Here is a 105,882-nt window from a genome sequence, read left to right as displayed (position 1 = left end):
AACGCCCGGTTACATTCCGAACCCGGAAGCTAAGCCTTACAGCGCCGATGGTACTGCAGGGGGGACCCTGTGGGAGAGTAGGACACCGCCGAACTCCTTTTAGAGCTCTGGCTCTTGGGCATGCACAGCCCAAGAGCCAGAGCTTTTTTGCGTTGAGGTAGGGTCAGGGGGCATCGTTGGCTCGTTTTCACTGGAGGCCCCCGGGTGGAGGTCCAGGAGACCCGCGTTCAGACGAACCGGGTCCTCACCATCCCGAACATCCTCAGCATGGCGCGTCTCGTCGGCGTGCCCGTCTTCCTCTGGTTGATCCTCAGGCCCGAGTTCGGGGGCCCGCAGAGCGACGGGTGGGCGCTCCTGGTGCTCGCTCTGAGCGGCGTCAGCGACTACCTGGACGGGAAGCTCGCGCGGCGTTGGAACCAGATCAGCAGCCTCGGCCGGCTCCTGGACCCGGCCGCGGACCGGCTCTACATTCTCTCGACTTTGGTCGGCCTCACCTGGCGGGAGATTCTCCCTGTCTGGTTGACGGCTGTACTTCTTGCGAGGGAACTGGTTCTGTTGGTGATGGTGGGCATCCTCAGGCGACACGGTTATCCGCCGCCGCAGGTGAACTACCTGGGCAAGGCGGCGACGTTCAACCTGATGTACGCCTTCCCGTTGCTCCTGCTCAGTGACGGAAGTGGATGGCTCGCGTCACTCGCTGCTATTTTCGGATGGGCGTTCGCAGGGTGGGGTACAACGCTCTACTGGTGGGCAGGAGTCCTCTACGTGGTACAGGTCCGCCGCCTCGTTCGTGCGGACGCCATGGCCGGCTGAGCCCGTCGACGGGCGGGGGCAGTAGTGGCTCGATGGCCCGCTTCGGAAAAGTGCGGGACAATCTGGATGGGTGAAGTCGGCTAGACCGTCGTCTCTTCTAGGAGGACGCTTCCGACATGAAGGCCGTCGTGATGGCCGGAGGCGAAGGCACACGCCTTCGCCCGATGACCTCGAGCATGCCCAAACCGCTCCTGCCGGTGGCCAACCGGCCGATCATGGAGCACGTCCTGCGGCTGCTCAAAAGGCATGGGCTCAACGAGACCGTCGTCACCGTGCAGTTCTTGGCCTCATTGGTCAAGAACTACTTCGGTGACGGAGAAGAGCTCGGTATGGAGCTCAGCTATGCCAACGAGGAGAAGCCACTCGGAACCGCCGGAAGCGTCAAGAACGCAGAGGAAGCGTTGAAGGACGACGCCTTCCTCGTCATCTCCGGCGATGCTCTCACTGACTTCGACCTCACCGAGCTGATCAACTTCCACAAGGAAAAGGGCGCACTGGTCACCGTCTGTCTGACACGTGTGCCCAATCCGCTGGAATTCGGTATCACCATCGTCGACGAAGAGGGCAAGGTCGAGCGTTTCCTCGAGAAGCCGACCTGGGGCCAGGTCTTTTCGGACACCGTGAACACGGGCATCTACGTCATGGAGCCCGAGGTCTTCGAATATGTCGAGGCCGATGTACCCGTCGACTGGTCCGGCGATGTGTTCCCGCAGCTCATGAAAGAGGGCAAGCCGATCTACGGCTTCATCGCCGAGGGCTACTGGGAGGACGTCGGCACGCATGAGAGCTATGTGAAGGCCCAGGCCGACGTGCTCGAAGGCAAGGTCGACGTGGAACTCGACGGTTTCGAGATCTCCCCCGGCGTGTGGGTCGCGGAAGGCGCCGAGGTGCATGCCGACGCCGTACTGCGCGGCCCGCTGTACATCGGCGACTACGCGAAGGTCGAGGCCGGCGCCGAGATCCGTGAGCACACCGTCGTTGGCTCCAATGTGGTGGTCAAGAGCGGTGCCTTCCTGCACAAGGCCGTCGTGCACGACAACGTGTACGTGGGGCAGCACAGCAATCTGCGCGGCTGTGTCGTCGGGAAGAACACCGACATCATGCGGGCCGCACGGATCGAGGACGGCGCCGTCATCGGTGACGAATGCCTGATCGGTGAAGAATCGATCGTGCAGGGCAATGTGCGGGTGTACCCGTTCAAGACCATCGAGGCCGGCGCGTTCGTCAACACCTCGGTGATCTGGGAGTCCCGGGGCCAGGCGCATCTCTTCGGCGCCCGAGGGGTGTCCGGGATCCTGAACGTCGAGATCACGCCTGAGTTGGCGGTGCGGCTCGCCGGCGCCTACGCGACGACGCTGAAGAAGGGCTCGACCGTCACCACGGCCCGCGACCACTCCCGTGGCGCCCGGGCACTGAAGCGGGCGGTCATCTCCGCGCTGCAGGCCAGTGCCATCGACGTACGGGATCTGGAGAACGTACCGCTGCCCGTGGCGCGGCAGCAGACGGCGCGCGGGTCGGCCGGCGGGATCATGATCCGGACCTCACCAGGGGTGCCGGACTCCGTGGACATCATGTTCTTCGACGGGCAGGGTGCGGATCTGTCGCAGGGCAGTCAGCGCAAGCTGGACCGGGTGTTCGCCCGGCAGGAGTACCGGCGGGCGTTCCCGGGCGAGATCGGCGACCTGCACTTTCCCGCCAGCGTGTTCGACTCGTACACCGGATCGCTGCTGCGGAACGTGGACACGACCGGGATCTCGGAGTCCGGGCTGAAGGTCGTGGTCGACGCGTCGAACGGCAGTGCGGGGCTGGTGCTGCCGAGTCTGCTCGGGAAGCTGGGCGTGGACTCGCTGACGATCAATCCCGGTCTGAACGAGTCCAGGCCGACGGAGACGGGTGATCAGCGGCGCTCGGGGCTCGTACGGCTCGGGGAGATCGTGGCCTCGTCGCGGGCGGCGTTCGGAGTGCGGTTCGACCCGGTGGGCGAGCGGCTCTCGCTAGTCGACGAGAAAGGCCGGATCATCGAGGACGACCGGGCTCTGCTGGTGCTGCTCGACCTGGTGGCCGCGGAGCGGCGCAGCGGGCGCGTGGCGCTGCCGGTGACCACGACGAGGATCGCCGAGCAGGTGGCGGCCTATCACGGGACGCAGGTCGAGTGGACGACGACCTCGCCCGACGACCTGACCCGGGTCGGGCGGGACGAGACGACCATCTTCGGCGGGGACGGCAAGGGCGGGTTCATCGTCCCGGAGTTCAGCAGTGTCTTCGACGGCACGGCCGCCTTCGTACGGCTGATCGGGCTGGTCGCGCGGACGCAACTCACGCTCAGCCAGATCGACGCGCGGATTCCGCGGGCGCACGTCCTGAAGCGGGATCTGGCGACTCCGTGGGCCGTCAAGGGGCTGGTGATGCGGAGGGTCGTCGAGGCGGCCGGAGACCGCTTCGTGGACACCACGGACGGTGTGCGGGTGGTCGAGACGGACGGACGCTGGGTGATGGTGTTGCCCGACCCGGCCGAGGCCGTCACCCATCTGTGGGCGGAGGGGCCCGACGACGCCTCCGCGCAGGCCCTGCTCGACGAGTGGTCGTCGGTCGTGGACAGCGCCGGGCGCTGATCCGCGCAGCACACGCGCGTGCCGGACAGGCGTCCTCAAGGGCGCCTGTCCGGTTCGCCGGTGGGGCCATTCGGAGGTAGGGGGCGCGACATGCGACGATGTGCGGCATGCCGCAGCAGCCCCCCGTTCGGAGCACACCCGCGCGCGTGTCGCGCCCGGACGCGTCCATGTCGCTGCTCACCAACGTCATGGACCACAGCCTCGACGACGGGTACGCCGAGGCCGCCGCCCGGAAGCAGTCCGAGGGCTCCGGGGGTCTGCCGAAGACGCTGCGGGCGAAGCTCGGCCTCGCGGGCGGGTTGGTGCTCGCGGCCCTGGTGGTGACCGTCGGGGCGGCACAGGCGCGTATCTCGGCCCCGGTCGTCGCCAAGGAGCGCGAGGAGCTGATCGACCGGGTCGACGCCGAGACCAAGGCCGCCGACGAGCTGGAGCGGGCCGTCGACCGGCTGCGCGACGACGTGAGCGCCCGGCAGCGCGAGGCGCTCAAGCAGAGCGGCGGCAGCGGGCAGGCGGACCTGGTGAGCATCCTGTCGGGCGCCGTGGAGGTGCACGGGCCCGGGATCAAGCTCGTCGTGAACGACGCCAAGGAAGCCACCACCGGGGGTGACGGAGACCCGCGGGAGACCTCCGGGTTCTCGGACACCGGGCGGGTCCGTGACCGTGACATGCAGAAGGTGGTCAACGGACTGTGGGCGTCCGGCGCCGAGGCCATCTCGATCAACGGACAGCGGCTGACGGCACTGTCGGCGATCAGGGCCGCGGGTGACGCGATACTGGTCGACAACAAGCCGCTGGTGCCGCCGTACACGGTGCTCGCGGTGGGGGACGGGAAACGGCTCAGCACCAAGTTCCAGAACAGCGCGGACGGCGTCTATCTGAACGTGCTGCAGGAGAACTACGGCATCAGGACGGCTATTTCCGTGCAGGACGACGTCCGGCTGCCCGCCGCACCGAGTGTGATCGTACGTACAGCACAGCCGAGAACTGAGAAGGGCACATCGTGATCGCCGTACTGGGCCTCGTCGTGGGAGTCGTGGCCGGCCTGTTGGTCCGGCCTGAGGTTCCGGCGGTTGTCGAGCCTTATCTGCCGATCGCCGTCGTGGCGGCACTGGACGCCGTGTTCGGCGGTCTGCGGGCCATGCTCGACGGGATCTTCGACGACAAGGTCTTCGTGGTGTCGTTCCTGTCGAACGTGGTCGTGGCCGCGCTGATCGTCTTCCTGGGCGACAAGTTGGGTGTGGGCGCCCAGCTGTCCACCGGCGTCGTGGTCGTGCTCGGTATCCGGATCTTCTCCAACGCCGCGGCGATCCGTCGGCACGTCTTCCGGGCGTGACGCCGATGACCAACAAGGACGAGGTGGCCGAGAACAGACTGCGCAAGGAGCTGCCCGCGGAGGTCCCGGCGCTCCCTGCCGCGGCCGTGGAGCCGCAGGAGGCCGTCGAGCCCGTGCTGACCGGGCGGCAGCGGCTGGCGAAGGGGCTGTGGCCGCCGCGCGTCACCCGTGCCCAACTCATCGTCGCCCTGCTGCTGTTCGGGCTCGGCTTCGGTCTGGCGGTCCAGGTGGCCTCCAACAGCGACAGCGGGAACGCCCTGCGCGGAGCGCGCCAGGAGGATCTTGTGCGCATCCTCGATGAACTGGATGACCGAAGTCAGCGTCTTGAGGACGAGAAGCAGGGACTCGAGAAGCAGCGGGAGGAGCTGGAGAACAGCTCCGACCAGGCGGAGGAGGCCCGCAAGCAGACGGTCGAGAAGGAGAAACAACTCGGCATCCTGGCGGGCACGGTGGCCGCGCAGGGGCCGGGCATCACGATGACCATCGACGACACGAAGGGGACGGTCGAGGCGGACATGCTGCTCGACGCGATCCAGGAGCTGCGCGCCGCGGGCGCAGAGGCGATCCAGGTCAACGACGTGCGGGTGGTCGCCGGCACGTATCTGACGGATTCGGACAACAGCGTGAGCGTCGACGGGAACAAGATCAACGCGCCGTTTCGTTTCAAGGTCATCGGTAACCCGCAGGACCTCGAACCGGCGCTGAACATCCCTGGAGGCGTGGTGCAGACTCTTGAGAAGGAGCAGGCCACCGTGACCGTGGAGCGGTCGGGCAAGATCGTCGTGGACGCCTTGCGAGCGGCGAAGCAGCCTGACTACGCTCGGTCGTCCTCACAGTGAACCGGGGGTGCATGGGGGCCGTCCGGCAGGGGCATGAGGTTGCGGGGGGTCGGCGCACCGATCGGGTGGTGCGTGGTGGAAACTGTCTGGTGGATACGGACGTTGTGAAGGTGTCCGGGTCGGCCGGTGTAATCAGTCAGGGTTCGTCCTGCCCCACGGGCGGGTCTGTTTCGGTCAAGGGGAATCGCCCGTGAAGTTGTTTGCGAAGTTGTTCGGCAAGAGCGCGCGAGAGGGCAGCGACAACGCGACCGCCCGTCATCGTGCACAGCCCGACGCGGAGGGCCAGCGGCCGCTGTTCCGGGACCAGGTGCCTGGCTCGGGTGGTGACATTTCCGGAGGTCAGGGTGCGGCGTCTGTTGACCCCGCACAGTCCGGCGGCATAGGTTTCGGCCAACCGTCAACCTCAAGTACGGGTGGAGGGTTTTCTCCCATGTCGGCCCTGGTGTGTACGAGGTGCGGTAACCGCAACGCGGAGAACAGCCGCTTCTGCTCCAACTGCGGTGCGCCGCTGCGTCCCGGTCTGACGCCGGAGCGTGCGTCGGAGACGACCTCCACCATCTCCATCTCCGGTCTCGAGGCCTACGACTCCGAAGCCACCGGTCAGACTCAGCTGCCGGCGCTCTCCCCGGAGGCACAGGCCGCCGTGGACGCGCTGCCGTTGGGCTCCGCGCTGCTGGTCGTGCGTCGGGGGCCGAACTCGGGCAGCCGCTTCCTGCTGGACGGCGACCTGACCACGGCCGGGCGGCACCCGCAGAGCGACATCTTCCTGGACGACGTGACGGTTTCGCGTCGCCATGTGGAGTTCCGTCGCAACCCGGACGGCACGTTCAAGGTCGCGGACGTCGGGAGTCTGAACGGCACCTATGTGAACCGGGAGCGGATCGACGAGGTACCTCTGTCGAACGGCGACGAGGTGCAGATCGGCAAGTACCGGCTGGTCTTCTACGCGAGCCAGCAGGGCTACTGACCCTCCCCCGGAGTCCATCCGGGGGGAACCCAGGGAAGGTCCATGCTTCAAACACCGAGGGGCGGTGCCGGGCACGGCACCGCCGCCGCGGACGCTGGTCTGATGAGCATCGGCACCGTGCTGAACGCGCTGCGGGACGAGTTTCCCGAAGTCACCATCTCCAAGATCCGTTTCCTGGAGGCGGAGGGGTTGATCGAGCCCCAGCGAACCCCCTCGGGGTATCGCAAGTTCAGCGCGCAGGACGTCGAGCGCCTCGGCCACGTACTGAGGATGCAGCGGGACCACTATCTGCCCCTCAAGGTGATCCGGGAGCATCTGGACGCCATGGAGCGGGGTGAGGCCGTGCCGTTGCCGACCGTGGGCCGGCAGCGGGACGGAGAGCCCCTTCCGGAGCCCTCCGAGGGGCCCACGGCGGTCCGGATCGGGCGGGCCGAGCTGCTCGCGGCCGCCGGGATCGACGAGTCGGCGCTGGCGGAGTGGGAGTCCTACGGGCTGCTGGTGCCGCTGGAGAACGGTGTCTACGACGCCGAGGCCGCCACCGTGGCCTCGCTCGTCGCCGAGCTGGGGCGCTTCGGGATCGAACCCCGGCATTTGCGCGTGATGAAGGCCGCGGCGGACCGTGAGGCGGGCCTGGTGGACCAGGTGGTCGCCCCTCTCAAGCGCCACCGCAACCCCCAGACCAGGGCGCACGCCGAGGCCCGTACGAAGGAGCTGGCGGGGCTCACGGTCCGGCTGCACGCGGCGCTCGTGCAGACCGCGCTCGGCGTCCGGTTGCCCTGAGCCACCGGTTTCGCCCTCGGCGGATCGGTCACCCGTTCCCGGCCCGACTACCCAAACGTCCCGGGCACGGCCTAGGGTTGCTGTGTGAACGAGCTCGATGTCGTAGGTGTCCGGGTCGAAATGCCCTCCAACCAACCGATCGTGCTGCTGCGTGAAGTGGGAGGCGACCGTTACCTCCCCATCTGGATCGGACCGGGGGAGGCGACGGCGATCGCCTTCGCCCAGCAGGGCATGGCCCCGGCGCGACCGCTGACCCACGATCTGTTCAAGGACGTGCTGGAAGCCGTCGGCCAGGAGCTCACCGAGGTACGCATCACGGATCTGCGGGAGGGTGTCTTCTACGCGGAGCTGGTGTTCGCCAGCGGCGTCGAGGTGAGCGCACGACCGTCCGACGCCATAGCGCTGGCGCTGCGCACGGGGACGCCGATCTTCGGCAGCGACACGGTGCTCGACGACGCGGGCATCGCCATTCCGGACGAGCAGGAGGACGAGGTGGAGAAGTTCCGCGAGTTCCTCGATCAGATCTCGCCCGAGGACTTCGGCACCAGCAACCAGTAGCCGCAGCGGGACGGTATGTCACGAGGAGGGCCAGGTCGGCCGCTCTGTTCCGGCATTTGCAAGCGGCGCGTGAGAGCGTCCTACGGCTCCTGCGCAAGGCATTCGGCTAGCCTTTCCCCGCGGTGGGGTGCGGGAAACCACTCTTAGGGTGATTATCACTCGGCGTGGCGAGTGCGGCGATCGTTGACGCACCCCTGGTGACTGCCTACCGTCGAGAAGGCAGGTCAAGGACGGAGGTCGGCGTGAGAAGCAGCGGCGACGGTACGGTTGGGGGTGCCCCCGGACTCGGTTTCGGGGGGAGCGGTCCGTACCCTCCCCCAAGCTCTCGGCTGCGCCCGGGCAGGGGATATCCCCAGCAGGGCAGCGCGGCCGATCACGCCGCCCCGCAGCGACCCGCGGCCGTGCCGAGCAGCGGAGGGGCGGCGCCCATGGCGTCCGAGCAGATCGGCTACCGCGGACCGACGGCCTGTGCGGCCGCCGGCATCACCTACCGGCAACTCGACTACTGGGCCCGCACCGGACTCGTCGAGCCCAGCGTGCGGCCCGCGTACGGGTCGGGTACGCAGCGGCTGTACAGCTTCCGGGACGTCGTAGTCCTGAAGATCGTCAAGCGTTTTCTCGACACCGGAGTGTCCCTGCAGAACATCCGTACCGCCGTCCAGCATCTGCGCGAGCGCGGCTTCCGCGATCTGGAGCGGATGACTCTGATGAGCGACGGCGCGACCGTCTACGAGTGCAGCTCACCCGACGAGGTGCACGCGCTGCTCCAGGGCGGTCAGGGCGTCTTCGGGATCGCCGTGGGCGTGGTCTGGCGGGACGTGGAGAGCGCGCTGTCGCAGCTGCACGGCGAGCGGGTGGACACCGGTGAGACACTCGTCGGGCACAACCCGGCGGACGAGCTGGCGCGCAGGCGGAACAGGGCGGTCTGAGGGCCTGCCCCACGCGGGGCGGCCCCAATGTCAGTGGCGTGATTGTCAGTGGCGTGGTGCAGCATCGGAGATGTGAGAAACGCGCCCACGATCCTGCATCTCGACATGGATGCCTTCTACGCCCAGGCGGAGCAGGCGTCCAAGCCGAGCCTGCGCGGGAAAGCCGTGATCGTGGGCGGTCTCGGGCCGCGCGGGGTGGTGGCAACGGCCTCCTACGAGGCTCGGGCCTTCGGGGTCCACTCGGCGATGCCGATGGCCCAGGCGCGCCGGCTGGCCCCGAACGCCGCCTATCTCGTGCCGCGCTTCACTTTCTACCGGCAGATCAGCGACCAGGTGATGTGGTTGCTGCGGGAGCTCTCGCCGCTGGTGGAGCCCTTGAGCCTGGACGAGGCGTTCGTGGATCTGGAGGCCGGGGAGAGGGCCTGGGACAGCGAGTCGGCGCGGCTCGCTGGGATCAGACTGCGGGCGGACATCCGGGCCGTCACGGGCCTGACCGGGTCGGTGGGGCTGGCCGCCTCGAAGATGCTGGCGAAGATCGCTTCCGAACAGGCCAAGCCCGACGGCCTGGTGCTCATCGAGCCGGGGACCGAGCGGGCCCTGCTCGGGCCGATGTCGGTGCGCACGCTGCCCGGGGTCGGCCCGGCCACCGGGGACCATCTGCGCCGGGCCGGGATCACCACGGTCGATGAGCTCGCCGAAGCCGGCGAGGACGAGCTCGTGCGCCTGGTGGGCAAGGCGCACGGGCATGGGCTGTACGCGATGGCACTGGCCCGCGACGACCGGCCCGTCGTCGCGGAGCGGGAGACAAAGTCGGTGTCGGTCGAAGACACCTACGACGTGGACATCCATGACCGGCTGCGCGTGGAGCTGGAGGTGAAGCGGCTGGCGGAGCGCTGTGTCCGCAGGCTGCGGGGGTCGGGTCTTTCCGGGCGGACGATCGTGCTGAAGGTGCGACGGTACGACTTCTCCACGCTCACCCGGTCGGAGACCCTGCGCGGGCCCACGGACGATCCCGCCGTGGTGCGGGAGGCCGCCGGGCGGCTGCTGGACTCCGTCGACACCACCGGCGGGGTGCGGCTGCTCGGCGTCGGCGTCAGCGGTCTGGCGGACTTCACCCAGGAGGACCTGTTCGCCCAGGCGGCGGGGGAAGAGCGGGGCGAAGGGGCCGAGGAGGAGGATCCGGAGGAGCCCGCGAGGCAGGAGCCGGTGCCGGCCGAGCACCGGTGGCGTCCGGGGTACGACGTGGTCCATGCCGAGCTGGGGCACGGCTGGGTCCAAGGGAGTGGGCTGGGCCGGGTCACCGTGCGGTTCGAGACACCGGAGTCGGAGCCGGGGCGCGTACGGACCTTCCGGGTGGACGATCCGGACCTGGCGACGGCGGATCCGTTGCCGCTGGTGCGGCGAAGACCGGACGGGAACGCAGGACTGGACGGGAGCGACGCGGACGGAGGCGACGGGGACCGGGGCCCCGTGGACCCGGTTCCGGCGTTGGGGTTCGGGAACACCGGATGACCGTCATTCGTTACAGAGGGTGAAGGAGGCGGGTCCGGTCGTCACGGATGGTGGTGGTGTTTGATGAGGGGTGTTCGGTGAGGGGGCGGGGTCGGGAGGTCAGCCCTCGTCGGTGCCCGCCAGTCGGCCGAAGTCATGGTCCGGGAGGGGAGGAGGAGCGGCGACGTCGAGGCCGTAGTGGTGGTAGAGCTGGAGTTCCTGTTCCGGGGAGAGATGCCGGCCCACGCCGAAGTCGGGGGCGTCCTTGATCAGCGCCCGGTCGAAGGGGACGTGCAGGGTGCCTCCGACGAGTTCGCTCGGCTCCAGGGGGACGAAGGCGTCCCGGGAGAACAGGCCGGTGCGTATGGCTGCCCATTCGGGCACGCCGGTCGCGTCGTCGAGATACACCTCGTCGACGGTGCCGATCTTGGTGCCGTTGCGGTCGAACGCCTTGCGGCCGATCAGGTTGCGCGGATCGATGTCGGTCTGCACGGGCCCTCCACTTGGTCGCAACTCATCCGTAAGCACTACAAAAGAACACATTGGGACGAGCGGCCACTCGAGGAGGTCTACTGGACCTCGCTGGTAGTCTGACAACGGCTGCTGACCCCGTGCGGGAGAGTCCTCCGGAGATCGCCGGAGGCGCCGAAGGAGCAACTCCTCCCCGGAATCTCTCAGGCACACGTACCGCGCGGGCGAGGTCACTCTGGAAAGCAGGGCGGATGTCGACGGCGTCGACGGCCTCCGCTCTCACCGACGGTGAAAGCCGGCTGCCCCGGTGGCGGCCGGTGAAGCTCTCAGGTTGAGATGACAGAGGGGGAGGCCGTCCGGGGACCCGCGCCGTGGTGCCCCTCGAAGGTCGTGTCAGACCAGGAGGCCTCAGAAATGACCGCCGATCGCATTCCGCTCTCCGAGCTCGAACGGGGTATTCCCTTCGAGCAGCGTCACATCGGGCCCGGCCAGGAGGCGCGGGCCAAGATGCTCGCGCACGTCGGCTACGGCTCGCTCGACGAGCTGACCGCCGCCGCGGTCCCGGACGTGATCAAGAACACCGACGCGCTGGACCTGCCGGACGCGCGCACCGAGGCCGAGGTCCTGGCGGAGCTGCGCTCGCTGGCCAAGCGCAACCAGGTCCTCGACTCCATGATCGGACTCGGCTATTACGGCACCTTCACGCCGCCGGTGATCCTGCGCAACGTCATGGAGAACCCGGCCTGGTACACGGCCTACACGCCCTACCAGCCGGAGATCTCGCAGGGCCGTCTCGAGGCGCTGCTGAACTTCCAGACCATGGTCGCCGACCTCACGGGGCTGCCCACCTCCGGTGCCTCGCTGCTCGACGAGGGAACGGCCGCCGCCGAGGCGATGGCATTGTCCCGGCGCATGGGGAAGAACAAGAAGGGCCTCTTCCTGATCGACGCGGACGTGCTGCCGCAGACGATCGCCGTCATCGAGACCCGGGCCGAGCCGACGGGTGTGGAGGTCGTGGTCGCCGATCTCAGCGAGGGCATCCCGGCCGGCATCGCCGAGCGTGAGATCAACGGCGTGCTGCTGCAGTACCCGGGCGCCTCCGGTGCCGTACGCGACATCAAGGCCGTGATCGACCAGGCGCACGGGCTCGGCGCGCTCGTCACCGTCGCCGCCGATCTGCTCGCGCTGACGCTGCTGAAGTCGCCCGGTGAGCTGGGTGCGGACATCGCGGTCGGGACGACGCAGCGCTTCGGTGTGCCGATGGGCTTCGGCGGACCGCACGCCGGCTACATGGCGGTGCACGAGAAGTTCGCGCGCAGCCTGCCCGGACGCCTCGTCGGGGTGTCCGTGGACGCGGACGGGCACAAGGCGTACCGGCTCGCGCTGCAGACGCGTGAGCAGCACATCCGCCGGGAGAAGGCCACCAGCAACATCTGCACGGCTCAGGTGCTGCTTGCGGTGATGGCCGGGATGTACGCCGTCTACCACGGCCCCGACGGGCTGCGGGCGATCGCCGGGCGCACCCACCGGTACGCCACGATCCTCGCCGCCGGACTCGCGGCCGGCGGGGTCGAGGTCGTGCACGGCTCCTACTTCGACACCCTGACCGTGCGGGTGCAGGGCAAGGCCGGCGAGGTCGTCGCCGCCGCGCGGCAGCGCGGGGTCAACCTGCGCCTCGTCGACGCCGACCACGTCTCGATCGCGTGCGACGAGACCACGGCGCGGGCCCAGTTGGCCGCCGTGTGGGCCGCGTTCGGGGTGGAGGGAGACGTCGAGGCGCTCGACGCGGCCGCCGGGGACGCGCTGCCCGAGGGGCTGCTGCGCTCCGACGCGATCCTCACCCACCCGGTGTTCCACCAGCACCGTTCCGAGACCGCGATGCTGCGCTATCTGCGCCGGCTCGCCGACCGGGACTACGCGCTCGACCGAGGCATGATCCCGCTGGGCTCCTGCACCATGAAGCTCAACGCGACGACCGAGATGGAGCCGGTCACCTGGCCCGAGTTCGGGCAGCTGCACCCCTTCGCGCCCGCCGAACAGGCGGAGGGCTACCTCACGCTCATCCGTGAGCTGGAGGACCGGCTCGCCGAGGTCACCGGGTACGACAAGGTGTCGCTGCAGCCCAACGCCGGGTCGCAGGGCGAGCTGGCGGGGCTGCTGGCCGTGCGCGGCTATCACCGGGCCCACGGGGACGAGCAGCGGACCGTCTGTCTGATCCCGTCCTCGGCGCACGGCACCAACGCGGCGAGCGCCGTGATGGCCGGTATGAAGGTCGTCGTCGTGAAGACCGCCGAGGACGGCGAGATCGACGTCGAGGACCTGCGGGCGAAGACCGAGCGGTACCGCGACGAGCTGGCGGTGCTGATGATCACGTACCCGTCGACGCACGGTGTGTTCGAGGCGCACGTCGCCGACATCTGCGCCCAGGTCCACGAGGCGGGCGGACAGGTCTACGTCGATGGCGCCAACCTCAACGCGCTCGTCGGGCTGGCCAAGCCGGGCCACTTCGGCGGTGACGTCTCGCACCTGAACCTGCACAAGACGTTCTGCATCCCGCACGGCGGCGGCGGTCCGGGCGTCGGCCCCGTGGCCGTACGCTCGCACCTCGCGCCGTATCTGCCGAACCACCCGATGCAGCCCGCCGCCGGGCCCGAGACGGGTGTGGGGCCGGTCTCGGCCGCGCCCTGGGGTTCCGCGGGGATCCTGCCGATCTCCTGGGCGTACGTACGGCTCATGGGCGGGGAGGGGCTCAAGCGGGCCACCCAGGTGGCGGTGCTCAGCGCCAACTACATCGCCAAGCGCCTCGAGCCGCACTACCCGGTGCTCTACACCGGCCCGGGCGGGCTGGTCGCGCACGAGTGCATCATCGACCTGCGGCCGCTGACCAAGGCGACCGGGGTGAGCGTGGACGACGTGGCGAAGCGGCTGATCGACTACGGGTTCCACGCGCCGACCATGTCGTTCCCGGTGGCGGGGACGCTGATGATCGAGCCGACCGAGTCCGAGGACATCATCGAGCTGGACCGTTTCTGCGAAGCGATGATCGCCATCCGGGCGGAGATCGAGAAGGTGGGCGCGGGGGAGTGGCCGGCGGAGGACAACCCGCTGCGCCACGCACCGCACACCGCGGCCGCGCTCGGCGGGGAGTGGGAGCACGCGTACACCCGTGAGGAGGCCGTCTTCCCGGCCGGGGTCCTTGCCGCCGACAAGTACTGGCCGCCGGTCCGCCGGATCGACCAGGCCTTCGGCGACCGGAACCTGGTCTGCTCGTGCCCGCCGCTGGACGCGTACGAGGACTGAGCGGGAAATCAGGCTCTGGAAGGGCCCGTCCGGGTGCGGACGGGCCCTTGCTCGTGCTCAGGCCGTCGCCAGGGACACCTCGGTCGCCTTGATCAGGGCGACGATGTCGGAGCCGACGAAGAGTCCGAGGTCGGTGGCCGCGTCCTTGGTGATCGCCGCGGTGAGTTCGCCGTCCGGCACGGAGACCGTCACGACGGCCATGACCGTGCCGGTCATGAGGCCGGTGATGGTGCCGGGGAGCTGGTTGCGGATCGAGAGGCCCTCGACGCGGTTGGTGGCCAGAGAGACCTCCGTCGACTTCACCAGGGCCCGGACGGCGGTGCCCGGGGCGAGGGCGAGGTCCCGCGCGGCCTCCAGGGTGATGGCCGCCGTGAGGTCCTGTCCGCCGTCGAGGCGGAGTTCGACGGTGGCCATGACCTCGCCGGTGTGGACGGCGGTGACGGTGCCGGGGAGCTGGTTGCGGATGCTCAGGGTCATGGGCACCAACCGTAGGGCTCCGCACGCCTCATGCCGGGTAGCGGCTCATGCCGGGTATGCATGGGTCTGTGCCGCCTTGACTGTCGCCCAGACCGCTGCGCCCGGGTGCAGATCCAGCTCGGCCGCGGCGACCGTGGTGAGGTCGGCGGCGAGGGGCAGTTCGCCGGTGAGGGCGGCGCGGATCTGGTCGCCGTGGGTCTCCAGTCCCGCGACCTCGCAGCGCCAGAGGTTGCGGGCGCTGGAGCCGGTGGGACGGTCGCGGTGGAGGGTGACCGCGTTCGGCGGGAACGCGACGAACACCGGGCCGGAGAGGACTTCCGTGGTGGTGATGGCCGGGCCGGTGTCGAGGCGTACGGCGTGGCCGTCGGCGCGGCCGCGGTAGAGGTTCAGGCCGACCAGCTGGGCGATGTAGTCCGTGCGGGGGCGGCGGGCGATGTCGGCCGGGGTGCCCTCCTGCACGACCAGGCCCTCCTCGACAACGACCAGGCGGTCCGCGAGGACCATGGCGTCCAGCGGGTCGTGGGTGACGAGGACGGCGACCGCCTCGAAGTCGGCGAGATGGCGGCGGAGCTGGGCCCGCACCTCCAGCCGGGTGCGGGCGTCCAGGGCGGCGAGCGGCTCGTCCAGGAGCAGCAACCGGGGGTGGGTGGCGAGAGCGCGGGCCAGGGCTACGCGCTGGGCCTGACCGCCGGAGAGCCGGCGGGGTTTGGCACCGGCGTGTGCGGTCAGGCCCATGCGGTCCAGCCATTCGGCGGCCTGGGCGCGCGCCTCGGCCTTGGTGGCGCCGTGGCAGCGCGGGCCGAACGCGACGTTGTCCAGGGCGGTGAGGTGCGGGAACAGCAGATAGTCCTGGAAGACCACACCGACCGGGCGGGCCTCCGGCGGTGTGCGCTCCAGGGCCGTACCGTCCAGGCGGAGGTGCCCGCCGGTGAGCGGGACGAGACCGGCGAGGGCGCGCAGGGCGGTGGTCTTGCCGGAGCCGTTGGGTCCGAGCACGGCCACGACGTCGCCGGGGGCGGCGGTCAGGGCGACGTCGAGGCGGAAGGAGCCGCGGTCGACGACGAGGCGGGCGTCGAGGCCCTCGCCGGGCGCGGTCTCCGGCACGAGCGTGTCCTCGCGCGGTGTGTCGGTACGGGGGATGTCCTTGCGTGGGGTCGTCATGACGCGGTCATCCAGCGGTCGCGCAGTCCGGCGAGGACGGCGATCGAGACGGCCAGGAGCACGAGACTGAGGGCGATGGCCGCCTCCGGGTCGCTCTGCAGGGCGAGATAGACGGCGAGCGGCATGGTCTGGGTACGGCCCGGGAAGTTGCCCGCGAAGGTGATCGTCGCCCCGAACTCGCCGAGGGCGCGCGCCCAGGCCAGCACGGCGCCCGCGGCGATGCCCGGCGCGATCAGGGGAAGCGTGACCCGGCGGAAGGCGGTGAAGCGGGAGGCGCCGAGGGTGGTGGCCGCCTCCTCGTAGCGCGGGTCGGCCGCGCGGAGCGTGCCCTCGACGCTGATGACGAGGAACGGCATCGCCACGAACGTCTCGGCGACGACCACCCCGGCCGTGGTGAACGGGAGCGTGATGCCGAACCAGGAGTCCAGCCACTGGCCGACGACGCCGTTGCGGCCGAGGGCCAGCAGCAGCGCCACACCGCCCACCACCGGCGGCAGCACCAGCGGCAGCGTCACCAGGGCCCGCACCAGGCCACGGCCGGGGAAGTCCGTGCGGGCCAGCAGCCAGGCCAGCGGTACCCCGATCACCAGGCTCGCCGCGGTGGCCGCCGTGGCGCACACCAGCGACAGCCGCAGGGCCTGCCAGACCTCGGCGCTGGTCAGCTGTTCGGGCAGGGTGTGCCAGGGCGCCCGGACGAGGAGCGCGACCAGCGGGAGGAGCAGGAAGGCGAGTCCGAGCAGGGCGGGCAGGAGCAGGGCGAGCGGGACGCCCGTACGGACGCGGGCGCGCCGCGGGCCGCCCTCCAGGGCGTCCGCGGCGGCCTGCTGCACGGATGGGGTCACGGCTGCAGGAACCCGGCCTCGGTCAGCACCTTCTGCCCGTCGGCGGATCGGACCAGGGCGATGAATGCCTTGGCGGCCTCGGCGTTGGGGGCGTCCTTCAGCAGGGCGATCGGGTAGTCGTTGATGGCGTCGGCGGACTCGGGGAACTCCACGCCCTCCACCTTGTCACCCGCGGCGTGCACATCGGTCTTGTAGACCACAGCCGCGTCCGCCTCCTTCAGTTCGACCTTGGTCAGCGCGGCCTTGACGTCCTGCTCGTAGGACACGGGCGTGAGCTTGAGGCCGCTCGCCTCCAGCGCCTTCTGTGCGGCGGCGCCGCACGGCACCTCCTTGTCGCACAGCACCACCTTCAGGCCCGACTTGGTCAGGTCCTTTAGGGAGGAGACCTTGTCGGGGTTGCCCGGCAGGGTCGCGATCTCCAGCTGGTTGCGCACGAAGGTGACCGGCTCGGTGGCGTTGTCCTTCGCGTCGGTCACGATCGCCATGGTCTTGGGGCTCGCGGAGGCGAACACATCGGCCGGGGCGCCGCCCGTGATGCTCGCGGCGAGGGTGTCGCTGCCGCCGAAGTTGAAGGTGACCTTCGTGCCCGGGTGCGCCTTCTCGAACTCCTCGCCCAGCGTCGTGAAGCTCTCCTTCAGCGAGGCGGCCGCGAAGACGGTGACCGTGCCGGAGAGCTTCGGGGAGGCCGAGGAAGAGCCGGACTTGGCCGACGTGTCGCCGGAGTCGTCGGAGGAGCAGGCGCTCAGGGCCAGCAGCGCGGCGACTCCCGCGCCGGTCACCTGCACGGCGCGGCGGGTACGGCGCTCGGTACGGGTCATCTCGGTGCACTCCTCGGTATTGGCGATCCCTCGAACGGCCCAACATCATGATGATGCCGCATATGCAAGGCATGTGTCTTCTGGGGGTCGCATAATCCGGGGTGATGTGGGTGATGGGTGTGCATGTGCGTTCGTACGGCGATGGCGGACCCACCCGTTCCGGGGGCGGGCCGCCGCTGCTCAGACGCGGTCGATGTGCACGTTCGTCGACTTCACGCGGGCGGTGGCCTCCATGCCGACCTCCAGGCCCAGCTCCTCGACGGCCTCCCGGGTCAGCAGGGAGACCAGGCGGTGCGGGCCGGCCTGGATCTCCACCTGGGCGGCGACATCGCCGAGCTTGATCGCGGTGACGATGCCGGGGAAGGCGTTGCGGGCCGAGGTGTAGGGGGCGTCCTCTTCGGCGTTGTCGGTGCGGGCGAGGGCGACCGAGAACGCGGCGAGGTCCTTGCCGTCGATGAGACGCCGTCCGGCCTCGTCCCGATGGGTCGCCACCCGGCCCGCGTCCGCCCAGCGGCGCGCGGTGTCGGGGCTCACGCCGAGCAGCCGTGCCGCCTGGCCGATTGTGTAGCTCTGCATGCGGGTCACGATAGGGCCGGAAGCGAGGCCGCCGCCCTCGGGCCCTCAGCCGGTGGACGCCCTCAGCCGGTGGACGCCCTCAGCCGGTGGACGCCCTCAGCCGGTGTGGACCCGCGGCCGGCGTGCCCGGTCCGGTTCGGCCTCGCGCAGCACCTCGCGGGTGACCGGGGCGACCTCGCCCTGGCCGAAGAGGAAGAAGCGCAGGAAGTTGGCGAACGGGTTGCCCTCGGTCCACTCGAAGTAGATGTGCGGCGTGCAGCCGGTGCTGTCGCGGGTGTACAGCAGCAGCGCGGCCAGGGCGTTCGGGATGGAGGAGGACTCCAGGGTCAGGACGCGGTAGCGGTTGTGCAGGACCTCGCCGCGGACCGTCAGACCCGCCTCGAACTCGGAGGGGTCCAGGACGGTCACCTCGACGAAGACGAAGTCCTCGCCGGGGAGGTCGTGGTCCTCGCGGATCTGTTCGATCTTGTCGCGGTACTCGGCCTTGTCGCGCTGGTCGGGCTCGTTGGCGATGAACCGTATCTTGCGGCTGGCCATGTCCCGGATGAAACGTTCCGCCATGTCGTCCAGGGTCACGCTCGTCACGCGGAGCTCGAAGGCGCGGGCCAGCCGGGAGAGGAGGGAGACGAGGATGATGCCGGCGATGAAGCAGGCGCCGATCTTGACGCCGTCGGGGCGTTCGACGACGTTGGCGCCGGTGACGTAGAGCAGGACCGCCGAGACGGTCGCGAAGCCGATGGTCCAGCCCCGCTGCCCGGCGCGGCGGGCGGCGATGGTCACGGCGATGGCGGCCGAGGACATCAGCACCAGGACGCCGGTGGCGTAGGCGCCGCCCTGGGCGTCGACGTCGGCGTCGAAGATCCAGGTGACCAGGAAGGCGACGAGGGTGAAGACGATGACCATCGGGCGCACCGCGCGGGCCCAGTGCGGGGCCATGCCGTAGCGGGGGAGGTAGCGGGGCATCAGGTTGAGCAGCCCGGCCATGGCGGAGGCGCCGGCGAACCAGAGGATCGCGATGGTCGAGATGTCGTAGACCGTGCCGAAGGCGTTGCCCAGGTACTCGTGGGCCAGATAGGCGAGGGCGCGCCCGTTGGCCTGGCCGCCGGACTCGAAATCCTTCTCCGGGATCAGCCAGGTGGTGATGAAGCTGGTGGCGATCAGGAAGACGCTCATGATCAGCGCGGCGGTGGTGAGCAGCTTCTTGGTGTCCCGGATGCGGCCCTTCGGGCTCTCCTCGGTGTCCTGGGGGTCGCCCTGGACGTGCGGCATGACCGCGACGCCGGTCTCGAAGCCGGACAGGCCCAGCGCCAGCTTGGGGAAGACCAGCAGGGACACGCCGATCATCGCGAAGACGTTGCCGTGCTCGGCGGTCAGGGCGCTCGTCCAGTCGGTGACCACATGGCCCTCGGTGAACACGTGCCACAGGCCGACCGCCACCACGACCGCGTTCAGGCCGAGGTAGGCCACCACCAGGGCGACCGCGACGCCGATGGCCTCCAGGAAGCCCTTGAGGAACACCGCGCCGAGCAGGGCCACCAGCGCGAGGGTGATGATCAGCTGCTTGTCGTGCAGTGCGTCGGCCAGGTGGGGGTTCTCCACCAGGTGGGTGGAGGCGTCGGCGGCCGACAGGGTGATGGTGATGAGGAAGTCGGTGGCGGCGAAGCCCAGCAGGGTCAGCACGAACAGCTTGCCCTGCCAGAAGGACAGCAGCCGTTCCAGCATCGCGATCGAGCCCTCGCCGTGCGGGCTCTCCTCGGCCACCCGCCGGTAGACCGGCAGGGCGCCGGCCAGGGTGACGATCACCAGGACGATGGTCGCGATGGGTGACAACAGACCGGCCGCGAGGGCCGCGATGCCCGGCTGGTAACCGAGGGTGGAGAAGTAGTCCACACCGGTCAGGCACATCACCCGGTACCAGCGCTGGCCCTTGTGCTCGGGCTCGGCCTCCGCCTCGGCGGCCGGGGGAGCCTCTCGGCCCTGACCCTTGCCCATGTCGGACAGGCCCTCCAGCATCCAGGCGCGCAGGCGACTGGGGGGAGGGTGCTCGGTCGTGGCCATCGGCGTGCTCCTGGGTGCGGCTCCGGCGTGCGGTTTCGGCCATCACGCGGACGGCGGAATCAGGGTAAGCGGAGAGTGACGTACAGGCCCGCGGATCATGGGGCGGACGGCGTCAAGCTTCCGTTAAGACTGCTCGCCGGGTGGACGTGCGGCGCGGGCGCCCGGGGCGGTTTCCGGTCATCGCGCACCGTCGTCAGGACGCTTCGTAATGTTCGCTCATGGAGTCGAATGTTTCGACGCCTTCGGTTGGGCCGCGCGGGTCACTCTCTTGAACAAGCGCTCGGATTCCCTGTGTTCAAGGGCTTGCCACCCCTCGGAGGGTGTCTCTAGGGTGCGGCAGCAGCGAAGCTTTCTGGATATGGTTCGAAACTTTCGATCTACCAAGGAGCGCATGATGGGCGACCCGGCACTGTCCCGCCGCGGCTTCCTGGCGGCCTCCGCCGCGGCCGGGGCGAGCATGACGGCACTGAGCGGCTGCGGCGGCGACTCGGACGGAGGGTCGTCGGGGACGACCACGATCGAGTGGTGGAACATCTCCACCACCCAGCCCACCAAGGGCGTCTGGGCCGGCCTCGCCAAGCAGTTCGAGGCCCAGAACCCCAAGGTCAAGATCAAGATCGTCCAGCTGGAGAACGACCCCTACAAGTCGAAGATGACCGCGCTGACCGCCTCCGGGAAGCTGCCCGACATCTTCCACACCTGGGGCGGCGGTGTCCTGAAGCAGCAGATCGACGCCGGGCTCGTCGAGGACCTGACCGACAGGAGCAAGGGGTGGGGGGACGGGCTGCTCTCCGTCGCCCGGGAGCCGTACCTGTTCGACGACAAGGTCTACGGCATCCCGTTCGACATCGGCATGATCGGCTTCTGGTACAACAAGGCGCTCTTCGAGAAGGCCGGCCTCAGCGCTCCCCCCACCACCTGGTCCGGCTTCCTGGACGCCGTGAAGAAGCTGAAGTCCGCCGGGATCACCCCGCTCGCCCTGGCCGGCAAGGAGAAGTGGCCGGGCATGTACTACTGGGCCTATCTCGCCATGCGCACCGCAGGGATCGACGCGCTGCGGAAGGCGAACGACGACAAGGACTTCACCGGGGACGGGTTCGTGCAGGCCGGTCAGCACCTCCAGGAGCTCGTCGACCTCCAGCCGTTCCAGAAGGGCTTCCTCGGCGCGGCCTACAGCACGCCCACCGGCCAGGCCGCGACCATGGGCAACGGCAAGGCGGCCATGGAGCTGATGGGCCAGTGGGCGCCGGTGGTCGAGGCCGACGCCGGCAAGGGGCTCGGGGCCGACCTCGGGTTCTTCCCGTTCCCGGCGGTGGAGGGCGGGCAGGGCGCGATCACCGAGGTGTTCGGCGGAGGCGGCGGGCACGCGCTGCGCAAGGGCGCCCCGCAGGCGGCCGTCGACTTCCTGAAGTTCTTCGCCTCGGCCACCACCGACACCGAGCTGGTCAAGAAGACGGGCGTGCTGCCCGTCGTACCCGCCGCCGAGAGCGCCCTCACCGACCCCAACCTGTCCGCCGTACAGGCCCAGTTGAAGGCCGCCACCGGCTTCCAGCTCTATCTCGACCAGGCGTACGCGCCCGCCGTCGGCCAGGAGGTCAACGACAGCGTCGCCGGACTCATCGCCGGATCCAAGTCACCCCAGCAGGTCACCGAGTCGATCACCAAGGTCGCGAAGGAAGAGCAGTAGCCGGATGGCCTCGACCTATCTCCCGGACAAGCGCAGCGCCCCGGACACCGGCCGGCCGCCGCCCCTCCCCGCGGCCGCCGGCCGGACCCGACGCCGAATGCTGCACTGGCTCACCGCCGTCGGCTTCCAGGTGCCCGCCCTGGTGCTGTTCGGCACGCTCGTGCTGCTGCCGATGCTGTTCGCTCTGTACGCCGCGTTCTTCCGCTGGGGCGGCTTCGGGATGCCCGAGGACTTCGTCGGCGGCGACAACTTCACCCGGCTCTTCCAGGACCCGGTGTTCCTCGGCGACCTGTGGCGCTGTCTCGTCCTGGTCGGGCTCTCCCTGCTGCTCCAGCTGCCCTTCGCGCTCGCCCTCGCGGTCGCGCTCAACCAGAGGATCCGCGGCCGGGCGGTCTACCGGATGCTGTTCTTCGCGCCGTACATCCTCTCCGAGGCGATCACCGGCGTGCTGTTCAGCATGATCTTCGCCCCCGACGACGGGCTCGCCGACCATCTGCTGGGCGCCGTGGGCCTCGACGGGCTCGGCGGGCAGTGGTTCGCCGACCCGTCCACCGTCATGGCCACCCTCTTCCTCGTCATGACCTGGAAGTACTTCGGCTTCCACATGATGCTCTACCTGGCCGGACTGCAGTCCATCCCCGCCGAGCTGACCGAGGCCGCGCTCATCGACGGGGCCGGGCCCTGGCAGCGGTTCCGCAACGTCACGCTGCCGCTGCTCGCACCGACCCTGCGGATCAGCGTGTTCCTGTCGGTGATCGGGGCCATCCAGCTCTTCGACCTCGTGTGGATCGTCACCGCGGGCGGTCCCGACCACCACTCCGAGACGATGGCCGTGACCATGTTCCAGTACGGCTTCAAGCGCTACCAGGTCGGCTACGCCAGCGCGATCAGCGTGGTCATGTTCGGCATCAGTCTCGTCTTCGCCCTCGCCTACCAGCGGTTCGTGCTCCGCCGCGATCTGGAGGGCGCCACCACGACCATGCGAGGAGGCGGCTCGTGAGCGCCCGCAGGACAGGCCGGACCCTTCCCGTGCACGCCGTGCTGGTGGTCGTCGGCGCGGTGATGGCCGTACCGCTGCTGTACGCCGTGCTGTCCGGCTTCAAGTCGACCGACCAGCTCTCCCGCAACCCCTTCGGGCTGCCCGACCCGTGGGTCACGTCCAACTACACCGACATCCTCGGCGCACGCTCCTTCTGGCAGCTGCTCGGCTCCAGCACGGTGATCGCGGTCGGTACGACGGTGGTGGTGGTCGCGGTGTCCGCGCTCGCCGCGTTCTCCTTCGCCCGGTTCGCCTTCCGGGGCCGTGAGCTGCTGTTCACCCTGTTCACGATGGGGCTGATGTTCCCCTTCGCGGTGGCGGTCCTGCCGCTGTTCCTGCTGCTGCGCTCGATGGATCTGCTGGACAACCCGCTCGGGGTGATCCTGCCGCAGGCGGCCTTCGGGCTGCCGATGACGATCGTCATCCTGCGCGGTTTCTTCCGTGAGATCCCGGCCGAGCTGGAGGAGGCCGCGACCCTCGACGGATGCGGGCCGCTCGGCTTCTTCTGGCGGATCCTGCTGCCCATGGCCCGGCCCGCGCTCGGCACGGTCTCCGTGCTCGCCGTCGTCGCCAGCTGGAACAACTTCTTCCTGCCGCTCCTGGTCTTCAACGAGCCCACCTGGTGGACGCTGCCGATCGGCGTGCAGCAGTTCCAGGGCCAGTACTCCTCCGAGTACGCCCGGATCTTCGCCTATCTCGTCCTCGCCATGGTTCCCGCCCTGGCCTTCTACTCCGTCGCCGAGCGTCAGCTCGTCGGCGGTCTCGCCGCCGGCGCCACGAAGGGATGACCCGCGCCCGGCCCTGACCGCGCCTGCCCACGCCCCACCGACCGTGAGGAGTCGCACCATGTCCAGCACCTCCCGCACCCGGCTGAGACTCGCCGGAGCACTCTCCGCCGTCCTGGTCGCCGCCGGGATCGCCGCGGGGCCCGCCGCCCAGGCCCACGAGAAACCCCGGACCACCCTCGCGGACCTGGCCGAGCGCCACGGCCGCTACTTCGGCAGCGCCACCGACAACCCCGAACTCACCGACACCGCCTACACGGAGATCCTCGGCAGCGAGTTCGACATGATCACCCCCGGCAACGGCATGAAGTGGTACGCCACCGAGCCGCAGCAGGGCATCTTCGACTGGACCAAGGGCGACGAGATCGTGAACCTCGCACGGGCCAACCACCAGAAGGTGCGCGCCCACACCCTCGTCTGGCACAGCCAGTTGCCCGGCTGGCTCACGGGCACGCAGTGGACGGCCGACGAACTGCGCGCGGTCCTGAAGAACCACATCCAGACCGAGGTGCGCCACTACCGGGGCAAGGTCTATGCCTGGGACGTCGTCAACGAGGCGTTCAACGAGGACGGCACCTACCGCGAGACGGTCTTCTACAAGACCCTCGGCCCCGGTTACATCGCCGACGCCCTGCGCTGGGCCCACCAGGCCGACCCGAAGGCCAAGCTGTACCTCAACGACTACAACATCGAGGCCGTCGGCCCGAAGAGCGACGCCTACTACCGCTTGGCCAGGGAGCTGAAGGCACAGGGCGTCCCGCTGCACGGCATCGGCCTGCAGGCCCATCTCGCCCTGCAGTACGGCTATCCGACCACCCTGGAGGACAACCTCCGCCGCTTCGCCCGCCTCCGTCTCGACACCGCGCTCACCGAGGTCGACGTACGGATGCTGTTGCCCGCGACCGGGGAGAAGCTGGCCCAGCAGGCCGAGTGGTACGGCGATCTGACCGAGGCCTGCCTCGCGGTGCGGCGGTGCGTGGGGATCACCGTGTGGGACTACACCGACAAGTACTCGTGGATTCCCGCGTTCTTCCCCGGTCAGGGAGCGGCCCTGCCCTGGGACGAGCAGCTCGCGCCGAAGCCCGCGTACACCGCGATCCGCGAGGCGCTCAGCTAGCGCCTCGGGGTGGTGCGGTGCTCGATCGGACCACCAGCTCGGTGCCCAGTTCCACCCGCGGTGAGTCGGGGTGCTCGCCGCGGGCCAGGCGCAGGACCGTGCGGGCGGCCAGTTTGCCCATGTCGGCGAGGGGTTGGCGGACGGTGGTCAGCGGCGGTGCCGACCAGCGGACTTCCGGAAGGTCGTCGAAACCGACCACGCTCATGTCCTCCGGGACGCGCAGCCCGCGCCGGCGTAGGGCCTCGATCGCGCCGAGCGCCATCTGGTCGCTGGCCGCGAAGAGCGCGGTCGGTGGTTCGGGGAGGTCGAGGAGGGCCGCGCAGCCGGTGAAGCCCGACTCGGGGTGGAAGTCGCCGGGGACGACGAGGGTCTCGTCGACGGCGAGGCCGGCCGCTTCCAGGGCGGCGCGGTAGCCGTCGTGGCGGGCGCGGGAGCACAGCAGCCGGGGCGGGCCCGCGATCAGGCCGATACGGCGGTGGCCGAGGGCGAGCAGGTGCTGGGTGGCGGCGAGGCCGCCGGACCAGTTGGCGGCGCCGATCGCAGGGGTGTCCAGGGCGGGGGAGCCCATCGGGTCGACGACCACCAGCGGGACGCCCAGGACGCGCAACTGCTCGTGCAGCGTGGGTTCCAGGGCCGAGGTGACCAGAATGACGCCGTCGGAGGCGCGGGCGCGCAGATTGCGCATCCACTCGCGGGCGTCGCCGGAACGGCCGTGGATCGCGGACACCACCGTGCCCACCCCGGCCGCGTGGGCGACCTCCTCCACACCTCGGATGATCTCCACCGCCCAGGGGCTGTCGAGGTCGTTGAAGACCAGGTCGAGCAGGGCCGCGCGGGTCGCGGAGGGGGCGGCGGGGCGCTTGCGGTAGCCGTGCTCCCGCAGCAGTTCCTCGACGCGGGCGCGGGTGCGTGGCGAGACGTCGGAGCGGCCGTTGACCACCCGGGAGACGGTCGGCACCGAGACGCCGGCCCGGCGGGCGATCTCCGTGATGGTGACCTTGCCCCGCGCCGCGGGTGCTGTGTCGTCAGCCGTCACAACCGGCTCGTCCGCTGTCATTCCCCCACCTCCGTCGCCTCGTTCCGAGCGCGGTGCCGAAACTTCCAGGAGTCTTCCGGAAAACGCGTGCGTACGGAAGGGAAGGCAGGGGCTACGAGGAGTGAGCGGGCGCGGACACGCGTCGGGGCCGGTTCGCAGCTGCCGACTGCGGTCCGGCCCCTCGAAGTCCCCGGACGGCGGTCCCGCGCCGTCCGAGTGGTGCTCAGGCTGCGGTCGTGACCCGGTGCGGGGCGATGACCTGGCCGTCCGGCAGGAGCTCACCGGTGTCCTCGAAGAGGAGGACGCCGTTGCACAGCAGGCTCCAGCCCTGCTCCGGGTGGTGCGCCACGAGTCGGGCGGACTCCCGGTCGGCGGAGGTTGCTGTCGGGCACGGTGGCTGGTGCTGGCACATGGATGGGTTCTTCCGCTCTGGCGTGATGTCTGAGGTGGATGTTGTCGTGTCTGTCCCGCGGCGTGAAGCGTCGTGTACGTCCTTCATGGCCGCCCCCCGTTGTGATAAGTCGGTCGGAACCCAGTGTTGCCCCACGGACGTCGTTCCGCAGGGATTTCGCGGCACCGCCTCTCACAGGTTCATGACGCGTCACCCGCGCGGGCGGTTCATCTCAACCGCACTGTCACTTCGGGTGGTTTCCGGTGGCCGGATAGGGCTAGTCCGGACAGGGAAGCGGGGACGAACGCCGTGGACGGCACCGTACCCCGGCACCGGGGCCGGGGTACGGGGGTCTTGCGGTTCGCGTGTTCGCCGTCCGGCGTCAGGCGGGTGAGCCGAGCAGGGGCGGTGGCGCGGACGGGGGCACCCGGAGGGTCAGCACCGGGAGCAACTCGGCGACGCGGTGGGCGCGATGGGCGGCGATCCCGGGCGGCGCCGGGGCCAGTGGCACCAGCAGGTCGGTCGCGGCGGGGTGACCGGTGGTGCCGTCGCTGTCGGTGTCGCCGTGCAGCCAGAGCGTGAGCATGTAGAGCCCGGGAACCGACAGCAGCCGCGCCTGGTACGGCAGGGTCGCCGACTCGGCCTGCCGCAGGGCCCGTTCGGTGGAGGCGATGTAGGGACCCTCGAAGAAGTGGGAGAACGCCCAGCCGTCCGGGGTCAGTCGGGTCTCGGCCGCCGCCACGGCCCGGTCGCCGCAGCGGATCAGGAACCGCCAGCCGGCCAGCCGGGTCGTGGACACGCCCTCGGGGGTGATCCGGTCCAGGACGTGCAGCGGCAGCGGGAGTTCGGGGGTGGCCTCGTCCTGGGCGGTGCGCAGGGACGGAGTTCGTGCCTCGCGGACCGCGGTGGGGGAACCGAGGGCCGTGAGGACGGAGCGCAGGGCGGGCGCGGGAGCCGGGGGGACATGCAGCGGCATGATGGGTCGCCTCTCATTCACAGGCGGTGGCGCGAGGGCGGGGGCGGACGGCGCTGTCAGCTAGCTCTCGTCAGGGTCGGAGAGGCGGGGGGCCGGGGTCTTCGGACAGCCGGGGTGCGCCAGCGGCCTGCCGCCACCCGGACGACAGGCTCCTTCGACCACGGGGCCACCTTCTCCGCCTTGTGCGAGGAGTTTATACGACACGTGTTGAGACTGTGTTTCGTCTAGCCGATTCCGGGACACCCGGCAAGAGTCCATTCGGTCGGCGATACGTGTGAATCATCCCGATTCAGAGCGGCCGACGCCGCGATGACCTCGGGATATACGCGCGCTGTGGTCGGCCCATTCTCGTCGGACTTTTTCACGAGTTCCCGAGCGCGAGTTCCGGAGTTCGTGAAAGAGCCTTCTGTCGCTTGCCCCGTGAATGTGCCTCCGGACAGCCCCGGCACTTCCGGCCAGACTAGCGGGTGGCGGGAGCCGGTGGGGACGTTATCGATCGGTCCGGCTGGGCATCATCCCACCTGACCCGGGAGACCGGCGGCCGGATCCCCGGCCCGCCCATGCGAGGAGGGACGCTTCGATGGGGGAGAAGGTCGTGGCGGGCGCGTTCGACCTGTCCGATCGGCAGCAGTACCGCGACAAGCTCCGAAGGTGCCTGACGGGGCTGGAGCGGCTTCTGGCCCAGGAGCGCTTCGACCGGCCGAAGAACCTCATGGGGCTCGAGATCGAGCTGAATCTCGCGGGCGCCGACGGCCTGCCGAAAATGCTGAATGGTGAAGTACTCGAGCGGATCGCGAGCCGAGATTTCCAAACAGAACTCGCCATGTTCAACCTGGAAGTCAACATAGCTCCACACCGATTGGGTGGGCGGGTATTCGACCGGCTTGCCGAGGAACTCCGTACGTCACTGGCATATGCCCATCGAAAGGCGGGTGAGGTCGACGCGGGAATCGTGATGATCGGTATTCTGCCGACTCTCGACCGTGACGATCTGGTCTCCAGCAATCTTTCAGACGTCGACCGCTACACCCTTCTCAACGACCAGATCGTGGCCGCGCGGGGTGAGGACTTCGCCCTGGACATCGAGGGCGTGGAGCGGTTGTCGTGCACCTCGAAGTCGATCGTGCCGGAGGCCGCCTGCACCTCCGTGCAACTGCACCTCCAGGTCACCCCGGCCCGCTTCGCCGACGTGTGGAACGCCGCCCAGGCCGTCACCGCCGCGCAGATCGCCGTGGGTGCCAACTCGCCCTTCCTGTTCGGCCGCGAGCTGTGGCGCGAGTCCCGGCCCCCGCTGTTCACGCAGGCCACCGACACCCGCCCGCCCGAGCTCCAGGCACAGGGCGTACGGCCGCGGACCTGGTTCGGGGAGCGGTGGATCAGCTCGGCGTACGAGCTGTTCGAGGAGAACCTGCGGTACTTCCCCGCGCTGCTGCCCCTGTGCGACGAGGAGGACCCGCTGGAGGCGCTGGAGGCGGGCGGGATCCCGTCCCTGGCCGAGCTGGTCCTGCACAACGGGACCGTCTACCGCTGGAACCGGCCCGTGTACGGCATCGCCGACGGTGTCCCCCACCTCAGGGTGGAGAACCGGGTGCTGCCCGCCGGGCCCACCGTGACCGATGTGATCGCCAACGCGGCCTTCTACTACGGCGTCGTCCGCGCCCTCGCCGAGGACGCGCGGCCGGTGTGGTCCCGGCTGCCGTTCGAGGTGGCCGAGGCGAACTTCGACGCGGCGTGCCGGTACGGCATCGACGCGAAGCTGCAGTGGCCGCGGCGCGGGCGGCTCGGGGGAGTGGGCGAGGTGGACGCGGTCAGTCTCGTACGGGAGGAACTGCTGCCGCTGGCGGAGGCCGGGCTGGACGCGTGGGGGGTGGAGCCGGCCGATCGGGACTACTACCTCGGGGTGATCGAGGAGCGGTGCCGGCGGCGGGTGAACGGGGCGACGTGGCAGGTCGCGACGTTTCGGCGGGGCGTGGAGGCGGGGCTGTCGCGGGATGCGGCGCTGGCCGCGATGACGCGGCGCTATGCGGAGCTGATGCGTGTGGGGGAGGCGGTGCATACGTGGCCTGTGGGGGTGCCGGAAGCTGCCGCTGTCAGGTGAGGGTGGGTACGGCCGGGTGTTCGGGTGCCGGCCGGTGGGGGCTGGTCGCGCAGTTCCTCGCGCCCCTTCAGGGAGGCATGCAGCCCGTGGGCTGATAGGTCGGGGGTGGTTCCACTTGCTTTCGTGGCGTGGGGCAAGCTGTGGTGTCCCTTGAGCGGAAGTGGGTGTGTGGGTGGGCGAGGTGTACGACGAGCGGCCGTCTCGGCGGATCTTTCGGGACGAGACGTTGCTTGTGCTGGGGCTTTCGCTCGGTGCCAGTGGGGTCTCCGCCCTGATCAGTTTCATCGGGTCGGTCACCAAGCCGGGTGGGCTGAAGGACCAGGCGGCGACGCTCAACGCGTCGGCCGCGCCGGGGCGGCCCTGGCTGGACCTCGCCTGGCAGCTGTTCGGGATCGCCTCGGCGCTGGTCCCGGTCGCGCTCGTCGCGCACCTGCTGGTGCGGGAGGGGCAGAGCGGGCTGCGGACGCTCGGCTTCGACCGCAGCCGGCCCTGGTCGGACCTGGGGCGCGGCGCCGGGGTCGCGGCCGTCATCGGCAGCACCGGCATCGCCTTCTATCTGCTGGCCAGGGAGCTCGGCTTCAACCTCACCGTGGTGCCCGAGGCCCTGCCGGACGTGTGGTGGAAGTACCCCGTCCTGATCATGTCGGCACTGCAGAACGCGATCCTCGAAGAGGTCATCGTGGTCGGCTATCTGCTGCGCCGCCTCGGACAACTGGGCTGGACTCCCGGTACGGCGCTGATGGCCAGCGCCGTGCTGCGCGGCTCGTACCACCTGTACCAGGGCGTCGGCGGGTTCATCGGCAACATGGTGATGGGCGTGGTGTTCGTCTGGCTGTACCGGCGCTGGGGGCGGGTCGGGCCGCTGGTGGCGGCCCATTCACTGCTCGACATCGGCGCGTTCGTGGGGTACGCGCTGCTCGCCGGGAAGGTGCCCTGGCTGCCGACGCCCTGAGCCGCCGGGCGCTCACCAGGCCAGCAGCTCGCCCTCGACGACCGTCACCGCGCGGCCGGTCAGCAGGGTCCGCTCACCGCGCAGTTCGGTGCGGACCCGGCCGGAGCGGGGGGAGGCCTGCAGGCCGGTGAGGGGCGTACGGCCGAGGCGCTCGGTCCAGTACGGGGCCAGCGCGGTGTGGGCGCTGCCGGTGACCGGGTCCTCGTCGATGCCGACGTTCGGGAAGAAGCAGCGGGAGACGAAGTCATAGCCGAGCTCGGGGTTCTCGGCGCGGGCCGTGGCGATGATGCCGCGCCGCGAGTACGCGCCGAGCGCCCTGTGGTCCGGACGCAGGGCGTGGACGGTCTTCTCGTCGGCCAGCTCGACCAGCAGGTCGCCCACGTGCGGACCGGTGTCGAAGGCGGTGAGCGGTTCGGCGCCCAGGGCCTCGGCGACCCCGTCCGGCAGCTCGACCGGGGTGAGTGGCGCGGTCGGGAAGTCCAGGGTGATCGAGCCGTCCTGGGCCGGGATCGCGACGAGGACGCCGCTGCGGGTGGCGAACCGCACCGGGCCGGTGTGGGCGCCCGTGCTGTGCAGGACATGGGCCGTGGCCAGGGTGGCGTGGCCGCACAGGTCGACCTCGGCGACCGGCGTGAACCAGCGCAATGCCCAGTCCGCCTCACCGTCCGGCGGGAGCGGGTGGGCGAAGGCCGTCTCGGCGTGGTTGACCTCCAGGGCCACGTTCTGGAGCAGGTCGTCGCCGGGGAAGGCGTCGAGGAGCAGGACCCCGGCCGGGTTTCCGGCGAAGGGGTGGTCGGTGAAGGCGTCGACGATTCGAATCCGCATGGCGGTGACGGTAGGGGGTCGGTCCCGCTGTCGGCCAAGGCCAATCGGTGAGTCCTGGACCTGTTTTTCCGGGCCACTCGGGAGGGGACGCGTCAAGTGCCGTAGGGTTGCGGGTCGTTCACGGGCAGGCGGGAGAGGGCGCCCGCCGTGAGGGAGGGCGACGGTGCGGCAGAGCGACGGCACGGTGGTGCTGACGGGGGCGACCGGATTCATCGGGTCGCATGTGCTCCGGGCGCTGGTGGATCCGGGCGAGCTCGGTGACGGCGGTCCCGTTCCGCGGGTGCGGGCGCTGGCGCGGAGTGTGCCCGAGGGGGACGGCCGCGTCGAGTGGGTACGCGGTGACCTCACCGATCCGGACGCGGTGCGCGGGCTGTGCGAGGGCGCCCGGACCGTCGTCCATCTGGCCTCGTACGTCGGCGGGGACGAGCGGCGGTGCGAGGCGGTCAACGTCGAGGGCGCGCGGCTGGTGATGGAGGAGGCGGCGCGGGCCGGCGTCGGCCGGGTGGTGCATCTGTCGACCGCCGCCGTCTACGGCAGCGGACCGCACCGGGGTGTCGCGGTCGACGGGGTTCCCGCCGAGCCCGTCTCCGCCGTGAGCCGGACCCGGCTGGCGGGGGAGGCGTACGCGCGCTGGGCGGAGGCCGTCGTGCTGCGGCCCGGGATCGTGCTCGGCGCCGGGGACCGGTGGGTCGTACCCGCACTGAGTGAGCTGGTGGAACGGGTGCCGGCGGAGTGGGACGGCGGGCGGGCGCTGCTGACCGTGGTGGACGCCGCGGATCTCGGTCGGCTGATCGCCGCCGTGGCCGTGGGGGCGCGGTCGGTGCCGCCCGGTGTCTATCACGCGGGGCATCCGGATCCGGTGCGCATCGGCGACCTGCTGGCCGAACTGGCCGCCCAGGGGGTGCTGCCGCCCAGGCCGGATGCCGACTGGCCGTTGCCGGTCTGTCTGGAGCGGTTGCGGGCGGTGCCGGGACGGGTCTCGGAGCGGCAGTTCACGCTGGCCGCGGAGGACCACTGGTACCTCGCCGAGGAGCTCTGGAAGCTGACCGGCCGGCCGCCGGGGCCCGGCCCGCTCGCCCGCCTCGTGGACTCGGCCGCCTGGTACCGCGCGCATCTGGGGTCGACGGGGAGTGCCTGACCTGCGGTTTCCTCCCGCTGCGCGGTAGCGCCGTCCCTGCGATGCTTGAGGAGGCGAGCGCTACCCACGATCGACGCCGGGCGGTGAGCGCATGGCTGGTTTCGAGGAAGACGGTGCGGAGCCGAAGGCTCCGGGGGCCGAACCCCGAGGCGGGACGGCCGCGGGAGCCGACCCCCAGAGCGAGAGGGCTCCGGAATCCGGGGCTCCGGGCATGACGGCTCCGGAATCCGGGTCTTCGGGTGTGACGGGTCCGGGAGGCGACCCCCTGGGTGCGGAGGTCTTTGCGGCCGATCCCCAAGGGGACCCGTATCTGCGTACGCGGTTCGCGATCCCCGCGCGGCCGGCGACGTTTCTGCGCCGGGAGCGGCTGCTGCGCCATCTCGATCAGGCTCTGGGCACCCCGCTGACCATGGTGAACGGCTCCGCCGGTGCGGGAAAGACCCTGCTGGTCGCCGACTGGGCGGCCGAGCGCGAGCCGACCGTCGCCTGGTTCACCACCGAGGCCGCCGACCCGGGTCCCGGAATGTTCTGGGCGTACCTGCTCGAGGCGCTGCGGACCGCCGGGGTGCCGCCGCCCGCCGGGGTCGGCAGTCCGGCGGACGCGAGCCGGGTCACCCACACCCTGCTGGCGCGGCTCGCCGCCGATCTCAGCGCGCGGGAGCGGCCCGTCACCCTGGTCCTCGACGAGTACGACCAGGTCCACGACCCCGACATCGCCCAGCAGCTGGAGTTCGTGCTGCACCACGCGGGCGGCGGCCTGCGGCTGATCCTCGTCACCCGCACGGAACCGCTGCTGCCGCTGCACCGCTACCGTGCCGCCGGCGACCTGACGGAGATCCGGGGCGCGGAGCTGGCATTCACCCCGGAGGAGACGGCCGAGCTGCTCGCGCTGCACGGGCTGAGCCTTCCCCTGCCCGCGGCGGGTTCGCTCGTGGAGCGCACCCGGGGGTGGGCCGCCGGCCTGCGCCTGTGCGCCCTCGCCGCCCAGGAGAGCCCGGATCCGGAGACGTACCTGAAGGAGTTCGAGGCCGACCGCAGCACCGTCGCCGACTTCCTGCTGGCGGAGGTGCTCAAGCAGCAGAGCCCGGAGGTCCAGGACCTGCTGCTGCGGGTCAGCGTCCTCGAACGTCTCTGTCCCGAGCTGGCCAACGCGCTGACCGAGCGCGCCGACTCCGAGCCGATCCTGGCCGGGCTGCACCGGGAGAACGCGTTCGTCGAGGACCTCGGGCACGCCTGGTACCGCCTCCACCCGCTGTTCGGTGAGATCCTGCGGGCCCATCTCCGGGTGCGAGCCCCCGGCCTGGAGCCCGAGCTGCACCGGCGGGCCGCCCACTGGTTCGGGCGGTCCGGCCTGCTCGTGGAGACGCTCGGGCACGGGGCCGCCGCGGGCGACTGGGAGTTCACCGCGAGCGCCCTCGTCGACGACCTCGCGATAGGTCAGCTCTTCACCGGCCTGCGTTCCGACGATCTCGTCGAGTTGTTCTCCCGGATGGGGCCCGAGGTCAGCAGCCCGGCGACGGATCTCGTCCGGGCGGCCCGTGATCTGTCCCGCTGCGACCTGGAGCACGGGCTGGCCCATCTGCGTCAGGCGGAGCGGGGGCTGGCGGAAGCGGAACGGGCCGCAGCTCCGAGCACGGCTCCGGACGGGTCTGCTTCGCCGGGCGGGGTCGCCACTGCGGGCGGGGAAGCCCGTTCCGGTTCCGGTGGGGAAGCCCATGCGGGCGGGGGAGCCCATTCGGGTCCTGATGACGTTGCGGCCGCCCGCCTCAGCTGTGCTCTGCTGGAAGCCTCCGCCGCCCGACTGACCGGATCGCCCGCGCGGGCGGAGGCGGCCGCGGCGCTGGCCGAGAAGGTGCGTGGGCAGGTCCCCGCCCAGCTGCTGGACAAGCACCCCGAACTCACCGCCCTGCTGCTGACCCATCTGGGCTCGACCCGGCTGTGGGCCGGGCGGTTCGAGGAGGCACGGGCCGCCCTCGCCCCCGCCGCCGACTGCCCCGGCGGAGCCGCGACGGCCCTGCTGCGCGAGGACGCCCTCGGCCGGCTGGCCCTGATCGACTGCCTGGACGGCTGGGCCGGCCGGGCGGAGCGCAAGGCCCGCGCGGCGATGGCCGAGACGGAACGGTTCGGACTGCCCCGGTCGGCCGGCTCCGGCATCGGGCTGCTCGTCCTGGCCGCGGTGGCCGTCGACCGCAACGAACTGGACGAGGCACAGGCCCTGCTCGACGCGGCGGCCGAGTCGCATCCCGCGCTGCGCGACCCGGTCATGGAGGCCGGCCGCGCCCTCGCCACCGCGCGGCTGCAGCTGGCCCGCGGCGACACCCGGGGCGCGCTCGAGACGGTGGAGCCCGCCGTCACCGCCGAAGCGGTCTCGCCCTGGGCGGCGGGGCAGTCCGCACTGGTCGCCTCCGCCGCGCACCTCGCGGAGGGACGGCCCGAGGCCGCCGTACGCCTGTTGCGCGAGGTGCCCGAGGACCAGGTGGCCTGTGCCGTGGAGGAGGCGCGGGCCCGGCTGGCGGCGGGTGAGCCCGGCGCGGCGGTCGATCTGCTCGACCGGGCCCACCCGGAGGAGCGCTGTGGCCCCGCCGTGACCGTCCGGGCCACGCTGGTGCGGGCCCGGGCCGCCGACCGGACCGGCGATCCCGCCTCCGCGCGCCGGCTCGTCGCCCGGGCCCTGCGCGAGGCGCGGCGCGACCGGCTGCGCCGGCCCTTCCTCGAGACCGGCCCCTGGCTCCGGCCGCTCCTGCGCTCCGGCCCCCTGCGCGAACTGGCGGGCGGCTGGCTCACCCGCGGCACGCCCCCGCCCCCGGTCGACGAGGGGCCCCCGGTGGTCGTGGAGGACCTGAGCGGGCGCGAGCGCGATGTCCTGCAACGGCTGTCGCTGATGATGTCCACCGAGGAGATCGCGGCCGACCTGTACGTCTCGGTGAACACGGTCAAGACGCACCTCAAGAGCGCCTACCGCAAGCTGGGCGTCAACCGACGCCACGACGCGGTACGCCGGGCTCGGGAACTCGGGCTGCTGTGACGGACCATCCTGTGCAGGGGTTCGCCCCTGGCGGGTGAGGCGTCGGGCCCGCTCGTCGGATGGGATCGGGGGAGGCGGCCGGTTCCCGGTCGCCACCCGGCCGACTCCGGAGGTGTTCCGGACCCGATTCCCCGAGGTGGACACCGTGGCACACTGGCGCGCTCTGATCGTCCTGGGTACCGCCCAGTTCCTGATGGTGCTCGACACCTCCGTCATGAACGTATCCATCAGCCAACTGGTCGAGGACTTCGACACCGAGGTGACCACCATCCAGGCGGTCATCACCCTGTACGCGCTGGTCATGGCGGCTTTCATGATTCTCGGCGGCCGCCTCGGCGACATTTTCGGACGGCGCAGGCTGTTCCTCTTCGGGCTCGTCGTCTACGGCACCGGCTCCGCTCTGACGGCCGTCGCGCCGACCGTGGCGGTGCTCGCCGTGGGCTGGTCGGTGATCGAGGGGCTGGGTGCCGCGATGGTGCTGCCGGCCATGGCGGCCCTTGTCGCGGCGGCCTATCAGGGACGGGACCGGGCCGTGGCCTACGGCGTCATCGGCGGGCTCGCCGGTGCGGGCATCGCGGTCGGACCGCTGCTGGGCGGCTGGGTGACGACGTACCTCACCTGGCGGCTGGTCTTCGCCGGTGAGGTCGTGGTCGTCCTGGCGGTCCTCGCCTTCCGCCGCGCGATCAGCGAGGTCCCGCAGAGCGGCTCCCGGCCCAGGCTGGACGGCGTCGGCGCCGCGCTCTCGGCGGCGGGCCTGGCGCTGGGTGTGCTCGGAGTGCTGCAGAGCGGCACCTGGGGCTGGGTGCAGCCGCGCAACCCGCCCTTCACCGTCCTGGGATTCGCGCCGACCCTCTTCGTGATCGGTCTCGGAGTCGCCGTCCTGGCCGCCTTCGTGCGCTGGGAGCGGCACCGCGAGCAGCGGCACGCCGACCCCCTGATCCACCTGGACCTGTTGCACAAGCCCGCCCTGCGCTCCGGCCTGCTGTGTCTGCTGAGCCAGAACCTCATCCTGCTGGGGCTGTTCTTCGCCATCCCGCTCTATCTGCAGGTCGTCCAGGGCTTCGACGCGTTCGAGACCGGACTGCGTCTGCTGCCCGTGTCCGTCACCATGCTCGTGGCGTCCACGCTCGCCGCCCGGCTCGGACGGGCGGCGGGGCCGCGCCTGGTGGTGCGGCTGGCCCTGCTGACTCTCCTCGCCGCCATCGTGTGGCTGCTCGCCACCATCGAACCGGACATCGACGACGTGCAGTTCGGCTGTGCCATGGGACTGCTCGGCATCGGGATGGGCCTGCTCGCCTCGCAACTCGGCAACGTCGTCCAGTCCAGTGTCGGCGAGGAGGAGCGCAGCGAGGCCGGCGGGCTGCAGTTCACCGCCCAGAACCTGGGGTCCGCGCTGGGCACCGCGCTCATCGGGTCGCTGCTCGTCGGCGCGCTCGCCCACGCCTTCACCACCCAGGTGGAGAGCGACCCCCGACTGTCGGAGGAGGCCAGACAGCGCACGAGCGTCGCCCTGGAGGCCGGGATCACCTTCGTCCCCACCGACCAGGTGCGCTCGGCGGCCGAGAGTGCGGGGCTGCCGCCGGCCGAGGTCGACGCTCTCACGGACTCCTACGCCGAGGCGCAGCTCGACGGTCTGAAGGCGGGGATCCTCGCCGCCGGAGGGATCACCCTGGCCAGTCTCCTGGTCACCTCGCATCTGCCCACCCGGCCGTCCGCCCGCCCGGCACCGTCGCGCGTCGGCGCGGCCTGACCCGCGAAGGGAGCCCGGTCATGTCCGACACCGAGAACAGGACGATCAGGGACCGCACGACCAAGCGCCGGGCCCGCGCCGACTACACCGGTGGCGTCTACGGCTCGATGCTCGCGGCGTCCGTCGTCGTCGGCGCCGGCGCGCTGGGGGACTTCCCCCGCCTGGAACTGGTGGGGCTGCTGTTGCTGACGGGCGTGGTGTTCTGGCTGGCGCATGTGCACGCCCAGCTGTTCGGGGCGCGGCTGGCCCAGCGGCGGCCGGACCTGACGGTCGTACTGCACGTGTGCCGGGAGGAGTGGCCGATCGTCGAGGCCGCCGTCCCGCCCGCCGTCGCGGTGGCCGTGGGTTCCGTCCTCGGCCTCGACATGGCGGGCACGCTGTGGCTCGCGCTGTCGGTCGCCGTGGCGGGCCAGGTCGGCTGGTCGGCGGCCGCGGCGCGGCGGGCCGGGGCCTCCTGGGCGCTGGTGGCGGTCACCGCCTCGATCAACCTGCTGCTGGGTCTGCTGATCATCGCGTTCAAGCTGCTCCTCAAAGAGTGACCACCGTGTCCCCACACCGTGTTCCGCACTGTGTCCCCACGCCGTGTTCCCGCACTGTGTTCCGGAGGCATCGCCGCAGATCAGCCGGGTGGGACGGGCGGCCTATCACCTGTATCGGGTGAGGCTCGGCGGGCCCGCCGCGACGGACGATCGCAGGGAGACCACAAGGAAGGCTCATGCGCTACGAGATCCGTGTCGACGGACAGCTGTCGGAGACGTTGGCCAAGGTCTTTCCCGAGCTGGACCACGTGGTGATGTCCGGCCAGACCGTCCTGTTCGGACACGTCGTCGACGAGGCGCATCTGTACGGCCTGCTGGCCCGCTGCCAGTCCCTGGGGCTGCACGTCCTGGAGATGCGGCAGATGCCGGACTGACCCCGCTGGGAGAAGACGGGGAGAAGGCGGGGAGAGGACTGGGAGAGAACTCGGAGAGGACTGGGAGAGGACTGGGAGAAGCAATGACCGTGCCGTCCGGCGGGGACCCCGCCGCCGTACTCTCCGCCCTCGGCCGCTCCTGGACCTGGCTGCTCGGGTCGGCCGTCGCCACGCTCGTGCCGGGCATCCTGGTGCTGGTCTGGCCGGACGAGACGCTGCACGTCCTGGCGGTGCTGATCGGGTTGTACCTGCTCGTGACGGGGTTGTTCCGGTTCGTCGCCGTCTTCGCCCGGGACGACCACGGCGAACGGCTGCCCGGACTCCTGCTGTCCGTGCTGTACGTCCTCGCCGGCGTGCTGTGTCTGCGTAACCCCCTGCAGACCATCGCCGCGCTCTCACTGATCGTCGGGGTCGTCTGGCTGGTGTCGGGCGTCCTCACCCTCTACACGGCCCTGGCGGCCCGGGACCTGCCGCACCGGGGCTTCGTCCTGGCCGCCGCGCTGCTCGCCGTCGTCGCGGGGATCGTCGTACTGGCCCTGCCCACCGAGTCGGCGCGGGCGCTGACCCGGCTGCTCGGGCTGTGGCTGGTCCTGCTCGGCGTGGCCGAGGTGGCGGTGGCCCTCGCCTGGCGGGCGGCATTGCGCAGGGCAGGGCTCACCCGCTCGGGGTGAGGCGCGGGCGGCTTGCCGTGCGCACGCTGAAGTCGGCGGTCGACGGCCGGACGGGCCAAGGCCCGGAACAGAGCCGGCGGCGGCCCGGAGAACCGAACGGGCGCATGCCCGGAACGGAGGACAGAGATGACCGGGGACACGTACCTCGCCTACGACTATCCGCTGCTCAGCGCCTTCTGGACCATGCTGATCTTCTTCCTGTGGATCATGTGGTTCGTGCTGCTGTTCCGGGTCATCGTGGACATCTTCCGCGACGACGACCTCAGCGGCGGGGCCAAGGCCGGCTGGCTGGTGTTCTGCATCTGCCTGCCGTTCCTCGGCGTGTTCGTCTACGTCGTCGCACGCGGGAAGAACATGGGCCGCCGGGAGATGGCACAGGCGAAGGAACAGCAGCGGCAGTTCGACGACTACATCCGCGAGACCGCGAAGCCCACCAGCAGCGTGGACGAACTCGCCAGGCTCTCCGAGATCAAGGCCCGCGGGGACATCACGGACGAGGAGTTCAACCGGGCGAAGGAGCTGGTCCTGAGCGGGCACGGCACGGCGGGGCACAGCTGAGCCGCCGGACGGCACCGAAGACACCGAACCGAGTCAGGGCATGAATCGAGGCAGGGCATGACGACCAATCCGACGCGCGCGCACGAGACCAGGCGGCACTGGGCCGAGGGCCTGACGGCGTTCGCCGCAGTCACGCTCATGATCGCCGGGGTGCTCGACATCTTCCGCGGGATCATGGGGATCGCCGAGGACGACATCTTCGTCACGACAAGCAACTACGTCTTCGAGTTCGACACCACAGGCTGGGGCTGGGTCCATCTGATCCTCGGCGCGGTCGCGGTGATCGTCAGCCTGGGCCTGTTCCAGACGGCGATGTGGGCCCGTGTCGGCGGTGTGGCCATCGCGAGCCTCATCATCATCGCCAACTTCCTCTCTCTGCCGTACTACCCGGTCTGGTCGGTGGTGATGATCGCCTTCTCCGCGTTCATCATCTGGGCCCTGTGCGTCGTACGGCCCGACCGGTACGCCTGACCCGTCGTACGCCTGACCCGTCGGGCAGGCCGGCGGGAAGACAGTCCGCGCTATCAGGAAGGCTGACGACATGTGCCGATGGCTGGCCTACTCGGGGACCCCCGTCCTTCTCGACACGATCCTGTACCAACCGGCGCACTCGCTGATCGACCAGAGTCTGCACGCCCGGATGGGCGTCGAGACGACCAACGGCGACGGCTTCGGGATCGGCTGGTACGCGCCCGAGTCGGACGACCAGGGCCCGGCGGTCTTCCGGGACGTCGGACCGGCGTGGAGCAACCGCAACCTGCGGGAGATCGCCCGCCACGTCCGCTCCCCGCTGTTCTTCGCCCACATCCGGGCCACGACCGGCACCGCGGTGCAGCAGACCAACTGTCATCCCTTCCGGCACGGCCGCTGGATGTGGATGCACAACGGGGCGATCAGCGACTTCCACCGGATACGGCGTGACCTCGCCCTCGCCGTCGACCCAGAGCTCTTCCTCGACCTGGAGGGCTCGACGGACTCCGAGATGATGTTCTACCTGGCGCTCACCTTCGGACTGGAGAAGGACCCGCCGTCCGCCGTCGAGCGGATGGCGGGGTTCGTGGAACGGGTGGGGCACGACCACGACGTGGAGTTCCCCCTGCAGATGACGGTCGCCGTCAGCGACGGGGAGCGGCTGTGGGGCTTCCGCTACTCCAGCCAGGGAACGTCCCGCTCGCTCTTCTACAGCACCGCGGTGGAGACCCTGCGCCAGCTCCACCCCGACATCACCTTCCTGCGCGGGGTCTCCGACGAGACCCGGCTCGTCGTCTCCGAACCCCTGGGTGATCTGCCCGGTGCCTGGAACGAGGTGCCGGAGAGCAGTTACGGCGTCGTCGAGCCGGGCGCCGACCAACTGCACCACTTCGCACCACAGGCGGCGTAGCCGCCCCGTTCAGTGGACGGAGAACCCTCCGTCCACGAAGATCGCCTGCCCCGTGACATAGCCGGAGGCACGGGAGGCCAGGAACACCGCCGCTCCGGCGAAGTCCTCGGCCAGCCCGTTGCGGCCGACCATGGTGCGCGCGGCCAGCGCCGCCACCCGCTCCGGGTCGGCCGACAACCGGGTGTTGAGCGGGGTCATGACGAACCCGGGCACCAGGGTGTTGCAGGTGACGCCGTGCGGCGACCACGCCTCCGCCTGGGAGCGGGCCAGTGACTCCAGCGCCCCCTTGGAGACGCCGTAGGCGCCGCTCTGGACGAAGGCCCGGTGCGCCTGCTGGGAGCTGATGTGGATGATCCGTCCGAAGCCCCGCTCGGCCATGCCGGGTCCGAAGCGCAGGCCCAGCAGATAGGGCGCCTCCAGGTTCACGGCCATCGTGGCGTCCCAGACGTCCTCGCCCAGCTCGCCCATCGGGGGCCGCAGGTTGATGCCCGCGCTGTTGACGAGGACGTCCGGCTCACCGAACACGGCGGCCGCCCGCTCCGCCGCCGCGCGGACCCCGTCCCGCGTGCTCAGATCCGCGCTCACCCAGGCCGCCCGGCAGCCCTCCGCCGTCAACTCCTCGACGGTGGCGACCAGTTCATCCTCCCGGCGCGCCACGACCACCACGCTCGCCCCGGCCCGCGCGAGCGAGCCGGCGACGGCCCGGCCGATGCCCGAGCTGCCGCCCGTCACCACGGCGACCAGGCCGTCCAGCGAGAACAGTTCGGAGAGGTACGAGTGCGGGCCGCGCTGAGATGTCATGTCCGCACCCTATGTTCTGTCTCAACATGTCCTGTCTCAACGAAGTCAGTCGTTCGCCTGCGGCTGACCTGCGTGGACTGGATTGGGCGAGAGGGGCGGACCAGGTTCGCTGAGACGACCAGCGTGATCGGGGTTGGGGACGGCTGCAGGATGCCACCGGGGCAGAGGCTCGCATGGTGTCGAAGCCGCGAGGCAGGATGACGATCGCGGCCGGAATCAAAAGGCGCGGAACTCGACCTATCACGGGCTGCGAAATCCGCGGAACCCGAGAGGCCCGTCGCTCCTCAACTCCCACTTTTCTCCTGGGGTTGCACCCCATGCTAAACGGACAGCGGTCCGCGTGTGCGACGCCCGCCCCGTCTTCGCCACCCGGGCCCGCTTCCCGGACGCCGACGACATCGTCGTCGACTGGCCCCACCGCTACCTGCGCCGCACGGAGACCGACGGGCGCACCGTTCTGTGCGTCCTCACCCACGACGCCAAGTTCGATGTGCCTCTGCTGCAGGAGGCGCTGCGGATGCCGGTCGCCTTCGTCGGTGCCATGGGGTCGCGCCGAACCCACGCCGACCGCGAGCGCAGGTTGCGCGAAGTCGGCCTTGGAGAGCGGGAGTCGGCTCGGCTCAGGTCACCGATCGGGCTCGATCTCGACGCCCGTACGCCCGAGGAGACCGCCCTGTCCATCGCGGCGGCGTTCATCGCCGTCCGACACGGCGGCGCAGGCGCCTCGCTCACCGAAACCCAGATGCCCATCCACCGCGACGCGGGTCAGCCGGCCGTATTGCGGGCCGTACTGGGAGTCGCCTGAAGGCCGCGCCCGGCGCGTCACTGTCATGAAGTCCCGCACGCTCAGCCGCCGCGTCACCGGTCTCGACGTCGGTGTACAGATGGCGCCGCGTGTGCGGGTCCTGTCCAACTCGGCACCGCTACCGCGAGGAGCACGCCTCGAGGGTGGTGTTGGACCACTGCCACTGTCGAGCACGGTTGCCGCGACGGTGTCCTGTTCGAGGCGATCCTGTCGGCCGAACTGGGGAGAGCACGTTCGATGTTCGGGCCGGGAGACGGCCGTCAGGCCGTGCCGTGGGTCGGGGATCGGTCGGGGGCGGGAGGGAGCTCGTCAGTCAGTGATCACGGGGCTGCGGTGAATCCACTCGCTGCCGTGTGCCGCCTGGTGCATGAAGGCGGCCACGTCCGCCCGGCTGATCGTCGGGTTGCCTTTCATCGGCAGCCGGTCGCCCGCGCTGTAGGTGCCGTTGGCGGGTCCGTGGGTCAGCCGGGTCGGGTAGACCACGGTCCAGTCCAGCCCGCTGTTGCGGATGCGCTCGTCCGCGATCTCCTTGTCGGCGTAGATCGACCGCAGCAGCGTGCGGTAGATCGCCTTCTGCGTGGTGCTCGACCAGTCGAACGTCTCACCGACGCCGAACGACGACAGCCACACCAGCCGGGAGACACCCGCTTCCCTTGCCGCACCGATCACGGCCGCCGAGGAGCGCGTGAAGAATTCGTCGGCGCGTATCGAGGTGCCCCTGCCGAGGGCGGAGACGATCGCGTCGTGGCCGACCGCGGCGGCGACGACGTCGCGGTGTGATGTGGCGTCTCCGGTGACCACCGTGACCTTGTCGGCCAGGTCACCGAGAGCCGCCGGGTTGCGTACGAAGGTGGTGACCGAGTCACCGGCCTGCAGGGCCAGGTCGATGACATGGCGGCCGGTGGGGCCGGTCGCACCGAGGATGAGCAGTTTCATGGCAAAGGAAACCTTCCGTGTGAGTGCGGGGGCGGGGAGGGACGTACGTCTGTCGCGCTGGGCGGCCGCATGCGTGCCGCGACGACAGAGAGGGCAGAACCGGACGACTGTCCGCTAATGGGAAAGTAGCGGACAGTCGTCCGGTTGGCAAGCGTGGATCCGAATGCGAGTCGGGTGCGGGCACCGGGCGGCGCGCCCGCCGGGTACCGGTGCAGGGGCCGCGGGATGAAGTGGCCGGGGCGGCCGGGATCGCAGAGTGGATGCGAAGCGGGTGCACGAAAGGGCGGTCGGCGGAATCCATCCGTCGACCGCCCATCGCCTCCCGTCGCTCTCGCGGGCCTGGTGGTCCTCAGTGCCGCCCAGGGGCCCCCGCGCGCAGGCCGTCCATGACGAGGTCGAGCAGTCGGGTGGTCATGGTGTGCCAGTCTCCGCGGATGTCGATCTGCCAGATGCCGGCGATGGCGAGGAGGAAGTCGTCGGCGGTCACCCCCGGGCGGATGGTGCCGGCCTCGTGGTTGGCGTTGAGCAGGAGTTCGATCGATCCGTGCACCAGTGAGTATCCCGACAGCTCCGACCCTCCCGTCGCACTGGCGGCCTGGCGCAGCGCGTCCGCCAGTCCGGTCTTGGCCATGATGAAGCGGGCGAGCCGGTCCATCCATGCGCGCAGGGCCTGGTCGGGCTCGCTGGTCTTCAGTAGCTCGGCCGCACTGTCGGTGAGTTGCTGTACCTCGTGGTGGTACGCCTCGAGGACGAGCGCCTCGCGATTGGGGAAGTTGCGGTAGAGCGTGCCCTGCCCGACGCCCGCCTTCTTGGCGATCTGGCTCATCGGGACATCCACGGAACGCGCCAGTTCGACCAGTGCCACCTCCAGGATGCGCTCCCGGTTGCGCTGCGCGTCCAACCTCTGGGGCCCGCCATTCCTCGACTCCACATGCCCTCCTCTCGGGCTCGCGTCCGAAGCCCTTGTCTAACCGGACGACCGTCCGCTACGTTCCCCATACCGGATTGCTGTCCGATTACGTTTCACCATAGCGGGCGAAATCGCTCGGCGTCATTGGCCCGTGGCGTGTGCCACTGGCGTCCGTCCCCCCCCCCCCCCGCATCCCGCCTGATCACGCCCCGGCATCACCCCTCTTCGGACGTGCCGCCGGATGCCTCTGCCGGCCGGATCGCCCTCCGACGCGCTCGGGATCTGTGACGAAGGCCAGTCCAGGACCACGGACCACCCACCAGGTACAACTCCAGAGACAATCATGAACCTCCCCATGCTCCGCCGCGGTGCCGCCTTCCTCGGCGTCGGCATCCTCGCCGCGGCCGCGCTGACCGCAGGCACCACCGCCTCCACCGACACCGCGGTGCCGGCACCCGCGTCCGCACCCGTTGCGGTCACCCTGCACGACGCCCGGGCGAGCCACGAGGCGGTCAACAAGCGCACCGCGGTCGCGTTCCTGGACCTCGCCATAAATCAGAAGAAGCCTCGCGAGGCTGCCGACCGCTACCTGGGCGCCCTCTACATCCAGCACAACCCCCGGATCACCGACGGCAAGGAGGCGTTCGTCGCCTGGGTGGAAGCCTCATCGCGGCGGCCCCAGAGGTCAGGATCGACTTCAAGAGAGCTCTCGCCGACGGCGATCTCGTCATGCTGCACAGCCACGTGACGATGTCCCCGACCGACCGCGGCACGGCGGCGGCAGACATCCTCCGGCTGAGGAACGGCAAGATCGTCGAGCACTGGGACGTACTCCAGGCCGTGCCTGACACATCGGCCATGAGTGAACGCGCCGACCAGATCATCGCCGCTCTGCGCAGCGGACACGACCACCTCGCCTCGCTGGTGCGCGGCCTGGGTACGGTCGACCTCATCCGGCAGTCCGGGGCGGCGGCGTGGGACGTGTCGCAGGTGCTCGGTCACCTGGGCAGTGGTGCGGAGATCGCCCTGGCCGTCCTCGAAGGCGCTCTGGACGGCACCGGCCCCAAGGACGCGGACTTCAACAAGTCGGTGTGGGCGCGCTGGGACGCGATGGCCCCGGGCGGTCGGCGCCCTGCTGCGCAACACCGCCGGGGCCATCACCCTCGTGGTGGGCGCGCTGTTCCTGGTGCCCGGCCTGGTCGAACTGCTGCCGGGCACCTGGAACGACACGATCGGCCCGTATCTGCCGTCGAACGCGGCGAATGCGTTCATGACGGTGCAGACGGAGAGCGGCGCGCTGTCCCCCGGACCCGGCCTCGCGGTGTTCGCCGGCTACATCGCCGTACTCCTGGCCGGCGCGGCCGTACAGCTCACGCGGCGCGATGCCTGAGCCCGTGGCCGCCGCCACCGCGCCGACCCGCCCGTACCCCTCCGGTACGGGCGGGTGGCCCCGTCTGTCGTACGCGGGGACGGTGCAGTCGTGATCGGCCCGGCGTCGCTGAGACGGGTGTTGGGCGTTCACCCGCGCCTGCTGGATACCGCCCTCGCCAACCTCGTCGGCGCAGGCGGAGTGCTGTACCTCGTGCTCGGACGACCGTCCTACGGCGCATCGCTTTCGGGTGTTGACGCCGTAGCCGCCGGGGCCGCGTTCCTGCTCGTGCTGGCCCGCCGCCGGGCACCCACGTAGGTTTCCGAAGCTCGATCGCCGGTTACCGAAAGTCATATTCGGTGCGGTACGGCTCCGTCCTGCCGGCGGTAGAGGTCGCGCAGCAGGGAAATCTCGGCGCCGTGATGGATCAGCTCCCTGTTGACGTGCAGGACCCTGTTCTCCATGGCAAACCGCTCGGGACCCACCGTGGGTGGATTGTCCAGGTCGGCGTCCGAGAGCTTGCGGACCCCCGCGTTCCATCTCCCATACATCTCATCGAGCTGTTTCAGCGCCTCGTCAGCGGTCCCCGCGTAGGCGAATGTCTGGGAGTCGACGTCCTGGCCGCCGAAGTACCATCCGACCCGATAGCCCAGGCACGAGACGATGATGTGCGCCAGCCGCCAGGCGATCGTGGTCACCGGTGCCGGCACCGGGGCAGGGGACGCGGAGTCCATCGTCCATTCCCCCGAGCCTTTCGACATCGGTGCGGCCGACGTGCCACGTGGGCGGATGCTCCAGCAGCCGCGCACCGGCTCCCAGAAGTACTCCTCGTCGGTAAGACCGTCCAGCCGTGGCCGCAGGTTCTTGCGCCAGTACCAGTCCAATTGCTCCGCGAGCCGCTCGCTTCTTGTCATTGCCGCACACTACAGACCCGTCGAGCAGAGTGATCGTCGCCGTCTGCGGTCATCCTCCATGGTCACAACAGGCAGTCATCCCTAACTGGCACAGAAGTCAATCGATCGGCCTTCGCTGGCAATCGATCAACACCCAGTGGCACAGGTCAGCTCACCCCGCACGGCGAGCCTTGCCAAGCGAACTATTCCGATATATCGTTGACGCATCGCGACAGATCAACGATGGAATGGAGTGGTTTGCGATGCGTACCCACGGATTCGAGCGTGGACATGGACAGGACGGCCCCTGGAGCGGCCGCGGTGGACGGGGCGGACGGCGTGCGGCCTTCGGTCCCTTCGGGCCGGGTGGCCCCGGTTTCGGTCCCGGAGGCCCCGGCGGTCCCGGTTTCGGTCCGGGTGGACCGGGCTTCGGTCCCGGCCCCTGGGGCGGACGAGGGCGCGGCGGGCCCAGGGGAAGGGCGCGGCGCGGTGACGTACGGGCCTCGATCCTGGCCCTGCTCAAGGACCGTCCGATGCACGGTTACGAGATGATCCAGGAGATCGCCGAGCGCAGCGGCGGGGCGTGGAAGCCCAGCCCGGGCTCGGTGTACCCGACCCTCCAGCTGCTGGAGGACGAGGGCCTGATCAGCAGTGAGAGCGAAGGCGGCAAGAAGCTGTTCTCGCTCACCGACGAGGGCCGCGCGGCGGCCGAGGAAGGCCCCGAAGCCCCCTGGGAGGAGGCCACCCGTGGCGTCGACTGGGAGGCCCTCGGCGAGATCCGCCAGGCCGGATTCGGTCTGATGGAGGCCTTCGGGCAGGTCTGGAAGACCGGCAGCAAGGAGCAGCGCGACAAGGCCCTCACGGTCATCAACGAGGCCCGCAAGAAGCTGTACCTGATCCTCGCCGACGAGGACTGACGGCAGCCGTACGGCGGTGAAGGCGCCCCGTGGAGTGATCCGCGGGGCGCCTTCGTGTGCCGTACGTCGTCCGCGCTCAGGCCACCAGTCCGCCCAGCTTGCGCAACGACTCGTTCAGGGCGGCCGTTCCCGAGTCCTTCAGCTTGCCCGCCATCAGTGACACGGCGGCGCCCGTGAACTCGCCGTCGATGCGGACCGTCGTGGCATCCCCGTCCGGGGTGAGGGTGTAGCGCGTGGCGACGGACACCGCCATCGGGCCCTTGCCGCGGATCACCAGCACCCGGGCCGGCTCCAGCTCCGCGACCGTCCACTCGACCTCGGCCGGGAAGCCCATGAGCTTCATGTTCTCCTGGAAGGTCGCGCCCACCTCCAGGGTGTCGGGGCCGCCCTGGGGGAAGTTGGTGTGCGTCGCGTTCCACTCCCCGTACGCCGGCCAGTCGGTGAGCTGGGCCCACACCTTCTCGGCCGGTGCCTGGATACGTGCCTCCGCGCTGACTTCGGCCATGAGACCACCCTCCTCGTGTCGGGCAACTGGGCTGCGGTGTCGCGGAACGTAGCTCCAGGGCCTCGAACATTCAATACTGATGAACCGTCAGGGAATGTGGAGGAAGTCCTCCCCTGAGGGTGGGCGTGGCCTGATCTCATCCGTAAGGAGGAGATTGCGGCGGCCGGTGTCCGCTCTGCGTGGGACCCGCAGATGCTTCCCTCCGGGGATGACGCGACCGGACGGGACTGATGGGGTGGGGATGTGCAATCCCGTATTCCCCGGCAGTCGACGAACGACCAGGCGACGCACGGGACGGACGACGACCCCAGACTCGACGCCGAGTCCGCGGCCGTACTCGCCGCTGCCCGCCGCCGTGCGGTGCGCGACGGGGACCGGCAGATCGACACCGCCCACCTCCTGCACTCCCTCCTCGAACACGACCCGCGGGTCCGTGCCGCCTTCGGCGACGGGCCCCAGCTCGCCCGGCTGCTCGGCTATCTCGTCCAGCGCAGCATCGGCTACGGCCTGCGCTGGCAGAGCGGTGTCGAGGACTCCGGGGCACTGCCCGTCGTCCCGGTGGCCGAGGGGTTCTCGCCGCTCGCGGCCGCCGCGCTGGAACAGGCGTGTGCCCGCGGCGGCCGGGGCGGCGGTGCGCGGGCCCGCGGACTCGACCTGCTCGCGGCGATCGTCATGGACCCGCAGGCGCGGGCCGTCGAGGTCCTCACCCACGCCGGGATCGACGTGTACGAACTGCGCGTGCGGATCGAGGAGAACCTGGCGGCGCGGACGCTGGAGGAGTGCGCCGGGGGCCACGAGCCGACCCACTGAACCGGCCCCGATCCCGACCCTGATCCTGGCCCCGATCCCGACCCTGATCCTGGCCCTGATCCCGGCCCTGATCCTGGCCCTGATCCCCGCCCCGATTCCGGCCCCTCCCGTCCATCTCCCGAGACAGGTGTCATCTGGGGTGACGGTCATGTCGTCGCCTGTCATCATGTGCCGGTGCGTACGTCTGTGAGCAGTCAGGGCAGCCGCGGCAAGGGCATCGGGCTCGGGCTGGCGGCCGGGTCGGCGATCGCCTTCGGGGGATCGGGGGTCGCGGCCAAGCCGCTGATCGAGGCGGGGCTCGACCCGCTGCATGTCGTGTGGCTTCGGGTGACCGGTGCCGCCCTCGTGATGCTGCCGCTCGCCGTGCGGCACCGCGCGCTGCTGCGCCGACGCCCCGCGCTGCTCGCCGGGTTCGGTCTGCTCGCGGTGGCCGGGGTCCAGGCCTTCTACTTCGCCTCGATCTCCCGGATGCCGGTCGCGGTCTCGCTGCTCCTGGAGTACCTCGCGCCCGCCCTGGTGCTCGGCTGGGTGCGGTTCGTGCAGCGGCGGCCGGTGACCCGTGCCGCAGCGGTCGGTGTGGTCCTCGCGGTGGGCGGGCTCACCTGTGTCGTCGAGGTGTGGTCGGGACTGCGCTTCGACGCCCTCGGCCTGCTGCTCGCGCTGGCCGCCGCCTGCTGCCAGGTCGGCTACTTCGTCCTGGCCGACCAGGGCGGCGACTCCGGCGACGACGCCCCCGACCCGCTCGGTGTGATCGCCTACGGTCTGCTGATCGGCGCGCTGGTCCTCACCGTCGTGGCCCGCCCGTGGGGCCTGGACTTCTCCGTGCTGACGGGCACCGCCGACCTGAACGGCACCCGGGTCCCGGCCTGGCTGCTGCTGGTGTGGATCGTGCTGATCGCCACGGTCGTCGCGTACGTCACCGGAGTGCTCTCCGTGCGCCGGCTCTCCCCGCAGGTCGCGGGTGTCGTGGCCTGTCTGGAGGCGGTCGTCGCGACCGTGCTGGCCTGGGTCCTGCTGGGCGAGCATCTCTCGGCGCCGCAGCTCGCCGGCGGCGCGATGGTGCTGCTCGGCGCGTACATCGCCCAGTCGTCGGCGCCCGCCAAGAGCTCCCCCCAGCCGGTCGCCGGCGCCGGGCCCGAGCGGGACGCGTCCGCCCACCGAACCGCCGTCTGACCCGGGCGGGGGCCGGCGTCATGGCGACGGCGGCGGTGCGTCACAGCATCGCCAGATAGTCCGGGACCTCGGTGCCGGGGGCGAGGTCGGCCTCCGGGAGCGGGGTGCCGTAGCCCTTGCGCAGGGGGAGCACCCCGGCCCAGTGCGGAAGGGCCAGGTCCTCGGGCTCTTCGTTCACCCCGCCGGTGCGGGTCTTGGCGGAGACCTCGTTCAGATCGAGGCGGATCACCGCGGTCGCCGCCAGTTCCTTCTTGTTGGCCGGGCGGGAGTCGGCGGCGCGGCCCGGGACGACATGGTCGACCAGGGCGTCGAGCGCGGTGCGCTTCTCCTGCGGGTCGGTGACGTCGTACGCGAGGCCGTGCACCACGACCGAGCGGTAGTTGATCGAGTGGTGGAAGGCCGAGCGGGCCAGGACGAGACCGTCCACATGCGTCACCGTCAGGCACACCGGCAGCCCCGGGTCGGCCTTGCCCGCCATCCGCAGGGGGCGTGAGCCCGTCGAACCGTGTACGTACAGGGTTTCGCCGACCCGGCCGTACAGCGTCGGCAGCACCACGGGCGCGCCGTCGCGGACGAAGCCGAGGTGGCAGACGTACCCCTCGTCGAGTATCGCGTGCACCAGTTCCTTGTCGTAGGAGGCCTTCTGCGGGGCGCGCGTGGGGACCGTGCGGTCGGTCGCGGGATACGCGGAGGGCTGAGGTGCCGGCTGGTGAGTCCCCTGGATCGGCGTTTTCCGCATTGGCGTTCTCCATTGCACTAGTGCATAATCTTCTTTGTGCTAGGAGAGTATCCGATCAAGGGCCGCCGCGCAGCGGACATTTCCGCGAGCATCGAGCGCGCGGTGGGTGAAGGTGCCCTGGAACCGGGCCAACTGCTGCCGCCGATGCGGGAGTTGGCGGCCACGCTCGGGGTGAACCCGAACACGGTCGCGGCCGCGTACCGCACCCTGCGCGAGCGCGGGGTCATCGAGACGCACGGGCGCCGGGGCAGCCGGGTGCGGCCCAAGCCCGCCACCACCGGCCGCGAGAAGGTGCGCGTCGACGTGCCGGAGGGGGTCCGCGACCTGGCGGACGGCAACCCCGACCCGGCCCTGCTGCCCCCGCTGGCGAGCGCGTTCGCGGCGGCGGCCGAACGCGGCGACCGCGAGCCGGTCCTGTACGGGGACGACCCCGTGGATCCCGAGCTGGCCCGGGCGGCCCGTGCCGCGCTCGACGCCGACGGTGTGCCCGCCGGACCGCTCACCGTGGCCTCCGGCTCCCTGGACGCCGTCGAGCGCGTCCTCGCCGCACACCTCAAGCCGGGCGACGGCGTCGCGGTGGAGGACCCCGGATGGGGACGCACCCTCGACCTCGTCCCGGCCCTCGGGCTGCGCACGGTCCCGGTCGGCGTCGACGACGAGGGCCCGCTCCCGGACGACCTGCGCGTGGCTCTGGAGGGCGGGGCGCGGGCCGTACTGATCACCGACCGGGCCCAGAACCCCACCGGCGCCTCCGTCACCGCGGCACGCGCGCGTGCGTTGCGTTCCGTCCTCGCCGATCACCCCGGGGTCCTGCTGATCGAGGACGACCACGCTCACGGCATCGTCGACCTACCGCTGCATCCCCTCGCCGGCGTCACCCGGCACTGGGCCTTCGTCCGCTCGGTCGCCAAGGCCTACGGCCCCGACCTGCGGCTCGCCGTGCTGACCGGCGACGAGATCACGGTGGACCGGGTGCGGGGGCGCCAGCGGCTGGGCCCCGGGTGGGTGAGCCTGATCGCCCAGCGGGCGGTGGTGCGGCTGTGGGCCGACGGCGCGGTGGACGGTACGGCGGTGGCGTCGGCGTACCGGCAACGGCGCGAGGCGCTGATCGCCGCGCTGGCCGAGCGGGGGGTCGCCGCGCACGGGCGCAGCGGGATGAACGTGTGGGTGCCCGTGCCCGACGAGACCGGGGTGGTGGCCAGGCTGCTGCACGCGGGGTGGGCGGTGTCACCGGGAGCGCGGTTCCGGCTGAGCGCCGGGCCTGGCGTACGGATCACCGTGTCGACGTTGCGGGAGGAGGAGGTCGGCCCCCTCGCGGACGCGATGGCAGCGGCGCTGGGCCCGGTTCCCTCTCGCAGCTACGTCTAGCGCCTTGGGGGTGCGGGTTGTGGGCGAGCGCGCGTGCGTTGTGGTTGATCGCGCCCACGCGGCGGAGCCGCAAGTCGAAACAGCCCCGCGCCCCTGGTGGGTCACCTCGTCCGTGCTTGAGGCGGTGCCGCCCCCGCCGGCACGGTCACCGTGGTGGGTCACCTCGTCCGTGCCTGAGTCAGTGCCGCCCCCGCCAGCACGATCACCGCCCCCACCGGCGTCGACCAGCTCAGCGGCTCGCCCAGCAGCGCGACCCCCGCCCCCGTCGCGATCACCGGGATGAAGTACGTGACCATCTGCGCGGTCGTCGGACCCACCTCCGCGACCAGGCCGTACTGGATCAGCAGGGCCAGCCCGGTGCCCAGGGCACCCAGCGCGGCGATCGCCAGCAGCGGCAGCAGCGAGAAACGGTCTGGAACGCTGGTGAAGACCGGGGTGACGACGGCCAGTTGGAGACTGGCCACGCCCAGCTGCGCACCGGTCATCGACAGGGCCGAGGCCCCCGTCCCGGCCAGGGTGCGACGGACGTAGATCCAGCCGATCGGGTAGCTCAGCGAGGCCAGCAGGGCCAGCGCCGTGCCGCGGGCGTCCAGGCCGTCAAAGCCCTGCCAGGCGCCCAGGACCGTCAGGACGCCGAGGAAACCGAGGCCGAGCCCCGCGACCCGGACCCGGGTCGGCCGGTCCTCGGACAGGGCGACCAGGGACAGGGCCATGCCCCACAGGGGTGAGGTCGCGTTGCAGATGCCGGCCAGGGTGGAGGGGATCGTCAGCTCGGAGTAGGCGAAGAGCGAGAACGGCAGCGCGTTGACCAGGAAGGCGGCGACTGTCAGATGCGCCCAGGTGCGGGCCCCGCGCGGGAGGCGCTCCCGCTTCACGGTCATCGCGGCCGCCAGCACCGTCGTCCCGAACACCAGCCGGCCCAGGGTCACCTGGAACGGGGCGTAGTTGTGGGTGCCCACCTTGATGAGCAGAAAGCTGAAGCCCCAGATCAGCGAGAGCGCGCCGAACCGCACGCGCCAGTCCAGGGTGCGACGGGCGCGGGGGACTGCGGCGGCGGAGGTACGGGCGGCGGAGGTGTCGATGGCGGTGTCGGCGGGGGTGGTCATGGCAGCAACGATGCTGCACAGCACCTCGTAGTACAATCGAGAATTCGCACCCGGTACCTCGTAGCATTGCTTATATGTTGAACCTGGAGCGCCTGCGTACCCTCGACGCCCTCGCCCGGCACGGCTCGGTCAGTGCCGCCGCGGTGGGCCTGCACATCACCACCTCGGCCGTCTCGCAGCAGCTGGCCAAACTGGAGCGGGAGGTCGGACAGCGGCTCCTGGCCAAGCACGGGCGCGGGGTGCGGCTCACGGACGCGGGGCGGCTGCTCGCCGACCACGCGGCCCGGATCCTGTCCCAGGTCGAGCTGGCGCAGTCCGATCTGGAGGCCCAACGCGGCCAGGTGGCGGGGGAGTTGCGGATCTCCGCGTTCCCGACCGCCGCGCGCGGGCTGTTCCCCGTCGCGCTTGCCGAACTGCGCAAGGCCCATCCAGGGCTGCGGCTGCGCTCCTGCGAACTGGAGCCGGAGAACGGCGTCGCGGGGGTCGTCCGCGGCGATCTGGATCTCGCGGTCGTCCTGGACTGGTACAACAAGCCGATGCCGGTGCCGGACGGGCTGGTCAAGGCGCCCGTCCTGGACGACCCGGCCGATGTCGCCATGCCGGCCGGGCATCCGCTCGCGGGCCGGGACGAGGTGGATCTCGGGGAGTTCGCCGGGGACGAGTGGATCACCTGGGGCGAGGGCGAGTTCTGTCACGAGTGGCTGATGTTCACGCTGCGCTCGCGGGGAGTCGAGCCGATCGTCGGCCACCGGGCCGCCGAGACCCACACCCAACTCGGTCTGGTCGCCGCCGGGTTGGGCGTCTGCATCGCACCGCTGCTCGGTCGTCACCCGGTGCCCGAGGGGGTCGTCATGGTCCCGCTGAAGCAGCGGGTGCGCCGCCATGTGTACGTGGTCTGGCGGGCGGACGCGGACCGCCGTCCGTCGATCCGGGCGGCGGTCGAGGCCCTCAAGTCGGCCGGAGCCGCCGTGGGTTGATCAGTCCACAGCTTCAGCCCGCAGCTTCAGCCCAAAACTCAGGGGGTCACCCGTCGGCCAGCTTGCGGAAGTCCCAGGAGACGACCTTCTCCGGCCGCAGCCGCACCCACGCGTGGCGCCCGTCGTGCGGCATCGCGTCCAGGCCGAAGTTCTTGCGGGCGAACAGCGTCTCCACGGCGTCGAGTTCGGCGCACAGCTCACCGGTGCGCGGAGCCTCGCCCACGAACTCCACGGTGCCGGACAGCTCGACGCCCCGCAGCGACTCGTACTCCTCGCCCGTGTCGACCACGATCGCGACCCGCGGATCTCGGTTCAACTGTGTCCAGCGCTTGCTGCGCATGACCGAGTACAGCCACAGCGCGCTGCCGTCCCACAGGAACCACAGGGCGCTCACGTGCGGGGCGCCGTCGGCGGACACGGTGGCCACCCGGCAGGTGCGCTGCGTGGTGAGGAACGCGTCCAGCTCCCCCGGCGACATCATGATCTTCCGGCCCCGGCGCTGAGTGACGGTCATCCGGCCCCCTCATTCTTCTTCTCTTGTCACTGCTTCCCGTGTACTGCTTACCAGTACGACTTTTCTGACACTGTGTCAGAAAAGCGAGTATCCCGACACCAGGGGGAACCGTGCCGTCGTCCGAAGAGCTCCGGGACCTCCTCGACCCCGCCACCACCGTGCTGCTCACGGTGGAGTGCCAGCGGGGTGTCGTCGGCCCCGGTGCCGCACTGCCTCAACTCGCTGCCGCCGCAAGGGAGTCGGGCGCCCTCACCAACGTGGCCCGGCTGGTCGACGCCGCCCACGAGGGCGGGATCCAGGTCGTCCACGCCGTCGCGGAACGCCGCCCCGACGGCCGGGGCGCGAACCGCAACGCACGCCTCTTCCGCGCCACCGAACGCCTGCCCGTCCAGCAACTCACCGGCACCGACGCGACCCGTGTCGCGCCCCCGGTCGAGGTCGCCGAGCAGGACCTCGTAGTACGGCGGCTGCACGGGCTGTCGCCGATCCAGGGCACCGAGGTGGACGCCCTGCTGCGCAACCTCGGCTGCCGCACGCTGGTCGTGACCGGGGTCTCGGCCAACGTGGCGATCCCGAACGCCGTCTTCGACGCGGTCAACCGGGGCTACACGGCCGTCGTGCCCTCCGACGCCGTCGCGGGGGTGCCTGCCGACTACACCCCCGCGATGATCCGCCACACACTCGCGTTGGTCGCCACGGTCGCGACCACGGACGAGGTGCTGACGGCCCTTCGGCAGCCGGATGTCAGGCCAGCGTGATCGAGTCGCCACTGACGGTGATCTTCACCTCGGGCAGCGCCTGGGTCGCCGGACCGCTCTTGACGCTGCCGTCCTCGATCGAGAAGTTGCTGTTGTGGCACGGGCAGTTGATGACCCCGGACGCGATGCTCTTCACCGCGCAGCCCTGGTGGGTGCACACGGCCGAGAACGCCTTGTACGTGCCCGCCGTCGGCTGGGTGACGACCACCTTCTCGGAGTCGAAGATCTTGCCGCCGCCCTCGGGGATGTCGGCGGTCGTGGTCAGCGCCGCGCCGCCCGCGCTGTCCCCGCCGCCTGTGCCGCCGGTGCTCGCGGACTCACTGGCCCCCGTCGAGCCCGTGGAGCCGGTCGTCCCGCCGGTCGAGGCCGACGAACTGTCGGAGGAGTCGTCGGACCCTCCGCACGCGGTCAGCGCGACGGAGAGCCCCGCGGCTCCGGCGGCCGCCATGACGGTACGGCGGGCGGGCTTCGACGCGGAGTTGATCGATGCGCTGGTCATGCTGAGGATTCCCTTCCAAGGGGGTGCGTGGATCTGCCGAAAGGTACGGTCGGTGGGCGCCGCTTGTTCAGAGCCCCCGCCAAGTCCGGACAGTGTCGAGATATTGACCGGTTCGAGATCAGACCCGCGTAAGCCAGAGCTGTCGCGGAGCTGTCGGCCCCGGCCCATCCGGCCCCAGTACCCGGGTGATGCTCCAGGAAGTCACCGCCACCCGCTAGTCACGGCGTAGTGTGAGGGCGGCTCGCCGCCGGGGCTCGTCGAAGCCGACGACTCCGGAACATACGTCATGAAGTTGTCCACCAGACTCCTCTGACCTGCGCCGATTCGATCCAGGGTGCCTGTGACCAGCACACATGAGTCTTTCGGCGTCTTTCAGGGAGGTGCCGCGTCATGCGGTCGGTTCTCCCCAAGCGCTCCCCGGGGCCGCCGAGACTCCGCCCCAACCTGGCCCGGCTGGTCCTTCTCGACACCGGCATCCGTGCGCTCCGCACCGACTGGCCCGAGCGGTCCCGCTCGCGGCCCTCAGGCCCAACGGCACACACGGCGACGCCTGACTGTCTCCGGCCGCAGGGTCGCCGAACTCGCCGAGCAGGCCCCCGCCCCGGACGGAGAGGTACTGCGTCCCCTGACCGACCCGGTGAAGCCGGAACCCGGCCTGCTGATCCTGCGGGGCAGCCTCGCGCCCGACGGCGCCATCGTCAAGGTCGCCGGAGTCGGCACCGCCCGCAGGCAGTTCTCGGGGCCCGCCCGCGTCTTCACGGGGGAGGACGAGGCGATCACCGCACTGGGCGAGTCCGCCATCCGCCTGCGACGTTGGCGAACTCTCCGGCCTCAACCACGGACTGGTCGTCGGCCAGGTCATGCCGGAGGCGGCGGACGGCGGACCGCTTGCCGGTGTGCGTGACGGCGACCGGAAGCTCTCAGCCGATGCGGCTGTCGTACGTCTCGCGGTTGGCGAGCACATCGTCCATGTGCGCCTCGGCCCAGGCCTTGAGGCCGCGCATCGTTTCGTACAGGGACAGACCGAGATCGGTCAGCTCGTAGGAGACCGTGACAGGCACGGTCGGCGTCACGGTGCGGGTCACCAGGCCGTCGCGCTCCAGGGAGCGTAGCGTCTGGGTGAGCATCTTCTGGCTGACGCCCGCCAGCAGGCGCAGCAGCTCCGAATAGCGCATCGCCCGGGGCTCGCCGGCGCAGTCGGTACCTGGCTGATGCGGGCTGTCGCTGCCGAGCGCGGCCAGGATCAGCGTGACCCATTTGTCAGAGATCCGGTCGAGAAGCTTGCGACTGGGGCAGACCGCCAGGAAAGCGTCGTACTCCGCCTTGGCCTGTGCCCTCTGCTGGGCTGCCGTGATCGTTGCCATCGACCGCTCCTCTCACCTGCGGGTGCCTTACGCACTCCGAAGTGCCTACTTCCCGTCAGGAAGCTACATCCTGATGATGATGCAAGGCGCCGTCAGGCACCACCACCCAGTTCAACGCGAAAGGCCCAGTATGAGCACGCCCCCTGCCCTTCTTCCCGGCAGCACCTGGCCCCTGGGCGACCTGACCGTCACCCGGTTCGGCTACGGCGCCATGCAGCTCGCCGGCCCGTGGGTCATGGGCCCGCCCGCCGACCGCGACGGCGCACTCGCCGTTCTCCGTGAGGCCGTCGGCCTCGGCATCACCCACATCGACACCTCCGACGCCTACGGGCCGCGTTTCACCAACCAGCTGCTCCGTGAAGCGCTGCACCCGTACCCCGACGCGCTGCACATCGTGACGAAGGTCGGTGCGACCCGGGACCAGGAGGGAGGCTGGCCCCCGGCCCGGCGGCCCGAAGACCTGCGCCGGGCCGTCCATGAGAACCTGGAGCGCCTCGGCCTCGAGGCGCTGGACGTGGTCAATCTCCGCATCGGCGATGCCCAGGGCCCCCAGCCCGGCTCGCTCGTCGAGGCGTTCGAAACACTTGTCGAACTCCAGCGGCAGGGCCTGATCCGGCACCTCGGCGTGAGCAACGCGACGGCGGAACAGGTCGCCGAGGCGCAGGCGATAGCGCCGATCGTGTGTGTGCAGAACATGTACAACCTCGCCCACCGCCACGACGACGAGCTGATCGACGAGCTCGCCGAGCAGGGCATCGCCTATGTGCCCTTCTTCCCGCTCGGCGGCTTCACCCCGCTGCAGTCCTCGGCACTCACGGCCGTGGCCACCCGGCTCGACGCGACGCCGATGTCGGTCGCCCTGGCCTGGCTGCTGCAGCGCTCACCGAACATCCTGCTGATCCCCGGCACCTCGTCGGTGGCGCACCTGCGCGAGAACGTCGCGGGCGCGGGACTGTCGCTCTCCGACGAGGATCTCACCGAACTGGACAAGATCGGCCGCTGACGGCGGTAGCCGAGGGCTTCCCTTGTCGCGGGTGCGGGCCCTGGAATGTCTCCGACCGGGAGCAGGAACTGACAGCGCGCCCCTCACCGTGCTGCCGCCCGACTGGGCCGACCTGCCCGACACGTTCACCTCATCGCGTGCCACGCCCTACGATACGACCGATATGTCCATCCTTGCCCAGAGGTATTCCGGCTCCCTTGGACACCGCCCATGAACGCACAGCCCGTCAGCATCCCCTCCTTGAACGACATCGCGTCGGCAGCCAGACGGATCCGCAACGTAGTGCGCCGCACACCCGTGATATAGGCGGCGGCCGGGGAATTGGACGTGCCCATCCCCGTCATTTTGAAGCTGGAATTCCTCCAGCACACCGGCTCCTTCAAAGTCCGCGGCGCATCGAACAACCTCGCCCTCCTGCGTGCCGCGGAAGGCGGTGCCCCGACGGCCGGCGTCTGCTGCGCGTCGGGAGGCAACCACGGGGCCGCCGTGGCCTGGGCGGCGCGCGAAGCGGGCCTGCCCGCCACCGTGTTCGTGCCCGACTTCTCACCCAGGGCCAAGACCGACGTCATCGAATCTTTCGGCGCACGCCTGCACCGCGTCGAAGGCTTCTACGCCGACGCACTGGCAGCCAGCCAGGACCATGCCCGGCACGAGGGCGCCTTCCACATCGACGCCTACGACGCCCCGCAGACGGTGGCAGGGCAGGGCACGCTCGGCCTGGAACTCGCCGAGCAGGTACCGGAGGGGCAGCCCGTGCTGGTCGGGTGCGGTGGAGGAGGCCTGTACGCAGGGGTCGCCCTGGCGCTGGACGGACGCAACCGCGTGACCGCAGCTGAACCGTCCTCAGCGCCCTCGCTCACAGCAGCGCTGGAGGCAGGGAAACCGGTGGACGTGGAAGTCGGCGGGATCGCCTTGGACAGCCTGGGTGCCCGCCGGGCGGGCCGCATAGCCACCGCTGTCGGCCTCTCGCTCGGCATGAAGACCCTCACCGTCGCAGACGAGGACATCGCCGCCGCCCGCGCACTCCTCTGGCAGCGGCTACGCATCGTGGCCGAACCCGGCGGAGCCACCGCTCTCGCCGCGCTGCTCGCCCACCCCGAACACTTCCCGGACGGGGCCACCGTCGTCGTCTCAGGAGCCAACACAGCACCCTCGTCGAGTATTGGCCGTTGAGGAGCCGTTGCCGTACCGAGAGATTGAGAGCGGTAAGGGAGTGGGTGTGGCCTGCTTTCTGTCCGCGGCAGCTACCCGGTGACGGAGCGCCGCTTCGTGGAACTCGGCGGTCGCTCGGCCCACGTCGCCGACCGACTGGCCCTCGTCCTGGAGGCCGCACACGAGAACCAACAGACGCCGTGAGATGTCCCGGGCGAGCGTGTGCCGCGACTCCTGCACGGTCAACTGCCGGTTCATTTACCGCCGACAGGCGTCGTCCACCGGGTCGACCACCCGAAACGGGGAGAGAAGATGTAGCCGAGCATGCTGACCGTCACCTGTCTGCCGCACCTGCTGCGGCCGGACATGCTGCGAATCTGTCAGACCGCAACTCGGTCGCGGTATCCGTCAGCCAACTGCACCTGGGCAGTCGTCGGCCTGCGGTTACCGCCGGATCGAACCGTCCGGGGCTTCACCTACGCCGCCGAAGAAAGCTGGTCCAGCGCAACATCCAGGCCGGCGCAGCGAACTCCTCACCGGAGGCCCGAGCGCACGTACCGACAGAGAGCTTGCGCTTCTCGGAATTCACCAAAGAGGAGCAGTCACGTGAACAGTGGGCAGGTCCGCTTCTTGTCCGACTCCGGCGTCGGCTGGACGAACTGGACCTGCACCTTCGTCTCCTTCGACCCGCCACTCTGCACGTGAACTCCCAGCGCCGTGCAGACGATCTGGTCGATGCCGCGCGGCGTCACCTCATCGATGGTCAAGGGCACCACGAGCCGGATCATCACTGAGGTGGTGGTCACCACTACCCGCGTGATCTCGACCGGGGCGATCTCCGTGCGCAGCCCCGAGCCTCCCGGTCCGGTCAGCAGCAGCGACACCGCATCGGAGATCGTGCCCATCCGTCCGGTCCGGCGCAGCCGCGGCTCGAGATCGCCGTCGGCGCCGACGAAGTAGAGCGTCGCGCCGGGAGCGACACCTGTCGGCGGCTCGCCCGCCTCGACGACTCCTGAGGGCTGGATGCCGCAGCCCGTGAGCAGCACGGGCAGCAGCGCCCACCAGATCCGTCTCACGGCTCCTCCCGGTTGCGGGGCAGTGTCAGTACGAAGCACGCGCCGCCCTCGGCCGCCTGGCCGGCGGTGAGATCGCCTCCGTGCAGGCGGGCGTTCTGCAGGGCGATGGCGAGCCCGAGCCCGCTTCCGGGGGTGCGGGAGCGGGCGGCGTCGGCCTTGTAGAAGCGGTCGAAGACGTGCGGCAGAACGTCCGCGGGCAGCCCGGGGCCGGCGTCGGAGACGGTGACCGTGACGTGCCAGGCGTCGGCGGCGAGGTACACCCGCACCGGAGGGGCGCCGTGCCGCAGGGCGTTGCCGACGAGGTTCGCCATGACGACGTCGACCCGGCGCCGGTCCGCGCGCAGGTGGATCTGCTCGCGCGCCAGGACGTCGACATGACCGAGCCAGCCTCGCGCGCGCAGGCAGTCATGCACGGCGGCGGCCAGGTCGACGTCCTCCATCCGCAGCCGCGCGGTCCCGGCGTCGAAGCGGGAGACTCCATCAGGTCCTCGACGAGACGGACAAGCCGGTGGGTCTCGTCGATCGCCAGCTCGCGGATTCCTGTGCGTCGGGATCCGGTTGGTGGTCGGCCGTGGTCGCCAGCACCTCCACGACGGCCGTCAGGGTGCTCAACGGCGTGCGCAGTTCGTGGGAGACGTCGGCGGCGAACCTCTTGGCGTCCGCCTGCATGGGCGCCATCGTGTTCATCGACTTCTGCAAGGACTCGGCCATCTCGTTCACGGTCAGGCTCAACTGGGCCAGCTCGTCGGCGCCGATCCGGGGTGACCGTGCGTCGAGGTCGCCGTCGGCCAAGCGGCGTGCGGTGTCGCGCAGTTCGCGCACCGGCCGCAGCACGCTGCGCGCGGCGAGCAGGGCCGGCAGCGCCGCCAGCGGCAGGGCCAGCGCGGCGGTCCGGGCGGCGGAAGCGGTCAGGTCGTCGATCTGTCGCTCGATGCCGTCGAGGTCGCGCACGGCGTACACCTCGATACCCGACGGGGTGCGCGTTCCGTCCGGGGCGGTGATGAGGACGGGCATGCCGACCAGCAGCCGCGTTCCGCCGTCGGTCCTGATCCTCTGGGTGACCGGACGGCCGTCTGCGTTGACGGCGGAGCGGGCTTCGTCGGTCACGAGGCCGGCTGTGGGTCCGTCGGCCGACCGCAGGTCATGGTAGGTCACGAGGGTGTCCGGCCCGACGGCTGCACGCAGTCGGTCGAGTGCGTCCTGGTCCGGTGGATACGTCAGCTCCGGTGCGACCGCTTCGACCCGCCCGGTGACGGTCTCGGTGAACCGCTGCTCACTGGAGGTGACGAGTGCGTCGCTCGCCGACCGGGCGCCGGACCACGCGGCCCCGGCGGCCCCGACCATCGTCGCCAGTACGAACGCGACGAGCAGCCGGGGCCGCAGCCCACGCAGCCACTGCGGTTCTGTCATGCCGGTTCGTGAGCGATTGTATTGATCCCCGACGCCGGACTCCGCCCCCGGTCAATTCGCCGGCAACCGGGCCCAGTCGTAGTGCCGGTCACCCTTCAGCCCGTGCCCGGTGCGCATGCGCATCCAGGACTTTGTCGGAACCCTGGCGGCAAGCCGGGTTGCGGTGAAACGGCCGGCGGCGGTGGTGACGGTGTGGTCGGCCTTGACGGCCAGGTCGTAGTCGAAGCCGAGAGCACGGGCGGTGCGTCGCAGTTCCAGGCCGCCGTAGACCTCGTCGCCGGTGAACCATCGGGCGCGTATGCCCTGTTCGTGGGCACGGTGCAACATGGCAGCGGCGAGCTGCGGCTTGGTGGCGAAGATGATTTCGTCCGGCAGGCGTGTGAGCAGCGGCGTTCCTCGTCCTCGGCCCAGGCGGCGGGCAGGTACGGCTCCCGGTCGATCAGCGCGTGGCCGCGCGACGATGCGTAGGTGAGGTGGACAGCGACCTGGCACAGCCCCACCCCGCTCAGACTCCGGAGTACTGGCGAGCCGCGCCCACACAGTCCAGTCCGTGGAGGACTTCTCGTGTTCCGTCCCGTCGATGGCCAAAACCGTCTGTTCCTCGGCGAGTTCACCAGCAGTCCAGCGAGCCAGTCGGTCGCGGGCCGCATCGTGATCCCACGACCCACGGGAAAGAAAGTACTGAAGCCGGTGCGGGCCCGGATGCCCCAGCGCCTCGGCGAGCTCCAGTAACTGAGTGCCGCAGCTGGCCAACCTGAGCACGCTTGTTGGCCAGCGCGCGCCTGGGGCTATCCGGGGATGGTGCCGAGGTCGACGCCTGTCAGGTCACAGCTGGCGTCCCACAACCGCGCCGCTGCGGAGGTGTCGGTGAGGTGGTTCCACGCCCGTTCACGTTGGGGCTTGCCGCGCAGGCCGAAGACGCGCGGTCCATACAGCTGCCCTCCGCGCACGGTGGGGTCCAGCACCGCTCGGACCGCGGGCCATGCGCCGGCGTGCTTGCCCTGGACAAGGAGGGCGGCCGGTGCACCGCACAGCCGCGCACCAGCGGTCCGCACATGGACTGGCGGCCGTGACGGGGTCAGGGAGTCCAGCGCGCCGCCGGGATGGACCACCACGCTTGCCACCGTGCTGTCGACGGCGCGCAGGCGGCGGTCGAGTTCGAGGCCGAAGTACATCTGCGCCAGCTTGGAGCGTCCGTAGGTGAGCTTGGGCCGGTAGTCCTTTAGGGACTGCAGGTCGTCGAGGTCGAGCCGCTCGGACTTCGCCGCGAAGCTGCCCATGGTCACGATGCGGGCCGCAGGTGCGGCCGCCAGCAGCGGCATCAGCCAATGGGTCAGCGCGAAGTGCCCGAGGTGGTTCGTGCCGAACATGAGCTCGTGACCGTCCCCGGTCTCCCGGCGCGGCGGGGCGTCGAGCGCGACACCGGCGTTGTGGACCACCGCGTCGAGGTGTTCCACATCCAGTGATTCCACCGCTGTTCTGAGCGACGAGAAGTCGGCGAGGTCCAGCCGTACGGCCCGCACCCGCGCGCCAGGGACACGCGAGCGGATCGAGGCCGTGGCGACTTCGGCCTTCGCGGGATTCCGGCTGCCCAGTACGACAGTGGCTCCGGTCGCGGACAACTGCTCCGCGACGAAGTACCCGATGCCGGCGTTGCCGCCGGTGACCAGGAAGACGCTGCCATCGGCACGCGGCAGCCGTTGAACATCCCAGGGCGGGGTGGAGGACGTGGACGACATGACGGCGGGGCTCCCCTGCTGTTGAAGGCGACTGCGGCTGCCCTGCAGGACAGCTCGACACCCACGGTTCCAGCGGCCCCCGACACATCGCCTACGGATCACCGACAGCCTCGCCGGACAGCCGACATCCTGCCGACGCGATGCTGGCCCGTCGCATCAGCGATCAAGACTTACAGTTGCCGTGTCTGAGCGGGGGTGCCTTCCTCACCGTGGCAGGCATCCCGTAGCGGCAACGGCCCCCGTCAGTTCGCTGCCACGCCCGCGTCCTCTTCCCAAGCGGGGCAAAGGACTTGGGCGTGGCGGCGTTGTGCCGGCCGCCGAGGAGGCGGCCTCTGCCGCCGTCCGTGCGACGCCTGACGCACCCCGGGAGCGGCCCCTACCACCCTGCCGGTGCCCCGCCGACCCCCGGCCGGGGACTTCCCGCGCCCCTGGACCGTCACCGCCGCTCCGGACGCCGGCACAGGTCTGATCTCCTCGGTCCCTCAAGAGTCGTGCATCACCACGGCGATACCGCGGCGGCCGAGGAGTGGCGGCACCGGATGGCTGGGAGGACGCGATGGTGCCGTACGCGGTGTGGCGCGGACTGTGGTCGATCAAGCGCGACATCTACGCAACGAGCTCTCTGGACGGCCCGCACGACAGCCACCGACTGTCGACTCCTGCTTGCGAAGCTCGAACGGATGACTCGGACCGTGCCTGTACCCCGCTGGTGACCGTTGCAAAGAGGGCTTACCGGATCATCTGGTGAGAACCGTGACGACGGTGCCGTTCCGCACGATCGTCATCTTGCTCGGACCGGCTTCCCTCCACGGTTCGAAGAACGGTTCATCGACTACTAGGCCGTCGTACGACGGCGGCGACGGCAGTAGAGCACGATCCCGGCGAGTACCGCCACCGCGCTCAGAGCGGTCGGCACCAGGACGGCGGGCTTCCGGTACGGCGGGGCCGGAGACGCCTCCAGGGGGATGGCCGCGATGTCGTTGCCGGGGGTGCGGTCGAAAGGGTTGTGGACGCGGATGGTGCCTTTCGCACCAGGGACCCGCCGGTCGACGTGGAAGCGGAACTCGACCGTGGTCGTCCCGTCGGACCCTGGCCAGAACACGTCGCTGTTGAGATCGCAGACGAACGCTCCGCCCGGCTTCCCGGGGCGGTCGCACGCCCACTTCCCGTCCGTGTCCTCGAAGGTGAAGGGGATGGAAGTGACCGTGGTGCCCTCCGGCGGCACCACCTCGAAGCCACCCACGTCACCGCTCGGACTGCCGGGGCCGAGCCGCCGCACCCCGAGCTTCACGCTCACCGTGTCGCCCACCCGGCCCCGGACGGTCCCGGTGACCGGCTCGTAGTCCGCCTGCACGGTGGTGGTGACCCCGACCCTGCCGTGGCTGTCGTCGAAGTCCCGGTGCGCGGCGGTGCGGACCAGGGTGAGCGGTGCGCCCGTGCCGCGGGTCGCGTGTTGGGCGGGCCGGTGCGGGGCCGACGACCAGGTGTAGGTCACCTCGCCGGACAGGGTCTTCGGGGCGGTGACGGTGTACGCCAGCGGTGCGCTCGTGCGGTAGGCGGCGCCCGGGGCTGCCACCGCACGGAACGTGCACCAGGCGGAGGTGGGTGACGGGCCGGCGTAGAAGCAGTTGCTGTAACGGGTGGTCAGTGTGAGGCCCTCGGAGACGTTGACCTGCAGGGCCACGCCATGCGCTGCCGGGAAGCGGGTGTTGTTGGCGAGTCGCGGAGTCACCTGCGCGGGCTTCCCCGGTGCCAGTCCGCTCACGCCCTCCTCCTTCCCGGGCGCCGACAAGGTGGGACCGCCGACTGCCATCCGGGTGGTGCCGGTGATCATGGGCGCGTTGTCGGCGGTCGCCGTGTAGGTCACCGTGCCGCTGTCTCCTGGCTCGACGCCGTCCACGCCGAGGAGGACCAGCGGGTCGTAGCTCTCGCCGTCGCCGTTCTGGAGGTCGCCGTACTCGCAGGTGTAGACCGGGCCCTCGGCCTTGCACATGCGGTTGTCGCCGAGCCGGGCGACGCCCTTCAGGCCGGACGCGTCCACGACCACCCGCACATTGCGGGCCGGGGTGCCGTCCTTGTCCGGCTCGACGAAGACGGGTACGTGGAAGCCGTTGTTCGAGGCTTCGGCTCCCTCGTCCGCGTTGTACATGACGAAGGTCTTCTCGGTCTCGAAGCGCATCACGACGCGGTCCGTGCCGTCGGCGGCGGCGGGTGTCACGGCCGTCGCGAACACCGCTGCAAGGGATGCCAGGAGTCCTGGTATTCGTCTCCGTGAAGGCATCCCGGCACTATGCCACTCGTGGTTCAGTCCGCTACGACCAGCCTTGCCGAAAGCGGAGGAGAGGTGGTTGCGGACCGTGGGCTCCGACACGTGCAGCCGCGCCGCGATGTCGGGGGACGAGTTCTTCCGTGTACGGGCCGGCCGATCTCAGATCTGGGCGCCGACGCCCGACAGGGTGGTGCCTTCGACCACGTCGCGGAGCTGTGACCGGGCGGTGATGCCCAGTTTGGGGAACACCCGGTAGAGGTGGGAACCGACCGTGCGCGGGGAGAGGAAGAGTTTTTCCCCGATCTCACGGTTCGTCAGACCGCGGGCGGCGAGCTGGACGATCTGCTGCTGCTGGGGGCTGAGTTCGGTGAAGGCACTCAGCACCACGCTGCTGGCGGCCTCGATGCCGGCGGCTCGCAGTTCTGCTTTCGCCCGTTCGATCCATGGCCGCGCGCCGAGCCGTTGGAAGGTGTCCAGTGCCGCGGTCAGCAGCGGTCGGGCCTCGGCGATACGACGTTGCCTCCGGAGCCACTCACCGTAGTCCAGCCGTGTCTGTGCCCGCTCGAACGGCCATTGCTCGCCCGCGTCGTCCGCCAGTGCGGACTGGAAGTACGGTTCCGCGTGCTCCGGTTCGGCGAGCAGGGCGCGGCCTCGGTCGAGCAATGCGGTGATCCGTGCCGAGGCGCCCGTACCCAGACGCCGCGCAGACCGCTCCAGCAGTTCGGCGGCCTCCCCCAGCCTTCCTCGGCGGACGGCCGCCGCGGCGAGTTCGGCCAGGACGGTGTAGGAGACGTGATAGTGGACCGGATCGCCGTCGTCGGTGAAGGCGGAGCGGAACTGCGCGTACGCGGTGTCGTAGTCGCCCTCGGCCACTGCCGCCAGGCCGATGGCGCGACGTGCGAAGACCGCGACGGAGCGGCTTTCCAGCGGGTCGACGAGGACCAGCGCCTGCTCGGCCCGGCGTCGCGCGTCGGCCGCCTCGCCCAGCAGCGCAAGCACCGTCGCGTCGAGCGCACGCGCACACGCCTCGGCATGGTCCAGCCCGGCCGCTGACCCCACCGCCGAGATCTCGGCGGCCACCGAGCGGGCCTCGGCCCACCGGCCCTGCTCCAGATAGGCCCAGCCGACGGCGCATCCCAGGCCGTCCGGCAGCGAGCCATGGGCCTGCCACCGGTCGGACGCTTCGTCGAAGGTCCTGGCGGCGAGGGCGGTCTGGTCCAGGATCCAGGCCACGATGGCGAGCGCGGTCAGAGTACCGGCGTCGTCCTTGGCCTCGGCGATGAGTCCGGGCAGCGCCGGGGCGAGGGCGGCTCCCGCGCCGTTGGGGTCGGAGACGGCCAGTACCCAGACGCGCAGGGCGCCCCTGGCGGTCGAGTCCGGCATGGCGGTGAGCAGGTTCTCGATCTGTTGTTGCTGGGACTCCTCGCCCGAGTAGTAGCGGACCACCGCGGCCGCGGCGAGCGCATCCAGCACGCGGGGCGAGTGGGCAACCGCCGCCTCGTCGGCGATGCGTGTCAGCAGGGCGAAGGCCGCCGCATGGTGCCGGCGCAGGGCCATGAGCTGCCCGGCGGCCAGCGAGGCCCTGCTGATCAGTGCCGGGTCGTCACTGCGCCCCCGGACCTCGGCGGCCAGATGTTCCACCGGTGAAGACGGCCATGACGGCGGACGTACCGCAAGTCCCGCCCCGAGGCGTCCTTCGCGGAACTGCGCTCCGCCATCATGGCCGACGCATTGTTCGGCGCGGGCAGCCACGCCCTGGCCGGTGCGCACGCCGCCCACCCGAAGTCCGCCACCTACGCCTACGAGTTCGCCTGGCGCTCCCAGGCACTGGACGGAGAGCTCGGCGCCACCCACGCGGTCGAGCTGCCCTTCGTCTTCGACCTCGCGGACCGGCCCGAGCTCAACGGCCCGAGCGCCCTGCTCGGCCCCGACAAGCCCCCCGCGGACCTCGCCACCCGCGTCCACGAGACCTGGATCCGGTTCGCCCGCACCGGCGACCCCGGCTGGGACCCGTACGACACCGAGCGCCGCGCCACCATGCGCATCGACGCCGAATGGACCCAGGTCGACGACCCCCGCAGCCAGGAACGACAGGCCTGGAGCTGACCCCGCACATGTGTTTCGCCTGCGAACCCCTTTCAAGGAACACCATGACCAGAACCGTCATCACCACCGAGAACGCACCCTCCCTGCCGGCCCCGCTGTCCCAGGGCATCCGCAAGGGCCCCGTTCTGCAGGTCTCCGGGCAGCTCCCCTTCGACCCGGACACCGGCGAGGTCGTCGGCACCACGGTCGCCGAGCAGACCGCGCAGGTCCTGCGCAACGTCACCGCCGTCCTCAAGGCGGCCGGCGCGGGCCTGGAGGACGTCGTGATGCTGCGCGTATACCTCACCGACCCGGCCCACATGGCCGAGATGAACGAGGTGTACGCGGCGGCCGTCGGCGAGCCCTTCCCCGCCCGCACCACCGTCTACATGCAGCTTCCGCCGGGACTGCTCGTCGAGATCGACGCCCTGGCCATGCTGGACGACTGATCACGATGCCCGGTCGTCTGACAAGAGCGTGCACCAACCTGAGGGTTCCGCCGGCGCACCTGCTCGACGCCCTGTGCGCCCTGGTCGGACGACCGGCACCTCCCCACGAGCCTCATCCCGTACGCCGTATCCACGAGCGTGTGCTCCAGGCCGTGGGGTCGGTGCCGCCGGGAGCTGGAGCCGGGCGACGTGTGCGCGGCCACGTACGTGCGCGCAGGCCTGTTGAACGCCGAAGTCCCGGCCCCCTCGGACACAGCCGTCCTCTGCATCCGGCGTACGGTCGACGACCTCGGACCGGCCGACCTGTGCGAACTGGCCCGCGCCACCGCCCTCAACCGGGACGATCTCTCGTGGGGCGCCGCCGCGGTCCTGGCGCAGAAAGATCCCGGCGCCGCAGACCTCCTGGACGAACTCGCCGCGCACACCCTCGCGCAGGAGATCGCCGAACGGTCCCCGTGCCACTGGGGCCGAGACCACACCGAGGCGGTACGAGCCGCGCTGTACCGGAGCCTGGCCGACCTCGCGGATGCCCTCCTGGAGGTGTCGGAGTCAACCCCGACACCCCTGGACTGGACCGTCCACGACAACGGCGGAAGGTATACCGCCACCGCGGCGGGCGACGGGGTGACATACGACGTACTGGTCCACACAGCGCAGCACGCTCCCACGGCTGCGGCACCCGTCTGGCACCACCCGTCACTGCCCGCCGTACCCACCGGCTGGCAGTGGCGGATCACGAGCGCACCGGCCGGCCGTGCCTCTCAGAGCTACGCGCCCTTCCCCTCCGCACTCGCGGCTCGGCACACCGCCGAGTGCGCAATCACCGCACTCACCGCCGGCAGATGCGGCCTGTGAGGCACCGCAGCGTGGCCGGGAGCTAGTGAGCAAGCGCATTCTGCTGGCTGTGGACGACGTTCAGCACTTCGACCGGGACTCGCTCGATGTGTTCAGCTTCGTGATGCGCCGGTTCACGGCACAGGGCGTGCCGTTGCTGCTGGCGGCACGCGGGCAGACGCCCCCGACGGAATACCGGCAGACGTGCACACCCTGCTGTTGGGGCCGCAGAGCGAACAGGCCCCGGCCCGCATGATCGCCGCTTTCCTCAAGCGGACGCGCCAAGCCGTGCCCCTCGGTACGGAGCACCGTCACCTCGACCTCGACCGTCTCGTCTCGCGCCTCGTCCATGACGCCGGATGACGGCCAAGGCTCTGTGCCGTGTCTGCCCCGTGCTGGAGAAGCGCCGGCAGTGGGCGCCGGATGTATCGGGCCGGCGCTAGGCCGTGTTTTAGGTAGCGGGTGAGTCTTGGGCGGATAGTTCTCCCGCCAGTTCCATACAGCGCAGGCGGGCTGGGGAGAAGTCGTAGGGCATCTTGCCGGTGGCTTCGAACACGCTCATGGAGTCAGCCTCCCGGCTGCCAGAGCCGAAGTCGGCCTCGCCCTGGCCGTCATCGGCGGTGGCAGGGTGCAAAGTGTCCCAGGCGTCGAAGAGGGCATCGTCGTCCTTGCCCAGGCCGGACTCCTCGATGACGGCCTGCAGGGCGCGTTCGAAGGCGTGCCGCTCGGCGGCCACTTGAGCCACCCGTGGATCATCGACGGCGACACTGTCATCGAGTGCCTCCTCGGCGTCATCGATGCGGTCGGAATCCTCCCGCAGAGTGGGATGCGTGGCCAGGACGACGAAGCGGGTGGCCTGGACGGCCGCGCCGAGCGGGCCGAAGATCCGCTCAGTGACCAGCAGACTGTCCAGGTCCGCCTGACGCAGGGAGCCCTCGGGCAGGCTCTTGAGGCGTTCGGTGACGAAGTCGGAGAGCAGGCCCATCCGGCTGCCTTCGGTGCGCATCCGCTGCACGGCGGTCCGTTGCCGCCGCAATTCCGCCTCCTGTTCGGCGAGGGTTTCCTCCAACCGCTCCAGGATGCCCGCGATACCGTCTCCGCTGTCCGCACCGGCGGAAGCCGTGCCGGTGGTAAAGGCGTCCCGGATGTCGTCCAGGGCGATCCCGGCGTCGGCCATCTTGCGAATCCACAGCAAGCGGATCATGTCCTCGTACCCGTAGCGGCGGCGGTCATCGCCGCCCCGCTCAGGCTCGGGGAGCAGGCCGATCTCGTGGTAATGGCGAATCGCCCGTGGCGTGCTGCCGACGAAGGCCGCCGCGTCACCGATCTTGACCTGACGGGGTGGCATGAAGGACGAATGCATGAGCAGGGACCTTTCCTCAAGGCATCGGGATGTCAGTCCACCGGACCACATGCCGCTACGGAAGGTGCAACCCCATACACACCGCGCCGCGCCAATGCCAGGAAATGCACCCTTCCTCCGTAGTGACCGCAGGTCGTGTCCCCGGTCGTGCAACACCGTTGCGTTAAGGCCGCGGGTGGTTCTGTCAAGTTGGCGAACAGCAGGGCGGGACCTCGGGTAGGTCCCTTGGTGTCGAGCCAGGGACGAACGAACCGGAGGTCCCGTTGTTACCGAAGGCTGCCGGCGTCCTGTGTCCAGCGAGAGCTCCGGACCTGTACGCACCCGGCCATATCGGCGAGTTGACCCAGATCATCGATCCCAGCCTCGTTGATGCGGTCATCGAGGAGACCGCTGCGCGGGAACAGCGGCTACGTCTGCTGCCGGCGCCTCGCGGACCGTCCTCGGCCTCGAGCAGGAGATCTACGCCCTGCTGACCGTCTACCAGGCATTGATCAGGACGGCCGACGACCTCACCACCGTGCACCCGCAACTGTCCGCGCAGCGCGTGAGCTTCACCGTCGTGCTACAGGCCGCCGCCGACCAGATCGTGGCCGCAGCAGGCATCGCACCGACCGAGCCGGTAACGCTGGTGGGCGCGATCGGCCGCGCCGCCCTGGCGAACCTGATCCCGCAACAACGGCGGTGGCGCCTGAATTCACGGATGCTGAAGAGGTACAGCAAGTATCCCTTCAACCAGACCCGCCACCCGCGAACGGCACAGAAATACACCATTCATACCGAAGTGATCACTGACGTATGGGCCCCTTGACAACAACGCCGCTCGCCAAAAGCAACGGTGTTGCACGTGGCGGGACACCATCGTGACCGCAGGGCCGTCCTTTGCTGCTGTGGCATCCGCACGACGGCAGGCTGAGGGTTCACAGCCACTGATGAATCGCCGCGACCTGAACCGTCGCCTCGAACCGAACCGCAAGTTTGTCGAACCGGGTCGCCACGGCCCGGTGCTGCTTGAGACGGCTGATCCCGCATTCGACCGCGTGCCGGGCCTTGTAGTCCTCGTGGTCGAAGAAGGGCGGACGGCCACCGCCACGTCCGCGGCGCCTGCGGACCTGATCGGCCGGCTCAGGAATCGTGCACCTGATGCCACGTCTGCGCAGGTAGGCGCGATTAGCGCGTGAAGAGTACGCCTTATCGCCTCGCACCCGCAGCGGGCGGCTTCTCGGCCGACCGACACCAGGCCAGGGTACCCCGATCGCGTTCAGGACCGGCTCGAACTGCGGACTGTCGCCGCGCTGCCCGGCGGTGATCAGCAGCGACAACGGCTTCTGGCCCTGCTCACACGCCAGATGAATCTTCGTGGTGAACCCGCCTCGCGACCTGCCCAGTCCATGGTCTTCAAGTTCGGTGCTGACTCCGCCTGGCGGTTCCGGTTCCTTCTGCACAGCACTGCGGCGGTGGGCACCGGCAGCATGCTGGTGTGCCCGGCAGATGGTGGAGTCGACATTGACCTCCCAGAAGATCAGCCCGGCCGCATCAGCTCTCGCCTGCAACAACGTCAGCAGTCGGGCCCACACACCCCGACGCTGCCATCTCCGGAACAGTCCATACACCGTCTGCCACCGTCACATCTTGATCATCATCATGCAGAGCGTGCACAGGAAGCCGAACCTAAAACACGGCCTAGCCCACGAGTGTCTGGGTGCCGAGGGTGGTGATCAGTGCGAGGTGCTCGGCGTCTTCGGTGCCGGGCTCGGCGGTGTAGACCATGATGCGCAGGTCGCTGCCGGCCACGGTGAGGATGTCGCAGTCGAGGACGAGGGCGCCGACCTGCGGGTGGTCGATCGTCTTGCGGGCGGCCTCGTGGTGGCCGGCGACGCCGGTGTCCCACAGCTCCGCGAACAAGTCGCTTTCTACGAGCAGTTCGGCGATCAGGCGCCCCAGCCGCCGGTCGGCCGGGTAGCGGGCGGTGGCTGTTCGCAGGTCGGCGACCAGTGCGGTCAGGAACGCGGCGAAGGCACCATCATCAACGTGGCCGGCATGATCGCCTTCAGCGGCCCCGCCCCGCACGCCCAGATGCCCCGCCGCGCCGTCTACGGCGGCAGCCTCGCCTACCTCGTCGCCTTCTCCCAGACCCTCAGCGCCGAGCTCGAGGGCACCGGCGTCAACGTGCAGGTCCTCGTCCCGGGCGTGGTGGCCACCGAGTTCCACGAGCGCCAGGGCCTCGACATGAGCAGGGTGCCCCGCATGACGGCCGACGACGTCGTCACCGCCAGCCTGCGCGGCCTGGAACTGGGCGAGACCGTCTCCGCCCCGGGCCTGGAGGACGCCGGCCTCCTCGACGCCGTCTTCCAGGCCGACCTCGCCGCATTCGGAGCGCAGAGCACCGAACTGGCCACGCGCTACCGCGCCGCCTGAACCGACACGGCCGTCGGCCCGGCGCCCCGGCACCCGGCCGACGGCCACATCCTGCGGTGCCGTGACCCGGATTCCGGGACCCGTCCCCCATTGAAACCGTTCAATCACGCCGCAGACCCAACAGGAAACACTTGCACGGTAATTGACCCTAAACTCGCCCGGCTTTAGGTTACCCACGGCTCTCCCGTTTGAATCGATTCAACCTTCCGTGTGAGTGAGGAGTCGTAGTGATCAGCAGGAGGAACGTTCTCGCAGGAGCAGCAGCCACCGTAGCGGCGGTGACCCTCGACGGCGTACCGGCGACGGCCGCACCGGTGTCCGCGTCGGCGCGCAGTGGGGTGCGGGTCGCGGAGCCCACCGTCGAGTACGTTCGACATCCGCTGGGGCTCGACACGCAACGGCCCCGGCTGAGCTGGCCGTTGGTCTCCGAGGGGACCGGTGTGCGGCAGAGCGCGTATCAGGTCCGGGTCGCCACCACGGCGGCAGGGCTGACCCGGCCGGACATCTGGGACAGCGGGAAGGTCGCGTCCGGCGAGTCGGTGCTCGTGCCGTACGGCGGGCCCGAACTCGCCCCGCGGACCCGCTACTTCTGGTCCGTGCGGGTGTGGGACGGGAACGGGCGGGTCTCCGGGTGGAGCGCGGCCTCGTGGTGGGAGACCGGGCTCATGGACGCCGGGCAGTGGACCGCCGACTGGATCTCCGCTCCGGCGAGTCTCACGGACGCGCCCTCGTTCGAGGGCAGTTCCTGGATCTGGTTCCCCGAGGGGGACGCGACCAGCAGCGTTCCGGCAGCCACCCGCTGGTTCCGCCGCACCGTGGACCTGCCCGCCGGGATCACGGCGGCGACGCTCGCCCTCACCGTGGACAACGTGTACGCCGTCACCGTCAACGGCGTCGAGGTGGCCCGCACCGACCTGGAGAACGACAACGAGAACTGGCGCCGCCCCGCCGTGATCGACGTACTGGACTGGATACGCTCCGGGGACAACGTTGTCGCCCTCTCCGCCACCAACGCGACACAGGGCCCGGCGGGCGTCATCGCCGTCCTCGTGGTCCGCACCGCCGACGGCGAACAGCGGATCGTCACCGACGGCTCCTGGAAGACGACGAACCAGGAGCCCCCGGCCGGGTGGCGCGGGCCCGGCTTCGACGACGGGGCCTGGCCCGCGGCGAAGGTGGCGGCCGCGTGGGGCGGCGGCCCGTGGGGCAGGGTCGTCCCGGTGTCGTACGCCGCCACCCAGCTGCGGCACGAGTTCCGGCTCCCGCGCCGGAAGATCTCCCGCGCGCGCCTGTACGCCACGGCGCTCGGCCTGTACGAACCCCACCTCAACGGCAGCCGCGTGGGCCGCGACCAGCTCGCCCCCGGTTGGACCGACTACCGCACCCTCGTCCAGTACCAGACGTACGACGTCACCGCCCTGCTGCGGCTCGGCGCCAACGCCGTCGGGGCGTATCTGGCACCCGGCTGGTACGCGGGCAACGTCGGCCCGTTCGGGCCCGGTCAGTACGGTCGGACCCCGGCGCTGCTGGCCCAGTTGGAGGTGGAGTACGCGGACGGCACGAGCGAGCGCATCACCTCGGGCACCGACTGGCGGGCCGCGTCCGGGCCGATCGTCGCCGCCGACCTCCTCAACGGCGAGACGTACGACGCCCGCAAGGAGACCCCCGGCTGGACCTCACCCGGCTTCGACGACGGGAGCTGGCCCGGCGTACGCGCCGCGGGCGACGTCGGCCCGGACCACATCGTCGCGCAGGTGGACGGCCCGGTCCGGGTGGAGCAGGAGCTGACGCCGAAGACGGTGACCCAGCCCAGGCCCGGCGTCCACGTGTTCGACCTCGGCCAGAACATGGTCGGCTCGGTACGGCTGCGGGTGTCGGGCGAGGCGGGGACGACCGTCCGGCTCAGACACGCCGAGGTGCTCAACCCCGACGGCACCGTCTACACCGCGAACCTGCGGAGCGCGGCGGCGACGGACACGTACACCCTCAAGGGGCACGGCGAGGAGGTCTACGAGCCGCGCTTCACCTTCCACGGGTTCCGCTACGTCGAGGTGACCGGCTTCCCCGGCACACGCGCCCCCTCGGCGAAGGCCGTCACCGGGCGGGTCATGCACACGTCCGCCCCGTTCACCCTCGACTTCGAGACCGACGTACCGTTGCTCAACCAGCTGCACCACAACATCACCTGGGGGCAGCGCGGCAACTTCCTCTCCATACCGACCGACACGCCCGCGCGCGACGAGCGCCTCGGCTGGGCCGGAGACATCAACGTCTTCGCACCCACCGCCGCCCGCACCATGGAGTCGGCCCGCTTCCTCTCCAAGTGGCTCGTCGACATGCGGGACTCCCAGACCGCGGCGGGCTCGTTCACGGACACGGCCCCGGTGCTCGGCAACGTCGGCAACGGCGCCGCCGGCTGGGGTGACGCGGGTGTCACCGTCCCCTGGGCGCTCTACCAGGCGTACGGCGACCGGCGGGTCTTTGAGGACGCCTGGCCGTCCGTGCAGGCTTGGCTGGCCTACCTGGAGAAGGGCAGCAAGAGTCTGCTGCGCCCCGCCGAGGGGTACGGCGACTGGCTGAACGTCGCCGACGACACCCCCAAGGACGTCATCGCCACCGCGTACTTCGCACACAGCACCGACCTCGCGGCCCGGATGGCGGAGGTGCTCGGCAAGGACGCCGCCCCGTACCGCGATCTCTTCGCACGGATCCGCACGGCCTTCCAGAACGCCTACGTCACCTCCGACGCCAAGGTGAAGGGCGACACACAGACCGCATACGTCCTCGCGCTGTCCATGAACCTGCTGCCGGACGCTTTACGGAAGCCCGCGGCCGACCGGCTCGTCGCCCTGATCGAGGCCAGGGACTGGCATCTGTCGACGGGCTTCCTCGGCACACCGCGGCTGCTGCCCGTCCTGACCGACACCGGACACACCGACGTGGCCTACCGTCTGCTGCAGCAGCGCTCCTACCCCAGCTGGGGCTACCAGATCGACCGGGGCGCCACCACGATGTGGGAACGCTGGGACTCCATCCGGCCCGACGGCAGCTTCCAGGACGCGGGCATGAACTCCTTCAACCACTACGCCTACGGCTCGGTGGGGGAATGGATGTACACGAACATCGCCGGCATCTCCCCGGGTCGGCCCGGCTACCGCGAGATCGTCGTCCGCCCCCGTCCGGGCGGAACCGTCACCTCCGCGCGCACTTCCTTCACCTCGGTGTACGGCCCGGTCGCCACCCGGTGGCGGCAGAAGGCCGGCCACTTCAGCCTGACCTGCACGGTGCCGCCCAACACGACCGCCGAGGTGTGGATCCCCGCGTCCGGAGCGCAGGCCGTCAGCCGCACCCACGGGACGTTCCTGCGCCAGGAGGACGGCTGCGCGGTGTACCAAGTCGGCTCCGGTACACATCAGTTCACCGCACAACGGCGCTCCCGGTTCACGTGACGACCTGGGAGCCGTGATCACTGGCAGGGGCGGCAGGAGTCGAACCTGCGGCATCCGGTTTTGGAGACCGGCGCTCTGGCCTCTGAGCTACGCCCCTTCGACGGGTGACAGCTTGGCATGACCAACACGTCCGTCTCCAAGGGATTTTCGATCCCGACCAAGGTGCCGCGCACGCGCTCCGCTACCGCAGGGCGGGCGCAGACGGCGACGCCCGCTTCATCGCCATGGCCCACTTCGCCCTCGGCGGCGGCCTCGGACACTCCTCACCGGCTGTCACGCTCGGTTACTATGCTCACTTCATGCCGGAGGCCGGGAGCAAGGCGCGTGCTGCGCTCGATGGACTGCTGGGGAACCAGGGAGATCGGCCTGCCGGTCGAAACCCCCAGCGTCTCCCCGGGGCTGATTCCGGCCGGCTCCCCGGTGTATGCGTGCCTCAAGTTGATTGTGGATTGTAAGGCTAGAGGGTCAGGGAGCCTGGGAAAGTGCTCAAGGAAGTCACCGCCACCCGCTACATCACGGCGTTGCGTGAGGGCGGCTCGCTGCCGGGGCTCGTCGAAGCCGACGACTTCGGAACATACGTCATGAAGTTCACCGGCGCCGGACAGGGGCGCAAGACGCTCGTCGCGGAGGTCGTCTGCGGCGAACTCGCCCGCCGGCTCGGCTTCCGGATGCCCCGCCTGGTGGCCATCGGCCTCGACCCCGTGCTGGGCCTCGGCGAACCCGACCCGCAGGTGCAGGAGCTGCTCAGGGCCAGCGGCGGCACCAACCTCGGCATGGACTTCCTCTCCGGCGCCCTCGGCTACGACCCGCTCGCCTTCCCGGTGAGCCCCGAGGAGGCCGGCGAGATCGTCTGGTTCGACGCGCTCGTGAACAACGTCGACCGCTCCTGGCGCAACCCCAACCTGCTGCGCTGGCAGGGCGACCTGTGGCTCATCGACCACGGCGCCACCATGATCTGGCATCACAACTGGCCCGGCGCCGAGACCTCCGCGGCCCGCCCCTACGACGCCTCCGACCACGCCCTGGGCTCCTTCGCCCCGGACATCGCCCGCGCGGCCGAACGGCTCGCCCCGCTGGTCACCGCCGATCTGCTCGCCGAGGTCACCGCCGAGATCCCCGACGTCTGGCTCACGGACGAACCCGGCTTCGGCACCCCGGACGACCTGCGGCGGGCCTACGCCCGGCCGCTGCTCGCCCGGGCGGCCGTCATCGCCGACCGCATCACCGGCATCGAGGAGGGCAAGTGAGCGAGACGTACATCCACATGGCCGGCCATCTCACCGAGCGCCACATCACCCGGACCGGCCAGGGCGGCGACCGGGACGTCTTCGAGTACGCCCTGCTGCGCGTCGTACCGAGGGTCGAGCGCGGCGAGTGCATCAACGCGGGCGTACTCGTCTACTGCCGGGCGCAGGGCTACGTCGGCGCCCGCACCCATCTCGACGAGGCGCGGCTGCTCGCCCTGGACCCGGACGCCGACGTGGCCGGGATCAGGGCGGCGCTGGCGGCCGTCGAGGGGGTGTGCGGCGGTGGCGCCGGGGCCGGTCGGGCCGCGGGCGACGATGCCGGGCGCCGGTTCCGCTGGCTGGTCGCGCCGCGCTCCGCGATGGTGCAGCCGGGGCCGGTGCACACCGGGCTCACCCTGGATCCGGTGGCCGAGACGGGGCGGTTGCTGGAACTCCTGGTGAGGTAATGGATCACACCGGCGCCGTGTGGCGTTGACACCGGGTGCCAGGGCTTCTAGCGTCACGTCTACCGAAGGTACTAAGCGGTCGCTCACCACTCGGGCGGCCGGCCCTCACCGGCCGCAGTCAGGCCTCATCACTCCGGCCTTCTCAAGGGCTCGGGCTTTCTCAAGGGCGAGGAGAAACAGCAATGTCCACCACTGAGCAGCGGGTCGCCGTAGTCACCGGCGCGGCGCGCGGCATCGGAGCCGCCACCGCCGTACGGCTGGCCGCCGAGGGCCGCGCGGTCGCCGTGATCGACCTCGACGAGGCCGCCTGCAAGGACACCGTGGAGAAGATCACCGCGGCCGGCGGCAAGGCCGTCGCGATCGGTGCCGACGTCTCCGACGAGGCCCAGGTCGAGGCGGCGATCGCCCGTGTCGTCGCGGAACTCGGCGCCCCGACGATCCTCGTCAACAACGCGGGCGTGCTCCGCGACAACCTGCTGTTCAAGATGAGCGCCTCCGACTGGGACACCGTCCTGAACGTGCACCTGCGCGGCTCGTTCCTGATGACCAAGGCCGTTCAGAAGCACATGGTCGACGCGGGCTTCGGCCGTGTCGTCAACCTGTCCTCGTCCTCGGCGCTCGGCAACCGCGGCCAGGCCAACTACTCCGCCGCCAAGGCCGGTCTGCAGGGCTTCACCAAGACCCTCGCCATCGAGCTCGGCAAGTTCGGCATCACCGCCAACGCCGTCGCCCCCGGCTTCATCGCCACCGACATGACCGCCGCGACCGCCGCCCGGGTCGGCATGGGCTTCGAGGAGTTCAAGGCCGCCGCCGCCACCCAGATCCCCGTGGCCCGCGTCGGCGAGCCCGGCGACATCGCCAACGCGATCGCCTTCTTCACGAACGAGGCCGCCGGCTTCGTCTCCGGCCAGGTGCTGTACGTCGCCGGCGGACCGCTCGACTAGGGACCAGGAACCATGACCGTGGAACTCTCCGGCAAGGTCGCGCTGATCACGGGCGCGAGCCGAGGCATCGGCTACGGCGTCGCCGAGGCCCTCGTCGCCCGCGGCGACCGGGTCTGCATCACCGGGCGCAACGAGGACGCGCTGAAGGAGGCCGTCGAGCAGCTCGGCGCCGACCGGGTCATCGGCGTGGCCGGCAAGGCGCACGACCTCGACCACCAGACGGCCGCCGTCGAGGCCACGATGGAGGCCTTCGGCCGCGTCGACTACCTCGTCAACAACGCGGGCACCAACCCGGTGTTCGGGCCGATCGCCGATCTCGACCTCGACGTGGCGCGCAAGGTCTTCGAGACCAACGTCGTCTCCGCCCTCGGCTTCGCCCAGAAGACCTGGCACGCCTGGCAGAAGGACAACGGCGGCGCGATCGTCAACATCGCCTCCCTCGCGGGCCTGTCCGCCTCGCCCTTCATCGGCGCGTACGGCATCAGCAAGGCCGCGATGATCAACCTGACCCAGCAGCTGGCGCACGAGTTCGCGCCCCGCGTACGGGTCAACGCGATCGCCCCGGCCGTCGTGAAGACCAAGTTCGCCCAGGCCCTGTACGAGGGCCGGGAGGCGGAGGCGGCCGCCGGCTACCCGCTGGGCCGGCTCGGCGTGCCCTCCGACATCGGCGGCACCGCCGCCTTCCTCACCTCCGAGCAGTCGGACTGGATCACCGGTCAGACGCTCGTCGTCGACGGCGGCATCCTGCTCAACGCCGGTGTGGGCTGAGTCTCATCCGGACACCGCTACGGGCGCCGGTTCCTTGACGGAACCGGCGCCCGTGTCGACTCCGGACATCGCAGACGCACATGACAACGTCGTCACGATTTCTCGCTGATCAATAACGCTTTCCCCTCACCCGTTGTACCTGTTCTGGCCTGCGGTATGGTCTGGCCACTCTTGGCATGGCTTTTACGAGGAGCGTGTGCGTGTTCTACCGGAACCGATCGTTGCAGCATGTGGCGGTGGTCGCGTCCATATCCCTGGTGAGCGGATGCGGTCTTCTGGGAGGCGAGAGCTCCGAGGGCGAGGGACCGATCGTCGTGGGCACCACCAGTGCCCCGTCCACGCTGGACCCCGCGGCCTCCTGGGACAGCTCCTGGGAGCTGTTCCGCAACGTCTACCAGACGCTCCTGAACTACAACCCCGGTGGAACCACCCCCGAACCCGACGCCGCCGAGAGCTGTGAGTTCACGGACACGAAGAGCACCGTGTACAGCTGCACGCTGCGCGAGGGTCTGAAGTTCTCCAACGGGCACACGCTGGACGCCAAGGCCGTCAAGTATTCGTTCGACCGGATCAAGAAGATCAACGTCAACGGTGGCCCCGCGGGCCTGCTGGGAACTCTCTCCAGCGTGCGGACGAAGGGCGACCGCGAGGTCGTCTTCCAGCTCAGCCAGCCCGACGCCACCTTCCCCCTGGTGCTCACCACACCCGCCATGTCGATCGTGGACCCCGAGGAGTACCCCGCGAGCGCGCTCCGCAAGGACGGGAAGATCACCGGCTCGGGGCCCTACACCCTTGACTCCTACGAGGACGGCGAGAAGGCCGAACTCGTCCGCAACGGCAGCTACAAGGGCATAGCGGACCGCAAGAACGACGCCGTCACCATCCGCTATTTCCAGCAGTCGGACGAACTGGTCAAGGCCCTCAAGAACAAGGAGATCACGGTCGTCTACCGCGGTCTCGGCGCCTCGGACATCGTGGACATCGAGACCAACCAGAAGGAAATGGGGCTCCAGCTCGTGGAGAACCCCACGACCGAGATCAGTTACCTGGTGTTCAACCCCAGCGACCCGTGGGCCGCGAAGCCCGCGGTCCGCAAGGCCATCGCCCAGATCGTCGACCGCTCGCGGCTCGTGCACAACGTCTACAAGGACACCGTCGAGCCGCTGTACTCGATGGTCCCGGCCGGACTCACCGGCCACACCACGGGCTTCTTCGACGACTTCGGAAACCCCAGTGTGACCAAGGCCAAGAAGCTCCTCACGGCAGCGGGGATCACCGAGCGCGTCCCGCTGACCCTCTGGTACACCACCGACCGCTACGGCTCGACGACCAAGCCCGCCTTCGAGGAGCTGAAGCGGCAGCTGGAGGCCTCCGGCCTCTTCACGATCACCCTCAAGAGCCGCCCGTGGAAGACCTACGTCAAGGGCTACCAGGACGGCGAGTACCCGGTGTTCGGGCGCGGTTGGTTCCCCGACTTCAACGACGCGGACAACTTCATCGCCCCCTTCGTGGGCGAGCAGAACGCGCTCGGGACCCCGTACGAGTCCCCCAAGATCACCGGTGAGCTGCTGCCGGAGTCGCGCGCGGAGAGCGACCGCGGGGCGGTGTCGCAGCAGATCGAGGACGCTCAGCAGATCTTCGTGGACGACGCACGGCTGCTGCCGCTGTGGCAGGGCAAGCAGTACGTGGCTTCGGACGAGGAGATCTCCGGTCTCGAGAAGGTCATCGACCCGGCGACCATGATGACGATGTGGGAGCTGTACCGGAAGACCAGCTGGTAGCGGCGGAGTGTCAGTGGTCGCCTGTAGGTTCTGAAGCCTGAAGTGACCGCACGACATAAGGACGTTGACGTGACCGACACCGCCATGCTGCCCGAGTCCTGGCGCGGGGTCCTGGGCGACGAGCTGCAGCAGCCCTACTTCAAGGAGCTGACCGAGTTCGTCGAGGAGGAGCGAGGGAAGGGTCCCGTCTACCCTCCGCGCGAGGAGGTCTTCGCCGCGCTCGACGCGACACCGTACGACCAGGTGAAGGTCCTCGTCCTCGGCCAGGACCCGTACCACGGCGAGGGCCAGGGTCACGGCCTGTGCTTCTCGGTGCGGCCGGGCGTGAAGATCCCCCCGTCCCTGCGCAACATCTACAAGGAGATGCACGAGGAACTGGGCACGCCCGTCCCGGACAACGGCTATCTGATGCCGTGGGCGCAGCAGGGCGTCCTGCTGCTCAACGCGGTCCTCACCGTCCGCTCCGGCGAGGCGAACTCGCACAAGGGCAAGGGCTGGGAGAAGTTCACGGACGCGGTCATCCGCGCCGTGGCTGACCGGCCCGACCCGGCGGTCTTCGTCCTGTGGGGCAACTACGCGCAGAAGAAGCTCCCGCTGATCGACGAGTCCCGGCACATCGTGGTCAAGGGCGCGCACCCCTCCCCGCTCTCGGCGAAGAAGTTCTTCGGCTCCCGCCCGTTCACGCAGATCAACGAGGCGATCGCCCAGCAGGGCCACACCCCGGTCGACTGGGCGATCCCGAACCTCGCCGACTGAGCCCTTGCCGCCGGGCCGGTTCCTCCGGGGACCGGCCCGGTGCCGCCTGACGGGGATCGCCGCCCGCTGCCGTTAGCGTCGTGCCAAGGACGCGGTGCGGTCCCAGGGACGCGGCGTCGTCGCGAGGACGCCTAGGAGGACGCGGTGGCGGAGCGACAGGAACAGGCGGCGCCCGACGCCGTGCTGACGCGGATCGGGCAGGTCGTGATGCTCCATCACGGGGGAGACCGCGAGGAGGCCCGCCGCAGACTCCTCGACCTGTGGACCGAGCTCGGTGAGGACGGCGATCCACTGCACCGCTGTACCCTGGCGCACTATCTGGCCGACACGCAGGACGACCCGTTCGACGAGCTGGCCTGGGACCTGCGGGCGCTGACCGCCGCCGAGGAGCACGAGGAATCGCCCGCCGTACGGGCCCTGTTCCCCTCGCTCCATCTGAACCTGGCGGCGGACTACGTCCGACTCGGCCGCGCCGAGGCCGCCCGCACCCACGTCCGCAAGGCACGCGGAGCGGCCGGCGCACTGGGGGACGACAGCTACGGCGACGGGGTACGGGCGGCGATCAGCCGGATGGAGCTACGGCTGGGCGAGGGCGGCGCGGAGGACTGGGGCCCCGCTTCCCTCTAGGGCCGGTTGCGCCGGCAGAGCCCCCCGTTCGGAGCCCCCGCTCAGAGCCCGCCGTTCAGAGCCTGCCGGAGCCGAGGCCTGGCGGCACTCGGGACCTACCGGCGGCCGTACACCTGCCGGCAGGCCACCGCCTCCGGGCTGTCGCCTCGCCAGCCGCCGTACTTTCTGCCGAGCGCGCACACATCGGTGTTCCGGCGGATCTCCCGCTCCACGTCCGGGACGTCGACGTGCGGCTGTGGGCGCCTGCGCGGGTCAGGATGGGCCGACCTGGGGTGGGGGCGCGGGTGCTGCGGCTGGGAGTGGGACGTCGGCGGGCGTCCGTCCGGGCCGGCGGAGGGGGCCGCCCGCTGCCGTTGCCGGAGGGTCGTGGCCGCCCGCTCCCGGTCCGGTCCGACCATCTCCAGCGCCTCGCGAGCCGGGGCCTGCACGACCTGTGTCTCCGCCTGCCCCTCGGCACGGGGTGCCGACGGCGGGGACGGCACGGTGGCGGGCGGGCCGGGCACGGGAGGGCGCTGGACGGTGACGCAGCCGGAGAGGGTCGAGAAGGCCATCACCAGGAGCGCCGCGGTTGTCGTCGTCGTTCGATGCACCCGCGCAACTCTGGTGGTTCCGGCCGCGCACGTGACGTCGGACGAGCGCCGTATGCCCCGCAAGGGTGATGTCGTCCCCCTCAGGGAGGGCTCGGGCCCGCCGGTGCTGACGTCACTCGCCGGTCGCGCCGTCGATCCGCTCGCGCAGCAGGTCGGCGTGGCCGTTGTGACGCGCGTACTCCTCGATCATGTGCGTGTAGATCCAGCGCAGGTTGAACGGCTCGTTCGTGAACCTGCTGGTGCCGCGGGAGAGGTCGTCGAGGGCGAAGTCGGCCGCGTACCGCCGGGCCGCCGCGATCTCGGCCTGCCAGGTGGCGTACCCCTCCTCCCAGGTGTCCTCCTCGGTGAGGTGGAACTCGCCGTCGGGTTCGGCCTCGCTGTAGTAGATCGGGCCGGGGTCCTCACCTGCGAGCACCCTGCGGAACCAGCCGCGCTCAACGTCCGCCATGTGCCGCACCAGACCCAGCAGCGACAGCTCGGAGGGCGGCACCGCCGCGGTGCGGAGCTGGGCGTCGGTGAGACCCTCGCACTTCCACTCGAGTGTCTGGCGGTGGTACTCCAACCAGCCTTCCAGCATGGCGCGTTCGTCGGCGTTCTGGGCGGGCTCGGTGCGTTGCGTCGTCATCCCGGCATGATCGCCCACCGGGTCCGCCCGCGACCAAGGGTTTTCGCGTCCGCGCGCGACCGAGGTTCTCAGCGGCTCACCGATCCGGGTTCGCAGCGGCGCCCAGCATCCCGCCCAGCAGCTCCCGCACCCCCGCGCGCACCTCGTCCAGCCCGGGTGGCCGGGCGCTGTAGGAGCCGGCCACGCAGGAGAACATCAGCCCGTCCGCCCAGGCCACGAGTGACAACGCGTGCCGGGCCGGGTCGGGCGAGCCGAACGCCGCCGCCAGTGCCGTCAGCCGGTCGCGGAAGACGGCGCCCGTCGTGTCGTAGAACGCGCGCAGGCCGGGGCGCCGGGTCGCCTCCAGGGCGAGTTCGTAGCGGGCGACGAGCAGTGCGCGGTGGCCGGTCAGCGAGCGGTGCACCGCCAGGGCCAGGGCGGCGGCCAGCCCGTCCAGGCCGTCGGCCGGGTCCGGCATCTCGTCCAGCCCCAGCACCCGCCCCTCCCGCTCGGCGAGCCGCCGCACGGCGAGGCCGAGGAGGGCCTCGCGCGTCCGGGCCAGATTGGAGGTCGAGCCCTGCGGCAGCCCCGCGGCCTCGTCGACCGCCCGGTGGGTCAGCCCGCGCATCCCGCGCTCGGCGAGCAGGGCGAGGGCGGTGTCGGCGACGAGCTCGGCGCGGGAGGGGCCGGGGGCGGCGGGCGCGGTGGTGCGTACGGACATGGAGCCCAACCTACCCTCCGGACTACAGCCGTAGTATCGTCGGCCGCGTACGGATTACTACAGCTGTAGTGAGGAGTGCGTCATGGCGGAGTCACGCTCGGCGGTCGTGGTGGGCGGCGGAATCGGCGGTCTCACCGCCGCCGTGGCCCTGCACCAGAGCGGCTGGCAGGTCACGGTCCTGGAGCGGGCCGCCTCGCTCGCCCCCGTCGGCGCGGCCATCTCGCTGGCCCCCAACTCCCTGCGCGCCCTGGACGTCATCGGTGTCGGCGACGAGATCCGCGACCTCGCGGCCTGGCAGGGCGACGGAGGGCTGCGCACCCCGCGCGGCCGCTGGCTGTCGCGGACCGACGCGGACGCGGTCGCCGCCCGCTTCGGCGGACCGCTGGTCCTGCTGCACCGCGCGACCCTCGTCGCCACCCTCGCCGCACGGCTCCCCCGGGACGCCGTACGCACCGGCACGCCCGCCACCCTCGCCGACCCGGGCGACGCCGGCCGCCCGGCCCGTGTGAGCGTCCCCGGCGGCGAACTGGAGGCCGACCTCGTGGTCGGGGCCGACGGCATCCACTCCGCCGTACGCCGCAGCCTCTTCCCGGACCACCCGGGCCCGGTCTACTCCGGCTTCACCACCTGGCGGGTCGTGATCCCGCTGCCCGGCGTGGAGTTCGCCTCGCACGAGACCTGGGGGAGAGGTCGTATCTGGGGCACGCACCCGCTCAAGGACGGCCGGGTGTACGCGTACGCCGCCGCCCTCGCGCCCGCCGGCGAACGCGCCCCCGACGAGCGCGCCGAACTCCTGCGCCGCTACGGCGACTGGCACCGCCCCGTCCCGGAGATCCTGGCCGCGATCCGCCCCGAGGATGTCCTGCGCCACGACGTGCACCACCTCGCCACGCCCCTGCCCGCCCTCCACCGAGGCCGGGTCGCCCTCCTCGGCGACGCCGCGCACGCCATGCCCCCCACCCTCGGCCAGGGCGGCAACCAGGCCGTCGAGGACGCCATCGTCCTCGCTCTCCCCCACTCTCGACTTCGCTCGAGCGGGGGGACCCCCATCGGCACCGACCTCCCCGCCTACACGGCGGCCCGGCTGCCCCGGACGACCGCCGTCGCACGCAAGGCGGTGCGCACGGCGAACCTCGTCCTCGCCACCAACCCGGTCGTCGTCGCCGTACGGAACGCTCTGATCGCCGCGCTGTCGGCGATAGGACCCGCGCTGTTCCTGCGCAGCTTCGACGGGATCGCCGACTGGCGGCCGCCGCAGCCCCCGTATGCTGCGGTGGAGGCACGCGGTTCGAGGTGAGGGAGCGCCCGTGAAGGTCGGCTGCATCGGACTCGGTGACATCGCGCAGAAGGCGTATCTGCCGGTGCTCGGCGCGCTGCCCGGGATCGAGCTCCACCTGCAGACGCGTACGCCCGCCACGCTCGAACGGGTCGCCGAGACCTACCGGCTGCCCGCCGACCGGCGCCACCGCGACCTCGACGCGCTGCTCGCCGCAGGCCTCGACGCGGCCTTCGTGCACGCGCCCACCGGCGCCCACCCCGAGATCGTCGCCCGGCTGCTGGAGGCGGGCGTCCCGACGTACGTCGACAAGCCGCTCGCGTACCGGCTCGCCGACTCGGAGCGGCTGGTGCGACTCGCCGAGGCCGGGGGTGTGTCGCTGGCCGTCGGCTTCAACCGCCGCTTCGCGCCCGGCTACGCGCAGTGCGCCGACCACCCGCGCGACCTGATCCTCATGCAGAAGAACCGGGTCGGGCTGCCCGAGGAACCGCGCACGATGATCCTCGACGACTTCATCCACGTCGTCGACACCCTGCGCTTCCTGGCCCCGGCCCCGGTGGACGACGTCACCGTGCGCGCCCGGGTCGAGGACGGGCTGCTGCACCACGTGGTGCTCCAGCTCTCCGGACACGGCTTCACCGCGCTCGGCGTGATGAACCGGCTCAGCGGCTCGAACGAGGAGATCCTGGAGGTCTCCGGGCAGGACACCAAGCGTCAGGTCGTCAACCTCGCCGAGGTGATCGACCACAAGGGCCAGCCGACCGTGCGGCGCCGCGGCGACTGGGTGCCGGTGGCCCGGCAGCGCGGCATAGAGCAGGCGGTGCTGGCCTTCCTGGACGCGGTGCGGGCGGGCAAGGTGCTCAGCGCCCGGGACGCGCTGGCGACCCATGAGCTGTGCGAGCGGGTGGTCCGAGCGGTGCGGGAGCGCTCCGGCGCAGCCTGATCGCCCGCGCCCCCTCCGTCAGTCCCAGGGCCACCAGCACCAGCAGCGCCCCGTGGACCGGCCAGTCGCCGTAGCGGACGTACGGGGTGACGCCGTCGGCGAGCGGGACGTCGTAGACGGCCGCGGTGCTCGCCCCCGTGCCCAGCCAGGAGCCGATGCGCCGGCCGCTCGCGTCGTACACGGCGGAGTCCCCGGTCAGTGTGGAGTGCAGGAACGACCGTCCCGTCTCGGCGGCGCGCAGCGCGGCCAGGGAGGCGTGCTGCGCGGGCGCCCAGCTCTGCTGGAAGGTGGACGTCGAGGACTGCGCGACGAGGAGGTCCGCGCCGTCGTCCGTGAGATGGCGGCTCATGTCGGGGAACGCGGTCTCGAAGCAGACCATCGGCCCGATCCGCAGCCCAGGCCCGACGTGCATCACCACCTGCTCGGTGCCCCGCCGCCGGTCCTCACCGGCCGCCTTGCCGACCGAGGTCGCCCAGCCGAGCAGCGAACGGGCCGGTATGTACTCCCCGAAGGGCACCAGCCGCATCTTGTCGTACCGGTCGCCGGTCGGGCCGTCCGGACCGACGAGGATCGAACTCTTGTAGATGCCGGGCCGGTCCGAGCGGCGTGCGTCGACGTTGACGAGGATGTCGGCGCCCGTGGCCCGCGACAACCCCGCTATCCGCGTGGCCAGTTCGGGACGCTCCCCGAGGTCGTACCCGACACTGCTCTCCCCCCAGACGATCAGATCGACGTCCTGCCCGATCAGCCGCCGGGTGAGCTGCTCCTCGACGTCGAACCGGCGCTCGGGCCCCGCGACGACACCGGGCTGTACGACGGCGATCCGCGCCGTTCCCTCGACATCGGGGCGCGGCGACCACACCCACGCCGCCGAGGCGGTGGCCGCGGTCGCGACGAGCCCGGCGAGGGCCGGCGTCCGGGAGCCGGGCACCGAGACGATCACGGTGACGGCCACATTCACCGCCACCACCAGGAAGCTCAGCAGCCACACCCCACCCACGGAGGCGAGCCGCAACGCGGGCTCCACCTGCCACTGACTGGCGCCGAGCATGCCCCAGGGCCCGCCCAACCCCTGCCAGGAACGCACCAGTTCGACGACCAGCCACGCGGAGGGCAGGACGAGCAGGGCACCGAGGATCCGTCCCCGGGTCGGTGTGCCCGTTGCGCCCGGGGCGAGGAAACGGCGGACCAGCAGGCCCCAGGGCGCCCACAGGGCACCGAGCAACGCGGCGATCACAAGCGTGAACACATGCAGGCTCGGAAGCAGCCAGTGATGCATCGCCAGCATGAAACCGAACCCCCCGCACCAGCCGTCCCAGGCCGCGCGCCGTCCGGTCGGCGCGGAACGGGCGAGCAGCATCCAGGGGACGAGCGCGACGTACGCCCACCACCACAGGGCGGGTGCCGGGAAGGCCAGCACCGGCAGGGCACCCGCCCCGGCCGCGACGGCGCAGCGCCGCTTGGGCGAGGTGAGCCAGCGGGAGGCGAGCCGGTGGGAGGCGAGCCAGTGGCCGGACGCTTTCATTCGGCACCTCCTTCCCGGTGGTGCCTCCAGTGTGCGCCGCGACGGACGATCTCCGACAGGGCGCTTTCGGGCACGTGGGGGAGGCTGTGCGGAGGGGAGAGAAGGGGAGAGAGGGGAGAGGACATGGGCATGGCACACCCCGGGCTCTCACCCGGGCAGGCGCCGCCACTTCTCCTCGACGACCACCTCGCGCAACCGCCAGCCGTCGTACGTACGCAGCAGCCCGAAGGCGTAGCGGCCCCCGCAGACGAAGTCCGGTGCGCCGGTCGCGTCCCCGTTGCCCGCCAGCCGCATCGGGTTGACGTAGTCGGCGAGGACCCGGGCGGTGTCCCCGGTGTCCTGCTCCAGGACCCCGAACCGCACCCTCCGGTTGACGATGAGATGCTGCCGCATCGAGAACACGCGCAGATTCTCCGCGAGCCAGGCGGCGACGCTCCCGGCGTCCCCCTCGATCCCTCCGGCCGAGCGGTAGTCCGCCCGCCCGTCCGGCGTGAACAGTTCCCGGTACGCCACCCAGTCGCCGTCGTCCACGGCCACCGCGTAGTCGGTGACCAGGCTGTCGACGGCGAGCCGGTCCATCACCGTGGCGAGTTCAACACGCTGCGTCATGGGCCGAGTGTTGACCATGCGAGCCTTGGAGCCAAGGGTTGTGCGACGACCGCCGATATTCGCCGGCCCCGCGAGGGCCCGGGGGATGAGGCTGATCCCGAGAGTCCGCTGGACACGGGCCGGTGCGCGCTTGAGTTCACGCTGTCAGGTGCCGCGATCGGGATGCAGACCGCGAAGCAGCTCGACAGGCAGGCGTGGCGCAGCGCCCAGTCGAAGCCGACGCGAGTGATCTCTGGCGCCGACTCGACCCCGGCCATGAACGTGCAGGGACCCTGGTGATGACTTTTCGCGCCCGCACCCGTCACACCTACGACGAGACACGTCGAGGCGGAAGGATGACGTGATGAGTGCGGACACGCGGCTGGAGGAGCTGGGCGTGAGCGGGCTGGGCGAGGTCGACGAGCCGGCGTTCTCGGGGCTGGCGGAGCGGCACCGGCGGGAACTGAAACGACATGAGACAGCATGAATGACACCGGGGACGTCGCAGGCCCGGCATCGGGCCAGGCAAGCCACACCCACCCATTCCGCGGGCTCGCCGGCACCGGCTTTTTGTCACCCGCGTGCGGGTGCACAAGGCCGATCTGGTGGCCGGTGTGGGACCGCTGCTCGCCAAGGAAGCCGAACGGCTCTCGGAGCAGATCCTGCGGGTCCCCGCGCTGCACGGCTTCGTGCCGGGAACAGAGATCGGGACGCCGGTGGAACCGTCGTACCTCAACCAGCCGCTGCATCTCCCGAGGAAGCTCAAGGCCCGGCTGAGGGAACTCGCCAAGGCCCTGGACCTGAGCGAGGTGAACAAAGACGCCCGCGCCCGAACGACACCGACGAGGTGACCGGCCGAGGACGGTGACGGCACACCCGACCGGCGCGCAACGTCAGGACCTGTGGAGCGGAGCCGCACCGACCCAGCGGTGATAGGCGTCCACGTCGACGTTGCTGCCGCACACGATCGTGACTACGTGGCGACCGGCGAAGCGGTCACGGTCTTCGAGGATCGCCGCGATACCGAGCGCGGCCGACGGTTCGGCGACGAGACCGGCGTGGTCGAGGAGCATCCGCATACCGGCGATGATCGACGCCTCCTGGACCAGTACGGCATCGTCGGCGACCAGGAGGAGGTCGTTCAGGACGGCCGGGATGGGACGCCGGCCCGCGACGCCGTCGGCGATGGTGTGGGTCGAGTCGGTGGTGACGACGCGCCGCCCGCGCCACGAGTGTGTCAGCGCCGGTGCGCCCAGCGGCTGGACGCAGATCACCTCGACTTCGGGTGCCAATGCCTTCACCACATGACCCACGCCGGTGGCCAGTGCCCCACCACCGAGGGCGATCAGGACGGTGTCGAACGACGGCGCGGTGTCCACCAGTTCCAGGCCGATGGTCGCCGCGCCCTCGCAGGTCTCGATGTCCAGGCTGTCTTCGAGCAGCCGGATGCCGTCGTACCGTGCGATGGCCGACGCTCGCTCGCGAGCCACCTCGTGGTCGCCGTCCACCAGCTCCAGCCTGGCGTCCAGTGCGCGGATGCGATCAAGCTTGGCCGCAGTCGCGAAGCGGGATGCCACGACGGTGACGTCGAGCCCCCGGCCGCGACCGGACCAGGCGAGGGCTTGGCCAAGATTGCCCGCGCTGGCGCACACGACGGCTCGCGAGTCATGGTCGGCGAGCAGGCTCGCGAAGACCTCGGTGCCGCGGGCCTTGAAGCTGCGGACCGGGTTCGCCGTTTCGAGCTTGATGCTCACCGTGCAGCCGAGGACGGGTTCCAGCGCCTCGCAGCGGTACAGCGGCGTGTCGAGAAAAACTGGGTCGATCACCCCGCGTACCGCCCGGATCCGAGCAGTGTCCAGACGCGTCTTGTGCACGACACAGGAGCGTAGCGCCGCCGCCGACGGAGTAATTGTCGATTCCTGTGGATCAGTTGAGGCCGCTCAGGCCGGGCTGAGCACGGATCGCTCGACGAGCCGGCCGCGCTGTGCTGGTCTCCAGCCAAGCCAGACGGCCATGTCAAAGGGTCCGTGAACGCGGCGGAGGGGCAGGAGACCGTTCTCGGGACCGGGGATGTCACGGATCGCCGGTTGTGGGCCCGCCCACAGGGGGCGCCGGGGCTGCCCATAGGGTGATCGCATGTCTGCCCCGTTGAGTTCCGCGAAAACGCGTGCCGCGCTGCGTGGAGCGGCGCGTGTCTCCGGTGAGTTGCTGCTGGTCCTCGTGATGCTCACGGTGGCGCTGTGGGTGCTCGGCCGGATGTGGTCCGTCGTGTGGCCACTGACGGTCGCCCTGTTCCTCACCACCCTGACCTGGCCGTTGACCCGTTTCCTGCGGAGGCGCGGCTGGCGTCCGGCCGCCGCCGCGTCCGTCGTGACTCTGTTGTTCGTCCTGGTCGTGCTGGGCATCCTGGCGCTGATCGCGGTGCCGGTCGCCTCGCAGTCGGGCGAGCTGACGGACGGTGTGGTCGCCGGTATGCAGCGGGTGCGCGAATGGGCCGAGGGGCCGCCGCTGAACATCGGCGACGAGGAGATCGCCGGTGCTTTCGACGCGGCGGTCGACCGTGTTCAGAACAGCGTCGGCAGCCTGGTCGGCACGGTCGCCTCGGGAGTGGGCACGGTGGTCGACGGTGTCGTCACCGCCGTCCTGGCCGTCTTCCTGATGTTCTTCTTCCTCAAGGACGGCCCGCGGTTCCTGCCCTGGCTCACCCGCCAGCTGCCCGGCCGGTTCGCCACCGACGTCCCGATCGTCGCCCTGCGCGGCTGGGAGACCCTCGGCGCCTTCGTACGCTCCCAGGCGCTCGTCGGTGTGCTCGACGCCGTCTTCATCGGCCTGGGCCTGTGGATCCTGGGGGTGCCGCTGGTGCTTCCGCTGGCGGTGCTGACCTTCGTCTCCGCGTTCGTGCCGATCGTGGGGGCGCTGTTCGCCGGGTTCGTGGCCGTTCTCATCGCGCTGGTGTCGAACGGTCCGACGGATGCCCTGATCGTGTTGGCGATCATCGTCGTGGTGCAGCAGCTGGAGGGCAATGTGTTCCAGCCGATGATCCAGAGCCGGGGGCTCGGACTGCATGCGGCGGTCATCCTGCTGGCGGTGACGCTGGGCGGCAGTCTGGCCGGGATCGTGGGGAGCCTGCTCGCCGTTCCGATCGCCGCGTTGACCGGGGTGGTCTGGAGTTATGTGCGGGAGCAGCTTGGCGCGGGGGCACGGGACGCGGAGCCGGAGCCTGAGTCTGAGCCGGAGGAGCCGGCCGCCCAGGCGGTTGCGGGCTGAGGCCTGGCGGCCTCGCCCTGCGCTGCTCAGGCCGCCGTGACCACCTCACCGCGGATCGCCGCGGCCCACTCCACCACCAGCAGCTCGTACTCGGCCCGCTCCTGGGTCGACAGCGACCCGCCGGCGCGCAGCCACAAGGACCTGATCCGCTCGTTCACCTCGGAAGCGGACCGCACGGAACCAGGGGCATCAGAATTGGGGGACATGGCTGTCAGCGTAGGGGCAGCAACTGACAGCGCGCTATGCCTCCGCTACGTGAACCGTTATGGGCTTGGTCACGGTTGATCGATCAACGGGGCGGGCCTGTCCGGGAGTCCGGGATCTTCCCCGGGCCGCTCCGGGCGCGTGGGTGCGCGGGGGCGTGGGTGCGTGGGAAGACCCCGCCGGTGTCGGGGGAGTGCCGGACTCAGCCCGCCGACTCCGCCGCGTGGGGACTGAGCGCGCCCGTTGCGACGAGGGCGATGATCACGACGCCGAGGACGACACGGTAGTAGACGAACGGCATAAAGGACTTGGTGGAGATGAATTTCATGAACCAGGCAATTACGGCATAACCGGACGCGAACGCGATCACCGTCGCGAACAGCGTCGGCCCCCACGCCACATGTCCGGTCTCCAGCGCGTCCTTCACCTCGAAGGTCCCGGAGGCCAGGACGGCAGGGATGGCGAGCAGGAACGAGTAACGGGCGGCCGCCTCGCGCTTGTAGCCCATGAAGAGGCCGCCGCTGATCGTGGCGCCGGAGCGGGAGACGCCGGGGACCAGCGCGCAGGCCTGGCAGAGGCCGAAGATCAGGCCGTCCTTGACGCCCAAATTCTCCAGCGACTTGCGCTGCTTGGGCGCGCGGTGCTTCCCGCCCGTCTCGTCGCGCGCCGCCAGCCGGTCGGCGACGCCGATGACGATGCCGATCACCACGAGCATGGTCGCGGTGACCCGCAGATCACGGAACGGGCCCTCGATCTGGTCCTTGAGCGTGAGCCCCAGCACACCGATGGGTATCGAGCCGACGATCACCAGCCAGCCCATCTGGGCGTCGTGGTCCTTGCGCATCGTCTTGTCGAACAGCGACTTCGACCATGCGGCGATGATCCGCCCGATGTCCTTGCGGAAGTAGATCAGCACAGCGGCCTCCGTGCCGATCTGGGTGATCGCCGTGAAGGCGGCGCCAGGGTCCTTCCAGCCCGAGAAGGCGGCGGTCAGCCGCAGATGCGCGCTGGAGGAGACGGGGAGGAACTCGGTCAGCCCCTGGACGAGTCCGAGGATGAGCGATTCAAACCAAGACATGAGGTAAAGGAGTCCAAGCGCCGATCGGAGCGAGGCGACGGGGCGACGGCCGCCCGCGCGCGGTGATCAGGTGATCAAGGGTGTGCGAGGGGAAGCGTAGCGGGCCCGGGCGACAGGCCCGCCACAGGGGTTTCGTAGGCGACAGGGAGGGCGGCAGGGAAGGCGGGGCCGGTTCGGGGCGCCGACGTCCCGACCGGACGGGCCCGGGCTACCGCCGGGCAGTGCCTGACGGCGGCACGGTACGGGTCTGACGGCGGCACGGTACGGGTCTGACGGCGGCACGGTACGGGGCCTGAGACGGCCGTGTGGGCGGCGCCCTGGCCACCCCGTCGCGCGCCGGACCTCCCGGCCGACCCGGAGGCCGAGGGGTCGAGAGGCCGAGGGGTCGGGGGCCGAGGGGTCGGGGGCCGAGGGGTCGGGGAGGCGAGCAGTCGAGGGCTCCAGAGGTCGAGGGGCGAGTAGTCGAGCGCGCGAGGGGCTGTCAGCTGAGCCGGAGTGGGCGCCCGAGGCGGCCGCACGGACGGGGCCCCTGGCTCCGGTCGGGCCCCAGTAGCCCGGGGCGGGCCTGAGGCGGCCGTGCGGGTGGGCTCCCGGTCGGGCCGGAGGTCTCGCGCTCGGACGGGAGAGGGGGGCGGCGGCCGGTTGGGGCGAGTTCGAGTGGCTGGGGGACGGGGTTCTGACGCTCGGTCGTGTTGGAGGTCTGACGCTCGGTCGGGTTGGAGGTCTGACGCTCGGTCGTGTTGGAGGTCTGGCGTTCGGTCGGGTGGGGGCTGGCGCTTGGTCGGGTGGGGGTCTGGCGGGGGACCGGGGCGGGTTCGAGTGGCTGAGCGCGTGGTCCCGGCCACCGACCGGGTCGGAGGTGGCCGGCGCCCGGTCGGGCCGCGGGGATGCCGGCCGGTCGGGCCGGCCCCGGACGGCCGTCCGCGCGGCGCCCGGCTCACCGTCGGATGCTGGTGGCGAATCCGGTCGACGGCCGGCAAGTGGTGATCGAGTCTCAGCGACACGCCGTGCACGCGGCGTGTCGCTGAGACTGAGCGCACACACCCGGCTCTCACCCCCCGCTCTCGCCGCGCGTGAATTCGCCAACAGCAGCCCCCCGTCCGGCCAGCGGTCGCCAGGCCCGCCCGGTCGGCCCCGGCGGCCTCTCGGGTCGGATCTCCCGCGCCCGCTCCGACCAGCGGTCCCACCCCCGGTCGGCGACCAGAGGCGTGGATGGTTGACCGCTCCCTGGGGCGCCGCATAACTTGCTGCCGAGCGGAAAGCGCTTGCTGAGCGTGCTTGCTGCTCCGTTTGCCGCTCACCGGTCCTTCGGGCCGTACCTCGGAGGAGTGCTGATCACGCCCATGTCCCCCACCACTCCGCTCTCCGGCCGTCCGGTCCGGGCCGCTGTCGTCGGGACCGGTGCCATCGGGCGCGGCTCCCATCTCTCCGCCCTCAAGCAGCTCGCCGCCGAGGGCGAGACCGAGGTGGTCGCGGCCGTTGACATCGATGCCGAGGCGGTCGAGGCGTTCTGCGCGGAGGGTGGCGTTCCGCACGCCTACACCGATCTGGAGCGGATGCTCGCCGAGCAGCGCCCGGACCTGGTGACCATCTGCACCCCGCCGACCCTGCACCGCGAGCAGAGCGTGGCCGCGCTGCGGGCCGGCGCCTGGGTGTGGTGCGAGAAGCCGCCGGTGCCGACCCTCGCCGACTACGACGCCGTACAGGCCGAGGAGGGCGCGGAGAGCGGGCCGTACTCCTCGATCGTCTTCCAGCACCGCTTCGGCTCCGGCACCCGGCACGTGAAGCGGCTGCTCGCCGAGGGGGCTCTGGGGCGGCCGCTCGTCGCGCACTGCCAGACCACCTGGTACCGCGACACCGCCTACTACGCCGTGCCCTGGCGGGGTCGCTGGCGGACCGAGGGCGGTGGCCCGGCGATGGGCCACGGGATCCATCAGATGGATCTGCTGCTCGACCTCCTCGGGCCGTGGAGCGAGGTGCGCGCCATGGCCGGGCGGCTCGTCCACGACGTCGAGACCGAGGACGTGTCGACCGCCCTGCTCCGGTTCGAGAACGGGGCGATGGCGACGGTCGTCAACAGCGTCCTGAGCCCCGACGAGGTCAGCCGTATCCGGATCGACTGCGAGCGCGCCACCGTCGAGCTCACCCACCTCTACGGCCACTCCAACGCCGACTGGCGCATCACCCCCGCCCCCGACGCGACCGGCGACGATGTGGCCGCGTGGCAGGACTTCGGCGCGGACGTGCCCAGCTCGCACCTGGCGCAGCTGCGGGAGCTGGTCGCCAGCATGCGCGCCGGCGAGCGGCCGCGCAGCAGCGGCGCAGACGGGCGCACGAGCCTGGAGCTGATCACCTCGCTGTACAAGTCGGCCTTCACGGACACGACGGTCAGGCGCGGGGAGATCGGCCCCGGCGACCCGTACTACACCGCCCTGCACGGCGGCGCCCCCGGCTGGGCGCCCGGCAAGGCCACGGCGGACGTCGAGGTGCCCGCATGAGCGGCGACCTGCGGCTAGTCCACGCCCACGGCGACCGGATCACGCTGACCGACCCCGGCACCGGTGTTCAGCTGCTGGCCTACGTCTACCGGCAGGAGGCGGCCTGGGAGGCGCCGAGGCCGTACATCCATCCGCTGCGCACCCTCGCGGGCGATGTCGTCACCGACTACCGGCCCAACGACCACCGTTGGCACAAGGGCCTGTCGCTGACCGCCTCCCACCTCTCCGGCGCGAACCTGTGGGGCGGCAACTCGTACGTCCACGGCGAGGGGTACGTGGCCATCCCCGAGCGCGTCGGCTCGATGGCCCACGTCGGTTTCGACGAGGTGTCCGCCGGAGACGGGCGGGCCGTCATCGCCGAGCGGCTGACCTGGCACCCGTACAGCGGTGAGCTGTGGGCCGAGGAGGCGCGCCGGATCGAGGTCCACGACGTGGACGCGGAGTCCGGGTCCTGGGCGCTGACCTGGACCAGCGCGATCACCAACCGGCGCGACGAGCCGCTGCGCTTCGGCAGCCCGACCACCGCCGGACGCGAGCTGGCCGGCTACACGGGACTGTTCTGGCGCGGCCCGCGCGCCTTCCGCGACGGCCGGATCATCGGCCCCGACGGCGAGGGCCCGGGCCTCATGGCCTCGCAGAGCCCTTGGCTGGCTCTCTCCGGTGAGCACGACGGCACCGACGGCCACGCCACCGTCGTCTTCGCGCACGCCCCCGAGAACGACCACTCCGGCGCGCACGGCGCCCACCCCGCGCACTGGTTCGTCCGCAACGAGCCCTTCGCGGGCATGGCCCCGTCCTGGGCGTTCTTCGACGAGCTGGAGCTCGCCCCGGGCGACACGCTCACCCGCCGCTACCGCGTGGTCGTGGCCGACGGCGCCTGGGAGCGGGAGGAGATCGCCAAGTACCTGGAGACACACCCGTGGTGACCGGGTACGGGGGGCTGCCCGGCGGGGTCGCGCTCTCGCACCTGTGCGTGTACGACTGGCCCGCCGCCGACGGACTGCACGGCGGAACCCCCCATCTGCATCTGACCTGTTCGGAGGGGTACGTCGTCACGGGCGGCCGGGGTGCGGTCCAGACGCTGACCACGTCCGGCTACGAGGTCACGCCCCTCGCGCCCGGCACGGTCGCCTGGTTCACGCCGGGCACGATCCACCGGCTGGTCAACGAGGACGATCTGCGCATCACCGTGCTGATGCAGAACAGCGGCCTCCCGGAGGCGGGCGACGCGGTCCTCACCCTGCCCCCGGAGTACCTGGCCGACCCGGAGACCTACGCCGCCGCGACCACGATCCCGGCCGACGCCCCCGAGGAGGAGCAGGCCCGGATCGCCCGTGCCCGGCGCGACCTCGCCCTGGAGGGGTACCGCGCGCTCAGGGAGGCCCCCGAGGGGCTGGCCACCTTCCACCGGGCCGCCGCCGCGCTCGTACGGCCCCGGATCGACGAGTGGCGGGAACGCTGGCGGCGCGGCGCCCGGGCGGCGGCCGAGGCCACGGGGGAGCAGCTCGACCGGCTGGCGCGAGGCGACGCCACCCACCTCGCCGACGCCGTCGTACGGGCCGAACAGCCGTCCACGCGCGGGAAGTTCGGGATGTGCGGGCGGCTGGACGTGTACCCGCAGGGCTGACGTCACCTCGGCGGTGCACAATGCCGGCCATGACGCACCCCACGACCGACTGGTCGAAGCTCACCCACGCCTCCGGGCCCGCGGACGGCATACCGGCGCTTTTCGCGCGGCTCGACGGCGGGCCGGGCGACAAGGAGATCTGGGACGCCATCTGGTCCGACCTGTACCACCAGGGGAGCGTGTACGAGGCGAGCTTCGCCGCGCTGCCGCTGCTCACGGACGTGGCCGTGGGGCGGGCGGCCGGCGACCGGGTCGACGCGGTCTCGCTCGCCGGGTTCATCGTCGGCGAGGCCGAGCCGGAGGACCGGCGCCGGTACGAGGACGAGATCGCCGAGCTGCTCGCGGTGTGCCGGGAGTGCCTGGGGCGGGTCCCGGCCGACGATCCGAACGAGTTCGTCTACTTCGTGCAGTTCCTGCTTGCCTTCGAGGGGGTGCCCTTCTGGGGAGCGGAACTGGAGCGGCTGCTGGAGGACTTCGAGGCCGGGTGCCCGCGGTGCGAGGCGTTCACCGAGGTCATGGTGGGGGAGTACGTGGACGACTGCCAGGCCGAACTGCATCCGGCCGATCCCGCCGCGCTGACCGGCGTCGGCGCCCGGCTGCACGCGATGGCCCTGCGGGCCGGCCAGGACGCCGTGGCCGAGTGGGTGACCCGGCTGTTCGGCCGGGTGACGTGCTCCGGGTGCGGGTCGGTGTTCGACCTCGCGGAGAGCGCCGCCCGGAGCTGAGGCAGCCCGCTCTGGAGGGCGCTGTCCGGGTGCCAGACCTAGCCTGGTCCCATGGGGACAGCGCTGGTCGGCGGCGTCGAGGTGGCCTATGCGCGGCACGGGCACGGGCCGCCGCTCGTGCTGGTGCACGGGGCGGGGATCGACGGGCGGATGTGGCAGCCACAACTCGAGGATCTCGCCGACGAGTTCACAGTCGTTGCCTGGGACGAACCGGGAGCGGGGCGGTCCTCGGACCTGCCGGCCGGCTTCGGGCTCGCGGACTTCGCGCACTGCCTCGCCGCGCTGATCGAGGAGCTGGGGCTCGGCCCGGCCCAGGTCGCGGGCCTGTCCTGGGGCGGCACCGTCGTACTGGAGCTGTACCGGCACCACCCGGAGCTGGTCAGGACGCTGATCCTGGCCGACACCTACGCGGGGTGGAAGGGCTCGCTGCCGCCCGAGGAGGTGGCGGCCCGTGTCGAGGGGGTGCGGCGGATGCTCGCCGTACCCCGGGAACGCTTCGATCCGACGCTGCCGGGGCTGTTCGCCGGGGACCCGCCCGCCGCCTTCGTACCGCTGCTCGACGCGATGGCGCGGGACGTCCGGCCCGAGACGCTCGGCGCTCAGCTCTTCCTCATGGCCGAGGCCGACGAGCGGGATCTGCTGCCCGCGATCGGTGTGCCGGTGCTGCTTGTGTGGGGCGAACTCGACGCGCGCTCACCCCTCGGTGTCGCCCGTGCCTTCCAGGCGGCCCTGCCCGACTGCGAGCTCGTGGTGATCCCGGGCGTGGGACATGTCAGCAATCTGGAGGCGCCGGAGGGCTTCAACAGGGCGGTGCGGGCGTTCTGCCACGCGCACGCGTGATACGGCCCGGGGGCTACGCCGCCGTAGGGCCCGTCACCGTCCACCCCGGTGCCTGCGGATGGGCGCTGAGGTCGTCGTGACGGACCGGGTCGCCGCAGGCCGAGCAGGTGACGACCGGGAGCAGTTCGTGGCCGCAGACGTGCTCGATCACCATCGGGCGGTCGGCGTCCTCGCGGAGGTGGCGGTCGCCCCACGCCATGAGGGTCATCAGGACCGGCTCCAGTTCCAGGCCCGCCCGCGTGGGCCGGTACTCGAAGCGCTGCGGGCGTTCGCTGTAGGCCTGCTTGGTGAGGATCCCGGCGTCGACGAGGCGGCGCAGCCGGGTGGCCAGGATGTCGCGCGGGACGCCGATGTTGCGCACCAGCTGGTCGAAGCGGCCGTTGCCCAGGCACACCTCGCGCAGGACGAGCAGCGAGTACTTCTCGCCGACGAGGGCGAGGGCGTCCGCGATCGAGCAGGGGCGCGGTTCTCTGGAGCTCTTGGAGGCGGCCATGCGGATCAGTCTAGGGGGAGGGTTGGAAAAGCAGACTCTAGTGAGTTGGATTTCCAAACTTACCGGGCTATGGTGAGTTCGGATTTCCTACTCACCGGTAGTCGCGGAGGCCCGCACATGCGTGACGCAGTCATCGTCGAAGCCGTACGCACCCCGATCGGCAAGGGCAAGCCGAACGGCTCCCTCGCGCACGTCCACCCCGTCGAACTCCTCGCCCACACCCTGCGCACCCTCGTCGAACGCTCCGGCGTCGACCCCGCGCTGATCGACGACGTCATCGGCGGCACCGTCGACCAGGTCGGCGAGCAGGCCATGAACACCACCCGCTACGCCGCCCTCTCCGCGGGTTTCCCGGAGACGGTCCCCGCGACCACCGTGGACCGGCAGTGCGGCTCCTCCCAGCAGGCCGTGCACTTCGCGGCGCAGGGCGTCATGTCCGGCGCCTACGACCTCGTCGTCGCCTGCGGGGTCGAGTCGATGAGCCGGGTGCCGATGTGGTCCAACGTGCCGCCCGGCAAGGACCCCTTCGGCCCCGGTGTCGCGGAGCGCTACCCCGACGGACTCGTCCCGCAGGGAATCAGCGCCGAACTCATCGCCGCCAAGTGGTCGATCACCCGCGAGCAGATGGACGCCTTCGCCGTGTCCTCGCATCAGAGGGCCGCCGCGGCCTGGAACAACGGCCTCTTCGACGCCGAGGTCGCACCCCTCGGCAACGTCACGCGCGACGAGAGCGTACGGCCCGGCAGCACCCCCGAGATCCTCGCCGGGCTCAAGCCGGCCTATCACGACCCGGCGTTCGCCGCCCGCTTCCCGCAGATCGAGTGGAACGTCACCGCGGGCAACGCCAGCCCCGTCAACGACGGCGCCTCGGCCGTGCTCATCACGTCCACCGAGACCGCCGCCCGCCTCGGCCTGCGGCCCCTCGCCCGGCTGCACGGCTTCGCCGTCACCGGCTCCGACCCACTGCTGATGCTCACCGGCGTGATCCCCGCGACCGACAAGGTGCTGCGCCGGGCCGGACTGCGCCTCGACGACATCGACCTCTTCGAGGTCAACGAGGCCTTCGCCGCCGTCGTGCTCGCCTGGCAGCAGGAAACCGGCGCCGACCTCGCCAGGGTCAACGTCCACGGCGGCGCCATCGCGCTCGGCCACCCCCTCGGCGCGAGCGGCACCCGCCTGACCACGACCCTCGTCCACGCCATGCGCGAACGCGGCTCCCGCTACGCCCTGCAGACGATGTGCGAGGCGGGCGGGCTGGCGAACGCGATGATCCTGGAGTCGCTGTAAGGGATCACCGGCGCCGCAGGTGGTGGCGCTTGCGCCAGGCCACCACCGCACCCGCCACCGTCGGCAGGGCGATCGAGGCCAGCGCGATCAGGAAGACCGGGGACGTCGGGGTCGAGGCCCGGGCCCCGGCGACGACGTAGGCGGCCGTGTTCGGGATCGAGCCCAGCGCGGTCGCGACCAGATACGGCGTCCAGCGCATCCTGGACACGGCCGCGGCGTAGTTCACACCCCAGAACGGCAGCCCCGGGAACAGCCGCGCCCCCAGCATCGACCGCATCCCGTGCCGGCTCAACTGGCCGTCCGCCGCCTTCAGCAGCCGGCCGCGCAGCAGGGGCCGTAGGGCATCCTGCCCCAGCACCCGGCCGAGGCCGAACGCCAGCCCGGCGCCCAGCACCGTGCCCGCCAGCGCCGCCGCCAGCCCCACGGCCGAGCCGAACACCGCGCCCGCCGCCAGGTTCAGCAGCGGCCGGGGCACGAACGCGACCGTGCACAGCCCGTACGCCACCGCGAACACCACGGCGGCCGTCACCCCGCCCACCTGCGGCGGCCAGCCGTCCGCGAGGAGCTTCTGCGGCTCGAACAGCAGCACGCTCGAACCGGCCACCGCGAGGAGGACGACGAGCAGCGCGAACCGGGACCAGGGCGACAGCAGCACTCTGCCGAGGCGCGCCAGGGGACGGGCGGGCGCGGTGGCGGTGACGAGAGGCACGGGAAGCAGGAGCTCCGTGGCGGCGGCCCGGGGAGTGGCCGTGGCGGTGCCCCCAGAGCGGGTGGTGGCATCGAGCATCCCGTGACACTAACCGACGGACATGTGTGATCGCCGTATGGTTCGTCTCATGACCGTCACAGGCGCGGGTGCCGCCGACGTACCGCACAGCGCTCTCGCCGACACCGTGCTGGAGCGGCTCACCGCCGTGTACGCGGGCGCGGCCGACCCCGGCAGGGCCGCCGCCATGCGGGCGTACATGAAGGACGTGGCCCCCTTCCTGGGCCTGCCCACCCCCGAGCGCCGCGCCCTGTCCCGGACCGTCCTCGCGGGCACGCCCCGCCCCGCCGAGGCCGACTGCGCGGCGATCGCCCTGCGCTGCTGGGCCCTGCCGGAGCGCGAGTACCAGTACTTCGCCGTCGACTATCTGCGCCGCCACGCAGGACGCTGCTCCTCTGCCTTCCTCCCGGTCGCCCACCGGCTGATCACCACGACCTCCTGGTGGGACACGGTCGACCTGCTCGCCGCGCACGTCGTCGGCGCCCTGGTCGAGGCCGACCCCCGGCTCACCGCCACCATGGACGACTGGATCGCCGACCGCGACCTGTGGGTCGCCCGCACGGCCCTGCTCCACCAGCTCCGCTACAAGGACCGCACCGACGCCGATCGCCTCTTCGCCTACTGCCTGCGCCAGTCCGGCCACCCGGACTTCTTCATCCGCAAGGCCGTCGGCTGGTGCCTGCGTGAGTACGCCAAGACCGACCCGGAGGCCGTCCGCGACTTCCTCGCCCGCGAGCGCGGCCGGTTCGCACCGCTGACGGTCCGTGAGGCGCTGAAGAACATCGGGACCGCTACCTAGCCCCGCTCCCCTCGGGCACCCTGGCGGGTTGCCTCCAGGTGGCTGTCGATGTAGCGGGCGAGGACCAGACCGTCCTGCGGGTGGTCGGCCTGGAAGGAGACGCGGCGGAGGAGGAAGACCTTGTCGAGCGCGATGCCCTCGCGGGCGAGGACGAAGACGAGGGCCAGGAAGGCGGACCGGGCGTTGCCGTCCTCGAACGGATGGAAGAAGCAGACGTCCAGGCAGGCGCGGGCCGCACGGGCCGTCAGGGGGAGCGGCCGGTCGCCGTGCGCCGAGCTCTGCGCCAGACAGGCCTCGAGGCGGGCGCGGGTGTCCGGGCCGATGCCGTAGCGTTCCCGGCCCTCCTTGGCGAAGGCGGGCAGGCTGCGGAAGTCCGGCGGCTCCGGTGTGCCCAGGACGTGCCGCTGCCAGCCGCGCAGCAGCTCGAAGTCGAGAGCGGCGGCGCGTGCCGCGTCGGCCCGGACCAGTTCCAGTGCGGTGAGCAGGCCCTGCGCGCGGGCGGGGTCCAGGGCGCCGTCGAAGGCGCGGATGTCGTCCGCCGCGCCGTCGGACACCGGGACGACCGGCCCGTCCTCGCCACCGCCCGGAGCCTCCTGCCACGGCACCGCCTCGCGCACCGCGAGCCAGCGCTCCAGATGGTCCGGCACCGGCGCGGGCGACCACACGTCGTCGTCCGGCCGCAGCGACCCCGCGAGCCGCTCCGCCACGTCGTCCACCAGCACCCGGTCGGGGCCTGACCAGCTCCGGAACCGCCCGCCGATCGCCTGCTCGACCATCTTCCGCGCGGCATCGGGCGCGACCCCCCAGCGGCTGAGGAACCAGGTGAGCACCTGGTGGCAGTGCCCGTACCAGCCGCTGCCGGCGCCGGTGCGGTCGGTCACCTGGAGGATCAGGTTCCGGGCGGCGCACTCCCACAGGATCCGCTGGTCGTCGACCGAGGCCAGGTCCAGCGGATACGCCTCGAACCGCCCCGCGAGACTCTCCAGCCACCCGCGCCACTCGCACAGCCCCGCCACGACCCGGGTGAGCGTCTCCTCCGGGGTGGTCACCGAGTGCGAGGGACAGCACCAGCTCCCGACCGGCCCCCCGTCGAAGTCCCCCTCGTCGAGCGCCCAGCGCCAGCCGGCGGCCCAGCGCCCGTAACGTTCGACCAGGGCGAACGACATGGCGTCGCACCAGGGCCTGGCCACGTCCCAGCTCCAGTCACCCACCGCGGGATCGGCCGGGGAAACGTCCGGCCGACGCGGCACCCGCAGGGCCGGCCCGAGCGAACGCACCACCTCCGCCGCCGAAGCGCTGTCGAAGGAATGACGGGCGGGATCCACGTCGTCCCAGCCCAGCCGGCCGGGAATCAGTTCAACGATCACCCCGCAAGCCTCCGCGCCCACTCGTGCCCGTTCAACCGAATTGGCACCGCCACCGGCCGCTCCGTCGTCCGGGGCGTGCGGACCGCCCGAAAACCATTCGACGCCGAACGAACCATCGGAGAGGATCGACATCATGTTCCGGTACGCCTTCGCCACAGCAGCATCCGCCGTCGCGGATGCTCCGAAGGCTGCCGTCCCGCTGTACCCGGCCGCTTTCGACGGCGCCCGAAGCTGACCCTCCCCGGATCGTCCGGCGGACCCCGCAGGGGGAGGGTCGGGGCGAGTACCCGGGGTCCCCTCTCCCGTCGGAGATCTTCCACGCAGACGCTTCGAGGTACAGCCATGTCCAAGACCGCGTACGTACGCACCAAGCCGCATCTGAACATCGGCACCATGGGCCACGTCGACCACGGCAAGACCACCCTGACCGCCGCCATCACCAAGGTCCTCGCCGACCGCGGCACCGGCACCTTCGTGCCCTTCGACCGCATCGACCGCGCCCCCGAGGAGGCGGCGCGCGGCATCACCATCAACATCGCGCACGTCGAGTACGAGACCGACACCCGCCACTACGCGCACGTCGACATGCCGGGCCACGCCGACTACGTCAAGAACATGGTCACCGGCGCCGCGCAGCTCGACGGGGCGATCCTCGTCGTCTCCGCGCTCGACGGGATCATGCCGCAGACCGCCGAACACGTCCTGCTCGCCCGGCAGGTGGGCGTCGACCACATCGTCGTCGCGCTGACGATGGCCGACCGGGCCGACGACGAGCTGGCCGAGCTCGTCGAGCTGGAGGTCCGCGACCTGCTCACCGCGCACGGCTACGGCGGCGACGCCGCCCCAGTCGTACGGGTCTCGGGGCTGAAGGCCCTGGAGGGCGACCCGCGCTGGACGGCGTCGGTCGACGCGCTGCTCGACGCGGTGGACATCTATGTGCCGATGCCGGAGCGGTATCTGGACGCGCCGTTCCTGCTGTCCGTGGAGAACGTCCTCACCATCACGGGGCGGGGGACCGTCGTCACCGGAGCCGTCGAGCGGGGCACGGTACGGGTGGGCGACCGGATCGAAGTGCTCGGCGCCGGGCTGGAGTCCGTCGTCACCGGCCTGGAGACCTTCGGCAAGCCGATGGAGGAGGCGCAGGCCGGGGACAACGTGGCGCTGCTGCTGCGGGGCGTGCCGCGGGACGCCGTGCGGCGCGGGCACGTGGTCGCGGCGCCGGGCAGCGTCCTGCCGCGACGGCGGTTCTCCGCGCAGGTGTACGTGCTCTCCGCGCGCGAAGGGGGTCGTACGACGGCGATCGCCACCGGCTACCGGCCGCAGTTCTACATCCGCACGGCGGACGTCGTGGGGGACGTGGACCTGGGGGAGGCGGGGGTCGCGCGGCCCGGGGAGAGGGTCGTCATGACCGTCGAGCTGGGGCGCGAGGTTCCCCTGGAGCCGGGGCTGGGCTTCGCGATCCGGGAAGGCGGTCGGACCGTGGGGGCGGGGACCGTGACGGCCGTTCTTTGACGTGCTCCCTGGCCTGAAGTCCAGAGATTCCGGCCTCGGTCGTCTGACCCTTCCGGGGGCTTCCTGCTTCACCGCGCTGTGCGGGCACGCGTGCCCGTCTTACCGGCGCTCCACAGGCGGTTAACGTCTCCGCCCGTCCGGCGGCGACGATGCGGCGTCCTTCGAAGAGGACATCGCGGGCTGCGTTGTGGTCGCGGTCGTGCACGGTGCCACAGGCCCTGCACGTCCACTCGCGGACGTGCAGGGGCTTGGGGCCGTCCCTAAATCCGCAAGCCGAGCAGACCTGGGAGGAGGGGAAGGCACGGTCCACCTTGGCGAAGGTGCGGCCGTGCCTGACCGCCTTGTATTCCAGCATCCGTACGAACGCGGACCATCCCGCGTCGTGCACGGACTTGGCGAGCCGGGTACGGCCGAGGCCGGACACCGCGAGGTCTTCCACATACACCGCTTGGTTGTCGCGAATGATCTGTGTGGATGCCTTGTGGTGGAAGTCCCGGCGCCGGTCGGCCACCTTGGCGTGCTGGCGTGCGACCTTGATGCGGGCCTTG

Annotated in this window: 104 protein-coding genes, 1 tRNA gene, 1 rRNA gene, 9 pseudogenes and 1 riboswitch; of the genes and pseudogenes, 70 read left to right on the top strand and 45 right to left on the bottom strand. The window is 70.8% G+C overall.

Annotated features, from left to right (window positions below):
* The 11 genes from rrf to ACLZN2_RS36280 form a co-directional block, all read left to right on the top strand.
* Window positions 1-94: ribosomal RNA gene (gene rrf / locus ACLZN2_RS36330) — 5S ribosomal RNA — on the top strand; the annotation flags it as partial.
* Between the two features lie 110 nt (window positions 95-204).
* Window positions 205-813 carry a CDP-alcohol phosphatidyltransferase family protein gene (locus ACLZN2_RS36325; protein ID WP_416983784.1) on the top strand — a complete coding sequence of 203 codons (609 nt, stop codon included), beginning with the start codon at window positions 205-207 and terminating at the stop codon, window positions 811-813.
* A gap of 116 nt (window positions 814-929) precedes the next feature.
* Complete coding sequence (locus tag ACLZN2_RS36320; RefSeq protein WP_416983783.1) at window positions 930-3,425, top strand: sugar phosphate nucleotidyltransferase; 2,496 nt, start codon at window positions 930-932, stop codon at window positions 3,423-3,425.
* A gap of 98 nt (window positions 3,426-3,523) precedes the next feature.
* Window positions 3,524-4,429 (top strand): DUF881 domain-containing protein, encoded by a 906-nt coding sequence (locus ACLZN2_RS36315; RefSeq protein ID WP_416983782.1) that lies wholly within the window; start codon window positions 3,524-3,526, stop codon window positions 4,427-4,429.
* A complete protein-coding gene (locus ACLZN2_RS36310; RefSeq protein ID WP_003988855.1) occupies window positions 4,426-4,758 on the top strand; it encodes a small basic family protein in 333 nt (110 codons plus the stop codon). Before ACLZN2_RS36315 ends, ACLZN2_RS36310 begins: the two co-directional genes overlap by 4 nt.
* Window positions 4,759-4,763: 5 nt before the next feature.
* Window positions 4,764-5,597, top strand: a complete 834-nt coding sequence (locus ACLZN2_RS36305; protein WP_416983789.1) for a DUF881 domain-containing protein — start codon at window positions 4,764-4,766, stop codon at window positions 5,595-5,597.
* 82 nt (window positions 5,598-5,679) lie between these two features.
* A complete protein-coding gene (locus tag ACLZN2_RS36300; protein ID WP_416983788.1) occupies window positions 5,680-6,564 on the top strand; it encodes an FHA domain-containing protein in 885 nt (294 codons plus the stop codon).
* A gap of 42 nt (window positions 6,565-6,606) precedes the next feature.
* The gene (locus ACLZN2_RS36295; protein WP_416983781.1) at window positions 6,607-7,344 is read left to right on the top strand and encodes a MerR family transcriptional regulator; all 738 of its coding nucleotides are present in this window, start codon (window positions 6,607-6,609) and stop codon (window positions 7,342-7,344) included.
* A gap of 84 nt (window positions 7,345-7,428) precedes the next feature.
* Entirely contained in the window at window positions 7,429-7,902 is a 474-nt protein-coding gene (locus ACLZN2_RS36290; protein ID WP_055634823.1) for a bifunctional nuclease family protein, read from the top strand.
* A 242-nt stretch (window positions 7,903-8,144) separates the two neighbouring features.
* Window positions 8,145-8,831, top strand: coding sequence for a MerR family transcriptional regulator (locus tag ACLZN2_RS36285; protein ID WP_416983780.1), 687 nt, complete (start codon window positions 8,145-8,147; stop codon window positions 8,829-8,831).
* Window positions 8,832-8,903: 72 nt separating this feature from the next.
* Complete coding sequence (locus ACLZN2_RS36280) at window positions 8,904-10,343, top strand: DNA polymerase IV (protein ID WP_416983779.1); 1,440 nt, start codon at window positions 8,904-8,906, stop codon at window positions 10,341-10,343.
* A gap of 99 nt (window positions 10,344-10,442) precedes the next feature.
* Here ACLZN2_RS36280 and ACLZN2_RS36275 read toward each other — a convergent pair whose 3' ends face one another.
* The gene (locus ACLZN2_RS36275) at window positions 10,443-10,814 is read right to left on the bottom strand and encodes a PRC-barrel domain-containing protein (RefSeq protein WP_416983778.1); all 372 of its coding nucleotides are present in this window, start codon (window positions 10,812-10,814) and stop codon (window positions 10,443-10,445) included.
* A gap of 112 nt (window positions 10,815-10,926) precedes the next feature.
* A riboswitch (glycine riboswitch) is annotated at window positions 10,927-11,022 on the top strand.
* Between the two features lie 185 nt (window positions 11,023-11,207).
* On the opposite strand from ACLZN2_RS36275, the gene gcvP reads away from it, so the two are divergent.
* Window positions 11,208-14,093 (top strand): aminomethyl-transferring glycine dehydrogenase, encoded by a 2,886-nt coding sequence (gcvP, locus tag ACLZN2_RS36270; RefSeq protein WP_416983777.1) that lies wholly within the window; start codon window positions 11,208-11,210, stop codon window positions 14,091-14,093.
* A 57-nt stretch (window positions 14,094-14,150) separates the two neighbouring features.
* Here the strand turns inward: gcvP and ACLZN2_RS36265 are convergent, their stop codons facing one another.
* From ACLZN2_RS36265 to ACLZN2_RS36240, 6 genes are all read right to left on the bottom strand, one after another.
* Window positions 14,151-14,570: a TOBE domain-containing protein gene (locus tag ACLZN2_RS36265; RefSeq protein WP_416983776.1), complete on the bottom strand. Its 420-nt coding sequence runs from the start codon at window positions 14,568-14,570 to the stop codon at window positions 14,151-14,153.
* Window positions 14,571-14,615: 45 nt separating this feature from the next.
* Window positions 14,616-15,731 (bottom strand): ABC transporter ATP-binding protein, encoded by a 1,116-nt coding sequence (locus ACLZN2_RS36260; RefSeq protein ID WP_416983774.1) that lies wholly within the window; start codon window positions 15,729-15,731, stop codon window positions 14,616-14,618.
* Complete coding sequence (locus ACLZN2_RS36255; RefSeq protein ID WP_416983773.1) at window positions 15,728-16,573, bottom strand: ABC transporter permease; 846 nt, start codon at window positions 16,571-16,573, stop codon at window positions 15,728-15,730. Before ACLZN2_RS36255 ends, ACLZN2_RS36260 begins: the two co-directional genes overlap by 4 nt.
* A complete protein-coding gene (gene modA / locus ACLZN2_RS36250) occupies window positions 16,570-17,391 on the bottom strand; it encodes a molybdate ABC transporter substrate-binding protein (protein ID WP_416983772.1) in 822 nt (273 codons plus the stop codon). The genes ACLZN2_RS36255 and modA overlap by 4 nt, the downstream gene beginning before the upstream one ends.
* A 180-nt stretch (window positions 17,392-17,571) precedes the next feature.
* A complete protein-coding gene (locus ACLZN2_RS36245) occupies window positions 17,572-17,967 on the bottom strand; it encodes a TOBE domain-containing protein (protein WP_416983770.1) in 396 nt (131 codons plus the stop codon).
* A gap of 96 nt (window positions 17,968-18,063) precedes the next feature.
* A complete protein-coding gene (locus ACLZN2_RS36240; RefSeq protein WP_416983768.1) occupies window positions 18,064-20,025 on the bottom strand; it encodes an amino acid transporter in 1,962 nt (653 codons plus the stop codon).
* 394 nt (window positions 20,026-20,419) lie between these two features.
* On the opposite strand from ACLZN2_RS36240, the gene ACLZN2_RS36235 reads away from it, so the two are divergent.
* From ACLZN2_RS36235 to ACLZN2_RS36220, 4 genes are all read left to right on the top strand, one after another.
* Window positions 20,420-21,712, top strand: a complete 1,293-nt coding sequence (locus ACLZN2_RS36235; protein ID WP_416983787.1) for an extracellular solute-binding protein — start codon at window positions 20,420-20,422, stop codon at window positions 21,710-21,712.
* Between the two features lie 4 nt (window positions 21,713-21,716).
* A complete protein-coding gene (locus ACLZN2_RS36230) occupies window positions 21,717-22,712 on the top strand; it encodes a carbohydrate ABC transporter permease (protein WP_416983766.1) in 996 nt (331 codons plus the stop codon).
* Between the two features lie 62 nt (window positions 22,713-22,774).
* Window positions 22,775-23,539 (top strand): carbohydrate ABC transporter permease, encoded by a 765-nt coding sequence (locus ACLZN2_RS36225; protein ID WP_416983786.1) that lies wholly within the window; start codon window positions 22,775-22,777, stop codon window positions 23,537-23,539.
* 58 nt (window positions 23,540-23,597) lie between these two features.
* Window positions 23,598-24,653, top strand: coding sequence for an endo-1,4-beta-xylanase (locus ACLZN2_RS36220; RefSeq protein ID WP_416983765.1), 1,056 nt, complete (start codon window positions 23,598-23,600; stop codon window positions 24,651-24,653).
* Here ACLZN2_RS36220 and ACLZN2_RS36215 read toward each other — a convergent pair.
* The 3 genes from ACLZN2_RS36215 to ACLZN2_RS36205 all read right to left on the bottom strand — a co-directional run bounded on the left by ACLZN2_RS36215 (window position 24,646) and on the right by ACLZN2_RS36205 (window position 27,056).
* Entirely contained in the window at window positions 24,646-25,710 is a 1,065-nt protein-coding gene (locus tag ACLZN2_RS36215; RefSeq protein WP_416983764.1) for a LacI family DNA-binding transcriptional regulator, read from the bottom strand. The genes ACLZN2_RS36220 and ACLZN2_RS36215 overlap by 8 nt on opposite strands.
* Before the next feature lie 202 nt (window positions 25,711-25,912).
* Window positions 25,913-26,101: a DUF5999 family protein gene (locus tag ACLZN2_RS36210; protein ID WP_133917929.1), complete on the bottom strand. Its 189-nt coding sequence runs from the start codon at window positions 26,099-26,101 to the stop codon at window positions 25,913-25,915.
* A gap of 361 nt (window positions 26,102-26,462) precedes the next feature.
* Window positions 26,463-27,056, bottom strand: coding sequence for a hypothetical protein (locus ACLZN2_RS36205; RefSeq protein ID WP_416983762.1), 594 nt, complete (start codon window positions 27,054-27,056; stop codon window positions 26,463-26,465).
* Window positions 27,057-27,636: 580 nt separating this feature from the next.
* Between ACLZN2_RS36205 and ACLZN2_RS36200 the strand changes: the two genes are divergently transcribed.
* The gene (locus ACLZN2_RS36200; protein ID WP_416983761.1) at window positions 27,637-29,154 is read left to right on the top strand and encodes a glutamate--cysteine ligase; all 1,518 of its coding nucleotides are present in this window, start codon (window positions 27,637-27,639) and stop codon (window positions 29,152-29,154) included.
* A gap of 172 nt (window positions 29,155-29,326) precedes the next feature.
* Window positions 29,327-30,106 carry a CPBP family intramembrane glutamic endopeptidase gene (locus tag ACLZN2_RS36195; RefSeq protein WP_416983760.1) on the top strand — a complete coding sequence of 260 codons (780 nt, stop codon included), beginning with the start codon at window positions 29,327-29,329 and terminating at the stop codon, window positions 30,104-30,106.
* Between the two features lie 12 nt (window positions 30,107-30,118).
* Here the strand turns inward: ACLZN2_RS36195 and ACLZN2_RS36190 are convergent, their stop codons facing one another.
* Window positions 30,119-30,931, bottom strand: a complete 813-nt coding sequence (locus ACLZN2_RS36190) for a PhzF family phenazine biosynthesis protein (protein WP_416983759.1) — start codon at window positions 30,929-30,931, stop codon at window positions 30,119-30,121.
* Window positions 30,932-31,094: 163 nt separating this feature from the next.
* Between ACLZN2_RS36190 and ACLZN2_RS36185 the strand changes: the two genes are divergently transcribed.
* From ACLZN2_RS36185 to ACLZN2_RS36145, 9 genes are all read left to right on the top strand, one after another.
* A complete protein-coding gene (locus tag ACLZN2_RS36185; RefSeq protein ID WP_416983757.1) occupies window positions 31,095-32,069 on the top strand; it encodes an NAD-dependent epimerase/dehydratase family protein in 975 nt (324 codons plus the stop codon).
* Window positions 32,070-32,280: 211 nt separating this feature from the next.
* Entirely contained in the window at window positions 32,281-35,094 is a 2,814-nt protein-coding gene (locus ACLZN2_RS36180; RefSeq protein ID WP_416983756.1) for a LuxR C-terminal-related transcriptional regulator, read from the top strand.
* Between the two features lie 145 nt (window positions 35,095-35,239).
* Complete coding sequence (locus tag ACLZN2_RS36175) at window positions 35,240-36,844, top strand: MFS transporter (RefSeq protein ID WP_416983755.1); 1,605 nt, start codon at window positions 35,240-35,242, stop codon at window positions 36,842-36,844.
* A 20-nt stretch (window positions 36,845-36,864) separates the two neighbouring features.
* Window positions 36,865-37,383, top strand: coding sequence for a hypothetical protein (locus tag ACLZN2_RS36170; RefSeq protein ID WP_416983753.1), 519 nt, complete (start codon window positions 36,865-36,867; stop codon window positions 37,381-37,383).
* 176 nt (window positions 37,384-37,559) lie between these two features.
* The gene (locus tag ACLZN2_RS36165) at window positions 37,560-37,757 is read left to right on the top strand and encodes a hypothetical protein (protein WP_416983752.1); all 198 of its coding nucleotides are present in this window, start codon (window positions 37,560-37,562) and stop codon (window positions 37,755-37,757) included.
* A gap of 83 nt (window positions 37,758-37,840) precedes the next feature.
* Window positions 37,841-38,428: an HdeD family acid-resistance protein gene (locus ACLZN2_RS36160; protein ID WP_416983751.1), complete on the top strand. Its 588-nt coding sequence runs from the start codon at window positions 37,841-37,843 to the stop codon at window positions 38,426-38,428.
* Between the two features lie 126 nt (window positions 38,429-38,554).
* Entirely contained in the window at window positions 38,555-38,986 is a 432-nt protein-coding gene (locus tag ACLZN2_RS36155) for an SHOCT domain-containing protein (protein WP_416983750.1), read from the top strand.
* Window positions 38,987-39,043: 57 nt separating this feature from the next.
* Window positions 39,044-39,457 carry a hypothetical protein gene (locus ACLZN2_RS36150; protein ID WP_416983748.1) on the top strand — a complete coding sequence of 138 codons (414 nt, stop codon included), beginning with the start codon at window positions 39,044-39,046 and terminating at the stop codon, window positions 39,455-39,457.
* 70 nt (window positions 39,458-39,527) lie between these two features.
* Window positions 39,528-40,367: a class II glutamine amidotransferase gene (locus ACLZN2_RS36145; RefSeq protein ID WP_416983747.1), complete on the top strand. Its 840-nt coding sequence runs from the start codon at window positions 39,528-39,530 to the stop codon at window positions 40,365-40,367.
* Window positions 40,368-40,376: 9 nt separating this feature from the next.
* Here the strand turns inward: ACLZN2_RS36145 and ACLZN2_RS36140 are convergent, their stop codons facing one another.
* Complete coding sequence (locus tag ACLZN2_RS36140; protein ID WP_416983746.1) at window positions 40,377-41,168, bottom strand: SDR family NAD(P)-dependent oxidoreductase; 792 nt, start codon at window positions 41,166-41,168, stop codon at window positions 40,377-40,379.
* A 334-nt stretch (window positions 41,169-41,502) separates the two neighbouring features.
* Here ACLZN2_RS36140 and ACLZN2_RS36135 point away from each other — a divergent pair.
* A pseudogene (locus tag ACLZN2_RS36135) lies at window positions 41,503-41,973 on the top strand (XdhC family protein); the annotation flags it as partial.
* A gap of 309 nt (window positions 41,974-42,282) precedes the next feature.
* Here the strand turns inward: ACLZN2_RS36135 and ACLZN2_RS36130 are convergent.
* Together ACLZN2_RS36130 and ACLZN2_RS36125 are read right to left on the bottom strand one after the other, a co-directional pair.
* Window positions 42,283-42,909, bottom strand: coding sequence for an NAD(P)-dependent oxidoreductase (locus tag ACLZN2_RS36130; protein WP_416983744.1), 627 nt, complete (start codon window positions 42,907-42,909; stop codon window positions 42,283-42,285).
* Window positions 42,910-43,258: 349 nt separating this feature from the next.
* Window positions 43,259-43,840 (bottom strand): TetR/AcrR family transcriptional regulator, encoded by a 582-nt coding sequence (locus ACLZN2_RS36125; RefSeq protein WP_416983743.1) that lies wholly within the window; start codon window positions 43,838-43,840, stop codon window positions 43,259-43,261.
* A gap of 322 nt (window positions 43,841-44,162) precedes the next feature.
* Here ACLZN2_RS36125 and ACLZN2_RS36120 point away from each other — a divergent pair, with 322 nt between their 5' ends.
* The 4 genes and pseudogenes from ACLZN2_RS36120 (at window position 44,163) to ACLZN2_RS36105 (ending at window position 45,506) form a co-directional block, all read left to right on the top strand.
* The gene (locus ACLZN2_RS36120) at window positions 44,163-44,567 is read left to right on the top strand and encodes a hypothetical protein (RefSeq protein ID WP_416983742.1); all 405 of its coding nucleotides are present in this window, start codon (window positions 44,163-44,165) and stop codon (window positions 44,565-44,567) included.
* Window positions 44,471-44,977: pseudogene (locus tag ACLZN2_RS36115) on the top strand (maleylpyruvate isomerase N-terminal domain-containing protein); the annotation flags it as partial. The gene ACLZN2_RS36120 and the pseudogene ACLZN2_RS36115, both read left to right, overlap by 97 nt.
* A gap of 10 nt (window positions 44,978-44,987) precedes the next feature.
* A complete protein-coding gene (locus ACLZN2_RS36110) occupies window positions 44,988-45,209 on the top strand; it encodes a hypothetical protein (protein WP_416983741.1) in 222 nt (73 codons plus the stop codon).
* Between the two features lie 90 nt (window positions 45,210-45,299).
* Window positions 45,300-45,506 carry a hypothetical protein gene (locus tag ACLZN2_RS36105; RefSeq protein ID WP_416983740.1) on the top strand — a complete coding sequence of 69 codons (207 nt, stop codon included), beginning with the start codon at window positions 45,300-45,302 and terminating at the stop codon, window positions 45,504-45,506.
* Window positions 45,507-45,538: 32 nt separating this feature from the next.
* Here ACLZN2_RS36105 and ACLZN2_RS36100 read toward each other — a convergent pair whose 3' ends face one another.
* A complete protein-coding gene (locus tag ACLZN2_RS36100; RefSeq protein WP_416983739.1) occupies window positions 45,539-46,102 on the bottom strand; it encodes a DinB family protein in 564 nt (187 codons plus the stop codon).
* A 242-nt stretch (window positions 46,103-46,344) separates the two neighbouring features.
* On the opposite strand from ACLZN2_RS36100, the gene ACLZN2_RS36095 reads away from it, so the two are divergent.
* Entirely contained in the window at window positions 46,345-46,998 is a 654-nt protein-coding gene (locus tag ACLZN2_RS36095; RefSeq protein ID WP_416983738.1) for a PadR family transcriptional regulator, read from the top strand.
* 76 nt (window positions 46,999-47,074) lie between these two features.
* Here the strand turns inward: ACLZN2_RS36095 and ACLZN2_RS36090 are convergent, their stop codons facing one another.
* Window positions 47,075-47,503 carry an SRPBCC family protein gene (locus ACLZN2_RS36090; protein ID WP_416983736.1) on the bottom strand — a complete coding sequence of 143 codons (429 nt, stop codon included), beginning with the start codon at window positions 47,501-47,503 and terminating at the stop codon, window positions 47,075-47,077.
* A 243-nt stretch (window positions 47,504-47,746) separates the two neighbouring features.
* Here ACLZN2_RS36090 and ACLZN2_RS36085 point away from each other — a divergent pair, with 243 nt between their 5' ends.
* Window positions 47,747-48,313 (top strand): Clp protease N-terminal domain-containing protein, encoded by a 567-nt coding sequence (locus tag ACLZN2_RS36085; RefSeq protein ID WP_416983735.1) that lies wholly within the window; start codon window positions 47,747-47,749, stop codon window positions 48,311-48,313.
* A gap of 168 nt (window positions 48,314-48,481) precedes the next feature.
* Window positions 48,482-49,486 (top strand): EamA family transporter, encoded by a 1,005-nt coding sequence (locus ACLZN2_RS36080; protein WP_416983734.1) that lies wholly within the window; start codon window positions 48,482-48,484, stop codon window positions 49,484-49,486.
* Window positions 49,487-49,526: 40 nt separating this feature from the next.
* On the opposite strand, the gene ACLZN2_RS36075 is transcribed toward ACLZN2_RS36080, so the two are convergent.
* Window positions 49,527-50,225 carry a pyridoxamine 5'-phosphate oxidase family protein gene (locus ACLZN2_RS36075; RefSeq protein ID WP_416983733.1) on the bottom strand — a complete coding sequence of 233 codons (699 nt, stop codon included), beginning with the start codon at window positions 50,223-50,225 and terminating at the stop codon, window positions 49,527-49,529.
* Between the two features lie 36 nt (window positions 50,226-50,261).
* Between ACLZN2_RS36075 and ACLZN2_RS36070 the strand changes: the two genes are divergently transcribed.
* Complete coding sequence (locus ACLZN2_RS36070; RefSeq protein ID WP_416983732.1) at window positions 50,262-51,593, top strand: aminotransferase class I/II-fold pyridoxal phosphate-dependent enzyme; 1,332 nt, start codon at window positions 50,262-50,264, stop codon at window positions 51,591-51,593.
* Between the two features lie 158 nt (window positions 51,594-51,751).
* Here the strand turns inward: ACLZN2_RS36070 and ACLZN2_RS36065 are convergent, their stop codons facing one another.
* On the bottom strand, window positions 51,752-52,699 hold the full coding sequence (locus tag ACLZN2_RS36065) for a DMT family transporter (RefSeq protein WP_416983730.1): 948 nt from the start codon (window positions 52,697-52,699) through the stop codon (window positions 51,752-51,754).
* Between the two features lie 74 nt (window positions 52,700-52,773).
* On the opposite strand from ACLZN2_RS36065, the gene ACLZN2_RS36060 reads away from it, so the two are divergent.
* Complete coding sequence (locus ACLZN2_RS36060; RefSeq protein WP_416983728.1) at window positions 52,774-53,676, top strand: LysR family transcriptional regulator; 903 nt, start codon at window positions 52,774-52,776, stop codon at window positions 53,674-53,676.
* A 46-nt stretch (window positions 53,677-53,722) separates the two neighbouring features.
* Here ACLZN2_RS36060 and ACLZN2_RS36055 read toward each other — a convergent pair whose 3' ends face one another.
* Window positions 53,723-54,190 carry a pyridoxamine 5'-phosphate oxidase family protein gene (locus tag ACLZN2_RS36055; protein ID WP_416983726.1) on the bottom strand — a complete coding sequence of 156 codons (468 nt, stop codon included), beginning with the start codon at window positions 54,188-54,190 and terminating at the stop codon, window positions 53,723-53,725.
* Between the two features lie 110 nt (window positions 54,191-54,300).
* Here ACLZN2_RS36055 and ACLZN2_RS36050 point away from each other — a divergent pair, with 110 nt between their 5' ends.
* Window positions 54,301-54,948: a cysteine hydrolase gene (locus ACLZN2_RS36050; RefSeq protein WP_416983724.1), complete on the top strand. Its 648-nt coding sequence runs from the start codon at window positions 54,301-54,303 to the stop codon at window positions 54,946-54,948.
* Here the strand turns inward: ACLZN2_RS36050 and ACLZN2_RS36045 are convergent.
* Entirely contained in the window at window positions 54,935-55,447 is a 513-nt protein-coding gene (locus tag ACLZN2_RS36045; protein ID WP_416983723.1) for a Rieske (2Fe-2S) protein, read from the bottom strand. The genes ACLZN2_RS36050 and ACLZN2_RS36045 overlap by 14 nt on opposite strands.
* 334 nt (window positions 55,448-55,781) lie before the next feature.
* Here ACLZN2_RS36045 and ACLZN2_RS36040 point away from each other — a divergent pair.
* Window positions 55,782-56,189: pseudogene (locus ACLZN2_RS36040) on the top strand (dihydroxy-acid dehydratase); the annotation flags it as partial.
* 118 nt (window positions 56,190-56,307) lie between these two features.
* Window positions 56,308-56,364 (top strand): annotated as a pseudogene (locus ACLZN2_RS36035) (hypothetical protein); the annotation flags it as partial.
* A 3-nt stretch (window positions 56,365-56,367) separates the two neighbouring features.
* On the opposite strand, the gene ACLZN2_RS36030 reads toward ACLZN2_RS36035, so the two are convergent.
* Entirely contained in the window at window positions 56,368-56,811 is a 444-nt protein-coding gene (locus ACLZN2_RS36030) for a winged helix-turn-helix transcriptional regulator (protein ID WP_416983722.1), read from the bottom strand.
* Between the two features lie 130 nt (window positions 56,812-56,941).
* Here ACLZN2_RS36030 and ACLZN2_RS36025 point away from each other — a divergent pair, with 130 nt between their 5' ends.
* Together ACLZN2_RS36025 and ACLZN2_RS36020 are read left to right on the top strand one after the other, a co-directional pair.
* A complete protein-coding gene (locus tag ACLZN2_RS36025) occupies window positions 56,942-57,814 on the top strand; it encodes an aldo/keto reductase family oxidoreductase (RefSeq protein ID WP_416983721.1) in 873 nt (290 codons plus the stop codon).
* Window positions 57,815-58,141: 327 nt separating this feature from the next.
* On the top strand, window positions 58,142-58,987 hold the full coding sequence (locus ACLZN2_RS36020) for a pyridoxal-phosphate dependent enzyme (RefSeq protein ID WP_416983720.1): 846 nt from the start codon (window positions 58,142-58,144) through the stop codon (window positions 58,985-58,987).
* 581 nt (window positions 58,988-59,568) lie between these two features.
* Here the strand turns inward: ACLZN2_RS36020 and ACLZN2_RS36015 are convergent.
* The 8 genes and pseudogenes from ACLZN2_RS36015 to ACLZN2_RS35980 all read right to left on the bottom strand — a co-directional run bounded on the left by ACLZN2_RS36015 (window position 59,569) and on the right by ACLZN2_RS35980 (window position 67,101).
* Window positions 59,569-60,042: a hypothetical protein gene (locus ACLZN2_RS36015; RefSeq protein WP_416983718.1), complete on the bottom strand. Its 474-nt coding sequence runs from the start codon at window positions 60,040-60,042 to the stop codon at window positions 59,569-59,571.
* Window positions 60,039-60,482 carry a sensor histidine kinase gene (locus tag ACLZN2_RS36010; RefSeq protein WP_416983717.1) on the bottom strand — a complete coding sequence of 148 codons (444 nt, stop codon included), beginning with the start codon at window positions 60,480-60,482 and terminating at the stop codon, window positions 60,039-60,041. Before ACLZN2_RS36010 ends, ACLZN2_RS36015 begins: the two co-directional genes overlap by 4 nt.
* A gap of 40 nt (window positions 60,483-60,522) precedes the next feature.
* Window positions 60,523-61,452, bottom strand: coding sequence for a HAMP domain-containing protein (locus ACLZN2_RS36005; protein ID WP_416983715.1), 930 nt, complete (start codon window positions 61,450-61,452; stop codon window positions 60,523-60,525).
* Between the two features lie 51 nt (window positions 61,453-61,503).
* Window positions 61,504-61,779, bottom strand: coding sequence for a hypothetical protein (locus tag ACLZN2_RS36000; RefSeq protein WP_416983791.1), 276 nt, complete (start codon window positions 61,777-61,779; stop codon window positions 61,504-61,506).
* 234 nt (window positions 61,780-62,013) lie between these two features.
* Window positions 62,014-62,214, bottom strand: a pseudogene (locus ACLZN2_RS35995) (transposase); the annotation flags it as partial.
* 26 nt (window positions 62,215-62,240) lie between these two features.
* A complete protein-coding gene (locus ACLZN2_RS35990) occupies window positions 62,241-63,191 on the bottom strand; it encodes an SDR family NAD(P)-dependent oxidoreductase (RefSeq protein WP_416983714.1) in 951 nt (316 codons plus the stop codon).
* Between the two features lie 835 nt (window positions 63,192-64,026).
* Window positions 64,027-65,424: a hypothetical protein gene (locus tag ACLZN2_RS35985; protein WP_416983712.1), complete on the bottom strand. Its 1,398-nt coding sequence runs from the start codon at window positions 65,422-65,424 to the stop codon at window positions 64,027-64,029.
* 195 nt (window positions 65,425-65,619) lie between these two features.
* The gene (locus tag ACLZN2_RS35980; protein WP_416983711.1) at window positions 65,620-67,101 is read right to left on the bottom strand and encodes a LuxR C-terminal-related transcriptional regulator; all 1,482 of its coding nucleotides are present in this window, start codon (window positions 67,099-67,101) and stop codon (window positions 65,620-65,622) included.
* A gap of 24 nt (window positions 67,102-67,125) precedes the next feature.
* On the opposite strand from ACLZN2_RS35980, the pseudogene ACLZN2_RS35975 reads away from it, so the two are divergent.
* From ACLZN2_RS35975 to ACLZN2_RS35960, 4 genes and pseudogenes are all read left to right on the top strand, one after another.
* Window positions 67,126-67,566, top strand: a pseudogene (locus tag ACLZN2_RS35975) (carboxylesterase family protein); the annotation flags it as partial.
* Window positions 67,567-67,610: 44 nt separating this feature from the next.
* The gene (locus tag ACLZN2_RS35970; protein WP_416983710.1) at window positions 67,611-67,994 is read left to right on the top strand and encodes a RidA family protein; all 384 of its coding nucleotides are present in this window, start codon (window positions 67,611-67,613) and stop codon (window positions 67,992-67,994) included.
* A gap of 189 nt (window positions 67,995-68,183) precedes the next feature.
* Window positions 68,184-68,849 (top strand): hypothetical protein, encoded by a 666-nt coding sequence (locus tag ACLZN2_RS35965; RefSeq protein ID WP_416983709.1) that lies wholly within the window; start codon window positions 68,184-68,186, stop codon window positions 68,847-68,849.
* Window positions 68,850-69,032: 183 nt separating this feature from the next.
* Window positions 69,033-69,191, top strand: coding sequence for a hypothetical protein (locus tag ACLZN2_RS35960; protein ID WP_416983707.1), 159 nt, complete (start codon window positions 69,033-69,035; stop codon window positions 69,189-69,191).
* Window positions 69,192-69,279: 88 nt separating this feature from the next.
* Here ACLZN2_RS35960 and ACLZN2_RS35955 read toward each other — a convergent pair whose 3' ends face one another.
* Window positions 69,280-70,191: a MerR family transcriptional regulator gene (locus ACLZN2_RS35955; protein WP_416983706.1), complete on the bottom strand. Its 912-nt coding sequence runs from the start codon at window positions 70,189-70,191 to the stop codon at window positions 69,280-69,282.
* 263 nt (window positions 70,192-70,454) lie between these two features.
* Between ACLZN2_RS35955 and ACLZN2_RS35950 the strand changes: the two genes are divergently transcribed.
* Both ACLZN2_RS35950 and ACLZN2_RS35945 read left to right on the top strand, forming a co-directional pair.
* Complete coding sequence (locus ACLZN2_RS35950; RefSeq protein ID WP_416983705.1) at window positions 70,455-70,664, top strand: transposase domain-containing protein; 210 nt, start codon at window positions 70,455-70,457, stop codon at window positions 70,662-70,664.
* A 14-nt stretch (window positions 70,665-70,678) separates the two neighbouring features.
* A complete protein-coding gene (locus ACLZN2_RS35945; RefSeq protein WP_416983704.1) occupies window positions 70,679-70,999 on the top strand; it encodes a hypothetical protein in 321 nt (106 codons plus the stop codon).
* Window positions 71,000-71,108: 109 nt separating this feature from the next.
* Here ACLZN2_RS35945 and ACLZN2_RS35940 read toward each other — a convergent pair.
* Window positions 71,109-71,810, bottom strand: a pseudogene (locus ACLZN2_RS35940) (IS5 family transposase); the annotation flags it as partial.
* A gap of 61 nt (window positions 71,811-71,871) precedes the next feature.
* Window positions 71,872-72,195, bottom strand: a pseudogene (locus tag ACLZN2_RS35935) (transcriptional regulator); the annotation flags it as partial.
* A 33-nt stretch (window positions 72,196-72,228) separates the two neighbouring features.
* On the opposite strand from ACLZN2_RS35935, the gene ACLZN2_RS35930 reads away from it, so the two are divergent.
* Window positions 72,229-72,606, top strand: coding sequence for an SDR family NAD(P)-dependent oxidoreductase (locus tag ACLZN2_RS35930; protein WP_416983702.1), 378 nt, complete (start codon window positions 72,229-72,231; stop codon window positions 72,604-72,606).
* 227 nt (window positions 72,607-72,833) lie between these two features.
* Window positions 72,834-76,055 (top strand): alpha-L-rhamnosidase, encoded by a 3,222-nt coding sequence (locus tag ACLZN2_RS35925; protein WP_416983700.1) that lies wholly within the window; start codon window positions 72,834-72,836, stop codon window positions 76,053-76,055.
* Between the two features lie 21 nt (window positions 76,056-76,076).
* Here the strand turns inward: ACLZN2_RS35925 and ACLZN2_RS35920 are convergent.
* A tRNA-Trp gene (locus tag ACLZN2_RS35920) sits at window positions 76,077-76,152 on the bottom strand.
* 385 nt (window positions 76,153-76,537) lie between these two features.
* On the opposite strand from ACLZN2_RS35920, the gene ACLZN2_RS35915 reads away from it, so the two are divergent.
* From ACLZN2_RS35915 to ACLZN2_RS35885, 7 genes are all read left to right on the top strand, one after another.
* Window positions 76,538-77,302 carry a HipA family kinase gene (locus ACLZN2_RS35915; RefSeq protein WP_416983699.1) on the top strand — a complete coding sequence of 255 codons (765 nt, stop codon included), beginning with the start codon at window positions 76,538-76,540 and terminating at the stop codon, window positions 77,300-77,302.
* Window positions 77,299-77,748 (top strand): DUF3037 domain-containing protein, encoded by a 450-nt coding sequence (locus tag ACLZN2_RS35910; protein WP_416983697.1) that lies wholly within the window; start codon window positions 77,299-77,301, stop codon window positions 77,746-77,748. The genes ACLZN2_RS35915 and ACLZN2_RS35910 overlap by 4 nt, the downstream gene beginning before the upstream one ends.
* A gap of 182 nt (window positions 77,749-77,930) precedes the next feature.
* On the top strand, window positions 77,931-78,692 hold the full coding sequence (fabG, locus tag ACLZN2_RS35905; RefSeq protein WP_416983696.1) for a 3-oxoacyl-ACP reductase FabG: 762 nt from the start codon (window positions 77,931-77,933) through the stop codon (window positions 78,690-78,692).
* 12 nt (window positions 78,693-78,704) lie between these two features.
* Window positions 78,705-79,460 (top strand): SDR family oxidoreductase, encoded by a 756-nt coding sequence (locus ACLZN2_RS35900; protein WP_416983694.1) that lies wholly within the window; start codon window positions 78,705-78,707, stop codon window positions 79,458-79,460.
* Window positions 79,461-79,660: 200 nt separating this feature from the next.
* On the top strand, window positions 79,661-81,241 hold the full coding sequence (locus ACLZN2_RS35895) for an ABC transporter substrate-binding protein (protein ID WP_416983692.1): 1,581 nt from the start codon (window positions 79,661-79,663) through the stop codon (window positions 81,239-81,241).
* Window positions 81,242-81,310: 69 nt separating this feature from the next.
* The gene (ung, locus tag ACLZN2_RS35890) at window positions 81,311-81,997 is read left to right on the top strand and encodes a uracil-DNA glycosylase (protein ID WP_416983691.1); all 687 of its coding nucleotides are present in this window, start codon (window positions 81,311-81,313) and stop codon (window positions 81,995-81,997) included.
* A gap of 144 nt (window positions 81,998-82,141) precedes the next feature.
* Entirely contained in the window at window positions 82,142-82,624 is a 483-nt protein-coding gene (locus ACLZN2_RS35885; RefSeq protein WP_416983690.1) for a hypothetical protein, read from the top strand.
* Window positions 82,625-82,719: 95 nt separating this feature from the next.
* Here ACLZN2_RS35885 and ACLZN2_RS35880 read toward each other — a convergent pair whose 3' ends face one another.
* The 3 genes from ACLZN2_RS35880 to ACLZN2_RS35870 form a co-directional block, all read right to left on the bottom strand.
* Window positions 82,720-83,214, bottom strand: coding sequence for a hypothetical protein (locus tag ACLZN2_RS35880; RefSeq protein WP_416983689.1), 495 nt, complete (start codon window positions 83,212-83,214; stop codon window positions 82,720-82,722).
* Between the two features lie 112 nt (window positions 83,215-83,326).
* Window positions 83,327-83,839, bottom strand: coding sequence for a DinB family protein (locus tag ACLZN2_RS35875; RefSeq protein ID WP_416983687.1), 513 nt, complete (start codon window positions 83,837-83,839; stop codon window positions 83,327-83,329).
* A 76-nt stretch (window positions 83,840-83,915) separates the two neighbouring features.
* A complete protein-coding gene (locus ACLZN2_RS35870) occupies window positions 83,916-84,539 on the bottom strand; it encodes a TetR/AcrR family transcriptional regulator (protein ID WP_416983685.1) in 624 nt (207 codons plus the stop codon).
* An 82-nt stretch (window positions 84,540-84,621) separates the two neighbouring features.
* Between ACLZN2_RS35870 and ACLZN2_RS35865 the strand changes: the two genes are divergently transcribed.
* Both ACLZN2_RS35865 and ACLZN2_RS35860 read left to right on the top strand, forming a co-directional pair.
* Window positions 84,622-85,836, top strand: coding sequence for an FAD-dependent monooxygenase (locus tag ACLZN2_RS35865; RefSeq protein WP_416983684.1), 1,215 nt, complete (start codon window positions 84,622-84,624; stop codon window positions 85,834-85,836).
* Window positions 85,837-85,846: 10 nt separating this feature from the next.
* Window positions 85,847-86,758 carry a Gfo/Idh/MocA family protein gene (locus ACLZN2_RS35860; protein ID WP_416983683.1) on the top strand — a complete coding sequence of 304 codons (912 nt, stop codon included), beginning with the start codon at window positions 85,847-85,849 and terminating at the stop codon, window positions 86,756-86,758.
* On the opposite strand, the gene lnt is transcribed toward ACLZN2_RS35860, so the two are convergent.
* Both lnt and ACLZN2_RS35850 read right to left on the bottom strand, forming a co-directional pair.
* Window positions 86,676-88,283 carry an apolipoprotein N-acyltransferase gene (gene lnt, locus ACLZN2_RS35855; protein WP_416983682.1) on the bottom strand — a complete coding sequence of 536 codons (1,608 nt, stop codon included), beginning with the start codon at window positions 88,281-88,283 and terminating at the stop codon, window positions 86,676-86,678. The genes ACLZN2_RS35860 and lnt overlap by 83 nt on opposite strands.
* A gap of 147 nt (window positions 88,284-88,430) precedes the next feature.
* Window positions 88,431-88,892, bottom strand: coding sequence for a nuclear transport factor 2 family protein (locus ACLZN2_RS35850; protein WP_416983681.1), 462 nt, complete (start codon window positions 88,890-88,892; stop codon window positions 88,431-88,433).
* 343 nt (window positions 88,893-89,235) lie between these two features.
* Between ACLZN2_RS35850 and ACLZN2_RS35845 the strand changes: the two genes are divergently transcribed.
* Complete coding sequence (locus ACLZN2_RS35845) at window positions 89,236-89,358, top strand: hypothetical protein (protein ID WP_416983679.1); 123 nt, start codon at window positions 89,236-89,238, stop codon at window positions 89,356-89,358.
* A gap of 94 nt (window positions 89,359-89,452) precedes the next feature.
* Window positions 89,453-89,722, top strand: a complete 270-nt coding sequence (locus ACLZN2_RS35840; protein WP_416983677.1) for a hypothetical protein — start codon at window positions 89,453-89,455, stop codon at window positions 89,720-89,722.
* A gap of 42 nt (window positions 89,723-89,764) precedes the next feature.
* Here ACLZN2_RS35840 and ACLZN2_RS35835 read toward each other — a convergent pair whose 3' ends face one another.
* A complete protein-coding gene (locus tag ACLZN2_RS35835; protein ID WP_416983675.1) occupies window positions 89,765-90,745 on the bottom strand; it encodes a threonine ammonia-lyase in 981 nt (326 codons plus the stop codon).
* 262 nt (window positions 90,746-91,007) lie between these two features.
* Between ACLZN2_RS35835 and ACLZN2_RS35830 the strand changes: the two genes are divergently transcribed.
* A complete protein-coding gene (locus tag ACLZN2_RS35830) occupies window positions 91,008-92,138 on the top strand; it encodes an AI-2E family transporter (RefSeq protein WP_416983674.1) in 1,131 nt (376 codons plus the stop codon).
* A 26-nt stretch (window positions 92,139-92,164) separates the two neighbouring features.
* On the opposite strand, the gene ACLZN2_RS35825 is transcribed toward ACLZN2_RS35830, so the two are convergent.
* The gene (locus ACLZN2_RS35825; protein ID WP_416983673.1) at window positions 92,165-92,344 is read right to left on the bottom strand and encodes a hypothetical protein; all 180 of its coding nucleotides are present in this window, start codon (window positions 92,342-92,344) and stop codon (window positions 92,165-92,167) included.
* 200 nt (window positions 92,345-92,544) lie between these two features.
* Window positions 92,545-93,420: an undecaprenyl-diphosphate phosphatase gene (locus ACLZN2_RS35820; protein ID WP_416983672.1), complete on the bottom strand. Its 876-nt coding sequence runs from the start codon at window positions 93,418-93,420 to the stop codon at window positions 92,545-92,547.
* Between the two features lie 1,343 nt (window positions 93,421-94,763).
* Between ACLZN2_RS35820 and ACLZN2_RS35815 the strand changes: the two genes are divergently transcribed.
* From ACLZN2_RS35815 to ACLZN2_RS35795, 5 genes are read left to right on the top strand one after another with little or no spacing between them, the layout of a single operon-like run.
* Window positions 94,764-95,918, top strand: coding sequence for a Gfo/Idh/MocA family protein (locus ACLZN2_RS35815; protein WP_416983671.1), 1,155 nt, complete (start codon window positions 94,764-94,766; stop codon window positions 95,916-95,918).
* Window positions 95,915-96,844 (top strand): PmoA family protein, encoded by a 930-nt coding sequence (locus ACLZN2_RS35810; protein WP_416983670.1) that lies wholly within the window; start codon window positions 95,915-95,917, stop codon window positions 96,842-96,844. The genes ACLZN2_RS35815 and ACLZN2_RS35810 overlap by 4 nt, the downstream gene beginning before the upstream one ends.
* Window positions 96,838-97,545, top strand: coding sequence for a cupin domain-containing protein (locus tag ACLZN2_RS35805; RefSeq protein WP_416983669.1), 708 nt, complete (start codon window positions 96,838-96,840; stop codon window positions 97,543-97,545). The genes ACLZN2_RS35810 and ACLZN2_RS35805 overlap by 7 nt, the downstream gene beginning before the upstream one ends.
* A 29-nt stretch (window positions 97,546-97,574) precedes the next feature.
* Complete coding sequence (locus ACLZN2_RS35800; RefSeq protein WP_416983668.1) at window positions 97,575-98,270, top strand: hypothetical protein; 696 nt, start codon at window positions 97,575-97,577, stop codon at window positions 98,268-98,270.
* A gap of 51 nt (window positions 98,271-98,321) precedes the next feature.
* Window positions 98,322-99,110 carry an alpha/beta fold hydrolase gene (locus ACLZN2_RS35795; protein ID WP_416983667.1) on the top strand — a complete coding sequence of 263 codons (789 nt, stop codon included), beginning with the start codon at window positions 98,322-98,324 and terminating at the stop codon, window positions 99,108-99,110.
* A gap of 13 nt (window positions 99,111-99,123) precedes the next feature.
* Here ACLZN2_RS35795 and ACLZN2_RS35790 read toward each other — a convergent pair whose 3' ends face one another.
* Window positions 99,124-99,603: a winged helix-turn-helix transcriptional regulator gene (locus ACLZN2_RS35790; protein ID WP_416983666.1), complete on the bottom strand. Its 480-nt coding sequence runs from the start codon at window positions 99,601-99,603 to the stop codon at window positions 99,124-99,126.
* 117 nt (window positions 99,604-99,720) lie between these two features.
* Between ACLZN2_RS35790 and ACLZN2_RS35785 the strand changes: the two genes are divergently transcribed.
* Window positions 99,721-100,890, top strand: coding sequence for a thiolase family protein (locus ACLZN2_RS35785; RefSeq protein WP_416983665.1), 1,170 nt, complete (start codon window positions 99,721-99,723; stop codon window positions 100,888-100,890).
* 4 nt (window positions 100,891-100,894) lie between these two features.
* On the opposite strand, the gene ACLZN2_RS35780 is transcribed toward ACLZN2_RS35785, so the two are convergent.
* Window positions 100,895-101,677 (bottom strand): TVP38/TMEM64 family protein, encoded by a 783-nt coding sequence (locus tag ACLZN2_RS35780; RefSeq protein WP_416983663.1) that lies wholly within the window; start codon window positions 101,675-101,677, stop codon window positions 100,895-100,897.
* A 49-nt stretch (window positions 101,678-101,726) separates the two neighbouring features.
* Between ACLZN2_RS35780 and ACLZN2_RS35775 the strand changes: the two genes are divergently transcribed.
* Window positions 101,727-102,455 carry a DNA alkylation repair protein gene (locus ACLZN2_RS35775; protein WP_416983662.1) on the top strand — a complete coding sequence of 243 codons (729 nt, stop codon included), beginning with the start codon at window positions 101,727-101,729 and terminating at the stop codon, window positions 102,453-102,455.
* On the opposite strand, the gene ACLZN2_RS35770 is transcribed toward ACLZN2_RS35775, so the two are convergent.
* The gene (locus ACLZN2_RS35770; protein WP_416983660.1) at window positions 102,452-103,822 is read right to left on the bottom strand and encodes a Fic family protein; all 1,371 of its coding nucleotides are present in this window, start codon (window positions 103,820-103,822) and stop codon (window positions 102,452-102,454) included. The two genes, ACLZN2_RS35775 and ACLZN2_RS35770, sit on opposite strands and share 4 nt — an antisense overlap.
* Before the next feature lie 342 nt (window positions 103,823-104,164).
* Between ACLZN2_RS35770 and tuf the strand changes: the two genes are divergently transcribed.
* Window positions 104,165-105,334, top strand: a complete 1,170-nt coding sequence (tuf, locus tag ACLZN2_RS35765; RefSeq protein WP_416983659.1) for an elongation factor Tu — start codon at window positions 104,165-104,167, stop codon at window positions 105,332-105,334.
* 16 nt (window positions 105,335-105,350) lie between these two features.
* Here tuf and ACLZN2_RS35760 read toward each other — a convergent pair.
* Window positions 105,351-105,882 (bottom strand): annotated as a pseudogene (locus ACLZN2_RS35760) (RNA-guided endonuclease TnpB family protein); the annotation flags it as partial.

This window comes from Streptomyces sp. T028 (assembly GCF_048159505.1).
In the GTDB taxonomy this organism is placed as follows: Bacteria; Actinomycetota; Actinomycetes; order Streptomycetales; family Streptomycetaceae; genus Streptomyces.
Note: the sequence above shows the minus strand (reverse complement) of the source record. Positions and strands in the feature narration are given on the sequence as shown.

Bases quoted from the DNA above. Each gene is read 5' to 3' on its own strand.
- ACLZN2_RS36210 (WP_133917929.1), bottom strand. From the start codon at position 26,101: ATGTGCCAGCACCAGCCACCGTGCCCGACAGCAACCTCCGCCGACCGG.
- ACLZN2_RS36160 (WP_416983751.1), top strand. From the start codon at position 37,841: ATGACCGTGCCGTCCGGCGGGGACCCCGCCGCCGTACTCTCCGCCCTC.
- ACLZN2_RS35970 (WP_416983710.1), top strand. From the start codon at position 67,611: ATGACCAGAACCGTCATCACCACCGAGAACGCACCCTCCCTGCCGGCC.
- ACLZN2_RS36095 (WP_416983738.1), top strand. From the start codon at position 46,345: ATGCGTACCCACGGATTCGAGCGTGGACATGGACAGGACGGCCCCTGG.
- ACLZN2_RS36150 (WP_416983748.1), top strand. From the start codon at position 39,044: ATGACGACCAATCCGACGCGCGCGCACGAGACCAGGCGGCACTGGGCC.
- ACLZN2_RS35865 (WP_416983684.1), top strand. From the start codon at position 84,622: ATGGCGGAGTCACGCTCGGCGGTCGTGGTGGGCGGCGGAATCGGCGGT.
- ACLZN2_RS36000 (WP_416983791.1), bottom strand. From the start codon at position 61,779: ATGTTGCACCGTGCCCACGAACAGGGCATACGCGCCCGATGGTTCACC.
- ACLZN2_RS35775 (WP_416983662.1), top strand. From the start codon at position 101,727: ATGACCGTCACAGGCGCGGGTGCCGCCGACGTACCGCACAGCGCTCTC.
- fabG (WP_416983696.1), top strand. From the start codon at position 77,931: ATGTCCACCACTGAGCAGCGGGTCGCCGTAGTCACCGGCGCGGCGCGC.
- ACLZN2_RS35870 (WP_416983685.1), bottom strand. From the start codon at position 84,539: ATGTCCGTACGCACCACCGCGCCCGCCGCCCCCGGCCCCTCCCGCGCC.
- ACLZN2_RS35790 (WP_416983666.1), bottom strand. From the start codon at position 99,603: ATGGCCGCCTCCAAGAGCTCCAGAGAACCGCGCCCCTGCTCGATCGCG.
- ACLZN2_RS36170 (WP_416983753.1), top strand. From the start codon at position 36,865: ATGTCCGACACCGAGAACAGGACGATCAGGGACCGCACGACCAAGCGC.
- ACLZN2_RS36010 (WP_416983717.1), bottom strand. From the start codon at position 60,482: ATGGAGGACGTCGACCTGGCCGCCGCCGTGCATGACTGCCTGCGCGCG.
- ACLZN2_RS36200 (WP_416983761.1), top strand. From the start codon at position 27,637: ATGGGGGAGAAGGTCGTGGCGGGCGCGTTCGACCTGTCCGATCGGCAG.
- ACLZN2_RS36045 (WP_416983723.1), bottom strand. From the start codon at position 55,447: ATGACCAGCGCATCGATCAACTCCGCGTCGAAGCCCGCCCGCCGTACC.
- ACLZN2_RS36265 (WP_416983776.1), bottom strand. From the start codon at position 14,570: ATGACCCTGAGCATCCGCAACCAGCTCCCCGGCACCGTCACCGCCGTC.
- ACLZN2_RS36215 (WP_416983764.1), bottom strand. From the start codon at position 25,710: ATGACAGCGGACGAGCCGGTTGTGACGGCTGACGACACAGCACCCGCG.
- ACLZN2_RS36100 (WP_416983739.1), bottom strand. From the start codon at position 46,102: ATGACAAGAAGCGAGCGGCTCGCGGAGCAATTGGACTGGTACTGGCGC.
- ACLZN2_RS36075 (WP_416983733.1), bottom strand. From the start codon at position 50,225: ATGCGGAAAACGCCGATCCAGGGGACTCACCAGCCGGCACCTCAGCCC.
- ACLZN2_RS36205 (WP_416983762.1), bottom strand. From the start codon at position 27,056: ATGCCGCTGCATGTCCCCCCGGCTCCCGCGCCCGCCCTGCGCTCCGTC.
- ACLZN2_RS35930 (WP_416983702.1), top strand. From the start codon at position 72,229: ATGATCGCCTTCAGCGGCCCCGCCCCGCACGCCCAGATGCCCCGCCGC.
- ACLZN2_RS36315 (WP_416983782.1), top strand. From the start codon at position 3,524: ATGTGCGGCATGCCGCAGCAGCCCCCCGTTCGGAGCACACCCGCGCGC.
- ACLZN2_RS36145 (WP_416983747.1), top strand. From the start codon at position 39,528: ATGTGCCGATGGCTGGCCTACTCGGGGACCCCCGTCCTTCTCGACACG.
- tuf (WP_416983659.1), top strand. From the start codon at position 104,165: ATGTCCAAGACCGCGTACGTACGCACCAAGCCGCATCTGAACATCGGC.
- ACLZN2_RS35795 (WP_416983667.1), top strand. From the start codon at position 98,322: ATGGGGACAGCGCTGGTCGGCGGCGTCGAGGTGGCCTATGCGCGGCAC.
- ACLZN2_RS36165 (WP_416983752.1), top strand. From the start codon at position 37,560: ATGCGCTACGAGATCCGTGTCGACGGACAGCTGTCGGAGACGTTGGCC.
- ACLZN2_RS36225 (WP_416983786.1), top strand. From the start codon at position 22,775: ATGGCCGTACCGCTGCTGTACGCCGTGCTGTCCGGCTTCAAGTCGACC.
- lnt (WP_416983682.1), bottom strand. From the start codon at position 88,283: ATGAAAGCGTCCGGCCACTGGCTCGCCTCCCACCGGCTCGCCTCCCGC.
- ACLZN2_RS35955 (WP_416983706.1), bottom strand. From the start codon at position 70,191: ATGCATTCGTCCTTCATGCCACCCCGTCAGGTCAAGATCGGTGACGCG.
- ACLZN2_RS36235 (WP_416983787.1), top strand. From the start codon at position 20,420: ATGGGCGACCCGGCACTGTCCCGCCGCGGCTTCCTGGCGGCCTCCGCC.
- ACLZN2_RS35825 (WP_416983673.1), bottom strand. From the start codon at position 92,344: ATGTCCCCCAATTCTGATGCCCCTGGTTCCGTGCGGTCCGCTTCCGAG.
- ACLZN2_RS36155 (WP_416983750.1), top strand. From the start codon at position 38,555: ATGACCGGGGACACGTACCTCGCCTACGACTATCCGCTGCTCAGCGCC.
- ACLZN2_RS36320 (WP_416983783.1), top strand. From the start codon at position 930: ATGAAGGCCGTCGTGATGGCCGGAGGCGAAGGCACACGCCTTCGCCCG.
- ACLZN2_RS36120 (WP_416983742.1), top strand. From the start codon at position 44,163: ATGAACCTCCCCATGCTCCGCCGCGGTGCCGCCTTCCTCGGCGTCGGC.
- ACLZN2_RS36295 (WP_416983781.1), top strand. From the start codon at position 6,607: ATGCTTCAAACACCGAGGGGCGGTGCCGGGCACGGCACCGCCGCCGCG.
- ACLZN2_RS36090 (WP_416983736.1), bottom strand. From the start codon at position 47,503: ATGGCCGAAGTCAGCGCGGAGGCACGTATCCAGGCACCGGCCGAGAAG.
- ACLZN2_RS36305 (WP_416983789.1), top strand. From the start codon at position 4,764: ATGACCAACAAGGACGAGGTGGCCGAGAACAGACTGCGCAAGGAGCTG.
- ACLZN2_RS36230 (WP_416983766.1), top strand. From the start codon at position 21,717: ATGGCCTCGACCTATCTCCCGGACAAGCGCAGCGCCCCGGACACCGGC.
- gcvP (WP_416983777.1), top strand. From the start codon at position 11,208: ATGACCGCCGATCGCATTCCGCTCTCCGAGCTCGAACGGGGTATTCCC.
- ACLZN2_RS35780 (WP_416983663.1), bottom strand. From the start codon at position 101,677: ATGCTCGATGCCACCACCCGCTCTGGGGGCACCGCCACGGCCACTCCC.
- ACLZN2_RS36260 (WP_416983774.1), bottom strand. From the start codon at position 15,731: ATGACGACCCCACGCAAGGACATCCCCCGTACCGACACACCGCGCGAG.
- ACLZN2_RS36055 (WP_416983726.1), bottom strand. From the start codon at position 54,190: ATGACCGTCACTCAGCGCCGGGGCCGGAAGATCATGATGTCGCCGGGG.
- ACLZN2_RS36065 (WP_416983730.1), bottom strand. From the start codon at position 52,699: ATGACCACCCCCGCCGACACCGCCATCGACACCTCCGCCGCCCGTACC.
- ACLZN2_RS36060 (WP_416983728.1), top strand. From the start codon at position 52,774: ATGTTGAACCTGGAGCGCCTGCGTACCCTCGACGCCCTCGCCCGGCAC.
- ACLZN2_RS36005 (WP_416983715.1), bottom strand. From the start codon at position 61,452: ATGACAGAACCGCAGTGGCTGCGTGGGCTGCGGCCCCGGCTGCTCGTC.
- ACLZN2_RS35820 (WP_416983672.1), bottom strand. From the start codon at position 93,420: ATGTCTTGGTTTGAATCGCTCATCCTCGGACTCGTCCAGGGGCTGACC.
- modA (WP_416983772.1), bottom strand. From the start codon at position 17,391: ATGACCCGTACCGAGCGCCGTACCCGCCGCGCCGTGCAGGTGACCGGC.
- ACLZN2_RS35850 (WP_416983681.1), bottom strand. From the start codon at position 88,892: ATGACGCAGCGTGTTGAACTCGCCACGGTGATGGACCGGCTCGCCGTC.
- ACLZN2_RS35990 (WP_416983714.1), bottom strand. From the start codon at position 63,191: ATGTCGTCCACGTCCTCCACCCCGCCCTGGGATGTTCAACGGCTGCCG.
- ACLZN2_RS36240 (WP_416983768.1), bottom strand. From the start codon at position 20,025: ATGGCCACGACCGAGCACCCTCCCCCCAGTCGCCTGCGCGCCTGGATG.
- ACLZN2_RS36180 (WP_416983756.1), top strand. From the start codon at position 32,281: ATGACGGCTCCGGAATCCGGGTCTTCGGGTGTGACGGGTCCGGGAGGC.
- ACLZN2_RS36025 (WP_416983721.1), top strand. From the start codon at position 56,942: ATGAGCACGCCCCCTGCCCTTCTTCCCGGCAGCACCTGGCCCCTGGGC.
- ACLZN2_RS35830 (WP_416983674.1), top strand. From the start codon at position 91,008: ATGTCTGCCCCGTTGAGTTCCGCGAAAACGCGTGCCGCGCTGCGTGGA.
- ACLZN2_RS35845 (WP_416983679.1), top strand. From the start codon at position 89,236: ATGAGTGCGGACACGCGGCTGGAGGAGCTGGGCGTGAGCGGGCTGGGC.
- ACLZN2_RS36245 (WP_416983770.1), bottom strand. From the start codon at position 17,967: ATGCAGAGCTACACAATCGGCCAGGCGGCACGGCTGCTCGGCGTGAGC.
- ACLZN2_RS36130 (WP_416983744.1), bottom strand. From the start codon at position 42,909: ATGAAACTGCTCATCCTCGGTGCGACCGGCCCCACCGGCCGCCATGTC.
- ACLZN2_RS35875 (WP_416983687.1), bottom strand. From the start codon at position 83,839: ATGACGACGCAACGCACCGAGCCCGCCCAGAACGCCGACGAACGCGCC.
- ACLZN2_RS36190 (WP_416983759.1), bottom strand. From the start codon at position 30,931: ATGCGGATTCGAATCGTCGACGCCTTCACCGACCACCCCTTCGCCGGA.
- ACLZN2_RS35900 (WP_416983694.1), top strand. From the start codon at position 78,705: ATGACCGTGGAACTCTCCGGCAAGGTCGCGCTGATCACGGGCGCGAGC.
- ACLZN2_RS35785 (WP_416983665.1), top strand. From the start codon at position 99,721: ATGCGTGACGCAGTCATCGTCGAAGCCGTACGCACCCCGATCGGCAAG.
- ACLZN2_RS36030 (WP_416983722.1), bottom strand. From the start codon at position 56,811: ATGGCAACGATCACGGCAGCCCAGCAGAGGGCACAGGCCAAGGCGGAG.
- ACLZN2_RS35800 (WP_416983668.1), top strand. From the start codon at position 97,575: ATGACGCACCCCACGACCGACTGGTCGAAGCTCACCCACGCCTCCGGG.
- ACLZN2_RS36140 (WP_416983746.1), bottom strand. From the start codon at position 41,168: ATGACATCTCAGCGCGGCCCGCACTCGTACCTCTCCGAACTGTTCTCG.
- ACLZN2_RS35815 (WP_416983671.1), top strand. From the start codon at position 94,764: ATGTCCCCCACCACTCCGCTCTCCGGCCGTCCGGTCCGGGCCGCTGTC.
- ACLZN2_RS35810 (WP_416983670.1), top strand. From the start codon at position 95,915: ATGAGCGGCGACCTGCGGCTAGTCCACGCCCACGGCGACCGGATCACG.
- ACLZN2_RS36220 (WP_416983765.1), top strand. From the start codon at position 23,598: ATGTCCAGCACCTCCCGCACCCGGCTGAGACTCGCCGGAGCACTCTCC.